Source organism: Mesorhizobium sp. LEGMi-168a (assembly GCF_058312955.1).
Window position 1 is genome coordinate 1 of the sequence record NZ_JBZEGV010000004.1, and the last position, 115,343, is coordinate 115,343.

95 protein-coding genes (1 of these 95 running past the window's edge) are annotated in these 115,343 nt (G+C 64.3%); 34 read left to right on the forward strand and 61 right to left on the reverse strand.

Annotated elements, in window-relative coordinates; translation table 11 throughout:
* Positions 1-259: 259 nt before the first annotated feature.
* From preA to AC4FWB_RS07355, 3 genes are all read right to left on the reverse strand, one after another.
* Complete coding sequence (gene preA, locus AC4FWB_RS07345; protein ID WP_491025270.1) at positions 260-1,573, reverse strand: NAD-dependent dihydropyrimidine dehydrogenase subunit PreA; 1,314 nt, start codon at positions 1,571-1,573, stop codon at positions 260-262.
* A 2-nt stretch (positions 1,574-1,575) separates the two neighbouring features.
* Positions 1,576-2,940 (reverse strand): NAD(P)-dependent oxidoreductase, encoded by a 1,365-nt coding sequence (locus AC4FWB_RS07350; RefSeq protein ID WP_491025271.1) that lies wholly within the window; start codon positions 2,938-2,940, stop codon positions 1,576-1,578.
* 112 nt (positions 2,941-3,052) lie between these two features.
* Positions 3,053-3,787: a gamma-glutamylcyclotransferase gene (locus AC4FWB_RS07355; RefSeq protein ID WP_491025272.1), complete on the reverse strand. Its 735-nt coding sequence runs from the start codon at positions 3,785-3,787 to the stop codon at positions 3,053-3,055.
* A 180-nt stretch (positions 3,788-3,967) separates the two neighbouring features.
* Between AC4FWB_RS07355 and AC4FWB_RS07360 the strand changes: the two genes are divergently transcribed.
* Positions 3,968-4,741, forward strand: coding sequence for a VOC family protein (locus AC4FWB_RS07360; RefSeq protein ID WP_491025273.1), 774 nt, complete (start codon positions 3,968-3,970; stop codon positions 4,739-4,741).
* A gap of 36 nt (positions 4,742-4,777) precedes the next feature.
* Here AC4FWB_RS07360 and AC4FWB_RS07365 read toward each other — a convergent pair whose 3' ends face one another.
* Positions 4,778-5,266 carry a hypothetical protein gene (locus AC4FWB_RS07365; protein ID WP_491025274.1) on the reverse strand — a complete coding sequence of 163 codons (489 nt, stop codon included), beginning with the start codon at positions 5,264-5,266 and terminating at the stop codon, positions 4,778-4,780.
* Between the two features lie 202 nt (positions 5,267-5,468).
* On the opposite strand from AC4FWB_RS07365, the gene AC4FWB_RS07370 reads away from it, so the two are divergent.
* Positions 5,469-5,861: a DoxX family protein gene (locus tag AC4FWB_RS07370; RefSeq protein WP_491025275.1), complete on the forward strand. Its 393-nt coding sequence runs from the start codon at positions 5,469-5,471 to the stop codon at positions 5,859-5,861.
* 22 nt (positions 5,862-5,883) lie between these two features.
* Here AC4FWB_RS07370 and AC4FWB_RS07375 read toward each other — a convergent pair whose 3' ends face one another.
* Together AC4FWB_RS07375 and AC4FWB_RS07380 are read right to left on the reverse strand one after the other, a co-directional pair.
* Positions 5,884-8,325, reverse strand: a complete 2,442-nt coding sequence (locus AC4FWB_RS07375; protein WP_491025276.1) for a GcvT family protein — start codon at positions 8,323-8,325, stop codon at positions 5,884-5,886.
* A 64-nt stretch (positions 8,326-8,389) separates the two neighbouring features.
* Positions 8,390-9,928 carry a trimethylamine methyltransferase family protein gene (locus AC4FWB_RS07380; protein WP_491025568.1) on the reverse strand — a complete coding sequence of 513 codons (1,539 nt, stop codon included), beginning with the start codon at positions 9,926-9,928 and terminating at the stop codon, positions 8,390-8,392.
* Between the two features lie 212 nt (positions 9,929-10,140).
* On the opposite strand from AC4FWB_RS07380, the gene AC4FWB_RS07385 reads away from it, so the two are divergent.
* On the forward strand, positions 10,141-10,731 hold the full coding sequence (locus AC4FWB_RS07385) for a transglycosylase SLT domain-containing protein (RefSeq protein ID WP_491025278.1): 591 nt from the start codon (positions 10,141-10,143) through the stop codon (positions 10,729-10,731).
* A 33-nt stretch (positions 10,732-10,764) separates the two neighbouring features.
* Here AC4FWB_RS07385 and AC4FWB_RS07390 read toward each other — a convergent pair whose 3' ends face one another.
* The 6 genes from AC4FWB_RS07390 to AC4FWB_RS07415 form a co-directional block, all read right to left on the reverse strand.
* Complete coding sequence (locus tag AC4FWB_RS07390) at positions 10,765-12,963, reverse strand: dipeptide ABC transporter ATP-binding protein (protein WP_491025280.1); 2,199 nt, start codon at positions 12,961-12,963, stop codon at positions 10,765-10,767.
* A gap of 103 nt (positions 12,964-13,066) precedes the next feature.
* The gene (locus AC4FWB_RS07395; protein ID WP_491025281.1) at positions 13,067-14,224 is read right to left on the reverse strand and encodes an ABC transporter permease; all 1,158 of its coding nucleotides are present in this window, start codon (positions 14,222-14,224) and stop codon (positions 13,067-13,069) included.
* A gap of 12 nt (positions 14,225-14,236) precedes the next feature.
* Positions 14,237-15,271, reverse strand: a complete 1,035-nt coding sequence (locus AC4FWB_RS07400; protein ID WP_491025282.1) for an ABC transporter permease — start codon at positions 15,269-15,271, stop codon at positions 14,237-14,239.
* 222 nt (positions 15,272-15,493) lie between these two features.
* On the reverse strand, positions 15,494-17,146 hold the full coding sequence (locus AC4FWB_RS07405) for an ABC transporter substrate-binding protein (protein ID WP_491025283.1): 1,653 nt from the start codon (positions 17,144-17,146) through the stop codon (positions 15,494-15,496).
* Between the two features lie 276 nt (positions 17,147-17,422).
* Positions 17,423-23,476, reverse strand: a complete 6,054-nt coding sequence (locus tag AC4FWB_RS07410; RefSeq protein WP_491025284.1) for a translocation/assembly module TamB domain-containing protein — start codon at positions 23,474-23,476, stop codon at positions 17,423-17,425.
* Between the two features lie 2 nt (positions 23,477-23,478).
* Positions 23,479-25,407 (reverse strand): autotransporter assembly complex protein TamA, encoded by a 1,929-nt coding sequence (locus tag AC4FWB_RS07415; protein WP_491025285.1) that lies wholly within the window; start codon positions 25,405-25,407, stop codon positions 23,479-23,481.
* Between the two features lie 278 nt (positions 25,408-25,685).
* Here AC4FWB_RS07415 and AC4FWB_RS07420 point away from each other — a divergent pair, with 278 nt between their 5' ends.
* From AC4FWB_RS07420 to AC4FWB_RS07465, 10 genes are all read left to right on the forward strand, one after another.
* A complete protein-coding gene (locus AC4FWB_RS07420; RefSeq protein WP_491025286.1) occupies positions 25,686-31,181 on the forward strand; it encodes an alpha-2-macroglobulin family protein in 5,496 nt (1,831 codons plus the stop codon).
* A gap of 124 nt (positions 31,182-31,305) precedes the next feature.
* Complete coding sequence (pbpC, locus tag AC4FWB_RS07425; protein ID WP_491025287.1) at positions 31,306-33,393, forward strand: penicillin-binding protein 1C; 2,088 nt, start codon at positions 31,306-31,308, stop codon at positions 33,391-33,393.
* Positions 33,394-33,604: 211 nt separating this feature from the next.
* On the forward strand, positions 33,605-34,357 hold the full coding sequence (locus AC4FWB_RS07430) for a M15 family metallopeptidase (RefSeq protein WP_491025288.1): 753 nt from the start codon (positions 33,605-33,607) through the stop codon (positions 34,355-34,357).
* A 200-nt stretch (positions 34,358-34,557) separates the two neighbouring features.
* A complete protein-coding gene (locus tag AC4FWB_RS07435) occupies positions 34,558-35,586 on the forward strand; it encodes a sulfate ABC transporter substrate-binding protein (RefSeq protein WP_491025289.1) in 1,029 nt (342 codons plus the stop codon).
* A gap of 109 nt (positions 35,587-35,695) precedes the next feature.
* Positions 35,696-36,547: a sulfate ABC transporter permease subunit CysT gene (gene cysT / locus AC4FWB_RS07440; RefSeq protein ID WP_491025290.1), complete on the forward strand. Its 852-nt coding sequence runs from the start codon at positions 35,696-35,698 to the stop codon at positions 36,545-36,547.
* Complete coding sequence (gene cysW / locus AC4FWB_RS07445; RefSeq protein ID WP_491025291.1) at positions 36,540-37,424, forward strand: sulfate ABC transporter permease subunit CysW; 885 nt, start codon at positions 36,540-36,542, stop codon at positions 37,422-37,424. The genes cysT and cysW overlap by 8 nt, the downstream gene beginning before the upstream one ends.
* Before the next feature lie 65 nt (positions 37,425-37,489).
* Complete coding sequence (locus AC4FWB_RS07450; RefSeq protein ID WP_491025292.1) at positions 37,490-38,530, forward strand: sulfate/molybdate ABC transporter ATP-binding protein; 1,041 nt, start codon at positions 37,490-37,492, stop codon at positions 38,528-38,530.
* Between the two features lie 203 nt (positions 38,531-38,733).
* Positions 38,734-39,720: a sulfate ABC transporter substrate-binding protein gene (locus tag AC4FWB_RS07455; RefSeq protein ID WP_491025294.1), complete on the forward strand. Its 987-nt coding sequence runs from the start codon at positions 38,734-38,736 to the stop codon at positions 39,718-39,720.
* A gap of 250 nt (positions 39,721-39,970) precedes the next feature.
* Positions 39,971-40,420, forward strand: a complete 450-nt coding sequence (locus AC4FWB_RS07460; RefSeq protein WP_491025295.1) for an RrF2 family transcriptional regulator — start codon at positions 39,971-39,973, stop codon at positions 40,418-40,420.
* A gap of 94 nt (positions 40,421-40,514) precedes the next feature.
* On the forward strand, positions 40,515-41,663 hold the full coding sequence (locus tag AC4FWB_RS07465; RefSeq protein ID WP_491025296.1) for a hypothetical protein: 1,149 nt from the start codon (positions 40,515-40,517) through the stop codon (positions 41,661-41,663).
* Here the strand turns inward: AC4FWB_RS07465 and AC4FWB_RS07470 are convergent.
* The 9 genes from AC4FWB_RS07470 to AC4FWB_RS07510 all read right to left on the reverse strand — a co-directional run bounded on the left by AC4FWB_RS07470 (position 41,660) and on the right by AC4FWB_RS07510 (position 52,636).
* Complete coding sequence (locus AC4FWB_RS07470; RefSeq protein ID WP_491025570.1) at positions 41,660-42,127, reverse strand: gluconokinase; 468 nt, start codon at positions 42,125-42,127, stop codon at positions 41,660-41,662. The two genes, AC4FWB_RS07465 and AC4FWB_RS07470, sit on opposite strands and share 4 nt — an antisense overlap.
* A gap of 50 nt (positions 42,128-42,177) precedes the next feature.
* The gene (locus AC4FWB_RS07475) at positions 42,178-43,164 is read right to left on the reverse strand and encodes an ABC transporter permease (protein ID WP_491025297.1); all 987 of its coding nucleotides are present in this window, start codon (positions 43,162-43,164) and stop codon (positions 42,178-42,180) included.
* A complete protein-coding gene (locus AC4FWB_RS07480; protein WP_491025298.1) occupies positions 43,161-44,141 on the reverse strand; it encodes an ABC transporter permease in 981 nt (326 codons plus the stop codon). Before AC4FWB_RS07480 ends, AC4FWB_RS07475 begins: the two co-directional genes overlap by 4 nt.
* Positions 44,138-45,685 carry a sugar ABC transporter ATP-binding protein gene (locus AC4FWB_RS07485; protein WP_491025300.1) on the reverse strand — a complete coding sequence of 516 codons (1,548 nt, stop codon included), beginning with the start codon at positions 45,683-45,685 and terminating at the stop codon, positions 44,138-44,140. The genes AC4FWB_RS07480 and AC4FWB_RS07485 overlap by 4 nt, the downstream gene beginning before the upstream one ends.
* A gap of 68 nt (positions 45,686-45,753) precedes the next feature.
* Complete coding sequence (locus tag AC4FWB_RS07490; RefSeq protein WP_491025302.1) at positions 45,754-46,878, reverse strand: sugar ABC transporter substrate-binding protein; 1,125 nt, start codon at positions 46,876-46,878, stop codon at positions 45,754-45,756.
* A gap of 294 nt (positions 46,879-47,172) precedes the next feature.
* A complete protein-coding gene (gntR, locus tag AC4FWB_RS07495) occupies positions 47,173-48,201 on the reverse strand; it encodes an HTH-type transcriptional regulator GntR (RefSeq protein ID WP_491025304.1) in 1,029 nt (342 codons plus the stop codon).
* A 244-nt stretch (positions 48,202-48,445) separates the two neighbouring features.
* Positions 48,446-49,228, reverse strand: a complete 783-nt coding sequence (locus AC4FWB_RS07500; RefSeq protein WP_491025305.1) for an ATP-binding cassette domain-containing protein — start codon at positions 49,226-49,228, stop codon at positions 48,446-48,448.
* Positions 49,221-51,470 carry an ABC transporter permease gene (locus tag AC4FWB_RS07505; RefSeq protein WP_491025306.1) on the reverse strand — a complete coding sequence of 750 codons (2,250 nt, stop codon included), beginning with the start codon at positions 51,468-51,470 and terminating at the stop codon, positions 49,221-49,223. Before AC4FWB_RS07505 ends, AC4FWB_RS07500 begins: the two co-directional genes overlap by 8 nt.
* Before the next feature lie 83 nt (positions 51,471-51,553).
* Entirely contained in the window at positions 51,554-52,636 is a 1,083-nt protein-coding gene (locus AC4FWB_RS07510) for a substrate-binding domain-containing protein (RefSeq protein ID WP_491025307.1), read from the reverse strand.
* 419 nt (positions 52,637-53,055) lie between these two features.
* Here AC4FWB_RS07510 and AC4FWB_RS07515 point away from each other — a divergent pair, with 419 nt between their 5' ends.
* Positions 53,056-54,372 (forward strand): hypothetical protein, encoded by a 1,317-nt coding sequence (locus tag AC4FWB_RS07515; protein WP_491025308.1) that lies wholly within the window; start codon positions 53,056-53,058, stop codon positions 54,370-54,372.
* Between the two features lie 86 nt (positions 54,373-54,458).
* On the opposite strand, the gene AC4FWB_RS07520 is transcribed toward AC4FWB_RS07515, so the two are convergent.
* Positions 54,459-55,628, reverse strand: a complete 1,170-nt coding sequence (locus AC4FWB_RS07520) for an MFS transporter (protein WP_491025571.1) — start codon at positions 55,626-55,628, stop codon at positions 54,459-54,461.
* Between the two features lie 217 nt (positions 55,629-55,845).
* On the opposite strand from AC4FWB_RS07520, the gene AC4FWB_RS07525 reads away from it, so the two are divergent.
* Positions 55,846-56,133 carry a DUF3175 domain-containing protein gene (locus AC4FWB_RS07525; RefSeq protein WP_491025309.1) on the forward strand — a complete coding sequence of 96 codons (288 nt, stop codon included), beginning with the start codon at positions 55,846-55,848 and terminating at the stop codon, positions 56,131-56,133.
* Positions 56,134-56,383: 250 nt separating this feature from the next.
* A complete protein-coding gene (locus AC4FWB_RS07530) occupies positions 56,384-56,794 on the forward strand; it encodes a RidA family protein (RefSeq protein WP_491025310.1) in 411 nt (136 codons plus the stop codon).
* Positions 56,795-56,967: 173 nt separating this feature from the next.
* Here AC4FWB_RS07530 and AC4FWB_RS07535 read toward each other — a convergent pair whose 3' ends face one another.
* Together AC4FWB_RS07535 and AC4FWB_RS07540 are read right to left on the reverse strand one after the other, a co-directional pair.
* Entirely contained in the window at positions 56,968-57,744 is a 777-nt protein-coding gene (locus AC4FWB_RS07535) for a FadR/GntR family transcriptional regulator (RefSeq protein ID WP_491025311.1), read from the reverse strand.
* A 79-nt stretch (positions 57,745-57,823) separates the two neighbouring features.
* Complete coding sequence (locus tag AC4FWB_RS07540; RefSeq protein ID WP_491025312.1) at positions 57,824-58,741, reverse strand: NAD-dependent epimerase/dehydratase family protein; 918 nt, start codon at positions 58,739-58,741, stop codon at positions 57,824-57,826.
* Positions 58,742-58,899: 158 nt separating this feature from the next.
* Here AC4FWB_RS07540 and AC4FWB_RS07545 point away from each other — a divergent pair, with 158 nt between their 5' ends.
* Positions 58,900-59,838, forward strand: a complete 939-nt coding sequence (locus AC4FWB_RS07545) for an NAD(P)-dependent oxidoreductase (protein ID WP_491025313.1) — start codon at positions 58,900-58,902, stop codon at positions 59,836-59,838.
* Between the two features lie 21 nt (positions 59,839-59,859).
* On the opposite strand, the gene AC4FWB_RS07550 is transcribed toward AC4FWB_RS07545, so the two are convergent.
* Both AC4FWB_RS07550 and AC4FWB_RS07555 read right to left on the reverse strand, forming a co-directional pair.
* Positions 59,860-60,624, reverse strand: a complete 765-nt coding sequence (locus AC4FWB_RS07550) for a FadR/GntR family transcriptional regulator (protein WP_491025314.1) — start codon at positions 60,622-60,624, stop codon at positions 59,860-59,862.
* A gap of 167 nt (positions 60,625-60,791) precedes the next feature.
* The gene (locus AC4FWB_RS07555) at positions 60,792-61,781 is read right to left on the reverse strand and encodes a sugar-binding protein (RefSeq protein WP_491025315.1); all 990 of its coding nucleotides are present in this window, start codon (positions 61,779-61,781) and stop codon (positions 60,792-60,794) included.
* Between the two features lie 457 nt (positions 61,782-62,238).
* Between AC4FWB_RS07555 and AC4FWB_RS07560 the strand changes: the two genes are divergently transcribed.
* The 11 genes from AC4FWB_RS07560 (at position 62,239) to AC4FWB_RS07610 (ending at position 72,357) form a co-directional block, all read left to right on the forward strand.
* Positions 62,239-62,982, forward strand: a complete 744-nt coding sequence (locus AC4FWB_RS07560; protein WP_491025316.1) for an ATP-binding cassette domain-containing protein — start codon at positions 62,239-62,241, stop codon at positions 62,980-62,982.
* A 54-nt stretch (positions 62,983-63,036) separates the two neighbouring features.
* Positions 63,037-64,035 carry an ABC transporter permease gene (locus tag AC4FWB_RS07565; RefSeq protein ID WP_059187162.1) on the forward strand — a complete coding sequence of 333 codons (999 nt, stop codon included), beginning with the start codon at positions 63,037-63,039 and terminating at the stop codon, positions 64,033-64,035.
* 148 nt (positions 64,036-64,183) lie between these two features.
* Complete coding sequence (locus tag AC4FWB_RS07570) at positions 64,184-65,011, forward strand: helix-turn-helix domain-containing protein (protein ID WP_491025317.1); 828 nt, start codon at positions 64,184-64,186, stop codon at positions 65,009-65,011.
* Between the two features lie 159 nt (positions 65,012-65,170).
* Complete coding sequence (locus tag AC4FWB_RS07575) at positions 65,171-65,614, forward strand: SRPBCC family protein (RefSeq protein ID WP_491025318.1); 444 nt, start codon at positions 65,171-65,173, stop codon at positions 65,612-65,614.
* 13 nt (positions 65,615-65,627) lie between these two features.
* Positions 65,628-66,422, forward strand: coding sequence for an FAD binding domain-containing protein (locus AC4FWB_RS07580; protein WP_491025320.1), 795 nt, complete (start codon positions 65,628-65,630; stop codon positions 66,420-66,422).
* Positions 66,423-66,478: 56 nt separating this feature from the next.
* A complete protein-coding gene (locus AC4FWB_RS07585; RefSeq protein WP_491025321.1) occupies positions 66,479-66,958 on the forward strand; it encodes a (2Fe-2S)-binding protein in 480 nt (159 codons plus the stop codon).
* A 9-nt stretch (positions 66,959-66,967) separates the two neighbouring features.
* Positions 66,968-68,335 (forward strand): xanthine dehydrogenase family protein molybdopterin-binding subunit, encoded by a 1,368-nt coding sequence (locus AC4FWB_RS07590; RefSeq protein WP_491025322.1) that lies wholly within the window; start codon positions 66,968-66,970, stop codon positions 68,333-68,335.
* A 1-nt stretch (position 68,336) separates the two neighbouring features.
* Positions 68,337-69,341, forward strand: coding sequence for a xanthine dehydrogenase family protein molybdopterin-binding subunit (locus AC4FWB_RS07595; protein WP_491025323.1), 1,005 nt, complete (start codon positions 68,337-68,339; stop codon positions 69,339-69,341).
* 7 nt (positions 69,342-69,348) lie between these two features.
* Positions 69,349-70,230 (forward strand): AAA family ATPase, encoded by an 882-nt coding sequence (locus AC4FWB_RS07600; RefSeq protein WP_491025324.1) that lies wholly within the window; start codon positions 69,349-69,351, stop codon positions 70,228-70,230.
* 103 nt (positions 70,231-70,333) lie between these two features.
* Positions 70,334-71,470, forward strand: a complete 1,137-nt coding sequence (locus tag AC4FWB_RS07605; protein ID WP_491025325.1) for a vWA domain-containing protein — start codon at positions 70,334-70,336, stop codon at positions 71,468-71,470.
* Positions 71,470-72,357, forward strand: coding sequence for an amidohydrolase family protein (locus tag AC4FWB_RS07610; RefSeq protein ID WP_491025326.1), 888 nt, complete (start codon positions 71,470-71,472; stop codon positions 72,355-72,357). Before AC4FWB_RS07605 ends, AC4FWB_RS07610 begins: the two co-directional genes overlap by 1 nt.
* A 303-nt stretch (positions 72,358-72,660) precedes the next feature.
* Here the strand turns inward: AC4FWB_RS07610 and AC4FWB_RS07615 are convergent, their stop codons facing one another.
* The 7 genes from AC4FWB_RS07615 to AC4FWB_RS07645 all read right to left on the reverse strand — a co-directional run bounded on the left by AC4FWB_RS07615 (position 72,661) and on the right by AC4FWB_RS07645 (position 82,012).
* Complete coding sequence (locus tag AC4FWB_RS07615) at positions 72,661-73,068, reverse strand: carboxymuconolactone decarboxylase family protein (protein ID WP_491025327.1); 408 nt, start codon at positions 73,066-73,068, stop codon at positions 72,661-72,663.
* Positions 73,069-73,437: 369 nt separating this feature from the next.
* Positions 73,438-74,934 carry a sugar ABC transporter ATP-binding protein gene (locus tag AC4FWB_RS07620; protein ID WP_491025328.1) on the reverse strand — a complete coding sequence of 499 codons (1,497 nt, stop codon included), beginning with the start codon at positions 74,932-74,934 and terminating at the stop codon, positions 73,438-73,440.
* On the reverse strand, positions 74,934-75,989 hold the full coding sequence (locus AC4FWB_RS07625; protein WP_491025329.1) for an SMP-30/gluconolactonase/LRE family protein: 1,056 nt from the start codon (positions 75,987-75,989) through the stop codon (positions 74,934-74,936). Before AC4FWB_RS07625 ends, AC4FWB_RS07620 begins: the two co-directional genes overlap by 1 nt.
* On the reverse strand, positions 75,986-78,109 hold the full coding sequence (locus tag AC4FWB_RS07630; protein WP_491025330.1) for an ABC transporter permease: 2,124 nt from the start codon (positions 78,107-78,109) through the stop codon (positions 75,986-75,988). Before AC4FWB_RS07630 ends, AC4FWB_RS07625 begins: the two co-directional genes overlap by 4 nt.
* Before the next feature lie 78 nt (positions 78,110-78,187).
* Positions 78,188-79,213, reverse strand: a complete 1,026-nt coding sequence (locus AC4FWB_RS07635; protein WP_491025332.1) for a sugar ABC transporter substrate-binding protein — start codon at positions 79,211-79,213, stop codon at positions 78,188-78,190.
* Positions 79,214-79,298: 85 nt separating this feature from the next.
* Positions 79,299-80,285 (reverse strand): ABC transporter permease, encoded by a 987-nt coding sequence (locus tag AC4FWB_RS07640; RefSeq protein WP_491025333.1) that lies wholly within the window; start codon positions 80,283-80,285, stop codon positions 79,299-79,301.
* Positions 80,286-80,566: 281 nt separating this feature from the next.
* A complete protein-coding gene (locus AC4FWB_RS07645; RefSeq protein WP_491025334.1) occupies positions 80,567-82,012 on the reverse strand; it encodes a DHA2 family efflux MFS transporter permease subunit in 1,446 nt (481 codons plus the stop codon).
* Positions 82,013-82,127: 115 nt separating this feature from the next.
* On the opposite strand from AC4FWB_RS07645, the gene AC4FWB_RS07650 reads away from it, so the two are divergent.
* On the forward strand, positions 82,128-83,129 hold the full coding sequence (locus AC4FWB_RS07650) for an ornithine cyclodeaminase family protein (protein ID WP_491025335.1): 1,002 nt from the start codon (positions 82,128-82,130) through the stop codon (positions 83,127-83,129).
* On the forward strand, positions 83,126-84,631 hold the full coding sequence (locus AC4FWB_RS07655) for an HAL/PAL/TAL family ammonia-lyase (protein WP_491025336.1): 1,506 nt from the start codon (positions 83,126-83,128) through the stop codon (positions 84,629-84,631). Before AC4FWB_RS07650 ends, AC4FWB_RS07655 begins: the two co-directional genes overlap by 4 nt.
* Before the next feature lie 44 nt (positions 84,632-84,675).
* Here AC4FWB_RS07655 and AC4FWB_RS07660 read toward each other — a convergent pair whose 3' ends face one another.
* From AC4FWB_RS07660 to AC4FWB_RS07725, 14 genes are all read right to left on the reverse strand, one after another.
* Positions 84,676-85,479 (reverse strand): 3-methyl-2-oxobutanoate hydroxymethyltransferase, encoded by an 804-nt coding sequence (locus tag AC4FWB_RS07660; RefSeq protein WP_491025337.1) that lies wholly within the window; start codon positions 85,477-85,479, stop codon positions 84,676-84,678.
* A gap of 38 nt (positions 85,480-85,517) precedes the next feature.
* Entirely contained in the window at positions 85,518-85,832 is a 315-nt protein-coding gene (locus AC4FWB_RS07665; RefSeq protein ID WP_491025338.1) for a MocE family 2Fe-2S type ferredoxin, read from the reverse strand.
* Positions 85,833-85,860: 28 nt separating this feature from the next.
* On the reverse strand, positions 85,861-86,946 hold the full coding sequence (locus AC4FWB_RS07670) for a fatty acid desaturase family protein (protein WP_491025572.1): 1,086 nt from the start codon (positions 86,944-86,946) through the stop codon (positions 85,861-85,863).
* Between the two features lie 85 nt (positions 86,947-87,031).
* Positions 87,032-88,213 (reverse strand): aldose 1-epimerase family protein, encoded by a 1,182-nt coding sequence (locus tag AC4FWB_RS07675; protein ID WP_491025339.1) that lies wholly within the window; start codon positions 88,211-88,213, stop codon positions 87,032-87,034.
* Positions 88,214-88,217: 4 nt separating this feature from the next.
* Positions 88,218-88,994: an ATP-binding cassette domain-containing protein gene (locus AC4FWB_RS07680; RefSeq protein WP_491025341.1), complete on the reverse strand. Its 777-nt coding sequence runs from the start codon at positions 88,992-88,994 to the stop codon at positions 88,218-88,220.
* Between the two features lie 2 nt (positions 88,995-88,996).
* Complete coding sequence (locus AC4FWB_RS07685; protein ID WP_491025573.1) at positions 88,997-89,947, reverse strand: ABC transporter permease; 951 nt, start codon at positions 89,945-89,947, stop codon at positions 88,997-88,999.
* 130 nt (positions 89,948-90,077) lie between these two features.
* On the reverse strand, positions 90,078-91,022 hold the full coding sequence (locus AC4FWB_RS07690) for a sugar ABC transporter substrate-binding protein (protein WP_491025342.1): 945 nt from the start codon (positions 91,020-91,022) through the stop codon (positions 90,078-90,080).
* Positions 91,023-91,087: 65 nt separating this feature from the next.
* Positions 91,088-92,002 carry a sugar phosphate isomerase/epimerase family protein gene (locus AC4FWB_RS07695; protein ID WP_491025343.1) on the reverse strand — a complete coding sequence of 305 codons (915 nt, stop codon included), beginning with the start codon at positions 92,000-92,002 and terminating at the stop codon, positions 91,088-91,090.
* Between the two features lie 35 nt (positions 92,003-92,037).
* Positions 92,038-93,126: a Gfo/Idh/MocA family protein gene (locus AC4FWB_RS07700; RefSeq protein WP_491025344.1), complete on the reverse strand. Its 1,089-nt coding sequence runs from the start codon at positions 93,124-93,126 to the stop codon at positions 92,038-92,040.
* Between the two features lie 35 nt (positions 93,127-93,161).
* Positions 93,162-94,232 carry an ABC transporter ATP-binding protein gene (locus tag AC4FWB_RS07705; RefSeq protein ID WP_491025345.1) on the reverse strand — a complete coding sequence of 357 codons (1,071 nt, stop codon included), beginning with the start codon at positions 94,230-94,232 and terminating at the stop codon, positions 93,162-93,164.
* A 3-nt stretch (positions 94,233-94,235) separates the two neighbouring features.
* Complete coding sequence (locus AC4FWB_RS07710; protein WP_491025346.1) at positions 94,236-95,321, reverse strand: ABC transporter ATP-binding protein; 1,086 nt, start codon at positions 95,319-95,321, stop codon at positions 94,236-94,238.
* The gene (locus tag AC4FWB_RS07715; protein WP_491025348.1) at positions 95,318-96,277 is read right to left on the reverse strand and encodes a carbohydrate ABC transporter permease; all 960 of its coding nucleotides are present in this window, start codon (positions 96,275-96,277) and stop codon (positions 95,318-95,320) included. The genes AC4FWB_RS07710 and AC4FWB_RS07715 overlap by 4 nt, the downstream gene beginning before the upstream one ends.
* A complete protein-coding gene (locus tag AC4FWB_RS07720; RefSeq protein ID WP_491025350.1) occupies positions 96,274-97,134 on the reverse strand; it encodes a carbohydrate ABC transporter permease in 861 nt (286 codons plus the stop codon). Before AC4FWB_RS07720 ends, AC4FWB_RS07715 begins: the two co-directional genes overlap by 4 nt.
* Positions 97,135-97,215: 81 nt before the next feature.
* Positions 97,216-98,829, reverse strand: coding sequence for an extracellular solute-binding protein (locus tag AC4FWB_RS07725; protein WP_491025351.1), 1,614 nt, complete (start codon positions 98,827-98,829; stop codon positions 97,216-97,218).
* Positions 98,830-99,183: 354 nt separating this feature from the next.
* Here AC4FWB_RS07725 and AC4FWB_RS07730 point away from each other — a divergent pair, with 354 nt between their 5' ends.
* On the forward strand, positions 99,184-100,212 hold the full coding sequence (locus AC4FWB_RS07730) for a LacI family DNA-binding transcriptional regulator (RefSeq protein WP_491025352.1): 1,029 nt from the start codon (positions 99,184-99,186) through the stop codon (positions 100,210-100,212).
* Positions 100,213-100,218: 6 nt separating this feature from the next.
* On the opposite strand, the gene AC4FWB_RS07735 is transcribed toward AC4FWB_RS07730, so the two are convergent.
* The 8 genes from AC4FWB_RS07735 to AC4FWB_RS07770 form a co-directional block, all read right to left on the reverse strand.
* Positions 100,219-101,283: an ABC transporter ATP-binding protein gene (locus AC4FWB_RS07735; protein ID WP_491025353.1), complete on the reverse strand. Its 1,065-nt coding sequence runs from the start codon at positions 101,281-101,283 to the stop codon at positions 100,219-100,221.
* Positions 101,283-102,071 carry an ABC transporter permease gene (locus AC4FWB_RS07740; RefSeq protein WP_491025354.1) on the reverse strand — a complete coding sequence of 263 codons (789 nt, stop codon included), beginning with the start codon at positions 102,069-102,071 and terminating at the stop codon, positions 101,283-101,285. Before AC4FWB_RS07740 ends, AC4FWB_RS07735 begins: the two co-directional genes overlap by 1 nt.
* Positions 102,071-102,940 (reverse strand): ABC transporter permease, encoded by an 870-nt coding sequence (locus AC4FWB_RS07745; RefSeq protein ID WP_491025356.1) that lies wholly within the window; start codon positions 102,938-102,940, stop codon positions 102,071-102,073. Before AC4FWB_RS07745 ends, AC4FWB_RS07740 begins: the two co-directional genes overlap by 1 nt.
* A 28-nt stretch (positions 102,941-102,968) precedes the next feature.
* Complete coding sequence (locus tag AC4FWB_RS07750) at positions 102,969-104,027, reverse strand: ABC transporter substrate-binding protein (RefSeq protein WP_491025358.1); 1,059 nt, start codon at positions 104,025-104,027, stop codon at positions 102,969-102,971.
* Positions 104,028-104,067: 40 nt separating this feature from the next.
* Positions 104,068-105,042, reverse strand: coding sequence for a PfkB family carbohydrate kinase (locus tag AC4FWB_RS07755; RefSeq protein WP_491025359.1), 975 nt, complete (start codon positions 105,040-105,042; stop codon positions 104,068-104,070).
* Positions 105,039-106,070: an ADP-ribosylglycohydrolase family protein gene (locus AC4FWB_RS07760; RefSeq protein WP_491025360.1), complete on the reverse strand. Its 1,032-nt coding sequence runs from the start codon at positions 106,068-106,070 to the stop codon at positions 105,039-105,041. The genes AC4FWB_RS07755 and AC4FWB_RS07760 overlap by 4 nt, the downstream gene beginning before the upstream one ends.
* Positions 106,071-106,072: 2 nt before the next feature.
* Positions 106,073-106,798 (reverse strand): GntR family transcriptional regulator, encoded by a 726-nt coding sequence (locus tag AC4FWB_RS07765; protein ID WP_491025361.1) that lies wholly within the window; start codon positions 106,796-106,798, stop codon positions 106,073-106,075.
* A gap of 93 nt (positions 106,799-106,891) precedes the next feature.
* Complete coding sequence (locus AC4FWB_RS07770; RefSeq protein ID WP_491025362.1) at positions 106,892-107,662, reverse strand: IclR family transcriptional regulator domain-containing protein; 771 nt, start codon at positions 107,660-107,662, stop codon at positions 106,892-106,894.
* 107 nt (positions 107,663-107,769) lie between these two features.
* Here AC4FWB_RS07770 and AC4FWB_RS07775 point away from each other — a divergent pair, with 107 nt between their 5' ends.
* Genes AC4FWB_RS07775 through pcaF form a run of 3 tightly spaced genes read left to right on the forward strand, consistent with a single transcriptional unit; the run spans position 107,770 to position 110,627 of the window.
* A complete protein-coding gene (locus tag AC4FWB_RS07775) occupies positions 107,770-108,627 on the forward strand; it encodes a CoA transferase subunit A (protein ID WP_491025363.1) in 858 nt (285 codons plus the stop codon).
* Positions 108,624-109,421: a CoA-transferase subunit beta gene (locus tag AC4FWB_RS07780; protein WP_491025365.1), complete on the forward strand. Its 798-nt coding sequence runs from the start codon at positions 108,624-108,626 to the stop codon at positions 109,419-109,421. Before AC4FWB_RS07775 ends, AC4FWB_RS07780 begins: the two co-directional genes overlap by 4 nt.
* Positions 109,422-110,627 (forward strand): 3-oxoadipyl-CoA thiolase, encoded by a 1,206-nt coding sequence (pcaF, locus tag AC4FWB_RS07785; protein WP_491025366.1) that lies wholly within the window; start codon positions 109,422-109,424, stop codon positions 110,625-110,627.
* Positions 110,628-110,640: 13 nt separating this feature from the next.
* Here pcaF and pobA read toward each other — a convergent pair whose 3' ends face one another.
* The 6 genes in view from pobA to pcaD are tightly spaced (at most 11 nt apart) and all read right to left on the reverse strand, a layout consistent with a single transcriptional unit that may run on beyond the window.
* On the reverse strand, positions 110,641-111,813 hold the full coding sequence (gene pobA, locus AC4FWB_RS07790) for a 4-hydroxybenzoate 3-monooxygenase (protein WP_491025367.1): 1,173 nt from the start codon (positions 111,811-111,813) through the stop codon (positions 110,641-110,643).
* Entirely contained in the window at positions 111,813-112,865 is a 1,053-nt protein-coding gene (locus AC4FWB_RS07795) for a 3-carboxy-cis,cis-muconate cycloisomerase (RefSeq protein WP_491025368.1), read from the reverse strand. The genes pobA and AC4FWB_RS07795 overlap by 1 nt, the downstream gene beginning before the upstream one ends.
* An 11-nt stretch (positions 112,866-112,876) precedes the next feature.
* A complete protein-coding gene (gene pcaG / locus AC4FWB_RS07800; RefSeq protein WP_491025369.1) occupies positions 112,877-113,491 on the reverse strand; it encodes a protocatechuate 3,4-dioxygenase subunit alpha in 615 nt (204 codons plus the stop codon).
* On the reverse strand, positions 113,491-114,243 hold the full coding sequence (pcaH, locus tag AC4FWB_RS07805; RefSeq protein ID WP_491025370.1) for a protocatechuate 3,4-dioxygenase subunit beta: 753 nt from the start codon (positions 114,241-114,243) through the stop codon (positions 113,491-113,493). The genes pcaG and pcaH overlap by 1 nt, the downstream gene beginning before the upstream one ends.
* Positions 114,236-114,637 carry a 4-carboxymuconolactone decarboxylase gene (gene pcaC, locus AC4FWB_RS07810; RefSeq protein WP_491025371.1) on the reverse strand — a complete coding sequence of 134 codons (402 nt, stop codon included), beginning with the start codon at positions 114,635-114,637 and terminating at the stop codon, positions 114,236-114,238. The genes pcaH and pcaC overlap by 8 nt, the downstream gene beginning before the upstream one ends.
* A protein-coding gene (gene pcaD / locus AC4FWB_RS07815; RefSeq protein WP_491025372.1) for a 3-oxoadipate enol-lactonase crosses the window boundary here: on the reverse strand, positions 114,630-115,343 show its 3' portion. It continues 99 nt past the right edge of the window; 714 of the gene's 813 nt are visible here — the last part of the coding sequence; its start codon lies off the right edge, out of view; the stop codon is at positions 114,630-114,632. Before pcaD ends, pcaC begins: the two co-directional genes overlap by 8 nt.

Genomic DNA, 115,343 nt, shown 5'->3' on the forward strand with positions numbered 1-115,343 from the left:
ACAAGAAACTGGTCCGCCGCAGCCCCATCCAACCCCGACCAGATGGCGCCGCGGCGGACACAAACTCAGGGGGAAAACTGTAACCCATGTATCCGGTTCAAAGTGTTACCCATCTATCGGCTGGACAGCGGCAGGCGGATGAGGGGCAGCGGCGGCATCGGTAATTGACGACCATGCGCACAAAATGCGGTGGTACGCACAAGAAATCACCCCGTCAGGAGACAGGGCGATCGAGCCAAGCCAATAAGGAAGAAAGCTCCTACTCCGCCGCCACCTTGGCCATCGGGTTGTTCGGATGCGTCGTCCAGTTGGCGTAGATCGGCGACACCGGCTTGCCGGTGCGCTCGTCCATGGCGCCCGCGGCCAGAGGCTCCATGGTGATGCAGCCTTCGACCGGGCAGACATTGACGCAGAGGTTGCAGCCGACGCATTCGGCCTCGATCACTTCGAAATGCCGCTTGCCGTCCACCATTGCGGTGATCGCCTGATGCGAGGTGTCCTCGCAGGCGATGTGGCAGCGGCCGCATTTGATGCAGGCATCCTGGTCGATATGCGCCTTGGCGACATAGTTGAGGTTGAGATACTGCCAGTCGGTAACATTGGGCGTGGCGCGGCCGATGATGTCGGAGAGCGAGGCATGGCCCTTCTCGTCCATCCAGTTCTCCAGCCCCGCGATCATCTCCTGCACAATCTTGAAGCCGTAGGTCATCGCCGCCGTGCAGACCTGCACGTTGCCGGCGCCGAGCGCCATGAATTCGGCGGCGTCGCGCCATGTGGTGATGCCGCCGATGCCCGAGATCGGCAGGCCATGCGTTTCGGGGTCGCGCGCGATCTCAGCCACCATGTTCATGGCGATCGGCTTCACCGCCGGACCGCAATAGCCGCCATGCGAGCCCTTGCCGTCGATGGTCGGCTGCGGTGCGAAACTGTCGAGGTCGACGCCGGTGATCGAATTGATGGTGTTGATCAGCGACACTGCGTCCGTGCCGCCGGCTTTCGCCGCCCGCGCCGGCTTGCGTATGTCGGTGATGTTCGGCGTCAGCTTGGTGATGACCGGCATGCGCGTGTATTGCTTGCACCAGCGCACCACCATCTCGATATATTCCGGCACTTGGCCGACAGCCGAGCCCATGCCGCGCTCGCTCATGCCGTGCGGGCAGCCGAAATTGAGCTCGATGCCGTCGGCGCCGGTCTCCTCGACCAGCGGCAGGATCGCCTTCCAGCTCTGCTCCTCGCAAGGAACCATGATCGAGGCGACCAGCGCCCGATCCGGCCAGTTCATCTTGACCTGCTTCATCTCGCGCAAATTGGTCTGCAGGTCGCGGTCGGTGATCAGCTCGATGTTGTTGAGCCCAAGCAGCCGGCGGTCGGCGCCCCAGATCGCGCCATAGCGCGGGCCATTGACGTTGACGACCGGCGGGCCCTCTTCGCCGAGCGTCTTCCACACCACGCCGCCCCAGCCGGCCTTGAAGGCGCGCTCGACATTATAGGCCTTGTCGGTCGGCGGCGCCGAAGCCAGCCAGAACGGATTGGGCGACTTGATGCCGACGAAAGTGTTGCGGATGTCTGCCATGCTCATGCCCTCCCGTTAGAGGTCAGTGCCCGGTGGATGCTCTCGGCGGCGTCGCGGCCTTGAGCCACGGCCGAGACCGTGAGGTCGTCGCCGCCGAAGATGCAGTCGCCGCCGGCCCAGACTTTCGCCAGCGAGGTGCGGCCTTCCGCATCGACCTTGATGCGGCCGCCCTCGAGCTCGATCGAGGCAACACTGCCGTCGAGATGAGCCGGCACAAAGCTTTGGCCGATCGCCTTGAACACCTGGTCGGCGGCGAGCGTAAGCCGCTCGCCGGTGCCGGCGAGCTTGTCGCCGTTCATGGCGGTGTATTCGAGCTCGATGGCCGACACCTTGCCGTTCTCGGCAATGACGCGCTTCGGCTGCAGCCAGTGGCGGATGGTGACGCCGTTGGCGGCGGCCAGATCCTGTTCGAAGCCGGAGGCGTTCATATGCTCCTGTCCGCGTCGGTAGCAGATCGTCACCTCTTCCGCGCCGAGCAGCTTCGACTGCACCGCGGCATCGATCGCCGTCATGCCGCCGCCGATGACGACCACGCGCCGGCCGACCGGCAGGCCGGAAAGATCGCTCGCCTGCCTGAGCTCGGCGATGAACTCGACCGCATTGGCGACGCCGTCAGCATCCTCGCCTTCGGCACGCAGCGCATTGACGCCGCCAAGGCCGAGACCGAGGAACACCGCATCGTAGTTGCGCATCAGGTCGGACAGCTGGAAGTCGCGGCCGAGCGCCTTGCCGTTCTGGATGTCGATACCGCCGATCGAGGTGACATAGTCGACCTCTGCCTGGGCGAAATCGTCGACGCTCTTATAGGCGGCGATGCCATATTCGTTGAGACCGCCGGCCTTCGGCCGCGCTTCCAGAATGGTCACGTCGTGGCCATGGCGGGCAAGACGATGCGCCGCCGCAAGGCCGGAAGGCCCGGCGCCGACCACGGCGACCGTCTTTCCGGTCGCTTCGGCGCGTTGATAAAACTGCTTGTTCTCATCCAACGCGACGTCTGTGGCGTAGCGCTGCAGCCGGCCGATCTGCACGGGCTTGCCTTCCGCGACCTCGCGCACGCAGACCTCTTCGCACAGCGTCTCGGTCGGGCAGACACGGGCGCACATGCCGCCGAGGATGTTCTGGTCGAAGATCGTCTTGGCGGAGCCCAGCGGATTGCCGGTCGCGATCTGCCGGATGAACATCGGGATGTCGATCGAGGTCGGGCATGCATTCATGCACGGAGCGTCGTAGCAGAAATAGCAGCGGTCGGCCTCGACCAGCGCCTCGTGGTGATCGAGCGGTGGGTGCAGGTCGGAAAAATTGTCGGCATATTGCTCGGCCGACAGCCGGCCGCCGGCGATGCCTTCGATGAAATGACCAGTCGCCATTCCAATTCCCCTTGTTTTGTTTTGGGAAAGGCTAGCACGTTTTATTTTTTTATCAATTGGTCAATTTTCGACCAAGCCACTGTAATGGCTGGATAAAACATGATAATTACAGTCATGTTATAGCCATCGCTAAGACATCGGACGGCTCCACGCTTTCGATCCTGGAAGGATGGATCGACCTGATCTCGTCGGCGACCAGTTGCTGTAGCCGCCACAAATTGCGGTCATGGATGCCGAATGTCTCGAGATGACTGACGGTGTTGTAGAGATATTCGGCGCCGGAACCGACATGGCCGCACGCGCGTGCCAATATCTTTGCCACCTTCTCCAGCGGCTGCCTGAGCGACGTGCCCCTGCCCGTCACGCCGACCCAGAAACCAAGCGCCCGCAGCGAACCTTGCGCCGTGCGTACCGGAACCCACCGGACCGAGCTGACGCTTTCGTGATCGTCGATCTCACGTCGCAGCAGCCTTTCGATCTGGGCGGTCTTTTCACCTTCCGGTAGCCGATAGATGACGCCATCGCATCGCCCGCCCCGTTCCAGCGCCATCATCAATCCAGGTTGCTCGCGGCTGCCGCGCCAGCGCTCTATGTCGAGGCAGAATGAGCGGTGCCACCCATGCGCTGCGGCGCGCCGTTTCTCGACGGAATCGAAGGCCGGCTTCCAGATCAGCGAGCCATAGGCGAACACCCACAGTGGACCTTCGTCGGCTTCGCCGGACAAGCGCGTGGCAAGAGCCCGGAAATCATCATCGTTCAACTGTGTCCAGCTGCCATCGGGACCAGGATCGACCTCCTCCCGGTGGCACAGAGCGACAAGCTCAGGCGTGAGCGACATTCGGCGCAATGGAAACAGAGCCCCTCTTTGACGGCAGCAAAGTCGAAAATCGCATCACACGCAAGATCGCGGGTCCAGGCGCGCCTTGCCGTTCTCGATTTCTGGCCCAGATGTCGGATTTCTGTCGCCGAGATCGTCCTAGGATGGATCGAACCGCGATCGCTGCTTGAACCGGTGAGGAGACCGACCATGCCGAATTCCCAACCTTTCTTCTGGTACGAATTGATGACCACCGACCTCGACGCCGCCGAGGCCTTCTACACTGCTGTTGTCGGCTGGAGGGCCGAGCCCTTCGACAAGGCGCCGGGCATGCCCCGCTACATCGTGATGAATTCCAGCGTGCGCGGCGTCGGCGGGCTGATGACGATGCCGGAAGATGCCGCCAAGATGGGCATGCCGCCGGCCTGGCTCGGCTATATCTACACCAAGGATGTCGACGCCTCGACCAAGGCGCTCGAGCAGGCAGGCGGCTCCGTCCACCGCGCGCCGGACGACATCCCTGGCGTCGGCCGGTTCGCCGTCGTCGCCGACCCGCAGGGCGCGACCTTCATGTTCTTGCAGCCCAACCAGCCCGAGCAGCCGCCGGTGCCGGCCACCACGACCGGCCATGTCGGCTGGCACGAGCTCTACACCTCGGACTGGAAGGCCGCCTTCGACTTCTATTCCAGCCAGTTCGGCTGGGAGAGCGCCGGCGAGTTCGACATGGGCGAGATGGGCATCTACAAGACCTTCGGCGCCGGCCCTGAATCCGGCGGCGGCATGATGAACAAGCCGCCGCAGATTCCGGTACCGGCCTGGCTGTTCTATTTCAATGTCGACGCCATTGACGCCGCGGCCAAGCGCGTCACTGACAATGGCGGCAAGGTCCTGATGGGCCCGATGGAAGTGCCGAGCGCGCAACGGGTGGTCCAATGCCAGGATCCGCAAGGCGCGCATTTCGCGCTGCTGGCCCCGGTCAGATAGGCGGTTTGAAGTATTGCTTCATCAACTGGCGCCGGATCACTCCGGCGCCAGCACCGCGACCTTGAGGGTTTCTTTCTTCGCGCCGCTGAGCTGAACGGTGGCCGGACCGGCGGACAGCTTGAAGCGCACGCTCTTGCGAATTCCAGGGCAGGTTTTCACGCCGCTGAAACCCGTCGACTTCACGGCATGGCCGTCCTGCACGACATCGATCCAGGCCTCATCGGACAGGCTGAACTGCAGCTCGCCCTCGGGTGGTACGGTCACGTTTGCCGTCGCGCCGAAGGTGCCGGCTGCCGGTGCACGTTCCGGCGGCACTTCAAAGCTGATCGTGTCGACAGCCACGAGTGCGAAATCCATCGCTTGCCCGACTGCCAGGTCAGCGCCGGACTGTGCGGCGGGCGCCGCCGGAAACAGGGCCTGCTCGCGTGTGACCGGCCATTTGAAGGCATCACAGCCGGCGTCGGCGGCCATCGCGGAGCAGGTGCCCGCAAGGATTGCGAAGAGGCTGATGACGAGTGTTTTCATGATGCGAGGACCCATACGGCTTGGAGCGTCGACGCCTAGATACAACCATGGCGATATTAATGCAACCATAAAGGGAAAAATTGCACGTCATCCGGGGAACCGTTTCCAGTCACCGATTGTTGATAGCAGGCCCCAGGAAGTGAATGGTCCACCGCCGGGCGATAATCTATGGCCGATCCGGGCGGGTGAAATGGAGTTTTGCATGAAGCTTTTCGAAAGCCTTGCCCAGTATCGGCCGCAGGCGCTGGGCGCGCTCCGCATCATGACGGCGCTGCAGTTCATCGAGCACGGCACCCAGAAACTGTTCAATTTTCCTGCAGGCGCCCATGCTGGTCCACTGACCGGGATTGCGCTGACGTCCGGCATCCTCGAATTTACCGGCGGCGTCCTGCTAGCGCTGGGGCTCTTCACCCGCCCGGTGGCGTTCCTGCTCTGCGGCGAGATGGCGATCGCCTATTTCATGGCGCACATGCCGCGCGACTTCTTCCCCGTCAACAATGGCGGTGACGCGGCAATCTCGTTCTGCTTCATCTTCCTCTATCTGGTCTTTGCTGGCCCCGGCGCTTTTGCGCTCGACAACCGACGCAGCGCCTGAAGCTTTTGCTGCGCGCCTGCTCTCAGGCGCGCATCCTTTCGAAATTGGCGTCGAACAGCGGTGCCGCCTGAACGCGCGCCGCATGTCGCTTGCCGAGGATCTCGATCTCGAAGCCGTCCGGCCTGTCGGCGATCTCCTTCGGCACATAACCCATCGCCACCGACTTCTTCGAGTTGTGGGCATAGCCGCCCGAGGTGACCCAGCCGCGCACGGCGCCGTCATGCCAGATCGCTTCGTCGCCGATGACATCGGCATCATCGGCCTCGACGATGAAGGCGCGCAGCCTGAGCTTGCCGCCCTGCTTGCGCTCGGCGAGCGCTGCATCCTTGCCGATGAAATCGGCCTCCTTGCCATAGGCGACGAAACGGTCGAGCCCCGCCTCCAGCGGCCCGTAGATCGGCCGGTATTCGCGCGCCCATGAGCCGTAATTCTTTTCGAGCCTCAGCGCATTGAGCGCGCGCGAGCCGAACAGGCCGATGCCGAATTCCTGGCCTGCCTCGATCAGCGCCTGGTAAGCGGCGCGCTGATATTCCGGCGCCACCCAGATCTCGTAGCCGAGGTCGCCGGTGTAGCTGACGCGGCCGACCAGGCACGGCGCCATGCCGATATCCATCCTGGCAACAGCCATGAAGGGGAATGCTGCGTTGGAGACGTCGGCTCTCGTGACCTTGGCCAGCACCTCCCTCGCCCTCGGTCCGGCGATGGCGAGGCCGGTGAGCTTCTGCCCCAGCGCCTCGATGCGCACTGAGCCATCCCCGGGCAGATGCGCCTCGAACCAGCGCATGTGGTACTGCTCGGCGACGCCGGAGCCGGCGATGAACCATTCGCTATCCCTGGCATCGGGGGCGCCGACATTGGCGAGCGTGAAGTCGCCGATCAGCTTGCCGTCTTCCTTCAGCATCGGCGCCAGCGTCATGCGGCCGGACCTGGGCAGCTTGCAGGCCAGCATGCGGTCGAGCCAGGCAGCGGCGCCCTCGCCCGTCACCTTGTATTTGGCGAAGCTCGAAATCTCCGACAGACCGACGCCGCCGCGAACGGCAACGACTTCGCTTGCGACATGGTCGAAATCGCTCGAACGCCGCCACGAGAACTCGTCCTTGACGCCTTTGGGCGCATACCACAGCGGCACCTCCAGCCCGTAAGCCACGCCCCACTGCGCGCCTCTGGCCGACAAGATGTCGTAGACCGGCGTCGTCTTGAGTTGACGTCCGGCGGGCAGTTCCTCATTCGGGAAGCGGATCGAGAAACGGCGCGAATAATTCTCGCGCACCTTGGCGTTGGTGTAGGCCATCGTCGCCCAGTCGCCGTAGCGCGCCACGTCCATCGCCCAGATGTCGGCGCCGGGGTCGCCCTCGATCATCCAGTTGGAGAGCGCGAGACCAACACCGCCGCCTTGCGAAAAGCCCGCCATGACGCCGCAGGCGACCCAGAACCCCGGCAGGCCGCGCACCGGGCCGACCAGCGGATTGCCGTCCGGCGCGAAGGTAAAGGGGCCGTTGATGATCTGCTTGATGCCGGTCTTCTGGAAGGCCGGGAAGTGGCGGAAGCCGACCTCCAGCGACGGCGCGATGCGGTCGATATCCGGTTCCAGCAGCTCATGGCCGAAATTCCACGGTGTGGAGAACTCCGACCAGGGCTTGTTGGCCTTCTCGTAGGTGCCCATCAGCATGCCGCCGCGCTCTTGGCGCAGATAGAGCTCGCCATCGAAGTCGACGGCGTGGATGATCTCGGTGCCGGTCTTCTTGTTCCAGTCGGCGACCTCCGGCATGTCCTCGGTGATCAGGTACATGTGCTCCATGGCGAGAACCGGCAGCTCGAGCCCGACCATGCGGCCGACCTCGCGCGCCCACAGGCCGCCGGCATTGACCACATGTTCGGCCACCACATCGCCCTTGTTGGTGATGACGCGCCACAACCCGTCGGGGCGGCGCACGATGTCCTCGACCTTGGTGAAGCGCTCGACCTCGGCGCCGAGCTTCCGCGCGGCCTTGGCATAGGCATGCGTCACGCCGGACGGGTCGAGGTGGCCATCCTCCTTGTTGCGCACCGCGCCGACGAATTGCTTCGGGTCGAGCAGCGGCATCAGCTCTGCCGCTTCCTTCGCCGAGATCACCTCGAGATCGATGCCGAGATAGCGACCCTTGGAGACGACGCCGCGCAGCCAGTCGAGCCGCGCCTCGGTCGCCGCCAAAAGCACGCCGCCCGTGAGATGCACACCGGTCGCTTGGCCGGAAAGCTCCTCGATCTCCTTGTAGAGCGAGATCGTGTATTTCTGCAGCTTGGCGACATTGGGGTCGCCATTAATGGTGTGCATGCCGCCCGCCGCATGCCAGGTCGAGCCGGAGGTCAGCTCATCGCGCTCCAGCAGCACGACGTCGGTCCAGCCGTGACGGGCGAGATGGAACAGCACCGAGCATCCGACGACACCGCCGCCGATGACCACGACCTTTGCATGCGACTTCATGGGTTCTTCTCGTTATTTCAGTGAGTTGAGAGAATGAAATGAATCAGTGTGGGAAGCTGTTCCCTCACGGCTCGCCCTGCCCGATCGTTTCCTTGCGGCGCGCGATGTAGGCCTCGAGCGCCTCGCGCACGGCGGGATCCATCGCCGGCTGGACATATTCCTCCAGCGCCTTCTTCCACAGCCTCGTCGCGCGTGCCGTCGTGTCGAGCGCGCCGGCCTCCTGCCAGGCCTCGTAGTTCTGCCAGTTGGAGAGCATGGGCTGGTAGAAGGCGGTGGCGTAGCGCTCCAGCGTGTGCGGCTCGCCGAAGAAGTGGCCGCCGGTCGGCACCGCCCCCAGCGCCTCCACCGCGAGCTCTCCTTCGTCGACCACGATCGGCCGCAGGAACTCCATCATGTGCTGCATCATCTCGACATCGATGATCAGCTTCTCGAACGACGCCGTCAGCCCGCCCTCCTGCCAGCCGGCGGCATGATAGACGAGGTTGCCGTGGCCGAGCACCGCGCCCCACAACGCCATCAGCGTTTCATAGGCGCCTTGCGCGTCGGCGGCATTGGAGGCCGAGCCCGGCGTCGTGCGATACGGCAGATTGTAGCGCCGCGCCAATTGGCCGGACGCAATGTTGGCCTTGGTGTTTTCCGGCGTGCCGAAGGCCGGCGCGCCCGACTTCATGTCGACATTGGAGGTGAAGGCGCCGTACATCACTGGCGCGCCGGGGCGCACGAGCTGCGTCAGCACGATGCCGAACAGCGCCTCGGCGTTCTGCTGCGCAAGCGCCCCGGCCAGCGTCACCAGGCTCATCGCTCCCATCAGCGTGAACGGCGTCACCGCCACCGACTGGCCGAACTCGGCCATGGTCATCAGCCCCTCGGCCATCATCTCGTCGAAGCGGCGCGGCGAGTTGACGGAAATGATGGTGGTGACGCCGGGATCCTCGGCCATCTGCTCCAGCGTCAGTCCCCTCGAGATCGCCATCATCTCGATGCCGTCGAGCGCCCTGCCCCGGCCGATCGCCGAGACATGGAAGCATTTGTCGGTCAGCGTCAGATTGGCGAAATAGGTATCGAGATGGCGCGAGTTCGCCGGCAGCTCGATCGGCGCGCAGACCTGGTTGCCGAGCATGTGGATGCAGTTGAAATGCTGCGCCAGCCGCACGAGATCGGAATAGTCGGCGAGGTTGCCGGCACGGCGGCCGCGCTCCATGTCGTGCACATTGGGCGGCCCGGCGACCAGGGTGAAGTTGATGGTGTTGCCGCCGAGATGGATGGCGCGGGCAGGATTGCGGGAGGTCAGCGTGTAGGAAGGGCGCGTCGTCTTCAGCGCCTCCTCGACAATGCCGCGATCGACGCGCACATTCATCGAGGAATGGTCGACCTTGGCGCCGGCACGCTCGAACAACGCAAGCGCCCTCTTGCTCATCACCTCGATGCCGAAATTTTCGAGGATATGCATCGAGGCCTGATGGATGGCCTCGATCTGGTCGGCCGAAAGCATCGCCATCGGCCGGTAAGGATTGACCACGCGCCGCGGCGGCAATTGGGGAATGGCGGCAGGCCCCCGGTTGCTGGTTCGCTCGGCGCCGCGCCTTCGTCTTGGTTCTGTCATGCGGTCCATCAGAGCGCCGACGCGAGGCGGCGGCTGTCAGGATTTCGTCATTTGCCGGCGTGATTTTAGCCACGGCGGCATTTCTTCAAACCTATCAAAAGAAATCCGACGCATTTGGTCGAAATATTGATATGGCGAAACATCCATGCACCCGACCGACGTTAAGGAAGCTCGAAAGACTCCTTTTATAATTTCCGCCTATTCGTTGCCCAATGCGTAGGTCGAGTTTTAGTAAAATTGTCGCTGTCTCCATGCTGCTGGCGCTTTCGGCCTGCGCGACGGCGCCCAGCCACATCAACAATGTCTGCGCCGTCTTCGACCAGAATGACGGCTGGTTCGACAACTGGCAGTCCGCCGCCGAGCGCACCTCGCAGAAATACGGCATTCCCGTTCCGGTGCTGATGGCGACGGTGCGCAAGGAATCCGGCTTCAAGAGCAACGCCCGGCCGCCGCGCACCAAGCTGCTCGGCTTCATTCCGTGGAAGCATGTCTCGAGCGCTGCCGGCTACTCGCAGGCGCTCGACGGCACCTGGTCGCAATACCAGATGGAGACCGGCAACTGGGCAGCGCGCCGCAGCCGTTTCGCCGACGCCGTCGATTTCGTCGGCTGGTACCATTCCAAGACCGTCGACACCTTCGGCGTCGCCCGCAACGACACCTACAACCTCTATCTTGCCTATTATCTCGGCTGGTCGGCCTACGGCCGCGGCAATCGCGGTGACGCCGGCGTTCAGAACTACGCGCGCGCCACCGATCAGATGGCCCGCGACTATGCCGCGCAGCTGCGGCAGTGCGGCAGCTGATAGCGGCCCGGAACCGAGGTCAGCGCCGCTTTCTTAGTTCGGCTTCGGCTTCTTGCCGCGCGGACGTTTCGGCGGGGTGCCGGCAAAGCCCGGACCTGCGACATGCGGCGCGTCATCCGGCACGCCTTCATGGGCCGCGTGCTCCTTGTCGAACTTGATGACCGGCTCCATCTTCGCCAGCACGTCGTCGGCCAGCCAGCACAGGCTCATATGGCCGTCGCCCAGATCCTTATGCGGCGGCACCTTGGTCTCGCACAGATTGTCCGGCACCAGCTTTTTATAGCCGCAGCGCGTCTGGAAGGGGCAACCGGTCGGCGGGTTCATCGCCGACGGGATGTCGCCCTCGAGCACGATATGCTTCTTGACCACGCTGGTGTCGGCGATCGGGATCGCGGACAGAAGCGCCTCCGTGTAGGGATGGTAGGGCGGCGAGAAAATCTGGTCCGTCGTGCCCTGCTCGACGATATAGCCGAGATACATGACGACGACGCGGTCTGCGATGTAGCGCACCACCGACAGGTCGTGGCTGATGAACAGCATCGTCGTCTTGTTCTTGCGCTGGATGTCCATCAAGAGCTCGGTCACCGCCGCCTGCACCGAGACGTCAAGCGCCGAGACCGGCTCGTCGGCCACAACCACCTTGGCATCGCCGGCAAAGGCGCGCGCCACGCCGATGCGCTGCTTCTGGCCGCCGGAGAGCTGGCGCGGCTTGCGGGTCTCGAAGGCGCGAGGCAGCTTCACCAGGTCGAGCAGTTCCAGCATCCGCTTGCGCCGCTCGGCGACCGTCTTGCCGACATTGAACTTCTCCAGCGTGCGGATGATCTGCGAGCCGACCGTGTGGCTGGGGTTCAGCGTGTCGAACGGATTCTGGAACACCATCTGGATCGAAGACACGGTCTCGACGTTGCGGCTCTCGATGCCGGTCGACTGGATCTCCTTGTTGCCCAGCGTCACCGTGCCGGAGCTTGCGGTCTCGAGCCCCAGAAGCACCTTGGCGAGCGTCGACTTCCCGCAGCCGGATTCGCCGACGATCGCGACCGTTTCCGATTCACGCGCGGTGAACGAGATCGTCTCATTGGCCTTGACGACACGGCCTTCGCTCGAGCCGAACACCTCGCTGCCGCCGACCTTGTAGTACTTCTTGAGATCGTCGATCTTGAGCACCGGCGCGCCGGGCTCGACCTTCTCGTTGACCTTCTTGGCGCCGGGCGGCAGCGCCTCCCAGTCGATCTCGTTGAAGCGCACGCAGCGCGAGAAATGGCCCTCGTGCCCCTCGACCGCGATCATCGGGATTTCGGCGGCGTTGCAGACGCCCTCGACGAAATGGTGGCAGCGCGGGCCGAAATTGCAGCCTCTGGGCCGTTCATGCGGCAGCGGCAGTTGCCCGGGAATGGAAATCAGCGGCCGCGAATTCTTGTCGGCGCCGGGCAGCGGGATCGAACGGAACAGCCCTTGCGTATAGGGATGGCGCATGCGGTCGAAGACGTCCTCGATCTTGCCGGTCTCGACCGCCTCGCCTGAATACATCACCGTGATCTTGTCGCAGGTCTCGAGGATGAGACCGAGATTGTGCGACACGAAGATCATCGAGGTGCCGAACTTCTCGCCGAGCCCCTTGACCAATTCGACGATGCCGGCCTCGACGGTGACGTCGAGCGCCGTCGTCGGCTCGTCGAGCAGGAGCAACGCCGGCTTCGACAGCAGCGCCATGGCGATGACGATGCGCTGCTGCTGGCCGCCGGAAAGCTGGTGCGGATAGGAGCGCATCATGCGCTCCGGATCGGGCAGCTTCACCGACCGCACCATGTCGAGCGCCCGTTTGTAGGCCTCGTCCTTCGAGACCTTGTCGTGGATCAGCGGCACTTCCATCAATTGCTGGCCGATCTTCATCGCCGGATTGAGGCTCGCCATCGGCTCCTGGTAGATCATGGCGATCTTGTTGCCGCGGATGGCGCGAAGCTCCTCCTCGGACATGTCGCCCATGTCCTTGCCCTGGAACTTGATCCGCCCGCCGACGATCTTTCCGATGTTGGAAAGGTCGCGCATGATGCCGAGCGACACGGTCGACTTGCCGCAGCCGGATTCGCCGACGATGCCCATCGCCTCGCCGGGCATGACCGTGCAGGAAAAATCCATCACCGCAGGAATCTCGCCCTTGCGGGTGAAGAAGGAGATCGAGAGGTTCTCGATCTCGATGATCGGCTGAGTCGGATCTCGAACTGCCTCGTTCATGGGTCGCTCCAATCCTTGGTCTTTTGTTTGAGCATGATCTTGTCCGAAAACCGGTGCCACTTTTCGGGATCATGCTCGGCAAGTAGGGCCGAAGACCCCGCTATCAATCCTTCATCGACTGCTCGCGCAGCGAATCCGCCAGAAGGTTCAGCCCCAGCACGAACGACATCAGCGCGATCGTTGGCGGCAGCGCCGGATGGATGAAGGAGCGCAGCAGGCGGCTGGCATCCTTGATCGCGGTGCCCCAGTCGGGACTTTCCGGCGCCAGGCCCAGGCCGAAATAGCCGAGCGTGCCGAGCAGGATCGTCGTGTAGCCGATGCGCAGGCAGGCATCGACGATCAGCGGTCCGCGCGCATTGGGCAGGATTTCCCAAAGCATGATGTACCAGGGCGATTCACCGCGAGTCTGGGCGGCTGCCACATAGTCGCGCGTCTTGATGTCCATGGTCAGCCCGCGCACGATGCGGAACACGCCCGGGCTGGAAGCGAACACCACCGCCACGAAGATGTTGAGCTGGTTGGGATCGATGTGCACGATCTTCAGCGGATCCTTGTCGAAGACGAGGCCCGCATAGATCCAGCCGCCGACGACGAGCGTCACGCCGAGCAGGATGTAGAGGCGGTCCGGCCGGTTCTTGAAGCGGGTCCAGAACAGCACGCTGAAGAAGATGATCGGGAACAGGAAGAACAGCCCGGCCATCGCATAAGGGATTGGTGTATCCATGATGCCTGGCGTCACCAGGAGGTAGAACAAGAGGATGACCGGGAAGGCCAGCACCAGATTGGCGAGGAACGACAGCAGCGTGTCGATCTTGCCGCCATAGTAGCCCGCCGGCAGGCCGAGCGTGATGCCGACCATCAGCGCAAAGCCGGTCGCGGCCGGCGCGATGATCAGCACGATCTGGCTGCCATAGACCATGCGTGAGAACACGTCGCGCGCGAGCTTGTCGCCGCCGAAGTAATAGATGAGCTTCGAGGTCGGCTCGATCGCGCCGGGCAGCGAGTCCTTCATGATCGACACCTGCGCCAGCGGATCGAAAGGCGAGATGGTCGAGGCGAAGATTGCCGTGAACAGCCAGAAAAGGCAGATGCCGACGCCGGCAATGCCGACACCGCTGTCGAACAGCTGTCCGTAGAGGCCAAGCCTCTTCTTGTAGGCGAAGCTCACGCCCATCACCAGGACGAGCGCGGCCCATACCGGCCAGAAGCGCCAGAGCACGCCGACCACAACGTCGAAGGCACCGATATATTCGATCTGCATCCGCCCTGCCCCTTACTGAACCCTGATACGCGGATTGAGAAACGCGTAGCCGACATCGGAGATGAGCTGCGTGATCAGCACGATGAATACCGAGACCAGCGAGCAACCGAGCAGGAGGTCGATGTCGTTGTTGCCCGCGGCTTCGACCAGCGTGTAGCCGAACCCCTGGTAGCGGAACATCACCTCGACGATGACGACGCCGGTGAGCAACCAGGGAAACTGCAGCATGATGACGGTGAACGGCGCGATCAGCGCGTTGCGCAGCGCATGCTTGACGACGACGCTGCTGAAGGAGAGGCCCTTGAGGCGGGCGGTACGGATATATTGCTGCGTCATCACCTCGACCATCGAGGCGCGTGTCATGCGCGCTATGTAGCCGGTGCCGTAGATGGCCAACGTCATCACGGGCAGCGTGAAATTGTAGAAGGTGAGCCCCTGGCTGGCCGAGGCCGCCGAACCGTTCAGCCAGCCGAGCCACGAGGCGAAGATGACGGTGAAGATGACGCCCGACACATATTCAGGCGTCGCCGTCGAGGCGATAGAGGCGACCGAGAGTGTGCGGTCGGTTCGCGAGCCTTCGCGCATGCCGGCCAGGATGCCGACGAGCAGAGAGATCGGCACCATGACGGCCAGCACCCAGAACATCAGCAGCCCCGTGGCGCCGAGCGCCGGGAAGAGTTTCGAGCCCACCGTTGTCTTGAACTTGGTCGAGCAGCCGAAATCGCCCTGCAGGACGCCGGAAAATGTCGGCACGACCGGGTCGTTGCAGAAGGAGAAGCGCTGCGCCGGCTTGCCCGTCGCCGGATCGGTGATCGGCTGCTTGGGCAGCAGGCCCAGCCACTGACCGTAGCGGGCAAAGAAATTCTGCCGGTAGCCATGGTTGACCAGCCAGTCCTCGAGCTGCTCGGCGGAGGTGTGCATCTCGGTCTGGCTGATAGCCAGCTTCTTCAGGTTGGGTCCGAGATTGATCAGGAAGAACACGATCAACGTCAGGCACAGCATCGTCAATGCCATCGTGCCTAGACGCCTGAGAATAAAAGAAAGCATGGCGGCCCCCTGCCGGTCTGGTTGGGGTTGAAGCCTGTTCGGAAACCAGCTCGACCGCTATCGGCGGAGCTGGCTGCCAAACGGACTCACGGATGCGATCAACACTGATTTATTGCACATGCCAGCCGGAAGAGTCCGCAACATTTTGCTGCTCGGCTTCCGGTTCCAGCATTGTGTGGGGAATGGGGGAAGGGACGAATGCCCCCTCCCCGCGAGGTTCGATCACGCCTGATCGAGCCAGACCTTGCCGTAATCGCGTTCGAAGGTCGGGTGCATCTTGTAGTTCTGCACCGCCTTGACTGAATGGCTGTAGAGCTTGCGCCAGTATGGCTGGATGATGATGCCGGAATCTTGCAGTATCTGCTCGATATCCTTCATCATTTCCTTGCGCTTGGCGGCATCGGAGACCGCGAGCGCTGCGTTGAGCTTCTTATCCCATTCCGGGTTCGACCAGGCCGTTTCGTTCCACGCTTCGCCGGTGCGATAGCCGATCGCAAGCACTTGGACGCCGAGCGGCCGCATGTTCCAGTTGGTCGTCGACAGCGGATATTTGGTCCAGTCGTTCCAGAACGTCGAGCCCGGCAGCACCGTGCGCTTCACCTTGATGCCGGCGTCGCGCATCTGTGCGGCAATGGCATCGCCGGTGTTCTTGTGCCAGTCCTCATCGACCGTGATCAGCTCATGCTCGAAATCGGCCTGGCCGGCCTCCGCCAGCAGCGCCTTCGCCTTGGCCGGATCGCGCTTGATCTTCGGTAGCTCGTAGTATTCCGGGTGGATCTGGCAGACATGGTGATTCTCGGCGACCGTGCCGGCATTGCCATAGCCGAGCTGGAGAACGACGTTGTTGTCGACCGCGAGCTGCAGCGCGTTGCGGACCTTCTGGTTGTCGTAGGGCTTGTTATTGACGTTGGTGCGGCACACAATCGTCGAGGCCGTCACCACTTCCGACTTCACCAGGTCCATGCCGTCGAGGATCGAAACATAGTCGGCCGAGGTCTCGAAATTGGTGTGGACCTCGCCCGCCTCGAAGGCGCTGACCATGGCGCCCGGATCGGTGCCGTAGTCGATGAACTCGATGCCGTCGAGGAAGACTTCGCCATCCCACCACTTGTTGTCGGCGCGGCGCTTGTAGACCACCTTCTGGCCGACATCGTAGGAGACGAGCTCGAACGGACCGGTGCCGATCGGGCAGGCTTTGAAGTCGCCGCCTTTCTCGTCGAAGCTCTTGTGGACGATCAGCCCCGGATAGTCGCACATGTTCGGGATCAGCGCGATGTCGGGCTTGCCGAGCTTCAGCTTGATCGTGTGATCGTCGACCTTGGTGACGGCACTCTCGTCGAGCTTGTCGTCCTTGACCAGTGAACCGAGACGGCCCGGCATCGAATTGCCCTCTGCCTTCTTGTCGCCCCAGCGCTTAAGGTTGAAGATAACGTCGTCGGAGGTGAAGGCATCACCGTTCGACCAGGTCACGCCCTTGCGCACATGCAGAGTGTACTCGGTGGCGTCGTCGTTCACGTCCCAGCTTTCCAGCAGATAGGGGCGGAACGTGTATTCGGTGGTGTACTTGACCAGCGGCTCGAGCGCCTGGCGCTCGGCATTGGCGATTTCCGACCAGTCGGCCTTGCGCGGGTCCTTCGGATCCTTGATCCACTGCGCGACCTTCAGCGTGCCGCCTTTCTTGCCCTGAACGTCCTCGGCTCTCGCCGGGGTCGGATCAGCGAGACCGAGCAGGCCGTAGGCCATCGCGGTGGACGCTCCGAAGACGCTGGCTAGAGCCAGGAATTCGCGGCGATCAACCTTTCCTGCCTTGGCTTCTTCGGCCAAGGCCAGGATGTGGTCCGGAACACGGTCGCCGTTACTTTTATAGATTGCCATGACTATCTCCCATTGTTTGGCTTTCTGCCTTTTAACATTCCGCATCCAGACCGTGATGTCAAAAGACGGTGTGGAGTGGGAACATGTGAGGGAATGTGCAACTTTGGAATGAGGCCGGTTCGCGCGATAGCGACAGTCTTGACGCAAATTTGCTAGTGCACCGCACATTTCTCGAAAAATCGACGGGGCGATTAAATCAAGACATTTTAGGCGGATAAGGGCCTCATGCGCGCGGCAGAAGCCCTCTTGGGCCGGCCGCAGGCGAGCCTCATGTCGTCAATATTCGCGCTCGTAAAAGACGCCGCCCTTGGCTTCGCCGGCATCGTTGGCCTCGCCGCGCAGCTTCACGCCGCGCCCGACATTGAGGTCGATCGTCGCCTTGCCGGAGCCCGGCTTGTCGCCCTTCTGGATCGTCACATAGGTGCGGTCGTTGAGGTACTTGCCGGCCGAAACGGCGGTGCCGCCCTTTTCGTCGGTCGTCACGTCGAGATCGTCGACGCCGATGGCGCTGCGCAGATTGTCGAGCAGCGAGGTCGAGCCGCCGACCCCCGCCAATTGCGCGGCCGCATCGGCGAGCTGGGCGATTTGCAATGGCGAGAGATTCGACATCGAACGGCCGAAGATCAACTGCGCCAGCACCTCGTCCTCGGGCAGCGCCGGCACGGAAGAGAAGGTGAACTTCGGATTGGTCGCCTCGCCGGAAACGACAATCGTGACAGTGGCGCTGCTGGTCGTCGTGGTCGCCGTCATGTTGAGGTAAGGCACCAGCGACCCCTGGAACCCGACCGTGCCCTCGGTGAAGGTCAGCCGCTTGGCAAGGATCGTCAGCCGGCCGCGTTGCAGGGTGAAGGTGCCGACCGCCTGCGGCGACGACGCCGGCCCGGTCAGCTTGAGCGAGCCGCCCAGTTCGGCATCAAGGCCCCTGCCCTGGATGAAGATCTGGTTCGGCGCGTTGACCGTCACGTCGAGGACAAGACCGCCGCCCCCGTTGCTGCTGCCGCTGGATGTCGGCGGGTTCAGCGCCCTGTCCTGCGCCCGCACCGCGCGCGGCGCATTCTTGTGCTTGACGTCGAGCGCCGAGAGGGAGCCCGGCAGCTTTTCCGGCACGGTGATGACCGTCTTCGCCAGATTGATGGTGCCCGCGATCACCGGCGCCGAGACGAGCGGCCCCTTGATGGTCAGATCGCCGCCGAGATTGGCGGTCACCACCCTGCCGTCGGTGTAGCGGCCGTCGGTGAGTTTGATCGACAGGTCTGCCGGAAAGCCTTGCTCCGGCGTGATGCCGACCGTGCCGCTGGCCGAAAGGCTGCCGCGCGTCGACAATGTGCCGGTCAGGCGATTGATCCTGGCGACGCCGCTGCCGATAGAGACGTCGGCCGCGATGTCGTTGACCGCAAGCCCGGAACGCGCGTCGATAAGGCGTGCGCCGGATGTCGTGATTTTGCCGCTGATCACCGGCGACGATGCCGGACCGCGCACCTGCACGTCGACATTGGCGGTTCCGTTAAGCGCCAGGCCTTGCGCGGCAAGCTTGGCGGCAAGGAAGGAAAACGGCACCTTGCCGTTGAAGTCGAGCGCCAATGTGGGCCCGCCTGCTGTCGTCACCGTGCCGCCGCCCTTCAGGCCAAGCCCGGCGCCGTCGCTGATGTTGGCGTCGAAAACGAGCTTGTTGCCGGCAAATGTGCCCGACGACGACACATTCATGCCGCCGAGCCCGGCGCCGCGCGTCTGCGAGGTCTGCACAGCGGAAGCATCGACCTTGAAGGCGACCGCAGGAGTGGCCGGTGCGCCGGACACCTTGACAGTGCCCGAGATCGAGCCGGCCGCGTCGAGACCCGGCGAGAAACTGTTGGCGAGCGAGACCGGCACCCTGGCCAGGTTGGCGTTGATGTCGAGCGTCTGTGCGACCTTACCCGTCACCGTCGCGGTGCCGCCGCCGAGATTGAGCACCAGCCGGTCGAGCGTTGTCGCGCCGTTGGCGATGGTCACGGTCGAGGCCTGCGCGATCGCGGCCTTGATTCCCTGGACCGTCGCCTGGCCCGAAGCCAGCTCGATGGTCGTCGTGCCGTTCGCCACTTTCACCCGGCCGGCCGCCTTGGCCGGAATGTTCTTGACGGTGGCGCCGCCGGAAAAGCCGGTCCAGTCGCCGTCACGCTTTAGGTCGACATCGATGCCGGTGACGGCGGTGCCGCCGGAGGTGACGTTCTCCGCGCGAACTTTGCCGGAGATCACGGGCGCTGCAAGGTAGTTGGCGATCTGCGCGTCGATGGCGACGTTTTTGGCCGATAGATCGCCGCGCCTGATCGCCGCCGTGCTTGCCTTGACGACGACGTTCGGCCCATCGGCCGCCTTGGAGAACGCAATCGTGCCGCGCACGTCGCCCTCCGCCTTTTCCAGGGCCAGGGCCGCCAGCGGCCCGATCTCGGGCAGGTCGAGCGACACGGTGCCCACCGGCACGAAAGCCTCGTCGAGAGCAAGATCGCCGGAAATCTTGTTCGATCCCAACGACAGCACAAGCCCGTTGATTGCGCTCTTGCCGTTTGTGGTGGCCAGCACGGCGCTGCCCTGCAGCGGCTGCCCGGCGACATTGCCGGTCAATTGCACATTGGCCGCCGGATTGGCGGCATCCGCCTTGCCGGTCGCGGTCAGCTTCAGTCCGGTGATCTCGCGCGCCGCGACCGAAAGCCGGTCGCTGTTGACCGTCAGCGACAGATCGGGCGCCATGACCGGACCTTGGGCATTCATGGCAAAAGCGATGGCGCCCTTGGCGTCTTTCGACAGCAGCGAAACGTCGCTCAACGCACCCCTGATGTCGGCGGCAAGCCTGCTGTCGGCAAGGCTCGCCTGCCCCTCGGCGCTCAGCGCGCCCGAGTTGAGCTTCAGGCCGTCGACATTGACGTTGCCATTGGCGTCACGCTTCAGCGCGGCGCTCAACTGCGCGCTCTCGCCCAGCATACCGCGCACCGCCACCGGCAAGGCGGAAGACGCAACATTGGCTTTCATATTGAGGTCGATGGCGCCGTCGCGCAGCGATATCAGACCGGCGACCTGGCTGTTGAGCGCATCGCTCTTGAGCGCGCCGCTGTCGACGGCAACGGCATCGGTCGTCAAACGGCCGTTGACCTCCGCCGTGACCTTGCCGGCAACCAGCGGCGCGATCATCGGATTGTCGAGGCCGATCCTATTGACCGACACCGTGCCGGAAACCGGACCTGCCCGCCCCTTGAGATCAAACGCATCCGAATGCAGCGCCACGGCAAGATCGTCCACATTCACCTGGCTGGCGGCAACGGACGGCAGGATCGCGGAAACATCCAATCGGGCTTGCGTGCTTTCGCCCGCCATCTTTGCCGACAACGACTGGACCTCGATCTTGACCGGGCTCTCGGCGCTGCCGATCGTCAACGGCAGGCTGGGTCCGGATGATGTGAGATCGAGGGAAAAATCGCTGACGCCGTTCGGATTTAATGTACCGGCGGCGTTGCCGGAAATCTTGTCGCCCGCAAGTGTTGCGTGGTCCAGGGCCACGCCGCCCGCCAAGGTATAGCTGCCGGCGGCGTCGAGATCGAGCGGCCCGAGCCCCGCCTGGCGGGTCTGGCTGGTCTCGGCGCCGGTGAGCTTGGCGTTGAACTGAACATCAGGGTTGGACGACGCACCCGTGACATGCGCCGTGCCGTTCAATGTTCCGGCCGCATCGAGGCCGGGCACGAAGTCGTTGGCAAGCGCCGCCGGCAGGCTGGCAAGGTTGGCGGTCAGGTCGAGTGTCTGGCCGGCGCTGCCGGAAACCGTCGCCGAGCCGCCGCCGAGATTGAGCGCGAGCTTTTCGATGCTGGTGACGCCATTTGCGATCGCGAGGCTTGAGGGCTCGGCGATCGCCGCCTTGATGCCGCGCACCGTCGCTTCGCCCGATGCGATCTCGACGCTGGTCTTGCCGTCGGCGATCTTCACGCGGCCGGTGGCGGTCGCCGGAATGCCGGCCACGGTCGCGCCACCGGCAAAATTGGTCCAGTCGCCGTCGCGCTTCAAATCGATGCCGATGCCGCTGACCACCGTGCTGCCGGAGGTCACGCTGTCGGCCTTGATCGTGCCCGAGATCGCCGGCCCCTTGAGATAGTTGGCGATCAACGCGTTGACGGTGATCGTCCTTGCGGCCAACGCGCCGCGCGCGATCGAGGTGCTTGCCGCGTTGATGGTGACGGTCGGGGCCTCGCCATCCTTGGCGAAGGCGATGGTGCCGTTTATGTCGCCGGTCGCGCTTTGGTTACCGAGCGCGGCAAGTGGCGCGATGTCGGGAACGGCCAGCGTCAGCGTGCCGAGCGGCAGGAACTTGTCGTCGAGCGCGAGATCGCCCGAAACCTTGTTGTCGCCGAGCGCAAGGCTGAGTCCCCTGATCGACCGCTTGCCGGCCGCGGTCACCAACGAGGCCCTGATGTCGAGCGGCTGCTCCTCGGCGCTGCCCGTCAGCGAAACATCGGCCGAGGGATTGGCGATGTCGGCCTTGCCCTTTGCCGAGAGTTTGATGTCCTTCACCGTGCGGCCGGCCGCCGTCAGGCTGGCGCTGTCGGCCAAAACCGAAAAGTCCGGCGCCCAGCGCGGACCGGTCGCGCTCAGCGCGAAATTGATCCCGCCGGCGAGCGGCGTGCCGGCCAGCGACGACAGCGCCGAGACGTCGCCCAGCGTGCCCTTGACGTTGGCCTGGATGTCCGAGCCTTGCGCGCTGGCCGTGCCGCTGGCGCTCAGCGAGCCGGAGGTGAGTTCCAGCTCGTTGGCCGCGAACGCGCCTTCCGGATCGCGGGTCGCTGTAGCCGAGAATTTCACCCGTTCGCCAAGCAGCGAGCTGATCTGCGGCGGCAGCGCCTTCGATACGGCGTCCGCGTTCATCTTCAGCGTCATCGACAGATCGGCGAGCGAGACGCCGGCCGTCAGCGCGGCATTGAGCGCATCGCTGCGCAGCGTGCCCTTGTCGATGGTCACGTTATCGCGGTTGATCGAACCGGAAAGATCGGCCGCGAGCTTGCCCGTCACCAGCGGCGCTAGCGTCGCCACGTCGGTCTTCAGGCCGGCGGCGGCGAGCTTGACGCTGACCGGGCCGCTGCGGTTTTCGACATCAAAGCCGTCGGAATGGATTTCTCCCGTTACAGTGTTGAGCTGCGTGCCGCCGACGGCGACCGAGGCCAGCGAGGTGCCGATGTCGACCATCGGCGCCTTGCCGTCGCCAAAGGCGCGCGCCGTCGCCTTCTCGATCGCGACCAGGATCGGCACCGCGCTGGTGCCGACATCGATGGTGACCGGCTTTTCCTTGGCGGAGAGCTCGACGGCAAGGTCGCTGGCGCCTTTCGGGTCGACATTGCCGCTGGCCGTGCCATGCACGGCATCGCTTTCTATGGTGGCGCGATCGATATCGACCCCGCCTGCCGTGGTCGCAGTCCCGGCGACGTCGAAGCTCGTCTTGCCGGCAAACAGCGACTTGAACTTTTCCGGCAGGAAGCGCTCGAATTCGCCGTCGCCCTTGGCCTCGATATAGTGGCCCTTGTCGCTGAGCTGGTGGCGGCCGGTGAGCTGGGTGACGATCTGGCGGTCGACCACGAAGGTGCCGATACCGCTCCAGTTGGCGAGCGGCCCAGTGCCGGTGACGACGATGTCTACAGGCGGCGCATCCGGCAGCTTGAGCAAATTGGCGATGATGCCGCCCGCCGGCTCCGACGCTTTGAGATCAAGGTCGAGCTTGTTGTCGGCCGGCGCGAAATGGACCTTGGCGTCGACATTGCCTTCTCTGCCGTCGTGGCGGGCGACGTTGAGCACCGTGTCGATCGCCAGCGGCGACGGATCGGCCTTGAGCGAGCCCTTGGCGGCAAGTTCGGCGATGCCGCTGCCGGCAAGCTGCTGCCCGAGCGCGATCTCCGGCAGGTCGATTTGCCTGACGTCGATCGAGACCGGCAGGCTAGTCGATCCGCCTTGCGATGGCTGTTGGCTGGCTTGCGGCAGCCGCGCCAGCTCGATGCGCTCGGCGCCGATGCGGTCGGCGTTGAAATTGCGCGACAAGAGCGCCGTCGGCGACCAGTCGAGCGCCACCTTGCGCGCCACCAGCCAAGGCCCGGCGCGGTCCTCCAGCACGACATGATCCAGCCGCAGGGCGCCGGACCAGATGCCTTCGATGCCGCTGACCGTCACCTTGCGGTCCTCGGTCGAGGCCATTTTCGAGATCAGGCCGGCGAGATTTTGCCGGCCGCCTTCCGTGCCGGTCAGCACCACGAGCGCGCCGATCGCCACCACCAGCAGCAGGAGCAGCGCGTAGAGGCAGATGCGAAGGATGCGCCAGAAGATCCTCATCGTCAGAACGCCTGACCGATGCCGGCATAAATGCCGAAATGCGGATCGCTCGGATCACGGTTGAGCGGCACGGCCGCATCGATGCGCAGCGGCCCGAAAGGCGTCAGATAGCGCAGGCCGACGCCGGCGCCGACCTTGACGTCCGAGAAATCGGGGAAGGATTTCGTTGAAACCGTGCCCGCATCGACGAAGGGCACGACGCCGATCGTGTCGGTGATGGCGATGCGCATCTCGACCGAGGTCTCGAAGAAGGACAGGCCGCCGATCGGCTGGCCGTCGATGTCCTTCGGGCCGATGCCCTGATAGGCGTAACCGCGCACCGAGCCGCCGCCGCCCGAATAGAAACGCCGGTCTGCGGGCACGTTCTGCAAGCCGGTGCCGACGATCGATCCGAGCACGGCGCGCTCGGCGAGCACGAATTTGCTCGCCGTGTCCAGCGATTGATAGGCGGAGCCTTCGCCCTTCAGCTTGAGGAAGGTCGCGCCGTTCAGGATGTCGTAGCTCGGCTCGGCATAGGCGAGCGCCCGGAAACCCCTGGTCGGATTGAGCTTGTTGTCGCGGTTGTCGTAGACATATTGCAGCGGCACGCTGGCGATAAGATAGGTGTGCTTGCCGAACGTGTCGGTGATCCTCGAATAGTCGAGGGCGAATTCAGCGGAAACCCTCTGCTGCTTGTCGAGATCGTAGGAGACGCCGATATTGCCCTTGACCGAGAAATGGTCGTAGGCATCCGGGTGTTCGAACACCGTCTTGATGCCGGTGAAGAATTTCGACGTCGGCCCGAGCACGCCCGGCTTCTCGAACATGACGCCGGCATTGTAATTGAGCGCGGAAATGCTGTTGCTGCCGATGCCGCTGATGGAACCGTCGATGCGCAGCTTCTCCGCCTGGCCGAACAGGTTGCGGTGGCCCCAGTAGCCCTCCAGCCCCAGCCCTTCCGTATTCGAAAACGTGCCGCCGATGCCGAAAAAGCGCGGCTTGCGCTCGCTGACCTGGACGTCGATCGGGATGTTGCCTTGGGCGTCGAGGCTGTCGCCTTCCTTGATGGTCACGCTGTTGAAGACTTCGAGCCCGAGCAGACGATCGCGGGCATCGTCAATCTCTTGCGGCGAATATTGCTGGCCGCGCTTCAGCCCGGTCATGTATTCGGTGAAGTCGCGATCGACCTTCTCGGTGCCTTCGACAGTGGTGTCGCCATAGCCGGCGGCCGGGCCGGCCGCCACCGTCAGCGTGACGTCGAGCGTCGAGGTGGCGTGGTCGGCGACGATCTCGCGGTCCGTCACCTTGGCGAGCGGTCTGCCCTCTTCCTTCAGCGCGCGTACGATCGCCGCTTCGGCCTTGAGCACGGCGCCGGACCCGGCATCGCCGCCGGCGATCAGGCCGAAATCGGCGCTCGCCAACCCCGCCGCATCGCCTTTCAGCCTGATGTCGCCCAGCGTGAATTTCGGCCCGGCGGCGACGCTGACCACCACCGGGATGGGCTGCGGCCCCTTGAATTCGGCGTCCGGCGGCAGTTCGTCGATAGACTTGCCCTGGATGGTAATGGTGACCACGCCTTCGTAGCGGGCGTCGGCATAAAGGGCGGCAACGAGCTGTTCCCGGTCGCTGCGCGCCTTGGCCATCAGGCCGAGCGACCCCGACACCGGATGCTCCTCGTCGCTCTTGAGCGCCGAGGCATTTTCCAGCCTCTCGACCAGATCCTTGTCGGCGTCCGGCGCGTCGATGGTTACGGAATAGCGCAGCGGATCGACGATGTCGGCATCCTCGTCGCTGGACGAACCCCAGAGCTTGATGCCGAAAATCTCGAAGGCCGCCGCCGGGCGTGCTCCGCCGGCGAGTGCGGTCGAGCAGACAAGCGCGAAAAGCAGGGCGCGCGGAAGCCCGCGCCCTGGCGCGATCCCTCCTGACATCTGCGTTTCATACGCCGGCATTAACACAACCTAGTCGACAAAACTAAAATTGGAATGAAGTTCTGAAACGCTCGTAAAGGGGCCACAATCCAATTGTCTGAAATAGACCGGGCTTGGAATTCACACCTTTTGCACCTTCGCAAGAATGTGTGATCCATCTCATAGAGGTTCTGTCGAAATACCGGCCTTTGGCCGGCATGGAAACCGTTGGCGGGTTGAAAAACCTGCGGCGTTCCGGCGTTGACAAGCCCGCTCGATGCTTGATCATGCCCGGACGCTGGCAATGTCTGGAGGGTGATGTGGCAATGCGCGCGGCTCGTGGTCTCTCTTTCCTTCTCCTTCTCTTTTTCGCCCCTATCTTCCTCGCATCGGGCGGTGCGGCACTTGCGGCCGAAGCCCGGCGAATCGTGACGACGGACAATTCCGACTATTTCGGTTTCGACCTCAGGTCGGATCAGAATGTCAGCCTCGACCAGTGCAAGACCACCTGCCTCGGCGACCCCGCCTGCCGCGCCTTCACCTACAACACCAAGGCAAAATGGTGCTTTCTCAAATCCGACTACAACCAGCTGAAATCGTTCAGCGGCGCCATAGCCGGCAAAGTCGCCAATGTCGATGGCGACCCCGATATCGGCGCCCCGCCTGAGCTTGCTTTCTTTCCCACCTGGATGGCCGACCAGGCCCAGCAGTTCCGCAACAAGCTGACCGATCCGGCCTATGACAAGCCGACCGAGGGTCTGGCGGCGCTTCAGGCCGCGGCAGAGCAGGCCGCGCTCACCGGCGACCATCGCCTGGCCATGCAGAAATACCAGGCGGCGCTGTCCGTCCTGCCGGACGACGGCGCGCTCTGGCTGGCGCTGGCGCGCGAGACGCTTGCCGTGCAGCCGGCTTCCAACACCACCGAACCCTCGACCTTGCCGGCAAACGTCACCTCGGCCGCCTTCAACGCCTACAAGCTGGTGCGCACGGCAAAGACCCGTGCCGAGGCGCTGGCGCTGCTTGCCGCCGGCCTCGACAAGCGCGACCTCTTCCGGCCGGCCATTCAGGCCTATGAGGCGAGCCTTGCGCTGGTGAATTCGCCCGCTGTCCAGGCCGACTATGCCGACCTCAAGGCGCGCAAGGGTTTCCGCGTCATCGAGCACACTGTCGATGCCGATTCCTCTTCGCCGCGCATCTGCGCCCAGTTTTCCGAGGAATTGGTCAAGACCGGTGTCGACTATTCGCAGTTCGTCACCGTCGACAACGCCGCGCCCAAGGCCGTCGAAGCCAAGGACAAGCAGATCTGCGTCGAGGGGCTGGAACATGGCCAGCACTACGACGTGACCTTCCGCGCCGGGCTGCCGGCCGCTGTCGGCGAGACGATAGCCGCCCCGGTCGTGCTGTCGATCTATGTCCAGGACCGCGCCCCGTCCGCCCGCTTCACCGGCGACAGCTTCGTGCTGCCGGCCGGCGCCCGCCGCGGCATTCCGGTCGTCACCGTCAACATGAACGCCGCCAAGATGAAGCTCTACCGCATCGGCGATCGTTCGCTGGCGCAGCTTCTGTCCGGCTATCAGTTCCTGCACCAGCTCGACGGCTATGACATTTCCACCATTTCCGACCAGATGGGCGAGCCCGTCTGGGAAGGCACGCTCGATATCGCCAATGATCTCAACAAGGAGGTCACCACCTCCTTCCCGGTCGACGAGGCGATCCCGCAGCGCAAGCCCGGCGTCTACGTGCTGACGGCGCAGCCGGTCGACGACAAGAGCGACGACTACGGTTCGCGCGCCACCCAGTGGTTCGTCGTTTCCGACATCGGCTTGTCCACCTATACCGGCCAGGACGGCCTCAATGTCTTTGCCCGCTCGCTCGGCTCCGCCAAGCCGATCGCCGGCGCCGAACTGACGCTGCTTGCCAAGAACAATGAGGTCCTCGGCACGGCGACATCCGACGCCGAAGGCCACGCCGTCTTCAACCCCGGCCTGACCCGCGGCGAAGGCGGCATGGTGCCGGCCGTGCTGATGGCCAAGCAGGGCGAAAACGACTTCGTCTTCCTCGACATGGGCCGCGCCGGCTTCGATCTGTCGGATCGCGGCGTTGCCGGGCGCGCCGCGCCCGGCGCGCTCGACGTCTATGCCTGGACCGAGCGCGGCATCTACCGCGCCGGCGAGGACGTTCATGTCGCGGCCCTTGCCCGCGACGGCGCCGCCAAGGCGGTCGAGAACCTGCCGCTCACCTTCATCTTCACCCGTCCCGACGGCGTCGAGAGCCGCCGCGTTGTCAGCGACGGCGTATCCGCCGGCGGCCATGCCGTCGATCTGCCCCTCGAGCCCAACGCCATGCGCGGCACCTGGACGGTGTCCATCTATACCGACCCGAAGCAGTCGCCGGTGGCGAGCCAGATGTTCCTGGTCGAGGATTTCGTGCCCGATCGCATCGAGTTCGACCTGACTTCCGACAAGAAGGAGATCGCCCAGGGCGAGATCGCCAATGTCAGCGTCGACGGCCGCTTCCTTTACGGCGCGCCGGCCGCCGGCCTCGCGCTCGAAGGTGAGATGACGCTGTCGACCACCAGCAGCTGGGACCGGTTCAAGGACTTCACCTTCGGTCTTGCCGACGAGCAGTCGGCCGAGCCTTCGGTGACGCCTCTGGCCAACCTTCCCGTCGTCGGCGATGACGGCAAGGCGACCTTCCCGGTTTCTATCGACCAGCTGCCTTCGACCACCAAGCTGGTCAACGCCAAGGTCACCGTGCGCATGCGCGAGGCCGGCGGACGTGCCGTCGAGCGCTCGCTCGACATCGCGGCGCATCCGGAAAAGGAGATGATCGGCATCCGCCCGGATTTCGAGGGCGGCGAGGTGCCACAGGGCGGGACGGCGAAGTTCAGCATCATCGCTGTCGACCCGAACGGCAAGCGCGAGGAGCTGAAAGGCGCCCAGTGGTCGCTCGTCAAAGTCGAGCGCAATTACCAATGGTACCATTCCAACAATTCCTGGAACTATGAAGCGGTGAACCTCACCAAGGCGGTCGCCAACGGCCAGATCGATCTCAACGCCGACGGCGAGGCAACCGTGTCGCTCCCCGTCGACTGGGGCCGCTACCGGCTGGAAGTCGAGACCGCCGATCCGGACGGGCCCGCGACCAGCTACGAGTTCGATGCCGGCTGGTATGTCGCCTCGACCACCACCGAAACCCCTGACGGCCTGGAAATCGCCCTCGACAAGGACACTTATGCCGCCGGCGAGGTCGCCAAGCTGAAGGTCTCGCCGCATTTTGCCGGCGAACTTCTCGTCACCATCGGCGCCGAAAAACTGTTGAAGACCGTCACCGCTTCGGTGCCGGCCGGCGGCAGCACCGTCGACATCCCGGTCGGCGACGACTGGGGCGCCGGCGCCTATGTCACGGCGACTTTGTTCCGGCCCGGCGATGCGGAGCAATCGCGCATGCCGGCCCGCGCCATCGGCGTCAAATGGCTGACCGTCGATCCGGGCTCGAAGAAGCTCGCCGTCACGCTGACGCCGCCTGAAAAGACCGCTCCGCGTCAGCAGCTGTCGATCCCGGTCGCCGTCAACGGCGCTCAGGCCGGCAGCAATGCCTATGTCATGGTCGCGGCCGTCGATGTCGGCATCCTCAACCTCACCAATTACAAGGCGCCCGATCCGGAGGACTGGTTCTTCGGCCAGCGCATGCTGGGGCTGGAAATCCGCGACCTCTACGGCCGCCTGATCGACGGCTCGCTCGGCACCACCGGCAAGCTCAGGACCGGCGGTGACGGCGCCAACATGCAGTCGCAAGGCAGCCCGCCGACCGAAAAGCTGGTCGCCTTCTTTTCCGGCCCGGTCGAGCTCGATGCCAACGGCAAGGCGCGGGTCGACTTCGACATCCCGCAGTTCAACGGCACCGTGCGCGTCATGGCCGTCGCCTGGACCAAGGAAGCCGTCGGCCATGCTCAGACCGACGTCATCGTGCGCGACCCGGTGGTGATCACCGCCGGCCTGCCGCGCTTCCTGGCGCCCGGCGATGCCGCCACCATGCGCCTCGACATCGCCGACACAGACGGACCTGCCGGCGACTACAAGCTCTCGGTCACCACGACCGGCGATCTCTCGACCGGCGACAAGCCCCTGCCCGAGAGGCTGACGCTGACCCAGGGCAAGCGGCAGTCGCTCTCCTTCCCGCTGGTCGCGCGGACGGCGGGCCATGCCTCTATCACTGTCAAGCTCGCGCATGACAGCGGCACCGAGGTCGAGCAGACACTCTATCTGCCGGTGCGACCGGCGCAGCTTCCGGTCACCAACCGCATGGTGGTCGAGCTGAAGCCCAATGGGGGTTCGCTGCGCGTCGACAAGGAACTTCTCGCCGCAAGCGTGCTCGACGGCGCTTCGGTCAGCGTCGGCGTTTCGCAGGCCGCCGCCTTCGACGTGCCATCGCTGTTGATGACGCTCGACCACTACCCCTATGGCTGCGCCGAGCAGACCACCAGCCGCGCCATGCCGTTGCTCTATGTCAACGACATGGCCACCAGCATCGGCATGGAGAGCGATCCTGAGCTGCACGGCCGCATCCAGGACGCCATCTACAAGGTGTTGAGCTATCAATCCTCGAGCGGCAGCTTCGGCCTTTGGGGTCCGGGCTCCGGCGATCTGTGGCTCGACGCCTATGTCAGCGAGTTCCTGACCCGGGCGCGCGAGCAGAAATACGACGTCCCGGCGCAGGCGATGAACCAGGCGCTGAACAACCTGCAGAACGCGCTGGGCTACGACCAGGACGTCCAGGATCGCGGCAGCGAGATCGCCTACGCGCTCTATGTGCTCGCCCGCAACAAGAAGGCCTCGATCGGCGATCTGCGCTACTATGTGGACACGCAGCTCGAAGCCTTCTCCAGCCCGATGGCGGTCGCTCAACTGGCAGCGAGCCTGGCGCTTTACGGCGACACGCAGCGTTCGGAAGCCACCTTCCAGACGGCGCTGCGGCTGGCCCAGGCGAGCACCGAGTACGACTACTACCGCTCGGACTACGGCTCGCCGCTCCGCGACGGCGCGGCGATACTGGCGATGGCCGCGGAATCGAAGCCGGTGCCGAGCATCGTGCCGCAGCTGATCAGACTGGTGGCGCGGGAACGCGCCGACGCCCGCTGGACGAGCACCCAGGACGAATCCTGGATGCTGCTCGCCGCGCGGGCGCTGAAGGAAGGCAATGATTCCATCACGCTTTCCGTCAACGGCGCGCCGCATTCTGGCGGCTACTCCGACCAGATCGCCGGCAGCGAGTTGGTCGACAGCCCGCTCACCATCGCCAACACCGGCAAGACGCCATCGCAGGCGGTGGTCACCGCGGTGGCGGCGCCGGTCGAGCCGCTACCCGCCGGCGGCGACGGCTTCACCATCGATCGCACCTACTACCGGCTCGATGGCACCGAGGCCAATGTCACCGAGGCCAGGCAGAACGAGCGCTATGTGGTCGTGCTCAAGATCTATGAGCAGAACAAATGGCCTTCGCGGCTCTTGATCACCGACCTGTTGCCGGCCGGCTTCGAGATCGACAATCCGAGCCTGGTGTCTAGCGCGCAATTGTCGAACTTCTCCTGGCTGGCGCAGACCGACGCCGCGCATCTGGAGTTCCGCGACGACCGTTTCGTCGCCGCCTTCAATCCCAATGAAGGCGACGGCGACCGCAACATCACGCTGGCCTATGTCGTGCGCGCCGTGACGCCGGGCACCTATGCCCATCCGGCGGCGACGGTGGAGGACATGTACCGGCCGCAATATTCGGCCCGCACGTCCACCGGCATGATGGAGGTCAAGGCGGAATAGCGATGAAAAAGTCGCCAGAAATCTCCTTCTCCCCGAATGGTGATGGGGAGAGCGTGCCGGTCCACCCTCCGCAGCTGCAGCGCAGCTGCTGCGGAGGACGGGCAGGCGGATGAGGGGCAGCGCCATGCTCTCCAGAAAATTCCTCCGACAGACTGCCATCGCAGGAATTTCCCTTGCCGGATTCGCAGTTCTTGCGGCTGCCGCCCTCTGGGAGCTCGACCGCGCCTTCCCGCCGCTGCTGGCAACGCTCACGGTCTCGACCGAGGTGCAGGATCGCGACGGCCAGTTGCTTCGCGCCTTCGCGACCCCGGACGGCTACTGGCGGCTCGAAACTCGCCTCGACCAGGTCGACAAGCAATTCGTCGACATGCTCGTCGCTTATGAGGACAAGCGCTTTTGGGACCACCGTGGTGTCGACGTGCTGGCGCTTTGCCGCGCCGCGGGCCAGTTCGCCACCAGCGGCCATATCGTCTCCGGCGGCTCGACGCTGTCGATGCAGCTTGCCCGGCTGATCGAGCCGCGCGACAGCCGCAGCCTCGGCTCCAAGCTCAAGCAGATCCTGCGCGCCATCCAGATCGAGCGGCGCCTGTCCAAGCAGGAAATCCTCGAACGCTACCTGACGCTGGCGCCCTATGGCGGCAATCTCGAAGGCGTGCGCGCCGCCTCGTTGGCCTATTTCGGCAAGGAACCGAAGCGGCTGACCGTCTCCGAATCCGCCCTTCTCGTCGCCCTGCCGCAGCTCCCCGAAAAACGCCGGCCCGACCGCAATCTCGACATCGCGCATGCCGCGCGCGACCGTGTGCTCAACCGCATGGTCTCGGCCGGCCTGCTCGGCGAAAGAGAGGCTGCCCGCGCCGCCCTCGACGACGTCTCCGGCCTGCGCCGCAAGCTGCCGGCGCTGGCCGCGCATGCCTCCTACGCCATGCTGCCCAAGGCCGAGCCCGGCAAGCCGCTGCAACTGACGATCCGCAGGAGCGTCCAGCAGGGGCTGGAACAGGTGGCCAGGGAAGCCGCCAGGAAGCTCGGCCCGAAACTTTCCATCGCCATGGTGATGGCCGATGCGCGCACCGGCGACATCCTGGGCGAGGTCGGCTCGGCCGACTTTTTCGACGCCAGCCGCTCCGGCTGGATCGACATGACCAAGGTCGTGCGCTCGCCCGGATCGACGCTGAAGCCCTTCATCTACGGGCTCGCCTTCGAGCAGGGGCTGGTGGCGCAGGAAACCATCATCGAGGACAGCCCGGCCGATTTCGGCGGCTACCGGCCGAAGAACTTCGACATGGGCTATCAGGGCGACGTTAGCATCCGGCAGGCGCTGCAATTGTCGCTCAACGTGCCGGCGATCCGGGTGCTCGACGCCGTCGGCCCCGCACGGCTCACCGCGCGCTTCCGCCAGGCTGGCGTCAATCCGACGTTGCCGCTTAACGAGGCGCCGGGCCTGGCGATCGGCCTCGGCGGCGTCGGCGTGACTTTGCGCGACCTGGTGCAGCTCTATACGGGGCTCGCCAATGGCGGCAAGATGCACACACTGCATGACGGCACCGAGCCGGCCAATGCCGAGCGCACCACCGCGACCATCCTCGACGACCAGGCCGCCTGGCAGATCAACGACATCCTCTCCGGCGTGAAGCCGCCGGAAGGAGCCATGCAGCGCGGCATCGCCTACAAGACCGGCACCTCCTATGGCTATCGCGATGCCTGGTCGGTGGGCTTCGACGGCCGTTATGTGCTGGGTGTCTGGGTCGGCCGCGCCGACGCCGGTCCAATCCCAGGCCTCTCCGGCTATGTCTCGGCCGCGCCCATCCTGTTCGAGGGTTTTGTCCGCTCGGGTCTGGCCAGCGTGCCGCTGCCCGGCCGCCCGCCAGGCGTCTTCAATCCCAAACGCGAGGAACTGCCGGTGACGCTCGCCCGCTTCGGCGCCGGATCGGACGGGCTGGTGCAGGCGACGCCGACCGAGCCGGCGCCGACCATCGTGTTCCCGCCCAACGGCGCCCGCGTCGATCTCGGCACCAATTCTGCCGATGCGACGCCGCTGGTGCTGAAGCTGCAGGGCGGCCGCGCGCCGTTCCGCTGGCTGGCCAACGGCAAGCCGCTCGCCGGCATCGACCGTCGCCGCACCGCGACCTGGCAACCCGACGGCACCGGCTATTCGACGCTGACCGTGATCGACGCCGCCGGCCGCGCGGCCAGCGTGAAGGTTTTCGTTGAATAGAATGCGGCAAGCGATTCAGAGGATTGCTTTTCTTAAGGCTTTGGCTCGCGGAATTTCTTTCCTGATGTATGGCGCGAGGCACCCCCCTCTGGCCTACCGGCCATCTCCCCCGCAAGGGGGGAGATCATTCGCCTCGCCGCCTTCGCCAATCTTCCACGTTGGAAAGATAAAGGCGGCATCGAAACTGCCAATCTCCCCCCTTGCGGGGGAGATGCCCGGCAGGGCAGAGGGGGGTGCCTCGCGCCAGCCTTCGTTAGTAACATTCCTCGCAACGCTAGCTCTTCTGACCGCAACCTGCCTCCCCACCCACGCCGATCCCCTCCCCGCCGGTTTCGTCAGGTTGGCCGATGTCGATCCCACAATCCGCCAGGACATCCGATATGCCGGCCGCGAAAACTTCCTGCACCGCAAGGCCGACGGCTACGAAGCGCCGGTCTGCATCCTGACCGAGCAGGCGGCGAAGGCGCTTTCCAGCGTCCAGAAAGCAATCACCGCAAAGGGCCTGACGCTCGTCGTCTTCGACTGCTACCGCCCGGCGCGCGCCGTGGCCGACATGGGCAAATGGACGAGAGAAGGCGGCCCGCCCGACCCGCGATGGTATCCGAAGGTCGAGCGCGGTGATCTCATCGCCAAAGGCCATGTCGGTGAGCTCTCCAGCCACTCGCGCGGCTCGACCGTCGACCTTGCGATTGCCGAGACGACCAAGAAAAGCGCGGCGCATCCCGCCTGCGGCGCACCCGATGCGGACACGCTCGATTTCGGCACCGGCTTCGACTGTTTCGACCCCTCTAGTGAAACCGCCCACCGCCCTCTTGCCGCCGAAGCAGCGACGAACCGCAAGATGCTGTTGGCGGCCATGCGCGCCGCCGGCTTCCGCAACTATGCGCGCGAATGGTGGCATTTCACGCTTGCCGACGAGCCCTTCCCGAAACAGCGTTTCGATTTTCCGGTCACCGCAAACTAAGCCGCGGGACTTGCCTGGAGGCGGTCCGCTTCTAATTAGGCCGGCTGATGAGGCGCCACGCCGGCGCCAGTTGAGGAAGTTATTTCCTCAATGGGCCGTTGCTCGGCGAAAAATTGCTGCAAGGAGGCGAAAAAGGCAACATTCAATGCATCTAATTTCTATAAAATCGCTAGAGTTCGTGCCGTTCAACGGAGGCGGAAATGACCAACCCTCATTTCAAGAAACTGCTTGGCGCGCTGGTCGCCACATCTGTCCAGTTCGGCACGCTCGGTTTCGCGTTTGCCGACACGACCATTCTGAATGTGTCCTACGACCCGACACGCGAGCTCTACAAGGCCTATGACGAGGCCTTCGCCGCGCACTGGAAGGCGGAGACCGGCGAGACCGTCACCATCCAGCAATCGCATGGCGGATCGGGCGCGCAGGCCCGCGCGGTGATCGACGGCCTCGACGCCGATGTCGTGACGCTCGCGCTCGAAGGCGACATCAACGCCATCGCCTCGAAGACGAAGAAGATCAATCCCGACTGGCGCACGAAGTTCGAGAACAATTCGGCACCCTACACCTCGACCATCATCTTCCTGGTTCGCAAGGGCAACCCCAAGGGCATCCACGACTGGAACGATCTGGTGAAGGACGGCGTCCAGGTGATCACGCCGAACCCGAAGACGTCCGGCGGCGCGCGCTGGAACTATCTCGCCGCCTGGGCCTATGCCAACGCCAATGACGGCAACGACGAGGCCAAGACCAAGGAATTCGTCGGCAAGCTCTATGCCAATGTCCCTGTGCTCGACACCGGCGCGCGCGGCTCGACGGTGACATTCGCGCAGAAGGGCCTCGGCGACGTGCTGATTGCCTGGGAGAACGAGGCCTATCTCGCCCTCGACGAATTCGGTGCCGACAATTTCGACATCGTCTACCCGCCGACCTCGATCCTGGCCGAGCCGCCGGTCGCTGTCGTCGACGCCAATGTCGATGCCAAGGGCACGCGTAAGGTCGCCGAGGCGTATCTGAGCTGGCTCTATTCCAAAGAGGCTCAGACCATCATCGCCAAGAACCACTATCGCCCGGCCAAGCCCGACCTGGTGCCTGCCGAGGATCTTGCCAAGCTGCCGGCAATCAAACTTGTCACCGTCGACGATCCGCAATTCGGCGGCTGGAAGAAGGCGCAGCCTTATCATTTCGGCGATGGCGGTATATTCGACCAGATTTACAAGCCCGCCCAATGAAGCATGGTGGCCATAGGCCGGATGAAACCTGATTGGGTCTATTGTACGAGTGCCCGAGCCGAGACAACGGGCAGTCTGGTCTGAATAAGAAGGGACGATCCAGAACAGCATGAACACAGCACCCGCTAAAGCGGGGTGGCGATTCAGACAGCCGAGTGTCATTCCGGGCTTCGGATTGACGCTCGGCTTCTCGCTTGCCTACCTCACGCTCATCATCCTCATCCCGCTTTCGGGGCTGGTCTGGCGTTCGGCAGCGCTTGGCTGGGCCGATTTCTGGGCGATCGCTGCCGACCGCCGCACCCTGAATGCTTTGAAGGTCAGCTTCGGCACCGCCTTCCTGGCCGCAGTCGTCAACGTCGTGTTCGGCACCATCGTCGCCTGGGTGCTGGTCCGCTACCGCTTCCCCGGGCGCCGCGTCGCCGATGCGATGGTCGATCTGCCCTTCGCGTTGCCGACGGCAGTCGCCGGCATCGCGCTCACCACGCTCTATGCACCGAATGGCTGGATCGGCCAGTTGCTCGCGCCGCTCGGCATCAAGGTCGCCTATACGCCGCTCGGCATCGTCATTGCGCTGGTGTTCATCGGCCTGCCTTTCGTCGTGCGCACGGTCCAGCCGATCATGGAAGAGATCGACAAGGAGATCGAGGAGGCAGCCGCCACATTGGGCGCCAGCCGCTTCCAGATCATCACCCGCGTGCTCTTCCCTGGCTTGGCGCCGGCCATCATCACCGGCTTCTCGCTCGCTTTCGCGCGCGGCGTCGGCGAATACGGCTCTGTGATCTTCATTGCCGGCAACCTGCCGTTCAAATCGGAGATCGCGCCGCTTCTGATCGTGATCAGGCTCGAGGAATACAACTACGAGGCGGCGACCGCGATCGCCGCGATCATGCTGGCGCTGTCCTTCGTGATGCTTCTGGTCGTCAATCTCGTCCAGACATGGAGCCGCAAGCGCTATGGCTGATCCCGAGATCAAATCCTACGAACCATACCGCCAGAGCCAGTCGGCCGCGGTGACCGAAAGCCGCCCCGTGAAGTCGGTGCTGATGGCAATCGCCTTTGCGTTCCTCGCCGTCTTCCTGCTTCTGCCGCTGATCGTCGTCTTCCACGAGGCGCTTGCCAAGGGCGTCGGCTCCTACACGGAAGCCCTTTCCAGTCCGGATACGCGATCAGCGATCCGCCTGACGCTGCTTGTGGCGGCGATCGCGGTGCCGCTCAACGTAATTTTCGGCATCTCGGCCGCCTGGGCGATCGCCAAGTTTGAGTTCAAGGGCAAGGCGTTTCTGACCACTCTGATCGACTTGCCCTTCTCGGTGTCGCCCGTCATTTCCGGCCTGGTCTATGTGCTGCTCTTCGGCGCGCAAGGGCTGCTCGGCGGATGGCTGAAGGCGCATGGCATCGTCATTCTCTTCGCCGTGCCCGGCATCGTGCTGGCGACCATCTTCGTCACCTTCCCCTTCGTCGCCCGCGAATTGATCCCGCTGATGCAGGAACAGGGCACCGGCGACGAGGAAGCCGCCCTTTCGCTCGGCGCCAACGGCTGGCAGGCTTTCTGGTATGTGACGCTGCCCAATGTCAAATGGGGACTGCTTTACGGCGTGCTTTTATGCAACGCGCGCGCCATGGGCGAGTTCGGCGCGGTGTCGGTCGTGTCGGGCCACATCCGCGGCCTCACCAACACCATGCCGCTGCATGTCGAAATCCTCTACAATGAGTACAACGCCGTCGGCGCCTTCGCCGTGGCCTCGCTGCTTGCCGGCCTGGCGCTGGTGACACTGGTCTTGAAAACACTTCTCGAGATGCGCTACGGCGCCGAGATCGCCGCGACGCGCGGACATTAGATGCATGTCACCCAAAAGCGTGTAGCGGTCTTGGGCGACATGCATCACCTAACTGAGGGGTCTCTATGGAAGTTCGCGTTGTCAACGTGCGTAAGGAGTTTGAGCGGTTTCCGGCGCTCCACGACGTGTCGCTCGACATCAGGTCGGGCGAGCTCATCGCGCTGCTTGGGCCATCCGGTTCCGGCAAGACGACCCTGCTCCGCCTGATCGCCGGCCTGGAGCGGCCGACCAAGGGCGCGGTCTTCTTCGGCGACGAGGACGCCTCGCAAAAGTCGATCCAGGAGCGCAATGTCGGTTTTGTCTTCCAGCACTACGCGCTGTTCCGCCACATGACGGTTGCCGATAATATCGGCTTCGGCCTCAAGGTCCGGCACGGCGCCAAAAGGCCGTCGGCACAGGAAATCCGCCGCCGTGCCTCGGAACTGCTCGACCTCGTCCAGCTATCGGGGCTGGAAAAGCGCTATCCGGCGCAGCTCTCCGGCGGCCAGCGCCAGCGCGTCGCTTTGGCCCGCGCCATGGCGATCGAGCCTAAGGTGCTTTTGCTCGACGAGCCGTTCGGCGCCCTTGACGCGCAGGTGCGCCGCGAGTTGCGGCGCTGGCTGCGCGAGATCCATGACGCCACCGGCCATACCACGGTCTTCGTCACCCACGACCAGGAGGAAGCGCTCGAGCTCGCCGACCGCGTCGTGGTGATGAGCCAGGGCCGCATCGAACAGGTCGGCACCGCCGACGAGATCTACGACACGCCGAACTCGCCTTTCGTCTACAGCTTCATCGGGGAATCGAGCTCGCTGCCGGTCAAGGTCGACAATGGCGAGGTTTGGATCGCCGACCGGCCGATCGGCCTGCAGGCGCCGCTCGCTGCCCCCGGCGAGGCCCTGCTCTATTTCCGCCCGCACGACGTCGAGCTGCTCGACGGCTGCAGCGGCTGCATCGCCGGCACGGTCGCCGCCAGCCGGCGCGTCGCCGGCACCAGGCGGGTCGAGCTCGAGGTCGGCGGCGAGCGCCAGCGCGTCGAGATCGAGCTGCCGGTCGACCACCCCGCGGCACAGAAAAGCCGGGTGGCCTTCAGGCCGCGGCGCTGGAAACTTTTTCCGGCTTCGTGACGCTTCGTTCTGCCTGCCGCTACCGGCGTTCGCCAGCGGTGCCGCGATGAATCTGCTTGGAAGAAAATCCTATTAAACGGCTGTTTGGGCGACGCTTTTTCCCGGCGTCCCCACTCCTCCCGCTGCGTGTGCCTCGTCGGGCCAGGCTTTCCCCACTATGGTCGTGCTATAGTCTCAATCCATTCTCAAGGGAGCCTATTTTCGTGAAGCGCTTATTGCTTGGCATCGCCACTTTCGCCGGCCTCGCCCTCGCTTCCTCCCAGGCCTGGTCGGCCGACAGGCTCCTGAACGCCTCCTACGACGTCGGCCGGGAATTGTTCGCCGAGGTCAACAAGGCCTTCATCGCTGAGCACCCCGGCGTGACTGTCGATCAGTCCCACGCCGGAACCTCGGCGCAGGCGCGCGCCATTGCCGAAGGCCTGGCCGCAGACGTCGTCACCTTCAACCAGGTTACCGACGTCGACTTCCTGGTCAAGAAGGGGCTGGTTTCAGCCGATTGGCAGAAGGATTTCCCGGACAACGCCTCGCCCTTCTATTCGCTGCCGTCCTTCCTGGTGCGCGCCGGCAATCCCAAGCACATCAAGGACTGGAACGATCTCGTGCGCGACGATGTGCAGGTGATCTTCCCCAACCCGAAGACTTCCGGAAATGCGCGCTACACCTATCTGGCGGCAACCGCCTACGCCAAGGAGGCCTTCAAGGGCGACGATGCCAAGGTGAAGGAATTCATCGCCAAGCTGTTCGCCAATGTGCCGATCTTCGACACAGGCGGCCGCGCCGCCACCACCACCTTCGTGCAGCGCGAGATCGGCGACGTGCTGATCACCTTCGAATCCGAAACGCGCGGCATCCGCAAGGAATATGGCGACGACAAGTTCGAGCAGGTCACGCCTTCGGTCAGCCTGCTGGCCGAGTTCCCGGTGGCGATCGTCGACAAGATCGCCGACGAGCACGGCAGCCGCGATCTCGCCAAGACCTATCTCGACTTCCTCTATTCAGCGGAAGGACAGGACATTGCCGCCCGCAACGGCCTGCGGGCCCGCGACGCGACGGTGGCCGCCAAATACAAAGCCGATTTTCCCGACGTCCGCCTGTTGACGGTGGACGAGGTCTTCGGCGGCTGGGACAAGGTGCAGAAAGAGCATTTCGCAGCCGGCGGCCTGCTCGACCAGGCCTACGGCAGCCGGTAGCTGCCTTATCGGAAAAAGTGCGGGAAGGCCGGCTTTTGCCGGCTTTCTTCATATCTGGCGCCGGCATCGGCTTGACGCCGAGATTATGGCAGCCAATGTGAAAAACGTTACGAAGAATCAACGCGTTTGTGCCTAAACCTGTGTTGACGAATTGTTGTGCCAAATCGCACTGCGCGGCCAAACTGTCATGATTTGCACACAAACAACCGCCAGATGCAGGGCGATTGGGGTTTGATGAACTGAATCGGGCATGCTGACCAAAAAAGGCAAATACGGCCTCAAGGCCCTCGTGCATCTTTCCAGCCTGCCGGTTGGCCAGCTTGCATTCGTCAACGACATAGCGGTCGCCAACAACATCCCGAAGAAGTTCCTGGATGCCATCCTGGGCGAATTGCGCAATGCCGGTTTCGTACAGAGCCGCAAGGGCAAGGAAGGCGGCTACCGCCTTGCAAGGCCCGCTTCCGAGATCAAGATCGGCCATGTCGTGCGCGTGCTCGACGGACCGCTGGCGCCGATCCCTTGCGCCAGCCGCACGCAATACCAGCGCTGCGAGGATTGCGACGAGGCGACGTGCCAGGTCCGCCACATGATGCTGGAGGTGCGCCAGGCAATCGCCGAGGTTCTCGACAATCGCAGCCTCGCCGCCATGCGCGACGCCGACAACGACGATTTCCCGGCCGAGCTGACGTCGCAGATCTGATCGCCCGGCCGCCGCCATCCCGTTGGTTGTCTGTCCGCGACAGACGCAGTAAAGCGGCTGACGGATGGGAACGAGGTCTGGGGGTATCCGACGCATGAGGCTGCCTTGGCTTGGCAAGTCCCGCAGGGCCAAACGGCAACCGTCATCCGCCAATATCTATCACACCGAGATCGTCGCCGACGTGCCGGTGCCCGAGCGTGGCGAAACCGTCCGCTTCTTCAGCCGCAAGCTCGTCCGCCCTGGCAAATTGCGCAGCTTCTCCAACAAGGATCTGCGCGAGAGCCTGCTCTTCTTGTTCTATCTCGCCGTGGCGGCGCTCCTGCCGGTCGCCTGGTGGACACCGGTCTGCGATTGGGTCTCGACGCTTCGGCGCAAGCGCTATTTTCACAAGGAATTCGCGCGCTATGACGTCGCGATCAAAGCGGTGCTCGGCGACGGCGTCGACACGCAAAGTCTTTTCAGGGGCCATCTCGCCGCCGCGCACCGCCGCCGCGTGATGCTTGCCGCCCATCTCGTTCCCCGCCGCTGGTCGCCGGCAATCCGGCTCGAAGGCGTCGACGGCTTGCGCGAGGCCCTGCAACGCGGCCGCGGCGCCATCGTCTGGTGCGATCAGTTCATCGCCCAGACCATCATGGGCAAGCGCGCCCTCTTCGAGGCCGGCATCGAAGCGCACCAGGTGAGCGTCAACTTCCACGGCTTTTCGGAAAGCAAATTCGGCCTGCATGTGATCAACAGGCCGCTGGTCGAGGTCGAGAACCGTTTCCTGAAGAGCCGCATCGTCTTCGAGCGCGCCGACGCCTACCAGGTCACCGCGCGCATCCAGAAGACGCTGAAGGAGAACGGCGTCGTGCTGATGACCAACACCATCCACGCGGGCTCCACCTTCACCGAAATCGCCATGGGCGAGCACGGCTGGACCCACCTCGCCTCGGCGCCGGCGAATTTCGCGGCGCGCGCAGGTGCTGCGCTGTTTGCCATGTCGACCCTGGAGACCGTGCCCTTCCGCGAATACCGGGCGATCGTCAGCCCCGAACTGAAGCCCAACGCTGCCCAACCGGCACCCACGCTGGTAAAGGACGTGGCGGCAAAGAACCTCGTCCTGCAGGCGGGCTACATCCTGCTCAAGCGCGACCGTCTGCTGGAAGCGGTCAAGTTATATCCCGAGCAGATGATGGCCTGGTCCGGCGCCAACCGGCTCACCGGGCAGCAGGATCAACCCGCGATCGGCGGCGACGCCGCCTAGCCAAGCAATTCCTTGACGATCGCGGCAACGGTCCGCGTCGCATCCACCGTTATCGCCAGCTCGTCCGTACCCGGCTCTTCCAGGGTCGCGAACTGGCTGTCGACCAGGCTCGCCGGCATGAAATGGCCTTTGCGGCCCGCGACCCGCCGCCAGGCGGTCTCGCGATCGATCTTGAGATAGAGGAAGACGATGCCGGGGCAAAAGCCGCGCAGCCGGTCGCGGTAGCTGCGCTTCAGCGCCGAGCAGGCCGCCACCGCCTTCTGCCCGTCGGCGACGGAGGCCGCGATGCGCTCGCCGATGGCGTCGAGCCAGCCCTCGCGCAACGCATCCGTCAGGGGCTCGCCACGCGCCATGCGCGCCACGTTTTCCGGCGGATGCAGTCGATCGCCTTCGATGAAGAGCGCGCTCAGCTCTTTGGCCAGCGCCTCGCCGACGACCGTCTTGCCGCAGCCGGCTACCCCCATCACGACGATGGCCGGCGCCGACCGGATGTCGTTCAATCTTTCATCCACGATCAGCGACTTGCCGGCGCGCGGCCATAGAGCAGGAGCATGGCGACGATCACGACGCCGTAGATGATCTGCCGCCCGGCCTCCGGCATCTGCATGACCGAGAGGATCGATTGCAGCAGCGTGATCAGGATCACGCCGGCGACGGTTCCGAGATAGGAGCCGCGCCCGCCGAGGATCGAAGTGCCGCCGAGCACCACCGCGGCGATCGACGGCAGGAGATAGGCATCGCCCATCGACTGCGCGGCCTTCGACGCATAGCCCGCAAGGAGCACCCCGCCAAACGCTGAAAGCCCGCCGGACACGGCAAAGGCGATCATCACCACGCGGCGTGTGTCGATGCCGGACAGATAGGCGGCGCGCTCGCGGTTGCCGATGCCGTAGACGGCGCGGCCGAAGCTGCTGCGTGTCAGCACGAAAACCATAGCAGCTCCTATCAGCGCCCAGATGATCACGGCGTTCGGCACCCCGGGAATGGTAAAGCCGGTTGCAAGGTAGCGCATCGCGGCCGTCGCCGAATCCTGCGGCGAGAACCCGCCCGTATAGACCACCATCAGCCCTTGCGCGACGGCATTGGTGGCCAAAGTGATGATCATCGAGGGGATGCGCAGGTAAGCGACGCCGATGCCGTTGACGACGCCGATCGCGATCCCGCACAGGATACCGAACGGGATGGCGAGAGCCACGCCGACCGGACCATAGGCCGCGGCCGCGCAGGCCATCATGGCGCCGGTCGCCACGGCCCACGGCACGGACAGGTCGATCTGGCCGAGCAGGATCACCAGCATCATGCCGGTGGCGATCACGCCGAGGAACGAGGCGACCTTCAGCTGCTGCAGAAGATATTCCGGCGACAGGAAGCTGCGCGAATAGAGGCTGCCGACCAGAAGCAGGATCACGATGCAGGCAAAGGCGGTGACCACTGCCGGATCGGCGCGGCGGATGAATTTCGGCATGCGGCCGGCGATGCCGCCAAGCGTCGTTTCGCTCACAGGAACCACTCCAGCCGGTTGCGCACCCTGAACAGCGCGAAGGCGCCGAGGCTGACCGCGATCAACAGGATAACGCCCTGGAACAACGGCTGCCAGAGCGGATCGAAATCGAAGACGAACAGGAGATCGCCGATGGTGCGGAAGGCGAGCGCCCCGAAGATCGCGCCGATGGCGCTGCCCTTGCCACCGAACAGCGACACGCCGCCGAGCACGACGGCCGCAATGGAAAACAGCGTGTAGGCATTGCCGCTCGCATAGGCGGCTTCGCCCGTATAGGTGAAGAAGGTCAAGAACAGACCTCCGATCGCGGCGAGCAGCCCGGCAAGCGCATACGCAAGGAACTTGCCCCTGCGGATCGGCACGCCCGACATATAGGCCGCCGTCTCGGAGGAGCCCGCGGCATAGGCCGCGCGGCCGAGTTCGGAGCGGCTGAACGGCACCCAGACAATGAGCACGACGACGAACAGCGCCACGAAGCTCGCCGGCACGACGCCGAAGAAGCGCCCGGTCAGGAGATCGGCAAGATCTTCATTGACCGAACCGCCGGGAACCGGTCGCAGCAGCAGCGCAAGCCCGAAATAGACGGCACCTGTGGCAATCGTCGCCACGATAGGCTGCAAGCGACCGTAGATGACGATCGCGCCGTTGACCGCCCCGCAGATGAGCCCGGTGCCGAGCACGGCCACCACGCCGAATGCGGTTTCGAGTCCGGGGCCGATCACCAGCCAGGAAGCCATGCAGTTGGTGAGCGTGAAGATCATGCCGACCGACAGGTCGATGCCGGCGGTGATCACCACCAGCGTCTGCGCCATGGCGACGAAGGCAAGCAGCACGCCCTTGTTGGCTGCCGTCTGCACGACATTGGCGGTGAAGCCTGCCGGATGGTTCGCGCTGTAGATCGCGAACATGGCGATGAAGATGGCGAACGCGAGCAATGTTCCGCGCTGCTCGGCCAGCCAATAGCGCCAATCCTTCACGCGCCCTCTCCTTGCCTTGGCCCGGAACCTTCGCCGTGGATGTTGAGCGCGCTGGCGATCAGCGCATGCTCGGTGATCTCGGCACCGACGAGCTCACGCTTGATGGCGCCGTCATAGAGAACAAGCACGCGGTCGCAGCAGCCGATCAGCTCGTCATAGTCGGTCGAGTAGAACAGGATCGCGGCGCCCGCGTCGGCCAGCTTGCGCATCAGCTGGTAGAGCTCCTGCTTGGTCCCGACATCGATGCCGCGCGTCGGGTCGTTGAGCAGGATGATGCGAGGTTGCCGCATCAGCCATTTGGCGATCACCACCTTCTGCTGGTTGCCGCCGGAGAGCGCGCCGACCGGGATATCGAGGCCCGCCGTCTTGATGGCCAGCAACCCGACCATGTCGTCGATCAGCCGCTGTTCCGCCGCGCGGTCGATGACGCCCGCTTTCGACAGCCTGTCGAGCGCGGCGAAGGACAGGTTCTCGCGCACCGTCATCGGCAGCATCAGCCCTTCCGTCTTGCGGTCCTCCGGGATCAGCGCCATGCCGACGCGATCGTCGCTCGCGGCGGAAGGGCTGGCGATCGAAACCGGCTTGCCGTCGACCAAGATCTGTCCGGAAAGGCCACGCAGCACGCCGAAGAAGGCAAGCAGCAGTTCGCGTTGGCCCTGGCCATCGAGACCGCCAAGCCCGACGACCTCGCCGGCCCCGATCGACAAGGAGATATTGTCCAGCCGATCGCTCCAGGAGAGATTACGCGCCTGAAGCACCGGAATCGCGCCGGACGGCGGCCTGGCCGGCTTTGGCGGGAAGATGTGACTGTATTCCCGGCCGATCATCAGTTCGACCACCTCGTTGTCGCTCTTCGATCCGGCCACGTAGCTCGCGACATTGCGGCCGTTGCGAAACACCGTGCACTGGTCGGCAAGCTCGGCGATCTCGTTCATGCGATGGGAGATGTAGAGCAGCGCCAGCCCCTCCTCGCGCAGCCGCTTGAGCACGCCGAATATCTTGGCGACGTCGGTCGCCGTCAGCGCCGAGGTCGCTTCGTCGAGGATCAGGATGCGCGGCTTCCTGGCCAGCGCCTTGGCGATCTCGACCATCTGCCGGCGCGACAGCGGCAGATCCTTGACCAGGGCCAGCGGGTGGATATCGGAGGCGCCGGCGCGCGCCAGCGCCTCTTCAGCGATGCGCCGCTGCGCCTTGCGGTCGATCATGCCGAAGCGTTTCGGCGGATCGGAAATGACGATGTTGTCGGCGACGCTGAGCTCCGGGATGAGCGACAGCTCCTGGAAGATGCAGACGATGCCGGCCTGGTTGGCGGCGGCTGGCGAGGCGAAAGTCACCTCGCGGCCATCCAGTGTCATTGTGCCTTCGTCCGGCGCGACAACGCCGGCCATGACCTTGATCAGGGTTGATTTGCCGGCGCCGTTTTCGCCGAGAATGGCGTGAATGCTGCCGGCCGTCACCGTGAGGTCGGCCTTTTCCAGGGCCCGAACGCCGCCATAGCGCTTGGATATGCCCTCCATGTGGAAGAGCGGAGCCGCGCCGTCCATCAGCCCTCCCCAGGCCGGTTTGCGATTTGGTCGGCGCCGCGGCTCTCCCGCGGCGCCGGTTGCTCAGGCTACTTGTTTTCCTTGGTCTGGCCCATGATTTCCTGCGCGGTGAAATTGATGCCGCAGGTCGGGAAGGAATTGCCGACGAAGAAATTGTCGGACTGGTCGGGGAAGAAGTCCTGGCCCGCCTTGAAGTTCGGATCCTCGACGATGGCCAAAGGCAGCTTGACCGACTGCGGCACGACATTGCCTTCGAGCGCGGAGATCGCGGTCTTGATGGCGACCGCGACCTGGGCCGGGCCGGTGCCGGCCGAAGAGCATTTCAGCCCATCGCCTGCATGCGCCGCGCAGAATTTGCGGAAGCCGTTTTCCGTCTCGCCGCCGAACGGCACGAACGGATGCTTGGCGTCGATCATCGCCTGCACGATGCCGGTGTCGCCGCCCTGCCCGGTGATGCCGTCGAACGGTCCGCTGGTGGCGATCGCGTCGGCCGTCGCCTTCTGCGCGACGCCGTCGTCCCACTTGCCGACGACCTCGGTGACATCCCACTTCTTGCCGGATCCATCGAGCACCTCGTGGATGCCGTTGTGGCGGTCGGTGTCGACGGAGGTACCGGCAACGCCGCGCACCTCGAGCACCTTGCCGCCATTCGGCACGTGCGCGACCAGCCACTTGCCCCACAACTCGCCGAGGCCCTTCTGGTCGACATTGACGTTGATGGCGTCCTTGGTGTCGAGGATGTTGTCGAAGGCGACGAGAATGACGCCGGCTTCCTTGGCGCGCTTGATGACCGGTCCGAACGCCGTCGGATTCTGGGCATTGACGACGATCGCGTCGAAGCCGGAATCGATGAAGTTGTTGATCGCCGAAATCTGCGCCGGCACATCCTCGCCGGTCGACACCACCTTGAATTCCTTCAGCTTCTTGGCGACGTCCGGTTGCGCGGCATAGGCCTTGGCCGTCTGGATCATCTGGATGCGCCAGGTGTTGGCGATATAGCCGTTGGCGAGCGCGATGCGGTACGGCCCATCCTTCTTCGGATATTTGAAGAACTGTGTGTCGGCCGCCCACGGCGCGAAGCAGTCCGGCTCGGCCGACGGGCCTTTGACGATTTCCGGATCGGCGATCGCCGAAGAACTCAGCATGACGAATGCAGTGGCGGCAATGACGCCGCCAACGAATGACTTGATCATCGGTATTCCTCCCAGTTGCAGTTCTGCTTGTCGATGAATTCCGCGCTGTCGGCCGGCACCCTCACGCCAGTCCGATGCGCTTGCGAGGTGACTTGCGCCGTCCCTCTTCCCTCCCCCTCCCGCCCCTCCAAGCGGCTTACAAAACTATCATATTATCCATAATAAACAAGCATGAGCTGTTACTTATGTATAATAAACAGCCTTGCTGTTCCCAATCGCATATTTGGCGGAAAATATGGTAGCGCTACCATTTTGCAGTGTAAACCGGCATTCGCACAGTCGCCGCTGCGTGTTTCAACGTGCGGTGCTCTCGCGGCGTATGAGCTCGAAACCGAGGTCGACAACCCGCTGCTGCGGCCTCTGGCCTGCGATCGCGGCAAGCGCCATCGCCACTGCCCGGCGGCCGATTTCGTAGCGATGCGTGCGAACGCTGGTGACCGAAGGGAACGCCGCCTGCATCATATCGAGGTCGTTGAAGCCGACGATGCCGATTGTCTTCGGCACCGCGATCGCCGCACGGCGGCATTCGAACAGAACGCCAAGCGCGATATCGTCATTGTTGCAGAAGACGCCGTCGAGCGACGGCATCTTGGCCAGCGAATCGCGCAAAAGCTCGCGGCCGAGGCTCACGCTGGACAAGAGCGGCGTGGTGGTGACCAGGCGCGGATCGAACAAGCCGGCCGCCTCCATCGCCGCGCGATAGCCGGCAAGGCGCCGTTGCGAACGCGGATCCATGCGCGCGCCGATGAAGGCGATCCGCCGGTAGCCCATTTCGATCAAGTGATCGGTGGCCGTCCGGCCGCCGTCGAAATGCGAGAAACCGACCAGCATGTCGACGGGATCGGGTCCGGTTTCCATCACTTGCACCACCGGGCAGCCGGCCGTCTCCAGCAGCTTTCGCGACAGCGGCGTCTGGTCGATCCCGGCCACGATCAGCGCCGCCGGGCGCTGCAGGGCAAATACCTGCAGCAGCCGCTCTTCCTCCAGGCCCGAGTAATGCGTGTTGCCGAGCTGGATGCGGAACGGGCTGTCCGACAGGCTGTCATAGATGCCGCGCACCACTTCGGCAAAGACGTTGTTGGTAAGCGAGGGCACCAGCACGCCGAAGACCTCCGCGCGCGCCGAGGCCAATGCCCGCGCGTTGGGGTCCGGCACATAGCCGAGCTCGTCGACAGCGGCCTGTATCTGCCGGCGCAGATCTTCCGAAACCCGCCCGGGCTCGCGCAAGGCGCGGGAAACGGTGATTGCGCCGACGCCGGCCTTGCGCGCCACGTCGGCGATTGTGGGGCGGCCGCCGCCACGCCGCGAGCGCGGCTTGGTCACAGCCCCGTCCTCGTACGCTCGATGTGCCCTCTCGAAAAGACGATCGACATCCGTGTCATCGCGCCGCCCGGCCTGTTTCGCCTCCGTCTGGGTCGCGCAGGCTCCGGCTGTTGTCAAGCGGACGGGGAAGCAGGTCGTCCGTCGCAACCACGGCGAGGAAACCCGATCCGATGCGCTGGTCACATCCGCCGCCAACATGAGGGGGCAGCCTAGCGGCCTCACCCAGAAAGCGGCCCCTGATCGATCAGACCGCCCTCGCCTGATCAGCCGTAAGCGCCAGTTCCCGCGTGCCGGAGACGATGATCTCCAGGACCTCGTGCTCGTCGGTGTTCCTGACGTGACGGTCGCCGACATTCTCGCCGCGCTTGAGCACCATGACACGGTCGCCTACGGCGAAAATGTCGACCAGCCGATGCGAGATGATGATTTGGGCAACGCCCTGCCTTTTCAGTTCCAGCATGGTCTCGAGGAGTCGCTCGGTCGCCATCACCGAGAGATTGGCGGTCGGTTCGTCGAGGATCACGACGCGTGGCTCGAACGAAATCGCGCGGGCAATCGCTACCGATTGCTGGCGGCCGCCCGACAGGCTCTCGACCTTCTGGAAAACGGAGTTCACGTCGACCTTGAGCCGCTTCAGCACGCTGTCGGCTTCCGCGTACATCTTGCGGCGATTGACAAAAGGGCCTTTGCGCGGCCAGCGGCCGAGAAAGATGTTCTGACCGACATCCATGTTCCCGCAAAGCGCGAAATCCTGGTAGATCATCTCGATGCCGGCATCGCGGCTCTCATGCGGACTCTTGAAGTGCACCGGTTGGCCGGCGACGACGATTTCGCCGGCATCGCGCTGATAAGCGCCGGTCAGGATCTTCATGAGCGTCGACTTGCCGGCCGAGTTGTCGCCGACCAGCCCAAGGATCTCACCCGGATAGAGCACCAGATCGACCTTGCGAAGCGCCTGCACGGCTCCGAAGGCCTTTTCGATGCCGCGCATTTCCACAATCGGTTGAGGCAGAGCAGCGTCAGGCATCGGCAATTTCCGGGGTTCGTGCGCGTCGCGCGAGGCGGGTTCGCAGGCGACCGAAGAGGTTGGCCTGGCGCACCCAGATGTCGATCAGCACTGCCGCGATGAGTATGACGCCAATGAAGACGTTGATCCAATGCTGCGGCATGCTGAAGCCCTGGACATTGAGCTGCAGGAGCGACCGAACCAGAGTGATCACGGCTGCACCGGCCAGCGAACCCAGCATGGTGCCGTAGCCGCCGAAGATCGACCCACCGCCGATGATCACGGACGCTATGGCGTCGAGTTCGCGGAACTGGCCTGCTACGGGGTTGAAGCTTCGGAAATAGGCGACGTTGATGATCCCGGCCATCGTCGCGCAGAACGCCGACAGCATGAGCGAGATGAAGCGCGCCCGGCTGGTGTTGATGCCGGCATAGGCGGCGGCGCGGATGTTGCCGCCGGTTGCATAGACCTTTTGCCCGAACGGCGTATAGGCGAGCACGATGCCGGCAATCAGGGCGACGAAGATCATCCAGACCGTCTGCACGCTGACCGCCTCGGCCAGTGTTTTGAGGATGCCATCCGGAAGCACGATGTGGAAGTGAAGGAGGATGTCGTTCACCTTGCGGCCGAGCAAATTGTAGCCCTCCGGCCAGCCGGTAAGCTGCTGGCCGGCCACGAACCACGCCGCGAGGCCGCGGGCGATGTAAAACATGCCAAGCGTTGCGATGAAGGCCGGGAGTTTCAAGCCGACGGCGACGACGGCGTTGACGAGGCCGGCGAGCATTCCGGCAAGCAGGCCCATCGCGACAGCCGTGACGGGGTCGGCGCCCAGGACCTTCAGGAAATAGGCCGCCGCGCTGCCGGCGAGCGCCAGGACGGCTCCGACGGAGAGGTCGATATCGCCGGCCGCGATGACGTAGGTAAGCCCGACCGTGATCAACGCCAGCTCGGTATAGTTGAGCAGGATCGCGAAAGTGTTGGACAGGTTCCACCAGTAATCCGGCCTCAGCAAAAGACCCGTGAGCCACAGCACCACGGTCAGGATGACGGCGAGGGCATCGCGCCGGGCGAGGAACTTGCCGAACCCGGTCGCCGACAGCGCGATGTCGGTCGCCATTGCGCCCTTGGTCACCACGCCCTCGAGCGCGACGCCGCCGATCTCGAAGGCCGGCGGCGGCGGCCTGCCGCGCAGCCACGCCCAGAGGCGTGCCGCGACCTGACGGCGGATGAGGTAAGGTTCAATCAGCACGGCGATGACGAGCAGCAGCCCGAGGAAGACCGGCACCGCGCCGACCGGCAGGGAATAGACGGCGTTGACCGTCACCTCCTCCTCGCCGATCTTGATGGTGCGCGTGATCGGCAAACCCTCGCGCAGCACCTTGTCGAGCAGAACGACCAGCGTGGCGCCGAGGCAGGACCCGGCGACGCGGCCGCGGCCGCCGAGAATGGAAGCGCCGCCGATGATCACCGCGGCGATGACGGTCAGTTCGCCGCTAACGCCGTAAAGCGGGGTCACGCCCTTGTCCTGAGCGGCCGACAGGAGGCCGGCAACGGTGGCGCAGAGCGACGAGAGCAGATAGGCGCGGATGCGCACCCAGTTCGTCGGTATGCCGGCATAGACCGCTGCCTGCTCGTTGCCGCCCGTCGCAAAGGTCTCGTAGCCCCAGCGGGTGTTGGCGAGCACGTAGGCGCCGATCACCGCAACGACCGCGAAGATCGCGATCTGGTTGTTGAAGCCGAGGACGTTCGTCTCGCCGAGATGGAAGAAGAGCGGGGCCTCCTTCGCTTTGCCTGGATAGTAGATCGCCTGGCCGTGCGTCAGGGCGAGGACGAAGCCGCGGCCGATCAAAAGCGTGGTCAAGGTGGCGATGAACGCCGGCACTTTTAGGATGGTAACGAGCACGCCGTTGACGAGGCCGATCGCCATGCCAAGCAGGACGCAGACGACCACCGACGTGACGATGTCGAGATCGGCGAAGCTTGGCGCGAACAGCCTGGCAAAAACGACGGCCACAAGGCCGTAGATGGAGCCGACCGAAAGGTCGAGGTCCTTGTTGATGATGACGAAGGTCATTCCGACGGCGATGATGGCGACCCGCGAGGTGTCGCGAAGCAGTGCATGGAACGCCTCGGGCGAGCCGAAGAACGTCGGATTGACGGCAGCGCCGCCGAGATAGATCAGCGCCAGCAGGGCAAGCAATCCCATTTCCCAGCCGCCGACGAGCTGGGAGGGAAGGCGACGAGCGAGAGCTTCAGCGGGCATTTTTTGGTGAAAGGGTTCCGAAGGCCAAAAATGCGCGGGAGGATACCAGCCCTCCCGCGCCGGGTTCAGGATCGCTTCGACATTCAGTTCTCGAAACGCTTGCCGACCTTTCCAACAGTCTCCTGCGTCACGAGTTGGGCGCGCGTGTCGAGATTGGCGGCCGCGATGCCACGATCGATCTGCAGATAGAGTTGCATGACCGGATAGAAGCCCTGCAGGAAGGGCTGCTGTCCGAGCGCGCCGGTCAGGTCGCCGCTCTTCAACGCATCCTGCTGCGCCGGACCGAGGTCGAAGCCATAGGCACAGATTTTTCCGGTCTTTCCGGTCTGGGCGACGGCCTTAACCAACGCCGGCGTGAAAACGTTGTTACCGGCGAAGGCGCCGACGACGTCACCACGCGATTCGAACAGCGTCACGATGCCGTTGACCGGATCGTTCGGATTGGTGTCGATACCTGTGTTCTCGGGACCTGCATCGACCTTGAAGGCCTCGAGCTTACCAGCGGCCTTCAGGCCTTTGACGACCGCGTTGAACGCCGAGGTGACGCGATTGTTTACCTCGATGTTGCCCATTGCGGTCGAAGACGGGAATACGATCGAGCCCTTCTCGATGCCCTTGTCGGTCAGGCACTTGACAAGCGCCTCGCCGGCGATCGCCGCGGCGGAGGCGTCCTGGCCAGTGTGGCTGATGCCGCTGCGGTCGAGGATCGTGCCGTCGAAGGAATTGGTGGTTGCTACCGGTATGCCCTTGGCCTCGGCGGCCTTGACGATGTCGTTATAGGCGCCGACCTGGGGCGTTGTCATGATCAGCCCGTCGATCGTCGGGTCCTGCACGATCTGGTTCAGGATTTCGATCTCGCGTGCAGGGTCGTCGGTCGGAGATTCCGAGCCGAGCAGCAGTATCTTGGCGCCGATCAGATTGCCGGCGGCGGTCGCGCCGACATAGACCGGATCGAAGAAGCCGTTGCCGGCTGTGTGAGTCACGATCGCGAAAGTGAGATGGCCATCGGCCGAATGGAAGTCCTTGGTGGTGGGGGCCTCCTTGGCGGCTTCCTCGAAGCTGTAGCCGCCGACTGCTTTCTGGACGCCGCCGGACTGAGCGAAGGCGGAGGGCACGCCGAACAACAACGCCGCGGCGCATGCCGCGAGCGGGAAAGTACGTCTCATGATTATCCTCCCTTGCATTCAACGGGCGGAAGCCGTTCGAGCGCATTTATTCAGGGGATTTTCCGAGTGCTTCCTCCCACTTCGCAATATTCCGCCCAAAGCCTGTCCAAGTAAATAGTCTGCTGCGTCCAGTGTTCGGGCGCGACGTCACGCGAAAAAAACGCGGACGAGTTCGGCCGTCGCCCCGCAGCCCTCCCCTTGCGCTGGTAGACCTCCTTGCAATGGCCGGTTGAGGAGCCGGTTGACAATCATTTGCGGCCTCTCCAACCCTGATGTATTTTAGCGATTGATAATATGATGAAAAGGCCTCTGTCGCGACGGCTTTTCTCTTGTCCTGTCTCGGCAGATTGCATGCTCTCGGACGGACCTTGAAATCGCAATTCTTTTGGTAGCTCGGTAACACCGGTTAGGGATTTGCCATGCTCCGGCTTTGCGGGTTCTTCGCAGCCTTCATCCTCGCGAGCTTCACGAGCTTCGACGATTCCGCCGGTCGAAAAGCCGCCTTTGTGCCCGGCAATTTCGCCAACCGGGGAATCCCGGCCAAGGGTGCCGAGGACATATCCGATAGGTTTCGGCTGGCCCGTTTCGACCTTTTCGCCGCGCGCAATCTCACCAGGCGGCAATTCGAAGACCGATCCATCGAGGAGGCCACCGGGCAGGGCCATGTGCGCGCCCGCTTCGGACTCGGTTCGACGGCCGCGGTGGGAACGCGGACGGCCATCGACGACAGGCAGCCGGCCGACGCTTTCCGCATGGCCGCGATAGACGAGAGGAATCCCAATGGCACGACGTCCCGGGGTCGCGCCCTGTTCAATGGCTACGGCGATATGCGGCGACTTTCCTGCAAAAGCGCACCTCAGACGATTACCGGCGATCAGCGGGACTTCCCGATTTCCGCATCCGTTAGTCTCGATCGATCTCTGAGCGCAAAAGATATTTCTGGAACTCTGGCCGCCTCATATCCCTGGATTATTTTGGACCATGCAACCATCCATTTGCCAAACCTGGGCGTGACAGCTAACTTCTTACGGTTCTGCAAGCTTGAATTTCGTCATGGATCGAAGATAGTTGTTGGCGATAGCGATTTGTTTCTGCTGAGCAACCATATTGTTTCCGCGGGCGGAACGATTGCAGGTCTGGATTCCAATGGAACCGAGGATGCTGCCGCACCTGTTCCGGTAAGTGGTGTCGGCGCAAGCGGAACGCCTGGAAAAGCCGGTGCTTCATCCAGCTCGGTTCTGATTGCCGTTGTGGTTCAACTCGACGGCTCTCTTGCGATAGAGCTCGATGGAGCACACGGGGGAAACGGGGGTGCAGGTGGGCCGGCGGCCGTCGGCGCAGATGCTGGCATCGGTGACTCTGATCCTTCATTCGACTGTCGGCGCGACCTGGAGGAAAGCGGTTTTGCAGGCATGCAGGGGGGCACGGGCGGAAATGGCGGATTGGGTGGCAATGCAGGCAGCCTGCAAGTCTTCCGACTTGAAGAAACCATATTTCCGACCGGTGCGATCGCGTATTCGGGACGGGGCGGCCCTGGGGGCACCGGCGGGCAAGGAGGCCCAGGCGTGGACGCCGGCTCAGGCGGTGCTCAGACGACGTATTGCTACGGCGGCAATTCTACCTCAAAGGGACCGCCAGGCGCCAACGGGCCAAATGGTCTGTCGGGAATAGCTGGACTCGACGGAATCTACCGGAATTCAACAGTGACTGAAGAAGATATCGTCAACTTCTTCTGATTTGCTTGAAGCCTATCGAGGCGCGCCGCGACTGGTGTCGCACAGCCTTCGCCCCATTCAAGCGGAGCCTTGCAGTTCGCGCTACATCAGGCCAGCGCTTCTGCACTTCGCCTCGCCTTCCACATAAGGAGCAAAATGGCGGTGAGATTGACCAGGTTCCAGGCGATGCCGTTGAGGAACGCGGCGGCGTAGGAGCCTGTGAGATCGTAGATCCAGCCCGACATCCAGCCGCCGACCGCCATGCCGAAGATGGTCGCCATCAAGACGATGCCGACGCGCTGGCCGGCTTCCCTGGCCGGCATGTAGTCGCGCACGATGATCGCATAACAGGGCACGATCCCGCCTTGCGAGAGGCCGAAGATGAGCGAGACGACATAGAGCGAGGCGAGCCCGTCGAAGGGGATATAGAAGAGCAGCGACACGCATTGCAGCGCCGAGCCGATGAGCAGCGTCTTCACCGCGCCGATGCGATCGGCGAGAAAACCCGATCCGATGCGGCTGACGACGCCCGCCGCCAGCATGATCGACAGCATGTCGGCGCCACGCGCGACGCCATAGCCGAGATCCATGCAATAGGCGACGATGTGCACCTGCGGCATCGACATCGCCATGCAGCAACCGAAGCCGGCGACGACCAGCAGCATTTGCAGCGCTGACGGCGACAATGAGATCGGCTGAACCGGCCGGCTGCCGGACGAGCCGGCGGTCTCGCGCGGCGCGCCGCGCCGCAGCATCAGCACCAGCGGCGCCATGGTCACGAGGCAGAACACGCCGATCGCCGCATAGGCGAAACGCCAGCCTTCACCTCCCATGATGTAGGGGATCACAATCGGCCAAACCGCACCGGCCAGATAGCTGCCGGAGGCGGCGGCCGTCACGGCGACCCCGCGGCGGCGGTTGAACCAATGCGAAATATCCGCGATCAGCGGCCCGAAGATCGCCGAGGTGCCGAGGCCGATCAACAGCCCCTGGACAAGGGTGAAGCCGATGATCGACGTGGTGAGCGACGCGAGAAGAAAGCCCGCGCTCAGCGCCGCCGCGGAGGCGAGTGCCGGTATCCAATAACCCATACGATCGATGGCGCGCCCGACCAGCACATTGCCGGCGGCAAAGCCTACCATGGTCGCGGTGTAAGGCATGGATGCAGCCGCGCGATCGATGCCGAACTCGGCCTGTACGGCGGGCAGAACCACGACCACCGACCACATGCCGGCGCCACCGATCGTCGCCAGCAGCAAGGAAATGCCGAGCCGCATCCAGGCATAGAAGCTGTCGATGCCGGCGCCGTTTGCCGCGTTTCCGGGGATTGTCGTCAAGGCGTTTCCTGTCCGCGATTCTTCCAGATCGGGCGGTTTCAGCCCAGTATCGGTGCATTTCCTGCGCCGAGCAGCGCCACGACGGACAAATCCGTGGCTCCAGCAACCGGGAACCGGCCCTGCCGCCCCGAGTTGTGTCCATGGAAGGAGCTTCACCATGACCGCTAAAAAGAAATGGTCGGCCGAGGTGACCGAGCACAGCGATGCGCTGGACCTCGAAGATCACGTCTTCGAATCCGACGATGCCAAGAAGATCGCCGCCTCGCTCAAGCGCTCGGCCGAGCATAGCCACCGTCGCAAGGCGGAGCCGTTCCGGTCCGCGATGTCGATGCTGAATTTCTACATCAACCGCGCCGGCAGGAACCTGCCGGAGCAGCGCAAGCGGGTGCTGGAAAGGGCGAAGGACGAACTGCGCGTCGCCTTCGGGCGCGAAAAGCAGGACTAAGGCGGCATCAGCGAACAATTGGATCGAAACATGACGGCTGGGGTGGATGGTATAGTTCCAGTCGCCGTGAAAGTTACGTGGCCGGGATCATCTGGACGGCGCGGCGAAATTCATGCTACCGCCGCTTGCGGCTGGAGAAGTTCCGTGGCGGCAGATGGAAGTCCGCGCTGAGGCGACCCGCAGATAGATCCTCTCACCTGATCTGTGCAAACCTGCCAGTTCCCGTCACCCATAGCGGAAGGCGTAGTCAATGACGCTCGAATGCATAAATCCCAACGATCTGCCGATTCCTGAAATGTACACCCAGGTCGTCATCGCGACAGGAAGCAAATTGGTGTTCGTATCGGGCCAGCAGCCGGAAGACATACACGGCAAGCTGGTCGGCCTCGGTGATTTCGCGGCCCAGGCGCGCCTGACGTTTGGCAATCTTGGCCGTGCGCTTGCCGCCGCCGGCGCCCGGCCAGAGGAAGTCTGCAAGATCACAATTTACGTCGTCGACTATAATCGCGACGAACATGTGCCGATCATCGAAAAGGCCCAGAAGGCGCTTTTCGGAGGTCACAAGCCCGCAAACGTGGTGGTCGGGGTAGCGGTTATGTCCCCAGGCTACCTGATAGAAGTCGATGCGATCGCGGTCATCGACCGCACCACAGACGGCTAATGGATGTCGCCCAGAAGTGTGCAGCGGTTCTGGGACAACGACATGCGTCAAAACAAAGGCTTAAAGCGCGTCGCCTGAATCCGTTTCAGCGCGACGCGCTTTAAGGCGGCATCCGCGAACAACGCCTGGGTTTGTTCGGGTCAGGCCGGCATCACCTGAATATCGGCCGGCCTTTAACGCGAGCGGATGACGTCGTCGGTGTTGGCAAGCAGCTTGCGCACCGCGTTGCGCGCCGCGTCCGGCCGCTGCAGCCGGATGTTCCTCTCGATCGCTTCGTGCAGTTTCTGGGCGTGCTGCAGATCGTCCAGTTCGCGTGTCGTGTAGGCGAAGAGATGGTCGAAGGCGGATTCGATCAGGACGCCGAGCGGCACCAGGAGGTCGTTGCCCGAGGCCCTAAGGATGGCAAGATGGAAACGCGTGTCGGCGCGGGTGCGCTCCTGCAGGTTGGTCGCCTCGCCCATTTCGCGGCAGGCCTGGCTGATCTCCGCCATCTGCTCGTCGGTGCGCCGCATCGCGGCAAAAGCCGTCGCTTCCGGCTCGATAATGTGGCGGAACTCCTGCACCGTTCGCAGAAAGACTTCTCGGTCGGGCGAGGTCGCGTACCAGGCGAGCACATCGCGGTCGAGCAGGTTCCAGCGCTCTTTCGGCTCCACCCAGCTGCCGATCTTGGGCCGCGACGCCAGAAGGCTCTTGGCCATCAGCATCTTGATCGCCTCGCGCACCGCCGAGCGGCTGACGTCGAAGGTTTCCGACCATTTCGCTTCGTTGGGCAGGATGGTGCCCGGCGGATAGTCGCCGCGCACGATCCGAAGGCCGATTTCGCTGGCCAAAGAGGTATGCACGCTGGCGCCAGGGATGCGCGGCGAATTGGGCCGGCGAGCACCGGCCGGACGCTCGGCAGATGCCGCTGTCGTCGGCCTATTTTCGTTGTTCGGCTTCGCGTCCCGCATATATCCAGAAAGTCCGGTTTTCAGAAGCTGTCAAGCACGGCAAGCCAGCTTTGCCGCAAAGCGCGCGGATGTGCACAGCTCAACCAGCGTTTGTCTCCTCTAATACCGTCTTGACGTATTTGCGCCAGCTGTGCTCGGGCCGGAAGCCCAGCACCTCCCTCGCCTTGCGGTTCGACAGCAGCGTCTCGAATTCACCGAGCTCGGCTTTCACCGGCACGCCCGGATAAAACCGCTTCAGGAGTTCTGCCGTCGGCAGGTCGGACGAGGTGTCGTCATTGGCTGCATTGAACACCTGATAGCCCAGCCCGTCCTTCTCGATGGCGCGCAACGTGATCTGGCCGAGATCGCGGGCGTCGATGTAGCTCCAGGCGATGCGCTTGCGGAACCCCGGATCGGCGAACCATTTTGGGAACAGCGCATATTCATGCGGCTCGATGACGTTGCCGATGCGCAGCGCATAGATGTCGAAGCCGCTGCGCAGCGCAAAAGCGCGCGCGGTCTTCTCGTTGACGATCTTCGACAGCGCGTAGCTGTCCATCGGATCGACGTCATAGTCCTCGTCGAGCGGAAAATGCGTCGGATTGCGCGGCTCGTTGGCAAAGACGAGGCCGTAGGTCGTCTCGCTGGAGGCGACGATCACCTTGCGGATGCCGAGCTTCACCGCCGCCTCGATGACATTGTAGGTGCCCATCGCATTGATGCGGAACACCTCGTTGTCGGGCGTGATCATGATGCGCGGGATGGCGGCGAAATGGACCACGGCATCGACCGGCTGCGCCCGCAGCGACGGGTCGAACTCATGCAGCCCCGCATAGCTCGACAGCGCGTTGAACACCTGGCCGCTGTCGGTGATGTCGGTGATCAAAGTGCGCACCTTCGGGTTGTCGAGCGGCCTGGTGTCGATATTGAGCACCTGGCAGCCATGCTCGACCAGATACTGCACGACATGGCGGCCGGCCTTGCCGCTGCCGCCGGTGAACATGATCCGCTTCGTCATTTTGCTCTCCACATTGCCCAGGAATTATGTGTATTGTCAGACAATATGGCGCTCCGCAATCGCCTGCCAACCGCGATCCGCGAAAACCTTCTCCAGCAATCGCTCGCCGGCCGGTCGCGCCGGCCCCGATCATCAGACAAAGACAGGGACGAAACGACATGACCACCACCGCTGCCCGCGAGAACATCGGTTTCATCGGTCTCGGGCTGATGGGGCACGGCATCGCCAAGAACATCGTCGACAAGGGTTATCCGCTCACCTTCCTCGGCCGCAAGAACCGCAAGCCGGCGGAGGATCTGCTTGGCCGCGGCGCCAAGGAAGCGACGACCTCGCGCGACGTGGCGGCGGCGTCCGACATCGTCTTCATTTGCGTCACCGGCTCACGCGAGGTGGAAGCCATCATCCGCGGGGCCGGCGGGCTCAAGGAAGGCTTGAAGAAGGGCTCGGTCGTCGTCGACTGCTCGACTTCAGATCCGGTCTCGACCGTGGCTTTAGCCGCCGAGCTCAACGCGCTTGGTGTTGATTATGTTGACGCTCCGCTCAGCCGCACGCCGAAGGAGGCCTGGGAAGGCACGCTCGACGCCATGGTCGGCGCCCCCGACGCGGTGTTCGCACGTGTGAAGCCGGTGATCGAAACCTGGGCCGGTCGCATCGTCCATATCGGCGACACCGGCGACGGCCACCGCATGAAATTGCTCAACAACTTCATTTCGCTGGGCTATGCCGCAATCTATTCAGAAGCGCTGGCCCTGGCGCAGAAGGTCGGCATCTCGCCGCCGCGCTTCGACAGCGTGATCCGCAACGGCCGCATGGATTGCGGCTTCTACCAGACCTTCATGCGCTGGACGCTGGACGGCGATCGCGACGCGCACAAATTCTCGATCGCCAATGCCTTCAAGGATCTGACCTATCTGGAATCGATGGCGGGCGCCGCCGGCATTGCCAATCCGCTCGGCAACGCCACCAAGAACTCGTTCGCGACCGCCTTCGCCGCGGGGCCGGCCGAGCAGTATGTGCCGATGCTCGCCACGCATATCGGCAAGCTCAACGGCGTCGACCTGATGCCTTCGAAGGATGGCGTTAAGCAGAAGATCTGATTCGCCGCCGGCGCTTCCCTCTCACCGCCGCGACAGCTCTATCACCTCGTCGGTGTTGGCGAGCAGCTTGTGCACCGCGCTTCTGGCGGCCGCCGGGCGCTGCAGGCGGATGTTCCGCTCGATCGCCTCGTGCAGGGACTGAGCCCGCCGCTGGTCGCTGTGCTCGCGCGTGACGAAGACGAAGAGATGGTCGAGCGCCGATTCGATCAGCACGCCGAGCGGCACCAGCAGCTCGTTGCCGGAAGCGCGCAGGATGGCGAGGTGAAACCGGGTGTCGGCGCGCGTGCGCTCCTGTATATGCGCCGCTTCACCCATCTCGCGGCAGGCCAGGCTGATCTCGACCATCTGCTCGTCGGAGCGCCGCATCGCCGCGAAGGCGGCAGCCTCCGGTTCGATGATGTGGCGGAACTCCTGCACCGTCCTCAGGAACACCTCGCGGTCGGGCGAGGTCGCGTACCAGGCGAGCACGTCGCGGTCGAGCAGGTTCCAACGCTCTCGCGGCTCGACCCAGCTGCCGATCTTCGGCCGCGACGCCAGCAGGCTCTTGGCCATCAGCATCTTGATCGCCTCGCGCACCGCCGAGCGGCTGACGTTGAAGGTTTGCGACCATTTGGCTTCATTGGGCAGGATGGTGCCGGGCGGATAGTCGCCGCGCACGATCCTCAGCCCGATCTCGCCGGCGAGCGATGCATGCACGCTGAGACCGGAGATCCGCGTCGCCTCAGGCCCGCGTATGACGACCGCCGCTGGCTCGGCTAAGCGCTTCGCTGACTTTTCCCGTGGCATCCGCGTTCGGTGCCTCCTGTCGCGAGCCCCAAGACGCCCGCAAAACTCTGCCGGACAAGAAATTCTGGGCGCGGAAAAGTCTTCGCCCGCCACCCCGGCAAGGCCGCGTCCATGATCCTGGCGAAAGGTGGAGGGGCGCCCTTTGAAGGGCGCCCCGCGATAGAAGCCTACTTCTGGATGCAGGTATCGACCGTATCCTTGGTGCATTCGTCGAGACCGGTGAAGACCGGATCGTCGACCTTCTTGCCGCCGATGAGGTCGAGCATCACCGACGGCGCCTTGTAGCCCATTTCGAACGGCCGCTGGCCGACGAGCGCGGTCACCAGTCCGTCCTTGGCGATCGCCACTTCGTCGCCGATCGTATCGGCGGCGCCGATGACGAATTCATTCTTGGCGATCTTGTCGGCCATCGGCTTGAACAGGTCGCGATAGGGCTGCGGCGCGCCGAACAGCGGCCAGCCGCCTTCGATCGCGAAGGCGTCCAGCTTCGGATTGGCGGCAAGGATATCGGTCATCGCCTGAACGCCCTTGGCGCCGTCGTCATTGGTGAACACCGGACAACCGGCGACTTCGGTCCAGCCGCCCTCGCCGGCGAGCGCCGCAAGGCCTTCCTTGCCCGACAGCGCGTCGCGTGTGCCTTGAGCGCGGCGCAGGATGTTGTCGGCGGCGGGATTGCCTTCGATCAGGCAGACGGTGCCGCCATTCGGCTTCGCCTTCTTGATGTATTCACCGATCTTCTTGCCCATCAGATAGTTGTCGGTGCCGAGATAGGTCTTGCGAAGCGCTGCGTCTTCCTTGGCCAGGTCGGCGTCGACCGTCATGATCGGGATCGATGGATTGGCGCTCTTGATCGTCTGCGCGATCAGCGGCGCGTTGGACGGCGAGATCGCCATCGCCACCGTGTCGGGCTTGCTCAGCATGTCCTGGACGATCTGGGCTTCGCCGGCCTCGTCGGAGGTCGACGCCGGGCCGGTATAGAAGCATTCATATTCCGAACTGGCGTTTTCCTTGTTCCACTTCTCGCAGCCCTGATGGATGGCTTCGAAGAACGGGTTGTCGAGACCCTTGACGACAATGACGAGTTGTTTCTTCGCCAAAGCCGGCCCGGCGCTCAACGCCATGGCGGCGACGGCGGCGAGCAAAAGTGATTTCCTCATATCAGTCCTCCCTTGAAAACAGACGGACACGACGTGCCCGCCATACCAACCGACCTGGACGCAAGGGACACGGGAATTGCCTCGAACGTTCGTGTCTTAAGCCGGGCCGATAAGCATTTGTCGATCCGTTCCAGGCCGAATGAGCGCTGGCATCGCCGGATCATAACCGATTTGCCCATCGCTCCCGCCGAGCAGCGATTTGCGAGGGCAAGTTCTTCCTCCGACGCTAGCTAATAACGGCTCGCCGCCGACGTCAATTCCTATTTGTCCTACAAAACTGATTTTTTGTCGCGTTTCGAAATAAATCATCCGACAATTGATTGACGCCCATGCGGGCTTTTGCCTAAATGGTCCGATCGCACCGGCTCGGGAGGAGTTGGGGTGCGAGGCTCATGCGGCGTGCCGTCATCCGTGTCGGAGGGCAGTCGCAGGGCGGAAAAGGGGAGGCTTAAGGCTGGTGTCGGTTCTCGAACTCGCCAACATTTCGAAGCATTTCGGCGCCATCCAGGCGGTGAACGACGTTTCGTTCACGCTGCAGGCCGGCGAGGTCGTCGGCCTTATGGGCGACAACGGCGCTGGCAAGTCGACGCTGGTCAAGATGATCGCCGGCAACTTCCGCCCAAGCCATGGCACGATGCACATGGACGACAAGGAGTTGATCCTGCACAAGCCGGCGGAAGCCCGCCAGCACGGCATCGAGATCGTCCACCAGGACCTGGCCCTCTGCAACAATCTGACCGCCGCCGCCAATGTCTATCTCGGCCGGGAACTCCGCCGCGGCGTCGGCCCGTTCCGCATCCTCGACTATGCCGCGATGTACAAGCGCGCCGGCCAGCTCTTTGCCGAGTTGAAATCCGAGACGCGGCCGCGCGACCTCGTCAAGCAGATGTCGGGCGGCCAGCGCCAGGCCGTGGCCATCGCCCGCACCATGCTGTCGCAGGCCAAGATCGTGCTGATGGACGAGCCGACAGCGGCGATCTCGGTCAGGCAGGTCGCCGAAGTGCTAAACCTGATCCGCCATCTGCGTGATCAGGGCATCGCCGTCGTGCTGATCAGCCACCGCATGCCCGACGTCTTCGACGTCGCCGACCGCGTCATCGTCATGCGGCGCGGCAGGAAGGTCGCAGACAAGAAAATCGCCTCGAGCTCGCCGGAAGAGGTCACCGGGCTGATCACCGGCGCCATCGAGCAGGTAGCGTAACAGCGCCGAAACCAGTGACGCCCGTGCGTCTCACCGCCGGCAGGAAGGTCGACAATGGCAGTTACCCTTGATCAGACGATCGCGCAGAAGCAGCACACTTTTCTGTCGCGCGTGCTGTCCAGCCAGACTTTCTGGGTGGTGATCGCGGTCATTCTGGCCTGCCTGTTCCTGTCCTTTGCAACCGACGCCTTCGCGACGCAGAAGAACCTCTACAACATCACCCGCAACATCACCTTCGTCGCCATCGTGGCGCTCGGCATGACCTTCGTCATCATCACCGGCGGCATCGACCTTTCGGTCGGCTCGGTGCTCTGCCTGTGCTCGATGGTGCTGGCCGTCACCATGCATGCCGGCTATTCGATCGAGGTGGGCATCCTGGCCACGATCGTCACCGCGCTTGCCATCGGCGCCTTCAACGGTGTCCTCATCGCCTATCTCGACTTCCCGCCTTTCGTGGTGACGCTCGGCATGCTGTCGGTCGCCCGCAGCCTCGCCATGGTCGCCTCCAACAACACCGTCGTCTTCCAGTTCGGACCGGACCACGACAAGCTGCTCGCACTGGGCGGCGGTGCCTGGCTGTTCGGCATCGCCAATCCGGTGCTTTATATGATCCTTCTGGCGCTGATCACCGGCTTCATCCTGCGCTGGACCAAGTTCGGCCGGCACATCTTCGCCATCGGCGGCAACGAGCATGCGGCGACGCTGACCGGTGTTCCGGTGCGCCAGATCAAGGTCGCCGTCTACATGATCTCGGCGCTGTCGGCGGGCCTTGCCGGGATCATTGAGACCGGATGGCTGGGCGCGGTCACCACCAATATCGGCACCGGCATGGAGCTGCAGGTGATCGCCGCCACCGTCATCGGCGGCGCCAATCTCGCCGGTGGCGTCGGCACCGCCTTCGGCGCCATCGTCGGCGCCGCCCTAATCGAGGTGATCCGCAACAGTCTCGGCCTGCTCGGCATCAATGCCTTCTGGCAAGGCACCTTCATCGGCGGCGCCATCCTGCTGGCCGTGCTGTTCGACCGGATCCGCAACTTCCGGCGCAGCGACTGACGTTCCTATCGTTCAGTCTGAAAATCCGCACGCACGAGCGATGCGAAGCGACCATTATTCCGCCATGCCTTGACGCAGGCCGGACCCCGGTCGCAAAATCCCCTGGCAGGCGAAGGGAGGCCAGTCGCCTGCGGGAGGAACTATACCCATGACGGACGCGATCAGGCTCTATTGGGGCCGGTTCGGACATGTCTCTGTCCTGAATGTCGGCAACGACTTCGTCACCCATGCCCATGGCGAGGCGCATCTCATCATCTGGCTGGAAGGCACCGCCGGGGAAATGACCATCGGCCGCGAGACGGTGCGGCTCGGACCGACCACCGCCGCCGGCATCAACTCGTTCCAGCCGCACAGCCACGCGCTTTCCCGCAACGGCAGGCCCGGCCTTTTCCTCGCCTTCTACATCGATCCCGACTGGGCGCGCCGGCGCCGCGACTTGCCACCATCCGCGCCGCTGTTCGCGCAGGCGGCAATCATCCTGGAGCCGTGGCTGCATCAGGCGGCGGCGAACCTGCTCGACCACCTGACCGACAATGAGAGCATCGACGACGTCGCCAATTACGAGATCGAGCGCTTCATCGACAGCGTGCTCGATGCGGCCGACGCCTCGGCGCCCCAGGCAGCGCGCGCTCGCATCAACACGATGCTCGATTTCCGCGTCCGCAAGGCGATCCAGCTGATGAAGGCCAATGTCTGCGAGCGCATCTGCTTCGACGACGTGGCCCGCTCCGTCGGCCTCTCCCGGCCGCATTTCTTCGCGCTGTTCAAGGAGCAGACCAACCTGACGCCGAATGTCTACTGGAACACGCTGCGCATGGAGGAAGCCGTGCGCCAGTTGCAGTGGTCGCAAGAACCGCTGATCTCGGTCGCCTGCAATCTCGGCTTCACCACCCAGGGCAATTTCTCGCGCTTCTTCCGCGACCATGTCGGCGTGCCGCCGACTCTTTACCGCGAGGCGGCGCGGGCGATGTCCTGAGCCGGCGCAGGCTTATCTTGCAAGGCTATTTTCAGACTGCCTGAGCGGCCCAAGGCCGCTCTTTTTTCAGACTGATTGATACGCGCTCAAGACGCATTGATAAGCGCCGTAGCGGCGGCCGCCCTAGCCTCTTGTCGTCTTTGCAAGGGAACGAGCTTTATGGCGAAAGTCACCATCTCCAGCGTCATCGACGCGCCGGTCGAACAGGTCTGGGCGCGGATCCGCGACTTCAACGGCCTGCCAAGCTGGCATCCGCGCATGGTGGAAAGCCATATCGAGGACGGCAAGGACGCTTCCACGGTCGGCTGCGTGCGGAACTTCAAGCTAGTCAGCGGCGCGCGGCTGCGCGAGAAACTGCTCGACTTCTCCGACGAGAATTTCCTGGTCAGCTATTCGATCCTCGAGACGCCGCAGCCGATCACCAACCACAAGGCGACGCTGCAATTGCGGCGCGTGACCGACGGCAACCGCACCTATGCCGAATGGAGCGCGAGCTTCGACGCCGCGCCCGAGGAAGCCGACAAGCTGGCCGAAGGCATGGGCGCCAATGTCTTCCAGGGCGGCTTCAATGCCCTGAAGAGCCATTTCGCCGGCAACAGCTAGATCGGGGGGCGCCATGTCGCTTGCGCTGCAGACCTTCTCGACGGTGAAAGACGCCAATGCGGCCCTGCAGGCGTCCGGCACCCGCTATCTGGGCGGCGGTACGCTGGTCGTCCGCGCCGCCAATGAGGGCGACATCTCTGTCTCCAGCCTGGTGCGCGTCACCGAACCAAGCCTCTCGCAAATCACGGTTTCCGGCGGCAGGGTCCGGCTCGGCGCTTCGGTCACCATGGCCGCGATCGCCCGCCATCCCGAGCTTGCCGCGCTCGGGCCGGCCGCGCGCGCCGTCGGCGGGCCGGCGATCCGCAACATGGCGACCGTCGGCGGCAATCTGTTCGCACCCGCCCCTTACGGCGACTTCGCCGTGGCGCTGCTGGCGCTGGATGCCGCGGTTGCCACCGAGGCCGGCGAAATGCCGATCGAGACCTTCCTGGCCGGCCGCGACACCAGCCGCGCCATCGTCGCCGCTGTCGGCTTTTCGCTGCCAAAGACGGAAAGCTTCCGCTTCCTCAAAGTGTCGCGGGTCAAGCCGAAGGGCGTCTCGGTGTTGAGCATCGCGGCGCTCCTGCAGCGCACGACCGACGGTAGGGTAACCTCCGCACGCATCGCGCTCGGCTGCATGGCCGACCGGCCGATGCGCGCCAAGGCGGCGGAGAAGGCGCTGCTTGGTTGCAAGCTGACCGCCGAGGAGATCGCGCCGGCATTGGCGGCGGCGGGCCAAGGCACCTCGCCGATCACCGATCCCATCGCCAGCGCCTGGTATCGCACGCAAGTCCTGCCGGTCCATCTCGGCCGGCTGCTGCAAAACTAACATCCGTTGGGGGCGCGTCTGGCCAGGGATTCGGGCAGGCGCGCCGGGAGGAAAAAATGACAAAGGTCCCGGTTCAGTTCACGCTCAACGGCTCGGAAAAGGCCGAATTCGTCGAAAGCGGCACGACGCTGCTCAACGCGCTGCGCGACAAGATCGGCGACACCTCGCCGAAAGGCGGCTGCCACCAGGGCACCTGCGGCGCCTGCTCCGTCATCATCGATGGCGAACTGAGGCTTTCCTGTCTCACACTGGCCGAGACTTGCAACGGCGCCGACATCAAAACCACCGCTGGCCTTGCCGAAGGCGGCGTTCTGCATCCGCTGCAGCGCTCCTTCCTCGACGCCTTCGCCACGCAGTGCGGCTTCTGCACGCCGGGCATGATCATGGCGGCAAAAGTACTGCTCGACCGAACGCCGAACCCGAGCCGCGAGGATGTGGTCGAGGCGCTGTCCGGCAACATCTGCCGCTGCACCGGCTACGAGCCGATCATCCAGGCGGTGCTGATCGCCGCGCGCGCCAACGCGCAGAACGCCTGAGGACCAGCCATGGAACTGCGCAAGGATTGTTTCGCCGATGTCCGCAAGGACGGCCTCCACGAGATCGGCCAGCCGCGGCCTCGGCTCGATTCTCCCGGACACGTCACCGGCAAGACCGCCTATTTCGCCGACCGCAATTTTCCCGGCATGCTGCATCTGAAGATGGTGCGCAGCCCGCACCACCATGCCCGCATCCGCTCGATCGACACCTCCGAAGCGGAGAAGCATCCAGGCGTGGTGAAAATCCTCACCGCCAAGGACGTGCCGCACAATGTCTACACCATCCTGATCCTGATCCAGATCGGACCCGAGGACGAAACCGTGCTTGCCGACGGCAAGGTGCGCTGGAAGGGCGAGGCCGTAGTGGCGGTGCTGGCCGAGACCGAGCGCGCGGCGCAGGAAGCGGCCGCCAAGGTCAAGGTCGACTACGAGGTGCTGCCAGCGGTCTTCGACATGGAGGAGGCGCTGAAGCCCGGCGCGCCGATCGTCAACGAATATCACGGCCAGAACTACTACCTCTATGACAGCGGCGAATGCCGCAAGGTGCGCTTCGGCGATATCGAGGCAGGCTTCGCCCAGGCCGACCACATCCTCGAACAGTCCTACCATTCCTCGCCGATCGAGCATGCGCCGACCGAGACGACCGGTTGCGTGGTGGCGCCCGAGGGCAATGACCGTTTCACCTGCTACACCAACACGCAGGCGATGTTCTTCACGCTCGACAACACCTCGATCATCCTGCAGATGCCGGGCAGCAAGCTGCACTTCGTCGGCGGCACGGTCGGCGGCGGCTTCGGCGGCAAGGTCGACGTCATCGTCGAGCCGATCGCCATCCTCGCCGCAAAACTTACCGGACGCCCGGTCTCTTTCGTCTACAGCCGCGAGGAAGAGATGCAGATCTCCTCGCCGCGGGCGGCGGAAAAAGTCGTCATCAAGGACGGCGTCATGAAGGACGGCCGCATCGTCGCCCGCAAGGTGACCGGCTACACCGATGCCGGCGCCTATTCGCGCCATTCGCCCTATGGCGCGCAGAAGGGCGCGGCGCACTATCCCGGACCCTACACGATCCCGAACGTCTGGATCGACACCTATTGCGTCTACACCAACCGCACCCCTTCGTCGGCCATGCGCGGCTTCGGCGTCACCATCGGCGACTTCGCGCTGGAAGTGCAGATGGACAAGCTGGCGCGGCTGATCGGCATGGACCCGCTCGAGTTCCGCTTCATCAACGCCTATCGCGACGGCGACATGAAGGCGCATCGCCAGCCGACCGAAGGTGCGGCGCTGATCGAGTGCATGCAGGAAGCCTCACGCGCCGCCAACTGGCCGGTGGCTGAAAAATACATGGCAATGTCCTCCTACAGGAAGGGAGCCTGAGATGGCGATCCGGCGTGGACGCGGCGTCGCCGCGATCAACTATCCGACCGGCATGAACCTCGGCGGCGACCCGACACAGGCGCTGGTCCATTCGACGCCGACCGGCAATTTCATGGTCACGCTTTCGAGTGTCGATCTGGGTCAAGGCATGAAGCAGATCATGGCGCAGATCTGCGCCGAGACGATCGGCGTGCCGACCGACCGCGTCATCATCGACACCGCGGACACCGACACCGGCCCGCACTGCATGGGCACCTTTGCCTCGCGCGGCACGCACCGCGCCGGCAACGCCGTCATCCAGGCGGCCAAGGAAGCGCGCCAAGTGATGCTGGAAGTGGCGGCGGAAGAGCTGGAGGTGAACGCCTCGGATCTCGAAACCGACGGTGAGGGCAACATATTGGTCAAGGGCGCACCGCAGAGATCGATCTCGATCTTCGATGTCGCGCTGTCGGCCCACTTCAAGCGTGGCCGCTCGATCTCCGGGCGCGGCATGTTCCTGATTCCGCGCTCCTATCCCGAGAAAGAAACCGGCGCGATGAAGCCATCGACCTGCTACGCCCATGCCTGCACGGTGGCCGAGGTCGAGGTCGACGACGAGACCGGCGAGGTGGCGGTGCTCACGGTGAAGAACGTCTTCGAGATCGGTCGCGCGCTCAACCCGAAGATGGTCGAGCAGCAGCTGGTCGGCGGCTCCTGGATGGGCATCAGCCACGCGCTCTACGAGACGACCGAGCCCTACTATCCGAGCCGCGAGCATGGCGGCACCGACTTCAACCAATATCTGATGCCGGGGCCTGGCGACCTCGCCGAGACCGAGATCATCGTGCTGGAGCGCCCTTCCGCCGACGGGCCGTTCGGCGCCAAGGGCCCGGGCGAGATGTGCGCCAACCCGCAGATCCCAGCCGTCGCCAACGCTGTCTTCGACGCCGTCGGCGTGCGCATCGACACGCTTCCGATCACGCCGGAGCGCATCCTGCGCGCGCTGAAGGCGCAGGCTGCGGGTTGAACGCAAGATGACCGGCGCCGACGCAGAGCAGGTCGCGGCTTCGCCGGAAGCCGTGGCCACGCGCCTCGCCGCTTCGCGCTACCTGGCCGACGACAGCCTAGCGACCGCGATCTTCCTGGCGATTCGCCTGGGCAAGCCGCTGCTGCTGGAGGGCGCGCCGGGCGTCGGCAAGACCGAGGCCGCGAAGGCGGTTGCCGAATTGTTAGGCCGCGAGCTGGTGCGCCTGCAATGCTATGAGGGCATCGATGCGGCGCATGCGCTCTACGAATGGAACTACCAGCGCCAGTTGCTGGCGATCCGCCATGCCGGCGAGCATGAGATCGACATCTATGACGACCGTTTTCTGATCGCACGGCCGCTGCTGCAGGTGCTGCGCGCACCGGAGCAACGCGTGCTGCTGGTCGACGAGATCGACCGCTCGGACCATGAATTCGAAGCGCTGCTCTTGGAATTCCTGTCCGATTTCCAGATCAGCATTCCCGAACGCGGCACGATCCGCGCCGAAACGCAGCCGATCGTCATCCTGACCTCCAACCGCACCCGCGAGCTCGCCGAAGCGCTGCGCCGGCGCTGCGTCTATCACTGGATCGGCTATCCAGACGCCGCGCGCGAGGCCGAGATCATCATGCTGCGCTCAGGCAGCGTCGCCGAGGCGACCGCGCGGGCGGTGGCGAATGCCGTGCAGGAGATCCGAGCCCGTCCGCTGGCCAAGCCGCCGGGCATCGCTGAAGCCGTCGAATGGGCCAATGCCGCGACCATTCTCGAAAAAGGCGGCAGCCCGTGGCCGGAAGCCTTCCGCCGCGCTATCGGCGTGCTGATCAAGGACGAGGAGGATCTATCGGCGATTGCGCCGGAGTTGGGGAGGATTGTCGAGGAGGCATTGGGGTGATGCGCGACTTCAACGATCCACGCTCACAGTTTACTCGGCAACCGTCGAGGTCGGCAGGACAGAGGGGGGCGCGAAGGAACGCTACAGTCGGGATATTTCTACCATGGCGCCCGACCGTAGCCTGCCCCGTGCCGCCGAACCCTTCCTAGGCTTCGCGCGCCTGCTGCGCCGCCACGCCTTCGCCATCGCGCCCGAACAGGTGACCGGCTTCATGCAGGCGGTGACGCTGCTTGGGCCGCGCTCGATGAACGATATCCGCGAGGCGGCGCTTGCGACGCTGGCGCCCTCGCCCGATCGCCGCGGCGAATTCGAAGCGCACTTCCGCAGTTATTTCTACGGCGATGCCAAGCCTTCGGTCGCATGCGATGAGGAGGACGAAACCCGCATCAAGAATGATCGCGGCACGCGCGAAGAAGAAAATCAGATCACTCGCCCGGAGAAAGGCGGCGAGCTGTCCTCGACGTTCGAGCAATTGAGCAGCCGCGATTTCCAGCGCGATCCCGATGGCCTCAGGTCATTCAGTCGCCGGCTCGCCTCCGCCCTGCCCGCTCGCCGCTCCTTCCGCACCAAGCGCACACGCTCGCGCGGCATGCTCGATCTCAGGCGCTCGCTGAGCGAAATCGTCAGCGCCGACGGCGACATCCCCTCGCCGCTGCTGCGCCGCCGGCAGACCGTGCCGCGCAAGCTCTTGCTGCTCATCGATGTATCCGGCTCGATGAAACTGCACACGGCCGACTATCTGAAGCTGGCGCATGCGGCGGTGCAAGGCGCGGACCGCGCGGAAGTCTTCACCTTCGGCACGCGGCTTACGCGCATCACCTCGGCGCTGCGCATCCGCAACCGCGATCAGGCGCTGGCGCGCGCGGCAGTCCTGGTCGACGACTGGGATGGCGGCACCCGTATGGGGCCGACATTGCTTGCCTTCCTTTCGGTGCCGCGCTTTTCCGCCTTCGCGCGCGGCGCGGCGGTGGTGATCCTGTCGGACGCGCTGGAGCGCGGCGACCATTCCGATCTCGAAACCGCGATGCGCCGCCTCAGCGCCCGCGCCTTCCGGTTGTCGCTGGCGACCCCGCTCGCCGGCGATCCACGCTTCCGGCCGGCCACCGCGGCGCTCCTCGCCATCCTGCCGGTGCTCGACGATCTGGTCGACGGCTCGTCGGTGAGAAGTCTGACCGATTTCATCCTGTCGCTTGGCCGTCCCGCTCCGGCGGCCGAGACCATCTGGAAAAGGGTATCGTGATGCAGAAGGCGATCGACGCGCATTTCCATATCTGGCGCCAAAAGGATCAGCCCTGGCTTGTCGGGCCCATGGTGCCGCGCATCTTCGGCCCTTACGAGCCGATCCGCCGCGACTACCCGATCGAGGAATTCCTGGCCGACCAGAAAGGCTCCGGCGTCGAGAAGGCCGTCTATGTCCAGACCAACTGGGCCAAGGAGGACTTTGAGAAGGAGGTCGCCTTCCTGCAGAAAACGGCCGAGGAAACCGGCTGGCCGCATGCGATTGTCGGTTATGCCGACATGACGGTCGACGACGTCCGGTCGCAGATCGATCGGCTGATGAAATACAAGCTTCTGCGCGGCGTGCGTATGCAGCTCCACTGGCACGAGACGCCAGCCTTCCGCTTCGCCGCCTCGGCCGACCAGGTGATCGATCCCAAAGTGCGCGCCAACGTGGCGCGGCTGAAGGACTATGGCCTCTCCTTCGACCTGCAGCTCTTCCCGGCGCAAATGAAGGACGGACTGGCGCTGGTCGGCGAAAACCCTCAGACGAATTTCATCCTCACCCATGCCGGCATGCTGACCGGCATGGAGCCGGAAACGACCGAGGCCTGGAAAGCCGGCCTGCGCACGCTCTCGGCGGCGCCAAATTTCTATACCAAGCTGTCGGGGCTCGGCACTTTCGCGCATCGCAACGACCAGGAGCTCATCGACTACATCGTCGACAACGCGATAGACATCCTCGGCAGCGACCGGCTGATGTTCGGCTCCAACTTCCCGATCGAGAAGCTGTGGACCAGCCACGCCGAGCTGATCAAGGCGCACCGCGCGGCGGTGGCCAGGCATGGCCCAAAGGCCGAGGCGGATATCTTCTGGAACACGGCGGAGAAGGTTTACCGGCCGGTGTAGCGCGACTTCCCCTTCTCCCCTTGTGGGGTGAGCAGCCGGTTCGCGAAGCGAATTCATCGTGCCGGTGGCACGATGAAAGGCCGGCGAACGCCGGGACGCTGCGAAGCAGCGGGGACCCGGCCGGGGGTGGATCGGCGCGCAGCGCCGGACGGATGAGGGGTGCTGGAAGAATGAGGCGTGAAAAGATCCAGCGAATTTAAGCGCTTAGTTCTCCAAGGCCGCGATCCTTCCAACACCCCTCATCCGTCCGAGCTGCGCTCGGCCACCTTCTCCCGCAAGGGGAGAAGGGGGAAGCCGCCGCTCTCACTTCACCTCGAACTGTGGATCGAGCGGGATCTGCATCGCCGTGACCAGATGGTTGGTCTGGCCGGCCAGCCCGATGATCGAAACCAGCTCGCCGTGCTGCGCATCGGTCATGCCTTTGGCGCGCGCCGCGGCTGTGTGCGAATGAATGCAGTAGGAACAGCCATTGGCCGTCGATACAGCGATATAGATCATCTCCTTGGTCAGCGGATCGATGGCGCTGTCGGCGACCATCACGGCCTTGAGTTGCTCCCAGACCCGCTTCAGTGCCGCCGGATCGTTGGCGAGCCCGCGCCAGAAATTGTTGACGAAATCGGATTTGCGCGTCGCGCGGATGTCGTCGAAGATGACCTTGACCGCCGGGATATTCTCCACCTCGGCATCGGTCAGGAGTCTTGTGGTGGCCATGGCGTGGTCCTTTCGTTTGAATCGATGAGCAAGGGCGTTGAATCAAGTGTTGCGCATAGACGGCTAACCTGTTTGTCCGATTCAGTTTTAGCTCGAAACAACACACTGCCGCGGAGGTTGGCCGAAGCACTTCAGGGTCGTCATTCTAGGGCGGAGCAAGGAGCGAAGCGACGCGCGCAGACCCTAGAATCCATTCCGTGACCTCGCGCGAAGGGTGCGGCGGAGCAGAATTCTGGACCGCAGCGGCGCCTAAAAGTCACGGCATGGATCCTCGGGTCTGCGCGACGTCGCTTCGCTCCTTGCTCCGCCCGTGCATGACGAAGGGACGGACGATTCAGCCAATTGTCAAAGTGCCCACCAGCCAACACCCTAATGTACCGCCGCGTACATGATCTTCTCCTCCGTCGCCTCCGCCGGCGAGAACTCCTCCACGATGCGGCCCTGGCGACACACCAGGATGCGGTCGGAAAGGTTCATGATCTCGGGCAGGTAGGACGAGATGACGACGACGGCCAGCCCCTCGTCGGCCAGGCGATTGATGATCTGATGTATCTCGGCGATCGCGCCGACATCGACGCCGCGCGTCGGCTCGTCGAGGATGACGATGCGCGGCCGCTGCACCAGCCCCTTGCCGATCACCACCTTCTGCTGATTGCCGCCGGACAGCTCCACCACGCGCGCGTTGTCGTTGATCGCGCGGATATTGAGCGTCTTCGTCCACTCGGCCGAAAGCTGCCGCATCTCCTGCTGGTTGATCACCCAGGCTTTTTCGCGCCCTGCCGCGAGCAGTCCGCCGAACAGGTTGTCTGCAATCCCCATCGTCTCGAAAATGCCTTCGCTCTTGCGATCCTCGGTGACATAGACGATGCCGTCGGCCACCGCTTCCGCCGGCACAAGATAGCGCACCGGCCTGTCGTCGAGCTCGATCGCGCCACCGCGCAGGAAGTCGCGCTTGTAGATACCCGAGACGATCTTGAAGGTTTCGGTGCGGCCCGACCCGATCAGCCCGAACACGCCGGTGATCTGCCCCTCGAAGATCGAGAAGGAATTGTTGCGCACGATGTTGCTCATCGAGATGTCCTGCACCGAGAGCACTTTCCGGCCCGCCTTGCGCAGCTTCGTCTCGTCGCGCCGGCGGTAGATCTGCCCCGACAGCGAGCGGCCGACCATGGCGGCGACGATCCTGTCGCGGTCGAAGCTTGACGTGTCGTCGGTGATCACCAGCTCGCCGTCGCGCAGAATGGTGATGCGGTCGGCGATCATCAGCGCTTCCTCCAGCGCGTGGCTGATGAAGACGATCGAGACGCCGCGCGCCTTCAGCCGGCGGATCAGCGCGAAGAAATGGCGCTTTTCCTCCGGCGTCAGCGTCGCGGTCGGTTCGTCGAAGATGATGATCTCGGCATTGTGATGGACGGCGCGCGCGATCTCGACCATCTGCCGCTTGGCGGCGCCAAGTGTGGCCACCATCGCGTTGGGGTCGACCGGGAAATTCAGCGACTGCAGGAACTGCTGCGCCGAGATGTAGGTGCCGCGCAGCCGGTTGAGGAATTTTTCGGTGCCGAGATAAAGGTTCTGCGCCACCGTCATCGACGGCACCAGGCTGGTCTCCTGGAACACCATGGCGATGCCGGCTTCGAGCGTGGCATGCGGAGAGGCGTAAGTCCTCTCGACGCCCTTGTGGAACATCTTGCCCGACGTCGCGGCGACCACGCCGGCGATGATCTTGGTCAGCGTCGACTTGCCGGCGCCATTCTCGCCGAGCAGCGCGTGGATCTCGCCCTTCCTGAGATCGAAGCTGACGTTCTTTACCGCCGGCACGCCGCGATAGGTCTTCGTCACGTTCTCCAGGCACACGATCGGGTCCATCAGAAGCCTCCCGCGATCGCGTCGAGCGCCAGCACGCAATCGCCACCCTTCGAGGCGACGAACAGGCGGCCGTCCTTCTCGGCCGCGCTGCAGATGCCGTGGCGCGTGCCGTTGGCGCGGCTGTGCAGGCTGAACAGCGGCTGCATGTTCTTGTCGAGCCTCGCCACCAGCCCGTAGGAGCGGCTGGGCGACCACGGCTTGTGGATGCCCATGGTGCGGATGCCGCCGCATTGCAGCGGTTCGAGGAAGCTGCGGTTGGAAGCGAGCGCCGGCGCGATCCAGTAGTCAGGCGGCACTTGACCGATCATATCCTCGCGGTAATGCGTCTCCTGCAGCACGAATTCGATCAGCCGGTTGCGCGGCGCGAACAGCGCCAGCCATGCCCCACCATCAGCGGCCGGCGCCAGCCGCGAAGGATAGCCGGGCAGATGCGCCAGAACCGTCGACCGGTGTCCGCTCGAGCCGTCGAAGTGGACAAGCTGATGCCGCCAGCTTTCGCTGACCAGCACGTCGCCGCCGATCGGATGGAGGCCATAGGGAAAGGCAATATCGCCGGCGATCTTTTCGAAACCAATGCCTCCCGCCCCGCACCGCCACAGCGAGCCGGACACGCCCTTCTTCATCAGGTCGGCGGCCCATTGCGACGGCGCGTGCTCGGCCGAACCGTTGGCCAGCCACAGCGTGCCGTCGCCTGCGTATGCAAGTGCCGTGATGCAGCGCACATCGGCCGGAAGCGAAACCTCCCGGCTCGCGAGCAGCAGCTTGCCGCTTTCCAGCCCGACCGCCAGTTCGCCGGCAGGCGACAGCGCAAGCGCGGTGACTGTCGCGGCAAAGGTCTCGACCATCGTGGGCTCGCTGTTTGCGGCAATTGCAAACACCGTATTGCCGCTGGAGGCGAGCAGCCGCTCACCGGCGACAAGCAGATTGTCGACCTCCGCCAGTTCGGCGAAGGCCGGCACATCGTCAAGCCTGGTGTTCGGCCGGAAGGCGCCGTCGAGCGGCGGGATCGTCACCGCTTTGCCACGAAAAATATCGAGCAGCGGATCGAGGATCATGGCTTTCCTCCCCAATAGGAGGCAGGGCTGGTCCAGTTGGGGTCGGCGCCTTCGATCCTGTAGCGGCCGATGCGATTGTTGAGGATGCCGCCGACGAAGAGATAGCCCTTGTGCTCGCGCATCGAGGTGACCATCGGATGCGCGGTGCCGGAGAGATCGCCGAGCGTCTCGACGATGCCGCCCTTCTCGTTGAACTTCACCACGCCGCCGGTGTTGATGTTGGGGAACAGCCACTCGTCCTGCGGCAGGCGGCGCGTCATGCGCTTGCGCATGTCGGGATGGCGCAGCGACAGGTCGAAGCTCGGCGTGCGCATGCCGAGCCAAGCCATCCAGTAGTTGCCGTCGGAAGCGCGGTTGATGTTGTCGGGATAACCCGGCATGTCGCGGATAACACATTCGGCGGTGCCGGCCTTCGGCCCCTCCAACCAGTAGCGATGCACGCGGCAGGCCCAGCTTTCGGCGAAGAACAGCGACTTGCCGTCATGCGCCATGCACACGCCGTTGGTGTAGCGGTAGCCGTCGAGCAGCGTCTTGGTCGAGCCGTCCTTCGGATCGTAGACCAGCAGGCGCCCGGTAGCACGGTTCTCGATCGAGTCCAGCGCCCAATCGTGGGCGTCGTAGCGCTTGGTCGAGTCCGTGAAATAGATCCGGCCGTCAGGCGCGATGTCGCAATCGTTGGGATCGCGCAGCCGCGCATCGTCGACGATCGAGGTCCAGGAGCGCGCCGTCTCCGCCGACAGCCGCTTCACCTCGCGCTCCGGTGACACCGAATAAAGCCCCATGGCGCCGACGCAGCTGATGAGGTTGCCTTGCCTGTCGAAGGCAAGTCCGAGCGGAAAGCCGCCGATATGAGCAAAAACCTCGGAGCGCTTGTAGTCGGGCGCGAAGAAACGGACGATCTCGCCGTGGCGCGTGCCGCAGTAAAGATGGTCGTCGCGATCGAGGATGACGTCTTCCGGCCCTTCCAGCTCGCCGAGCCCGATATGGTCGGCCTCAGACAGCCTGTTGTCGAGTTCGTAAGGGGTGCCGGAGCCAGGTGCGGCCGACTGCGTCTCGCCCATCTTGAGGTAGATCGGCGCGACATAGACCTCGTTCAGCACCTTGTGCCGGTTCTTCAGCCAGCGGATGTCGATGGTGACGGCGGCCGCCAGCAGGATGCCCAGCACCATCTGGTTGGTGCCGGTGCCATAGCCAAGCCGGATCAGGCCGTTGGTCATGGTTAGCACGATGATCGCGCCCATCAGGCCCTTGACCACCGAGCCGCGCCCGCCGCCAAGGCTGACGCCGCCGACCACGGCCGCCGTCAGCGCCATGATTTCGAGATTGAGGCCGGTGCCGGGCCCCGCGCCGCTCAGGCGGCAGGCGATGAGGAAGCCGCCGATCGAGGCGCAGAAGCCCGAGAAAACATAGGTCATGAACACGGTGCGGCGCACGCGGATGCCGGCATTGTGGGCCGAGCGGCGCGAGCCCCCCACCGCCAGCACGTGCCATCCGGGCCGCGAGCGCGTCAGCGCGATGTGGGTGACGATGGCAAGGATGATCGCCAGCCATACCGAGACCGAGAGCCCCCAGAATGTACCGTCGCCGATGAAGTCGAGCACGTCCGACGTGGCCTGGGAAAGCTGGACGTCGGCGGCATAGGTGCTGACCAGGATGTCGAACAGCGCCCGCCCGAAGATGAAGGTGACTAGCGTGGTGAGGAAAGCGCGCAGCCTGAGATACCCGACCAGGTAACCGTTGATGGCGCCGAAGATGAGCCCGGCGGCAAGTGCTGCGACCAGCGCCAGCCAGATCGACTGTTCGAGGATGAAGAAGACATAGACGGCAGAGAAGCAGGACAGCGCGAAGATCGAGCCGACCGAAAGATCGATGCCGCCGCCCAGCATCACCACGGTCATGCCGATGACGACCATCGAGAACTCGCCGAGCTGACGGGTCGATTCCTGCAGCGAGGTGGGCTTGAAGAATCCGGGAATGATTGAGCCGAACACGCCGAGCGTCGCCACCAGCGCCAGGAAGGGAATGGCGTTGTCGGTCCAGCGCTTGGTCAGGATCTCGCCGACCAGATGGTCAGGCACGAGATTGTAGCGCCAGGCCTGGAGGCGTTCGCGAAAAGTCATCGGCTGCTGCTGTTATTCACGAGAAAGAGGTGGCCGAACGGTCCGGCCACCTCGTGGAGTGCTTTTTGTCCGGCGCCCTTACTTCGCCGCCGCTTCGGCCTGCAGTGCCTTCAAGTCCCAGCAGCTCTCGGGCTTGAGGTCCGCCTTGGTCGTCGCCTTCTCCAGCGTGTAGATGTAGGTGTGCGAGGTGCCGGCCGGCTGACCGCTCTGCAGCAGGAACTTGATGACGGCGTTCATGTCGCCCGACTGGCGGGCAAGATCGGTCATCACCACGGCGCCGTAGGTGCCGTCCTGGAGCTTGTCGCAGTCGGCCGCCTTTTCGCCGCCGCCGGTGGTGACCAGGAACACCTTGCCCTCGAGCTTGGCGTCGCGGATCGCGGCCGATGCGCCGGTGGCGTCGCCGTCCCAGAAGTCGATGATCGAGCAGATGTCGGGATGCTGCTGCAGCATCGTCGTCGTCACATTGCGCGAGGTGGTCGCGTCCCAGTTGGAATCCGGCTTGGCGACGACCTGGAAGTCGGGATGCTTCTCCAGCACCTTCATGATGCCGGCATATTGATAGAGGCTGGAGGAATTCGCCTGGTCGCCCTGCACCAGACCGATCTTCTTGGAGGAAGTCTCGCCGCAGCCCTTGATCGCCGCTTCGGCCTCGAGCTGGCCGAGCTTGTCCCAGTCGCTGCCGACGAAGGCATCGGCGGGGAAGTTCGCCGGATTGTCGACGAGCAGCACATAGGTGCCGGCGGCCTGCGCCTTCTTCATCAGCTTCGAATAGGAGTTGAGGTCCGGCGCATGGATGATCAGCACGTCCGGTCGCGTGTCCGAAGCGATGGCGTCGGTGATGGCCTGCGCGCCGGCATCGACGACCCAGTTCGGGTCGCGCGTCTCGAAGGTGCCGCCCCAGGCCTCCACCTCCTTCTTGAGGTAGTGCGCCCAGCCCTGCGCCAGATCGAAACCCATCGCCAGCGGCACCAGCATGACGCGCTTGCCGTTGAGTGACTTGCTATAGGCGGCCGGGCCCGGATCATCCGCGGCGAAAGTGGGAGCAACGAAAGCCGAAACGGCAAGCGCCGTGGCCGCCGCCATCAATGTCCTGAACAATTTCATGTCACGTCCTCTGTCTCGATTGTTGCCGGCCGGTCGGCACGATGCGGCCGGGTACCCGAGAGCAAGATGGGCTAGCCCATCTGCTCTAAATGTCGCCTTGCTGCGCGGTCTGCTCGTCGCGCGGATTGATGATGCCGTCGACGATGATGGCCCCTAGCAGGATCGCCGCCTTGATCAGGTTCTGGTAGAGCAGCGGGATGTCGATGATGGTCATGGCGTTGAGCAGGATGCCGATCAGCGCCGCACCGACGAGCACGTTGCGCACCCCTCCCCGTCCGCCGGAAAGCCCGATGCCGCCGATCACCGCCACCAGCACGATGTCGTAGAGCAGCGTCGAATTGACCACGCGGGTGTTGATCGAATGCAGGCTGGCGGCCGTGAGCAGGCCGGCGATCAGCGCCACCACCGCCGAAAGCACGTAGCGCAGCACCAGCATCGGCCGCACCGGGATGCCGATGTTGCGCGCCGCAACCGGGTTGTCGCCGGCGAAATAGATGAAGCGGCCCCATTTGGTGTAGCGCAGGAACAGGAAGACCAGGAATGCAAGCCCGGCGAAAACGAAGACCTCGACCGGAATGTCGAGGAAGCGTAATCCCCCGAGCAGCTCCACCCAATGGCCCTGAGGCACCGGCACGGCATCCTGCGTGATCAGTTGCGAGCGCACATAGCCGAAGACGAAGGAGCCGGTCGCCAGCGTGACAAAGATCGCCGGCACATCGGCATAGGCGACGAGGAACCCGTTGAGCAGGCCGATGGCGAGCACGCCGGCAAGCACATAGGCGAAGGCAAGGCCGTCCGCCGTGCCGGTGTTGAGCAACTGCAGATACCAGGCGACCGACATCGCCATGATCGCCACCGCCGACAGGTCGATCCCCCGACCGATGATGACGACCGCCATGCCGAGCGCCAGGATGCCCAGCACCGAGACCGATCGGACGATGGCGACGAGATTGTCGGCGGTCAGGAAACCCGGCAGGCCGATGGCGGCCGCGGCGAACAGCAGGATGGCGATCGCAAAGACGATGCCCTCCTGATTAAGGCGCCTCCAGTCCGGCCAGCCGATCGCGTTCATCGCTATGTCTTTCGCCCCGATGGAAAGACCCTGGCGGGCCCCCAATCCCGGATGAAAACTAATCGGCTCAACAGCGGCTCGTCAAATGAATCCGCGCTCAGGAACCGCGCCTCTGCAACTATTTGCCGAGTGGACGCATCGATTGCCGTAACTGGCGCAATAGCCGGAAACTCTTGGGCTTTTGGCAATTCGTTGCCTCGATTGTACGACTCGTGAAAGAGCGCGTTCGAGGCCCGAGAGGTCGGCGGAATTTTACGCCTGCAAATGCGTCGGCGGCGATGTCAACTATTCGCGGTGTGACCCGAGACCTCGGCTCCAGCGGACGGCGGCAGGACCATGAAACGGAAAGATGCCACGAGCCCGATCAGGCCGATCGCGATGAATGCGATTCTGAAGTCGACGAGGTCGGGCGCCGTTTCGCCTCTGCCGATCTGAGACAGGTTGAGGACCGCTGCCGCTATCGCCACGCCGAACAGCATCGATATCTGCTGCAGCATGCTGGAAAGCGTCGCCGCCGAGCTGCGCTGCGCGCCGCCGATATCGGCGAAGGCAAGCGTGTTCAGCGCCGTAAACTGCATCGAGCGCGAAAGCCCGGCGACGAGCATCAGCGCCACCACCAGCGCCAGCGGCGTCTGCGGCGAGATCGCTCCGCAGGCCATGATCGCCAGCGAGGCGATCAGCCCGTTGACGATCAGCACGCGGCGGAAGCCGAAGCGCCTCAGCGTCGGCGTGGTCACCGCCTTCATGCCGAGATTGCCGAGGAAATAGGCGAGAATCAGCAAACCAGCATCGACCGGCCGCATCCCGAAGCCCACCTGGAACAGCAGCGGCAAAAGGAAGGGCGTGGCGTTGATCGCCACTCGGAAGATCGTACCTGCCGACAGCGTCGAGACGGCAAAGGTCAGCACTTTGAAGGCGGAGAGGTCGAGTAGCGGATGCGGCGTGCGCAGCAAATGCCGCACGGCGAGCCAGCCTATCGCAACGCCGGCGGCGATCAGACCGACTGTCGGCAGCATGCCGTTCTCGGGATGCGCAAGGCGCTCCAGGCCGTAGAGCATCATCGCGAGGCCGAGTGAGGTTACGAAGAAGCCCGGCCAATCGAGTGGCCTTGCCTCGGAGTCGCGATCTCCCGGCACGAAGCGCGCGACCAGGAGCAGTCCGGCCAGTCCCAGCGGAACGTTGATGAAGAAGTTCCAGTGCCAGGAGAGATAGGTGGTGATGAAACCGCCGAGCACAGGCCCTACAACCGGGGCGAACAGAGCCGGCCAGGTGATCAGCGCCGTGGCGTTGAGCAGTTCCGATTTGGCGGCGTTGCGCAGCACCAGGATGCGGCCGACCGGCGTCATCAGCGCGCTGCCCAGGCCCTGCACGATGCGGGCGGCGACGAACTGCGCCAGGCTCTGCGAGAAGCCGCAGCCGATCGAGGCCAGCGTGAACAGCGCGATCGCCACGAGGAAGATGTTGCGGGCGCCAAACCGGTCGGCGAGCCAGGCCGACAGGGGCACGAACACCGCCATGGTCAGCATGTAGGCGGTGATGCCGATGCTCATCGCCACCGCCGGCACACCGAAGGATTGCCCCATCTGCGGCAGCGACGTCGAGATGATCGTCGAATCGAGCAACTGCATGAAGAAGGCGACGGCGACGATCAGCGCAACGCGGCGTGCCTGGCGCGTAGCCATCGGCACGAGTTGGGACACGGCCTCGTTGTCGGGAATGCTGGTCATGACGCGCTGGTTGAACAGTATAAGGCTGAACCAGTCCAGAGTTTATCCAACAAACTTTCGTGTCGCCTCGCCGCCTGTTATGGGAGGTGCGGGGTCGGACAGGAAGAATGCGCGCATGAAGCCCATCTATATCGACTACCTCAATGCTCTCGACATTGAAGCCCTTGCCATGACCGATGCCGAGATCATCGGCGCCGTCGAAGCCGGGCTCGTCGCCCAGGGCAACGACCAGACGGTGATCGAGCCTCGCGTCCATCTCGAGCCGGATCCGTCCTTTCATGGCCATTTCAACGTGCTGCGCGGCTATGTGGCGCCGCTCGATGCGGCCGGCGTGAAGATCGTCGGCGACTATGTCGACAATTACCTGCACGGACTGCCGTCCGAATTCGGTATCCTGAACCTCTTCGATCCGCGCACCGGCACGCCGCGCGCCATCCTCGACGCCACCGTGATCACCGACATGCGCACCGGCGCCGTCACCGCCATCGGCGCCCGGCATCTGGCGAAGAAGTCATCCAAGGTGCTCGGCCATATCGGCGCGCGCGGCACCGCCTACTGGAATGTGCGCCTGCTCGACCATCTCTTCGACTTCGACGAGATCCGCGTCCATTCGCGCCGGCCGGAAAGCCGCGACGCCTTTGTCGCGAAACTTGCCGCCGATCTCGGCAAGCCGGTGATGGCGGTGGCTGACTGGAAAAGCTGCGTCGAAGGCGCCGACATCGTCGTCGAGGCCTCGCGGCTGCCGGAACCGCAGCCGCTGCTCAAGACCGAATGGATCAAGCGCGGCGCGCTGGTCGTGCCGTACGGCACGATGAGCGCGGTCGAACTGTCGCTCACCGACATCATGCAAAAGATCGTCGTCGACGACTGGGGCCAGTGCAAGGGCGGCAAGTTCGGCTCGCTGCGCGCCCATGTCGAGACCGGGCGCCTGAGCGAGGCGACGCTGCACGCCGAGCTCGGCCAGATCGCAGCCGGCCTCAAGCCGGGCCGGCAAAGCGACGGTGAGACGATCCTGTTGTGGCACCGCGGCCTGTCGCTCTCCGATATCGCGCTGGGCAAGGCGATGCTGGCCAAGGCTGGCGAAAACGGTATCGGCCAGAGGCTGCGCTTCGCATGACCCCGCTCGTTCTCACCGGCGCCGGCGTCAGCATCGACGATGTGGCCGCTGTCGCGCGCAATGCGGGCAAGATCGAGGTGACGCCGACGGTCGTCGAGAAGCTCGGCAACGCACGCAAGGTGCTCGATGAGGCCGCCGCCGGCGGCCAGCAGATCTATGGGCTGAACACCGGGCTTGGCGCCAATCTCGGCACCACCGTTGAAGACGATGCCGGCGCCTTTCAGCGCCAGCTTCTCGACGGGCGCGGCGCCGCGGTGGGCGAAACGCTGCCTGTCCAGATCGTGCGGGCGGCGATGTTTGCCCGCGTCGCCATGCTCGCTGCCGGCGGCTCCGGACTCTCGCCGCATGTCTTCACCGCGCTCGTCGATGCGCTTAACGCCGGCGTCCATCCGGCGATGCCCTCGCTCGGCTCGATAGGCGCCGGCGACCTGGTGCTGATGGCGGCGATCGCCCACACGCTGATCGGCGAGGGCGATGCCGATTACCAGGGCCGGCGCATGCCGTCGGCCAAGGCGCTGATGATGGCGCGCATCGCCCCGGTCAGCCTGGCGCCGAAGGACGGCCTGTCGTTGATCAACGCCTCGGCGGTCTCCACCGGCGCCGCCGCGCTGGCGCTTGTCGACGTGTTGTCGGCGCTCGAACAGCAGCAGCAAGCCGGCGCGCTGACCATGGAAGCGCTCGGCGCCAACCGTACGATCCTCGATCCGCGCCTCCACCAGGCACGGCCTGCGGCCTGCCAGCAGGTTGCCGCAAAGGCGCTGCGCGACCTGCTCGCCCGCGACGACGCACCGGCGCCGACCACCATTCAGGATCCGCTGTCGATCCGCTGCATGCCCTCCATCCATGGCGCGCTGATCCAGGCGATCGATCATGCGCGGCTTGCCGTCGAGATCGAGCTCAACGCCGCGGCCGACAATCCGCTGGTGCTCGTCGACGATGCGCTGGTGCTGTCGACCGGCAATTTCCACACCGCCTCGCTCGCGCTGGCTTTCGAGACTTTGGGGCTGGCGATCGCTCAGTGCGCGGCGGCTACTGCCGCCCGCTTCATCCAGCTCACCGGTTCAGGCCGTAACGGCCTGCCGAAATACCTCTCGCCGGTCGGCGGCGCCTCCGCCGGTTTCGTGCCGCTGCAGAAGACGGCGGCGGCGATCCTGGCCGCGATCCGCCACAAGGCCAATCCCGTAATGCTCGACTTCCTGCCCGTATCCGAAGGCGTCGAGGACCACGCCACGCAGACTCCCCTCGCCGTGGCGAAGTGCGCCGAGATGATCGTGCTGTGGCGGCGCCTGGTCGCCTTCGAGCTGATGGCGGCGGCGCAGGCGATCGACCTGCGCGAAGGGCTGACGCTGGCGTCCGCCACCGGAGCGATCCACGCGGCTGTCCGCGCCCACGTGCCGACGCTCAAGGAAGACAGGCCGCTCGGCCCCAATGCCGATGCGCTGCACTCCGTGCTCGCCGACGGATATTGGCACCCTGCGGTGCACCAAACGCTGCTCGTTTAAAGCATGTGTCCCGAAAATAGGAACCGGTTTGGGGACAAAGAGCTTTAGATTTTCTCGTCCACCTTCTTCATGAAGAGGCTGAGCTCGTTCGGATCCATATGCACGATTTGCCGGTCTTCCGGGTAGGCGCCGCTGTTGACGTCGGCGACATATTCCGAGAACGCCGCGATGCGCTCCGCCTGCAGCCGGTCGTATTCGGCGGCGAAGTTGCGGTAGACCTTCGAGTGGCGCGGCATGTGACCGCGATTGGTGCCGAGAATATCTTCGGCAAACAGGTATTGCGCATCACAGCCTGTCCCCGCGCCCATCGACAGCATGATGAGCGAGGTGCGCTCGGAGATCGCCTTCGCCACTTCAACCGGCACCACCTCGATCTCGGCGCCGATCGCGCCGGCGGCTTCCAACTGCTTCACCGCCTCGAACACTTGCATGGCGGTGTCGGCGGTCTTGCCGACCGCCTTGAAACCGCCGGTCCAGGTCGCGCGGGAAGGAATGAGGCCAACATGGCCGATGACGGGAATAGCGTCGTCGGCCATGCGCTTGATGGTCGCATAGCCGGCGCTGCAATAGACGGCATCGGCGCCGGCCTTGTAGAGCCTGAACGACCAGCGCACAAAATCATCAGCGGTGCCGATCTCGTAGAAATTGTCGCCCGGCATGGTGAAGAGGCTGGGCGCCGCGTCGCGGTACTGCGGGTTGAGCACCAGTTCCGGCGACACCGAGACGATGTCGACACCGGCGCGCTCGGCGGCTTCGGCCTCATCGAGCGTCAGCACGCGCAGCATGGTCAGCTGCCGCTTGCCCTTCATGGCGCGCAGATCGGCAACGGTCGGTCTCTTTCGGCTCATCGATTTCTGTTCCTTCGTAGCTTGGCTGGTGCGGCTGATCAGTCGATTCCGATCCAGACTTTACCGGCCTCGACCTTGACCGGATAGGTCTTGAGGTTGATGCAGACCGGCGCGCCCTTGGCCTGGCCGGTCTTGTAGTTGAAGCGGCCGTTGTGCTTCGGGCATTCGATGATGTCGTCCATCACCAGCCCGTCGGCGAGATGCGTCTTCTCGTGCGTGCAGAAGCCGTCGGTAGCGAAGAACTCGTCGTCCGGCGAGCGGTAGATCGCGAAGCTGCGGCCGCCATGGTCGAAGCGGATCACGTCCTCCTCGTCCACATCGTCCACCGCGCAAGCTTCGACCCAGTCCGCCATCGTCTCTCTCCGGATTGTCACGTGCCGCCTATTCGGCCGCGGCCGCCGTTATATCCAGATCGTGGAACTCGCCACGATAAGGCTTGGCCGTCGGCGGCAGTTCGCGCTTGAGGTAGTAGTCCTCATATTTCAGTTGCCTGAGCAGCACCGGCCAGACCTCGCGATAGGCATGCCATATCGATGGGTTCGGCTCGGGCAGGTCGTGCTTGATCAGCTCATGCAGCTTGGGCAGCAAGTGATAGGGCACCATCGGGAACATATGGTGTTCCACATGGTAGTTCATGTTCCAGTAGATAAACCGGCTGATCGGGTTCATGTAGACGGTGCGCGTGTTGAGCCGGTGGTCGGTGACGTTGTCGGCAAGCCCGATATGCTGGAGCAAGCCGGTCATCACCATGTGCCAGGTGCCATAGAGACGCGGCAGGCCGATCAGCACCAACGGTATCCATGATTTAAGCGCGATCGCGACAGCGATCGTCGCGGCATACACGACCATATGCCAGCGCGCGGCGATCACCGCCTTATGCTGTTCCATCTCCGGGATGTAGCTCTTCTCGTCGTCCGACAATTTGCCGAAGGCTTGGCGCGCCAGCGTCGGCAGCGAATAGCGAAAATCGAGGATGCCGGTGAAGGCGAGCGCCGCTTTAAGCAGATCCGGCGGCCGCATCACGGCGATCTCGGCATCGCGGCCGACGATGATGGTGTCGGTGTGATGGCGGGCATGGCTCCAGCGCCACTGCACCGGATTGCGCATCAGCATGAAGGAGGCGATGTGGTAGACGACGTCGTTCATCCAGCGCGTGCGGAACGCGGTGCCGTGGCCGCATTCGTGCCAGCGCGAGTCGCTCGACGAGCCGTAGAGCACGCCATAGACGAACAGGAACGGCACGACCCACCACGTGCCCCAGAACCAGACGATGCCGGCGGCCGAACCCAGGATGGCAGCGATCCAGATGATGGTGTCGCGGATCGCCGGCCCGTCGGAGCGCTGCATCAGCTCCTTCATGGTCTTGCGCGCCACGTCGGTGTGATACCACTCGGCCGAGGCGAGCCCGGTCTCGATCGCAAGCCGAGTACTCTCACCGACAAGGCTGTAGTCGCGCTTTTTTGCCATCGTCGTCACATTTGCCTCCAATCTTCGCGCACCGCTGGCAATCCGGTCCGCCGGCCGGAGGGCTCGCTATGGATAACTGTCGCGCTCATGCCCTGCCCGCCAGTTTTGGAAACCTGCCGGAGGGTTGAGGATAATCCCGCTCGGGCTGGCGGGCGATGGCCGCGATCCTGTCTTCCGCGTCGGCGATCGCGTCCTTGCCGTCAAGGACGCGGAACACCGCGTCATAGGCACGCACTTCGCCATGCTCCAGCCAGATCATCTCACCGCGCTCGCGCGCCGCAAGGTTGCCGAGGACGTGGTGGGTCGAAGGCTCGATGCCGAGCGCGTACTGCCCGGCCTGAAAATTCTGCCACTGATAGCAGCAGGGCAGCTGATCCTTGCGGGTGACGACCTCGAAGCCGAGGCCGAGACGATCGTTGACGACGGCCACCGGCACCTCGCCCTTGCCGTCGGCGCTGAGCTCGTGCTGCCAGACCTGCTCGCTGAACCCGAGCTGCGGCGCCGGCACGCTGCGGTAGCCGACCTTCTGCGCCTCGTAGCGCTCGCCAGCATGCGCGGCCCATACCACGTCACGAATCGGCGCCAGGTAGCGCGAGCCCTCGTCGAGCAACGGGTGGCCGACATTGACGTGATAGAAATACATATGTGGCGTGCGGTGGAAGCCGTGATTGACGACGCGGTCGGAAATCCGGATTTCGTTGCCGCCGACATCGGCCTCGATGCGGCGGATGAGATGCAGATCCTCGCCGAACACGCTTGCCTGCTGGACGATGCCCTCCGCCCACAGCACACAGCGGTCGCCGTCCCAGCGCTCGCCATAGCCGGTCAGCCGCGCCGGAATGGTGCCGATGCGCCCATGCAGCGAATGCACCACGGTTCTGCGGCCAGGATAGTTGTAGTTCTCGGCCGAAACCTCGTTGCGGCCGAGTATATGGTCGAGGCCGCAGGTGACGAGCAGGCCGGAGAAGGACCGCCCCCAGGCAAAGCCGTCCTCTCCTTCATAGTCGTGCAGCCCGGGATGGCGGAAGCCGCTCGGCGAATGCCAGCCGATCGCCTGGCCCTTGTACTCGCAATCGGCGATGTCGAGCGCGCGGTCGACGAGCGCGGTGAAGCGCAGGCCCGAGCCGGTGCGGAATTCGAGCATGCGGATGCCGCGCTCGACGCCGTCGCCAAGCGTCATCAGCCGCACGCCGGCGAATTGCGACAGCATGCCGGAGCGTTCGGCGACCTGCCGCCGCGAAAGCGTCTGTCCGTAAAGCATCACCATGCCGTCACTGCGCCATTTTCATCAGGGCCGACATATCGGCGCCGGTTATCAAGCTTTCCACGGTCAGAAGATCGGTGTCGGCGACGGTCTGCTCGGCGACGATCTCGCCGCGCCGCATGACGATGATGCGGTCGGCAACCTCGAACACGTGGTGGATGTTGTGGGTGATCAAGAGCACCGAATGACCGGCCGCGCGCATCTCCTTGACGAAGCGCAGCACGCCATGCGTCTCCTCGACGCCGAGATTGTTGGTCGGCTCGTCAAGGATGATCACCTTGGCGGCGAATTGCATGGCGCGCGAGATCGCGATCGACTGGCGCTCGCCCCCGGAAAGCGTCGAGACCAGGGCGTCGGCGTCGAGCTTCTTCGAGATGCCGACGCGCTTCAAAAGCGCCGAGGCAGCATCGCGCAGCTTGGCGAGGTCGAGCGGCGCGAACACGCCAAGCCATTTCAGATTGACCGGCTCGCGCCCAAGGAACAGGTTGCGCGCGATGCTGAGGTCCGGCGCCAGCGACGTATCCTGGTGGATGGTCTCGATGCCGAGATCCATCGCCTCGCGCGTCGAGCGGATCGAGACCTTCTCGCCGCGCACATAGATGTCGCCGCGATCGATCGGGAAGACGCCGGAGATCGCCTTGATCAGTGTCGACTTGCCGGCGCCGTTGTCGCCGAGCAGCGCCACCACTTCGCCTTCTCTAAGCGTCAGCGAAGCACTCTTCAGCGCGCGCACGCTGCCGAAGGATTTTTGCAGATTCTGCAGCCGGAGCACTTCCTGCATCATCGTCAGCTCCTTGCGGCGTTTTTCTGCAGCAGAGCGTGCAGGATGAGCATGGCGAGGATGATGACCCCGACGAAGATGTTGTAGGCCAGCCCAGGCACGCCGACGAGCACGATGCCGTTGCGGATCGTGCGCAGCATCAGCGCGCCGACAATGGTGCCGAGGATCGTGCCGCGGCCGCCGGTCAGCGCCGTGCCGCCGACCACCACCATCGCGATCACTTCGAGCTCGTAACCCGTGCCCGCCACGGGCGATGCCGCCGAGATGCGGAAGGCGCTGATCATGCCGGCAAGCCCGGCAAGCACCGAGGTCAGGATGAACAGCCAGATCTTGACCGCGTCGGCCGGCACGCCGCGCGCCACCGCGGCGTTGCGGTTGGAGCCGATGGCGCTGATCCAGTTGCCGAGCTTGGCGTAGCGCAGCACATAGACGGCAAGCAGCGACAGGCCCATGAACCACCAGAGCGAGGTGTAGAAACGGAATGAACCGACATTGAAGCTGCCGGCGAGCAGCGTCACGAAGAACCCCGGTTCATTCCAGGATTTCAGCGGAAAGCCCTGCGTGATGTAGAGCGCGGCACCGCGCACGATCAGCAGCATCGACAGCGTCACCAGGAAGGACGAGATGCCGATCTTGGTGACGATCACGCCGTTGACCGCGCCGATCGCGATGCAGAGCAGAAGCCCGGCGAGCAGCGCCACGCCGATATCGACCCCGGTGTTCTGCACCAGCAGCATGACCACCACCGGCGCCAGCGCGAACACCGCGCCGACCGACAGGTCGAACTCGCCGGCGGTGAGCAAGAGCGTCATGCCGAGCGCGATGATGCCGAGCTCGGGCAGGAAGGCCATCATGTTGGAGATGTTGAGCGGCGACAGGAAGTTGCCGTCGGCGACCGCGAACACCACGAGAAGGGCGACGAGAATGACGAAGGAGGAGAATTGCGGCGAGCGCATCAGGCCGGGCCTGCCCTTCGCGCTTCGTGCGCCGTCTTCCACGGTGACTGCCCCGATTTGATGAACCATGACTTGCTGAACCATGCTTTCTGCATGGCGCCCGCCGCTCGCGCGGCGGACGCCGATTTCCTTACTTCTTGTCGTAGAGCTTCAGGATCGGTTCGACGCTGGAGGCGTCGTAGAGACCGAAGGTGTGGATGTCGTAGCCGATCGGCTCGCCCGAAGCCGCGAGACCGAGCAGTGCCACCGGCATGAAGCCTTGCGCCGACGGATATTGCCAGGCGGCGGCGTTGACGAACCCGTCCTTGACCGCTTCGGCCGTCTCCTTCGAATTGCCCCAGCCGACCACCGGGATCTTGCCCGCCGGAATGCCGGCGCCGTCGAACACCCGCTTCACGCTGGCCGCTACGGAGTCGCCGAGCGCAATGATCGCCGGCGGATTGTTGGCGACCATATAGTCGGTCATCTTGGCGATGATGCCGGCCGGATCGGTGCCGCAGTCGACCACGTCATATTTGATGCCGAGCGGATCGAAGACGCCGGCGATGCCTTCCGTCTCGAGCTGCTGATAGCTGGCGCCGGGAACCTCGACCGGCAGGAACACCTTGTCGCCCTGCTTCACCATCTTGTGGTCGACGAGATACTTCGCCCAGATCGCGCCGGCTTCCTTGAGGTCGGCGCCGACATAGGCCTGGCGGCCCGTTGCCGGATCGTCGGTGTTGAAGAACACGATCGGGACGCCGGCTGCCTTGGCCGCCTTCACCTCCTCGGTCCACAGGCCCGGCTGCGCCGAGGTTGTGGCGATGCCGTCCGGCTTGGCGGCAAGCGCCGCATTGAAAGCCTCCTTCTGCGCCGCCATGTCGCCGCCGCTGAAGGAGATCTTGCAGGTCACCTTGAGCTGGTCGCAGGCGTTGGTGGCGCCGGCATTCCAGTCGATCCAGAACGCGTCCGAGGGACCGCCATGCGACAAAAGGTAAAATGTCTTCTGGCCGTCCTGCGCCTGCGCGGCCGATCCCAACGCAACGCCGGCAAGCAAAGTCGCCGCGGCCGCCAGCTTCAATCCAAACTTCATCATCTCGTTTCCTCCACTCATATCTGACAAAGGTGCCGGCGCCGCCCGAAAGGCGGCGCGGCGCAGCCTCACAGCCCGTTCTCTCGGAACTTCCCGTCGAGGAACTTCTTGGCGCGCGGCACGTCGTCTTCCGACAGATGCTCAATGATGACCGGGATGTTCGGGTGCTTCTCGGCCAGACGCTTGAGGTAGAGATCGTAGTTCAGCGAGCCGAGGCCCGGCGCCGGCAGCTCGATCTCACCAACGCCGCGGAAGGTGTGGCTTTCCATCGCGTCGGCGTCGCCGATATCGGCATGCTTCTCCGACTTGTCGTCGCCCGAGCGCTTGACGTCCTTGGCGTGCGCTATCTTGATCTTGTCGGTCAGCGTGTCGAAGACCTGGTTCAGGATCTGGTCCATCCGGTCGATGTTGTGGGTCTCGAAATAATTGGTCGGGTCCATCAGCAGGCCGAGGCCGGGATGGTCGACCTGCGCGAACATCTTCACCGTTTCCTCGACCGAGCCGACGACGTTGTTGACATAGGTTTCGAGCAGGAAGACCGCGCCGTGGTCATAGGCCGTCTGGGCGAGGTCCGCGATCACCTTGCGGCACTCTTCAAAACCTTCCTCGGTCTTGTTCTTGGGGTGATGCACCCAATCGGACTCGGTATTGTAGGTGCCGGTCTCGGAGATCACGTAAGGCGAGCCGAAATGGCGGGCGTTGCGGATGATCTCCTTGAGATAGCCGACGCGCTTCTCGCGCTCCGCCTTGTCCGGATGGATGATGTTGGTATAGCCCGACACACAGCAGACCGGCAGGTTATGGTCGCGGAAGGTGTCGCGCACCTTCTTCGCCTTGTCCTTGGTGATCTGGCCCGCCGACAGATCGATATCCTTGAAATGCAGATCGAGCTGCACCGTGTTGAAGCCGAGGCCGCGGATCTTCCGCGCCGTCTCTTCGAGGCCGTACGGGAAATACCCCGTGAAAATGCCTGCCTGCATCATGGTGTGAATTCCTCCTTGTAAGCGATTCAGTTGATTCAGTTTGTCGAGATTTCGGAAAGCTTGACGGTGCGGCCCGAGGCGATGGAGCGGTAACCCGCCTCGACCAGCGCCATGGTCTTGACGTTGTCGGCAACGGAGAGCGCCGGCGGCGTGCCGGTCTTGACCGCGTGCTGCAGCTGTTCCATCACGCCGATGAAGGCCTGCGGGAACCACATCGTCTCCCAGCTTGGGCTCACCCATTCGCCGCCGGTCGTCTCGGCCGAGGCATAGGTCAGCGTCGAGGCCGCGCCCGTCGGCCAGCCGATGGTGCCCTTGGCTACGCCCTTGGTGCCGTCGACGCGCCAGTTGATGTGCTGATCGTCCTTGTAACCGTCCTGGCGCGGGCCGGACCACACATCCTCCAGTGACACCGCGAGCACGCCCGACGGGAAGCGCAGCGTCGATACCGTGATGCCGTCGGAATGATCGAAGCGCGTGCGCGGGTCCTTGCGCGTCAGCGTCGTGATCTCGTCGGGATCCCCGAACAGGAAGCGCAGCACGTCGAGATGGTGCACGCTCATATTGGCGAGCGTCAGCCGGTCGTAATCCTCGAGGAAGGTCTGCCAGTGCGGGATCGCGTGCATGTCGATCTGCGCGAAGACGATGTCGCCAAGCTCGCCATTGTCGATGATCTGCTTCAGGACGCGCATCGACTGGTCGTAGCGCATGTTCTGGTTGACCGAGAGGATCTTGCCGGATTTGGCCGCCTCGTCGCGCAGCTTGACCGCTTCCTCCACCGTCAGTGCCAGCGGCTTCTGCGCCAGGATCGCCTTGATGTGCTTCTGCTTCAGCGCGTGGCGGATCAGCGCCGGCTGCTGGTCCGGGGGGAAGGCAAGGTCGATGATCTCGACGTTCGGATCCTCGATCAGCTGTTCCGGCGTATCGTGCACCGTCGGAATGCCCCAGCGGGTGGCGACCTTCTCAGCATTCGCCTTGGTGCGCGAGGCGATCGCCACCACCGGGAAGCCGGCTTCCTTGTAGGCCGCCAGATGGCACTCGGCCATGATCATGCCGGCGCCGACGCAACCGATTTTGTAATCCTTGGTGCGAACCTTGACGTCCGGCTCGAAGCCCTTGCTTGCCATCTCTTCCTCCCGAAATTCTGTCCTCGCGGCGGCCGTCACAACGCGCCTCCGTCCTGGCCGAAATAATGCACGCGGGCCGGCTCGCAGGATATCGCCACCACCGCGTCCGGCCTGATGTCGGGCTGGCCGCGCAGCAGTGCCCTCACCCGCGCCTGCCCGGCGGCTAAAGTCACCACGGTGTAGCCGCCGAGCGGCTCGACCTCGAACACTCGTGCCGGGCGGCCCTTGCCCCCATCCGCCGTCTCATCGTCTGCCCACGGACGCACTTTGATGTCTTCGGGCCTGAGCCCGATCTCGATCGCCTCGGCCGGCGCCTTGGCGTCGGCGATGCGGATCGTCCCTTCGGCCGCCTCGACCCCGCCGGCGCCGCGCACCGAGGGCAGGATGTTCATCACCGGCGAGCCGAGCATGCGCGCCACATAGGCGCTTGCCGGACGATCGTAGATCTCGGCCGGCGCGCCGATCTGCCTGATGCGGCCGTTCTCCAGGATCGCCATGCGGTCGGCGACCGACATCGCCTCCTCCTGGTCATGCGTGACATAGATCAGCGTCTTGCCGAGCTCGCGCTGGATGCGCTTCAGCTCGACGCGCGTCTCCTCGCGCAGCCGCGCATCGAGCGCCGAGATCGGATCGTCCATCAGATAGGCGGCCGGGTCGCGCACCAGGGCCCGTGCGATCGCCACGCGCTGCCGCTCGCCGCCGGAAAGCTGCGCCGGCGGCTTGTGCAGGATATGACCGATGTGGAGCTTGGCGGCGACATCGGCGAGGCGCTTCTCGATCTCGGCTTCAGCGACCTTGCGCTCGACCAGCGGGAAACGGACATTGTCGCGCGCGCTCATATGCGGGAACAGCGCCAGGTTCTGGAACACCATGGCGACGTTGCGTTCCGCCGGCGAGACGCTGTTCACCGGCTTGCCGCCGATCAGGATTTCGCCCTCGTCGGGCGCCTCCAATCCGAGCACCAGGCGCAGGATCGTCGACTTGCCCGACAGCGGCGGGCCGAAGAAGCAGAAGAACTCGTTGTCGTTGACGGTGAACGAGGCATCGTCGACGGCAAGTGTTTTGCCGTAGCGTTTCGTGACATTGCGGAAAACGATATCGGCCATGTCTCAGCCCGCCTTCATTGCCAGGCCATTGGCGGCGTCGAAGACGCGCACCGAGGAAGCCGGCGGCGCGACGATCGCCGTCTGCCCGATCGACAGGCCGACATCGTTCTCGAACACCGCCTTCACCGCGCTGTCGCCCTCGCCAAGGTGGACGATGGTGCGCGCGCCGATCCTCTCGACGAAGCTCACCGGCATCGGCAGCCCGCGCTCGGCAAGCGTCACCTGCTCCGGCCGGAAGCCGTAAAGCACCTCTCCGCGCACCGCGCGCACGGCCGGAGCGAGTTCCTCCGGCAAGGGCGGCGTGATGCCAAGCGGCCCGAGATCGATCACCAGCCCGCGATCGCTTGTCGCGGGTCTGCCCCTGAGCAGGTTCATGCCCGGCGCGCCGATGAAGCGGGCGACGAAGACATTGGCCGGATTGTTGTAGACCTCGAGCGGCGTGCCGACCTGCTGCAGCACGCCGTGATCCATCACCGCGATGCGGTCGGCCATGGTCATCGCCTCGAGCTGGTCATGCGTGACATAGACCATGGTCTGCTTGAACTGCCGCTGCAGTTGCTTGAGCTCGGTGCGCATCACCGCGCGGAACGCGGCGTCGACGTTGGACAGCGGCTCATCGAGCAGGAAGATCGCCGGCTCCATGATCGCCGAGCGGCCGATCGCGACGCGCTGCAGGATGTTGACGGACAGCCGGTCCGCTTTGCGGTCGAGCAGCGGCGAAAGCTGCAGCATCTCGGCAATCGCGCCGACACGGTGGTCGATCTCGGCCTTGGCAGCGCCGCGCATCTTCGGCCCGTAGGCGAGGTTCTGGCGCACCGTCATATGGGTGAAGATAGCGTAATTCTGGAAGACGAAGCCGACGCCGCGCCGCCCCATCGGCACGCCGGCCATGTCGCGTTCGCCGAACAGGATCTTTCCGCCGGTCGGCTCCTCCATGCCGGCGATCATGTTCATCGTCGTCGACTTGCCGCAGCCGGAAGGCCCGAGCAGCGCCATGAACTCGCCGTCGGCGATCTCGAGGTCCATCGTCTTCAGCGCGGTGAAGTCGCCGAATTTCTTGACCAGGTTCTCGAGGTGGATCGCGCTCATGCCGGCACCTCACGCGCCCGTGCCATACGCTTCATGGCGTAGACAGCGACGACCGAGAGCACGATCAGGATGGCGAGAGCGATGGCCGCCACATAGCCCCAGATCAGGTCCTGGGTGGTGACCTTGTAGATGTAGACCGAGATCGTCTCGGTGGCCACACCGGGACCGCCGCCGGTCATGATGTAGAGCGTGTCGAAGACCTTGAAGTTCTCGATCACCCGGATCGCCAGCGCGATGATGATGATCGTCTTCATCTTCGGCAGCACGATGGTGGTGAAGCGCTGCCACGCATTGGCGCCGAGCAGCGTCGCCGCCTTCATCTGGTCCTCCGGCACGCCAACCAGGCCGGCGAGCAGGATCAGGAACATCAGCGGCGTCCACTGCCAGATGTCGGCGATCATGACGGCGATCAGAGCCAGCGTCGGATCGGAAAGCCAGGCGATGGTGACGGGCGTGCCGATGATCCGCGACAGGATGTCGTTCACCGGGCCGCCCGACTGGAACAGCATGAAGAACATATAGCCGGCGACCGCGGGCACGACCATCATCGGCATCAGCAGGATCGAATAGAAGATCCGCTTGCCGGGAAAGTCGTCGGCAAACAGCGTCGCAAGTGCCAGGCCCAGCAGGAACTCCGCCGGCACGCAGACGAGCATGACGATCGCCGTGCGCTGCAGGGCGCTCCAGAACCGCGTGTCGGCCGCAAGGTCGGTGTAGTTGGCGAAACTGTTCCACATCTCCCAGGCGTTCCACCAGCCGATGCCCGAAAGCGGCGACCAGTCGGTGACGCTGATGTAGAGCTGCATCAGGAGCGGGAAGGCCGAAATGAACAGCACCAGGATCTGCGCCGGCAAGGTCAGCCGGAAGCCCAGCCGCGCGCCTTCGTCCCGCAGAGCCGGCTTGCCGCGCGCGGCGCCCATCTCGTCCTCCGAAATCGTGGCGGTCACCGCGCTCATTGCTTGAGCGCTCCGAAGGTCAGCCCGCGCACCAGATGGCGCTGGATGGCGATGCCCATGATCACCGGCGGCACCGCCGCGATCAGGCCGAGCGCCGCCTTGGCGCCATAGAGCTGCCCGGTCATCGAGGACGACAGCGACGCCATGTAGACGGGGATTGTCACCCATTCGCGCGTGGTGAGCAGCAGCGCGATCAGATAGTCCGACCAGTTGAGGATGAAGACGAAGAGCGCGGCGCTCGCCAGCGGTGCGCGCATCATCGGCAGCGTGATGCGGGTGAAGACGCGCAGCCGGGAGCAGCCCTCGACAAGCGCTGCCTCCTCGATCTCGCGCGGCATGTCGTCGAAGAAGGTCTTCATCAGCCAGAAGGCAAAGGGCAGCGTGACGATGCCGTAGATCAGCGCCAGGCCCCACCAGCTGTCGGTGAAGTTGAGAAACGACCACATGATCATCACGGGGATCATCACGGCCATCGGCGGAAACAGCCTGAGCTGGATCAGCGCCAGCGGCAGGTTCTGGCCGGAGCCGAAACGTGACAGGCCGTAAGCGGCCGCGGTGCCCGCCGACATGGCGATCGCGGTTCCGAACACCGCCGAGAGCAGCGACGACAGGATCGGCTTCAGCGCCGTGCGGTCGAGCGCCACGATCAGGCTGTTGGTGGATTCACCGAACACGAACTGGAAATTGGCAAGCGTCGGATGCTTCGGCCACCAGGTCAGGTCGGCGCCTGTGGCCGACCACTCGCCGATCGGTTTGAAGGCCATCGACACCATCCACAGGATCGGCACCAGCGTCACCGCGATCGCCGCGAAGATCGCGGCGTAGCGGAACATCTCGAAAGGAATGGAACGCTTCATCTGGCTGCTTTGCTGGTGGCGTTGCTTGCGAAGGGGAGGAGCGCTCGCCCCTCCCCTCCTTTTCTGATCCAGGGAGACGGATCAGGCGATCGAGTCGAGAACCGTGGGCCAGGCCTCCTTGTTGGTCTTGATGGCTTCGAGGAGCTTGTCCTCGCCGGTGCGCCGCGCGATCTTCTTCCACTCTGCCTCGGTGTCGGCCATGGCCTGCTCCGGCGTCTTGGCCTTGGTCAGCGCGGCGACGAGATTCTCATCGAGCGCATTGTGGAAGGCCGTCGCGCCTGGATAGTTGATGGTCGGCACCGTGCGCGCCACCGTCTCGCGCACCACGTCCATGTGGTAGGCGTGATAGGTCTGGCGGACCAGCGGATCGGAGAAGTCCGAGAGGCGGAACGGATCGAAATAGCCGCCCGGGTTGGCCGTCATCCAGGCATAGATGCGGCTCGATCCGAGCCACTGCAGGAAGAGGTAGCAGGCTTCCGGATTCTTGGACTGCGCCGAGACCGAAGCCGACAGGTTGAGCCACAGCACCGAGCGGCTGACCAGCTTGCCGTCGATCTCGCGGCCGGGCGGCAGCATCGAGCCGATCTTGCCGGTGACCAGCGAATCCTTGTTGCCGGCATTATCGAGGAATTTTGGCAGGTTGGAGAAGGCGCAGGTCATCGCCGCTCCGCCCTTGGCGAAATTGCCATACTGCTCCGGCCAGCCCCACGAGATCGCGTCCGGCGAATGATGCGCCAGCGAATCGACATATTCCTTCGTCGCCGCGATGCCTTGCTCGGAATTGATCAGCGGCTTGCCTGCGTCGTCGAACAAATACTGGTTGGGCGAAGCCATCGAGACGTAGCGCTGGTACCAGTTGGTGTAGCCCCAGCCCTGGTTGCGCAGGTCGGTCGAGCCGAACAGGCCCTTGTCCGGGCGATGGAAGAAGGCGGCGATGTCGCCATGCTGCTTCCAGGTCCTGGGCGGCGCGAGATCGTAGCCGTACTTGTCCTTGAAGGCCTTCTTCTCGGCCTCGTCGCCGAACAGATCCGTGCGGTAGACCCAGGTCTGGAAGTCGCCGTCCAGCGACACGCCGTAGGTCGAGCCGCGATACTGGTTGAGCAGCGACACGCCCTTGGCGCCGTTGACGTAACCGCGCTCCGGATCGTCCCATTCCGGCTTGTGCTGGGCGACGAAGTCGTCGAGCTTGATGATGCCGCCGGTTTCGGCGAGGTCGCCGAGGCGGTTCCATTCCACCGCATAGATGTCATAGGCCCCACCCTTGGTGGAGATGTCCTGCATCGTCTTGGTGAATTCCTGGCCATTCGGCACGCCGACGATTTCAAGCGGAATGCCGGTTTCCTTTTCCCACAGATCCTTGATCGACGGCGCTCCCGCCGGGAACGGCTGCGTCAACTGGCCGATCGAACCGTCCGACAGGCCGAGCACGATCTTGGCCGGCGCCTTGCCGGCGCCCTTCATCGCCTTGATCGCCTCGATGGCGCGCCCTTCCGGTGTCTCTGGCCCGTACTGGTAGCGTTCGGCACCGTCAAAGCCGGTCGGCCCGCCGATCATGCCGGGGGCCAGCGCGTCGGCCGCAAAGGCGCGGCCGGGGCGAATGAATTGCGGGGCAATGCCGGCCGCGGCAACCAGCACCGCCGCCTTTCCTCCGGACGCCAGCAGACGGCGCCGCGAGACGCGGATCAAATCAGTCATTGGAACTCCTCCCTCAAGGGCCTGTTCCTCCATGGCCCTTATGAGGGATATTGACGGAACCATATCGAGCCTGTCAACATCATAAATACTCAAAACACGTCATAAGATCGCAAATGAGGGAGAGAATGCAGTTCGCCGAGCCAGTCACGTCGCACCCATTGCGTGGATTTGAGGGATTCTTGCATCGATCCGGCCGGCTTTGCCGGGCCTTCGCTGCCTTGTGTAACGCGTCGGCTTGCGTGCGGGCCAAGGCCGGTTACATCATTTCACATCAGAATCGCGGCTGCGGCTGAGCGGTTTTCCGGAACGGATTGGCAGCTGCGTGATTTTGATGCTTGCGATGAGGTGCTCGACGTGCGGTCAACCCTGACAGACATAGCCCGGGAAGCCGGCGTTTCTCCAGCCACGGTCGACCGTGTGCTCAACAACCGTCCCGGTGTGCGGGCGCGCACGCGCGAGATCGTCATCGAGATGGCGCAACGCCTTGGCTATATTGCCGAGACCCCGAACGGGACGCCGCAACGATCCGTGCCGGGGCAGACGATCAGGCTCGACTTCGCGCTGCCCGCCGGCACCAACTCCTTCATCAAGCTGCTGCATCGCCACATCGAGGCCCAGGCGCAGACGCGGCCCGATCTTGATGTGCGCGTGACGACGATCGAAGGCTTCAATCCCGACCGGCTCGCCCGCCTGCTGCAGGACCTGCATGGACAGACGCAAGGCGTCGGCGTGATCGCGCTCGATCATCCGACGGTGCGCGAGGCGATCCGCTCGCTGTCGGCCAGCGACGTCAAGGTCGTCACCATCGCCTCCGACATCCTGCATGTGCCGCGGGTCGCCTATATCGGCATCGACAACCGCGCCGCCGGCCGGCTTGCCGGCTATCTGCTCAACCGCTTCATGGGCGCCGGCCGTCCGGGCAAGGTCGCGCTGTTCGCCGGCTCTCTCGCCTATCGCGGCCACGAGGAACGCGAGATGGGTTTCCGCCATATCCTGACCGAGGAATCGCCCAACCTCGAGATCGTCGAGATGCGCGAAATGCTCGACGACCGCGAGAAGGCTTATTCCGAAGCCTCGGCCCTGCTGGAACGCCATCCCGACCTTGCCGCGATCTACAATGTCGGCGCCGGCAACACCGGCATCGCCCGCGCGCTCAAAGAGCATGGCCGCGCAAAAGACATCCTCTTTCTCGGCCATGAGGTGACCGACGGCACCAAGGAGCTCCTGCTCGACGGCACGCTCGACGCAGTGATCGACCAGAACCCGCGCGTCGAGGCGCGCGAAGCGCTCAACATCCTGTCCCACGCCGTCAGGGGATTGCCCTATGAGCTGCACCAGCCACGGCTGCAGGTGATCTTTCGCGAAAGCATCCCGGAGATTTGACCTGTATCAGGCGCCTATCAGAACCGTACTCTCCGGTGACCAGCTCAGCACTACCGGCTCGCCCTCAGCGAGGCGTTCGGCGCCGGTGTTCTGGACGATCACCTTCAAAGTCTGACCATCTCGCTCGACGAAATAGGTGCTGTTGTTACCCGCGAAGATACGCTTGGAGACCTGCCCCTTGAGCGTGTTGGCATTGCCTGCATCAGGCTTTGCCGTGCCGGTCGAAATCTTGATGCGCTCCGGCCGCACCGCGCAGCTTGCTTTTGCGCCCGCCGCGACAGACGCACCCGAAGCGGCGGCGATAGCTGTGCCATCCGACAGCCTTATGCCGTTGCCGGTCGCATCGCCGCGGAAGATGTTGGCGTCGCCGAGGAAGGTCGCGGCGAACTCGCTTTGCGGCCTGTCGTAGATCTCCTCTGGAGGCCCCTCCTGCACCAACCTGCCGTCGCGCAGGATGCCGATGCGGTCGCTCATCGTCAGCGCCTCTTCCTGGTCGTGGGTGACGAAGATGGTGGTGATGCCGATCTCGCGCTGGATGCGCTTCAATTCGATCTGCATGTCGACGCGCAGCGCCTTGTCGAGCGCGCCGAGCGGTTCGTCGAGCAGAAGCACGCGCGGCTTGGTGACGATGGCGCGCGCCAGCGCGACGCGCTGCCGCTGGCCGCCGGAGAGCTGATGCGGCCGGCGGCTGCCGAGCTTGCCGAGCTGGACGAGGTCGAGCGCGCGCTGCACCTCGGCGGCGATCGCCGCCTTCGGCTCGCCGCGCACCGAAAGGCCGAAGGCGACATTGTCGGCGACGCTCATATTGGGAAACAGCGCATAGTTCTGGAACACCATGCCGATGCGCCGCTTCTCGACCGGCACGCGCTCGACACTTTCGCCGCCGATGGCGATGCGGCCGGAATCGGGAAAGTCGAAGCCGGCGATCTGCCGGAGCAGCGTGGTCTTGCCGCTGCCCGACGGTCCGAGCAGCGCGTAGAAGCCGCCATCTGGAAAATCGATCGAGACGTCGTCCAGCGCCTTGTGCGCGCCAAAACTGCGGGAGACGTTGGCTACCCGGACGCCGGCCATTATTTTTCTCCGCCGAATTTGAAGAAGCGCGCCGTGAGCAGCATCAGCGCCATCGACACCACGATGATGATCGTCGACACCGCGTTGATCTCTGGCGTGAAGCCCTTGCGGATCGCGGCATAGATTTCGACCGGCAGCGTCGTCTGGCCGGGCGTCGACAGGAAATACGAGACCACGAACTGGTCGAACGACACGGCGAAGGCAAACAGCCCGCCGGCAATGACGCCGGGCATGATCCATGGCAGCGTGACGCGGACCGTCACCTGCCACTGGTTGGCACCCAGCGAACGCGCCGCCTCCTCCAGCTCCGGGGCAAAGGTCTGCAGCCGGGCGGAGACGACGACGATGACGTAAGGCAGCGCCAGCGCGACATGGCCGAGCAGGATGGCGACCAAGCCACGACCGATGCCGATGCCGAAGAAGAAGATCAGCATCGCCGTGCCGGTGATCAGCCAGGGAATGGCGATCGGCGGGAACAGCAGCGCCTGCAGCAGTTTCTTGCCGTGGAACTCGTAGCGGTAGAGCGCGAGCGACGCCATCGAGCCCAGCACCGTCGAGATGATCGTCGTGGTAACCGCGATCTCGATGCTGTTCCAGGTCGCCGCGATCAGCTGGTCGTTCTGCCAGAGCGAAGCATACCAGTCCGTCGTCCATTCGAGCGGCAACTGATAGAAGGGCGAGGCGTTGAACGACATCAGCGCCATGATGATGATCGGCAGATAGAGGAAGCCGAGCAAAAGCACGATGTAGAAGCGCCCGAGCCATTCAAGCATGCGCGTCGTCGCCATCAACCGGCCCTCCGCAAGACCGGTGCCGCCAGCGCCAGGATGATCAGCACGACGGCGAGCAGAATAAAGGAGAGCGCCGCGCCCAGCGGCCAGTTGAAGACGGCGACGAACTGGTCCTCGATGATGGTGCCGTAAAAAGTGCCGGTGCGGCCGCCGAGGATGCGCGGCTCCATGAAGGAGCCGACCACCGGCACGAAGATCAGCGCCGCACCTGCGATCAAACCGGGCATCGACAGTGGGATGATCACCCGCTTGAGCACCTGCAACCGCGACGCGCCCAGCGAGCGGCCGGCCTCGATCAGCGAGTCGTCGATCGCCTGCAGCGTCAGATAACAGGTCAGCACCATGTAGGGCACATAGGAGTGCACCAGGCCGATGATCACGGCCGGATAGGAATACATCAGATCGATGTTGATCTTGAACGGCAGCACGGCGTTGAGCGCCGTGTCGAGGATGCCGCCCTCGCGCAGCACCATTGCCCAGGAGAAGATGCGCACCAGCCCGTTCGACCAGAACGGCAGGATGACGAGCAGGAAGATCGCCTCGCGGCTGCGGCCCTTGAGAACCTTGGCCAGCACATAGGCCGCCGGATAGCCGATGACGGCGCACCACAGCGTGACCTCGAGGCCGAGCCGCAGCGAAGCCAGCAGAAGCGTCAGATAGAGGCTTTGCGAGAAGAAGGCCGCGTAGTTGCCGAGCGTGAACGCCCATTCCTTCCCTGCGAGCGGCAGGTCGGTCATGAAGGAGAAGAACACCATGGCCGACAGCGGCAGGAAGATCGCCACCGTCAGCCACAGATAGGCAGGAAGGAGAAGCGGCAGGGCCGGCCTCAGCCCGCGGCGCGGACCGATCGCAAGCTGGTCAGCCATTTTGCCTCTCCTCCCCGAAAAACGCCGGTTACTTCACGTTGACCTTCAGCTCCTGCCAGAGCGCCAGGTATTTCTCGCGCTGCTCGTCGGTGACCGGCGCCTGGAACTGGATGCGCTTGGCGACCTCCGGGCTGCCCATCACCTTGCGGTTGAAGGCGTCCTCGGGCAGCGCCTCCACCGCCTTGGTGTTGGCCGAAACCGGCGCGCCGACCTTGGTGACCCATTCGACGTAGAATTTCGGGTCGATCATGTAGTTGATGAACGCCTCGGCGCCGGCGACGTTCTTGGAGCCGGCGGGAATCGAGAAGGCATCGAGCCAGGCGACGGCGCCCTCCTGCGGGATGACCAGCTCGACCGGCAGCTTGAAATGCGTCTTGGCGCGGTCGGCCGAGCCGCTCCAATAGGTGCCGATGTCGATCTGGTTGGAGGCGACCATCTGGTTCCAGTCGTTCTCCGAGCTCCAGAAGGTCTTGATCTGCGGCATCAGCGAGGTGAGCTTTGCCTTGACCGCATCCATATCCTTGATGTCGTTGATGTTCTGGCCGCTGGCAATCGCCCCGAACTGCACCGCTTCGACGGCGTCGTCGCGGATGATGACGCGGCCCTTGTGGGCCGGATCCCACATCTCGGCGATGCTCGTCGGTGGCTTGTCGAAGGATTTTTCGTTGATGGCTAAGGCGGTGAGACCCCACACCCACGGCACGCCATAGACCTTGCCGTCATGGTTGAGCATCGGCGAGCCGGCTTTATCCTTGCTGACGTCGGCATAGTTGGAGAGCTTCGATGTGTCGATCGGCTGGATCAGCTTGCCCGCCATCGCCTGGTCGTTGAAGGCGGCGTTGATCATGACGACGTCGTAGAGGCCCGGATTGGTCCTCAGCTTGGTCAGCATCTCCTGCTCGGAATTGAAGAAGTCGTTGACCACCTTGAAGCCGGTCGCCTTCTCGAAATTGGCGACCGCCCAGGGCTCGTCGGCGCCGTAGCCCTTCCAGTTGAGCACATGCACTTCTTCGGCGGCCTGTGCGGCAAGGGCGGAAACGAAGACGGCGGTCGCCGTCAGAAAAGCGGTCAGTCTGGGCATGCGCATGTTTGTTTTCCTCTCATTGTTTGCCCGGTTGACGGGCTTGTTAAGTCGCAGTCGCTTCCTCCTGGCCATGCGCGGTCGTCGCTTGATCGCGATGGCTCAGGAATTCCTGGATTGCTGAATCCGTCGGCGCCGAAGATCCGCCATGGCGGGTCACGGAAAGTGCCGCCGCGGCGTTGGCGTAGCGGGCCGCCTCGCAAGGCGGCAGGCCGCGCGCCAATGCGCTGACGAAGGCGCCGATATGGGTGTCGCCGGCGCCGTTGGTGTCGACGGCTGGGACCTCGAAACCGGGGATCGCCCGCGTGCCGCCGTCGGCCATCCGCACCAGGCAGCCATGCGCCCCGGCGCGGATGACGACGCCTGCTGCATTCTGGCAGTGCTCGGCCAGAAGCCGAATGGCAACCGTCTGGGCATCACCGGCGCCGGCGATTTCGGCCGCTTCATTCGTGTTGCAGCTCAGCAAGGTCGTGCGCGCGAGCACCCGGTCCAGGATCGAGCGCGGAATCTCCGCAATCACTGGCGTCGGATCGAAGACGAAGGGAATTTCCGCCGGCAGCGCCTCGATCCAGTCAGCGAGCGCGTCGCGGCTGCCGGGATAGCTCAGCGTATAGCCGGAGGCGAAAACCCAATCGCCCGGAACGACTTGGACGGGCGCCATCATGTCGAGCGTGAGCACGCTTTCAGCGCCCGGCCATGAGACAAAAGTGCGTTCGGCGTCACCGCTGATCATGGCGACGCAATTGCCGCTGTCCATCAAAGGCGACGGTGGCGTCAGCGTCTCGATGCCTTCAACGGCGAAAGCAGCGCGCAGGAAATCGCCGTCCGGTCCGGTACCCAACTGGCCGCCGAACGCGACCTTCATGCCGGTGCGGCTCGCCGCGACCATCATGTTGAAGCCGCCGCCGGCCACCCGGGCGTAGCTCGTCGCGGTCTTTTCGGTGCCCGGCGCCGGCAAGGTATCGATGCGGTAGACATAGTCGACCACAGCGCTGCCGACATGGACGAGACGCCCGCTCATGCGGCAGCCTCCTTGCCCGAGCCGGCCTTCGCGGTTCGCGCCGCGACCAGGTCGACGGCCAGCGCGCGGACCTCGGCAAGGTCGATGCCCTTGAGCCTGGCGATGCGATCCTGCGGCAGCCGCGACAAGCCCGAGCAGGCCCCCGCCATGCCGGCGGCGATGGCGCCGATCGTGTCGGTGTCGCCTCCGAGATTGGCGCTGATGACGGCAGCCTGCCATGCATCGCCTTGCGCCACCTCCAGCACGGCGAATGCCGCCGGAACCGATTCCTGGCTGGCGACGCCGGTGCCGATCAGGTCGACGATCAACCGGACTGCCTCTTTGTCTCCCTTGCCACGGACGAGTTCCTGCGCCCAGAGGATACGCGCCGCGATGTCGCCCCCGGTAACCCAATGGCCGAGCGCGGCACCTAGCTTTGCCGCCGCGACGGCATGACCGGAAGCCGCGCGCCAGTCGCCGCCCGAAACACCAAGGCTGACCGCGGCAGCGACCGCGGCGGCGGAGGCAATGGCGATCGACGTGTTGTGCGTGGCCCGGCAGGTCTCCGCCACTTTGGCGACCAGCGCGTCAAGCGGCTCGGGCGACATCGTGATGCCGACCGGCGCGATGCGCATCGCCGCGCCATTGGTGTCGCCGCCTCGCCCCGCCTCTTCCGCCGGCACGCCGTCATTGATGGCGTCGATGGCGCGCTTGGTCGACGGCCCAAGCAGGTCATAGCTGCCGCGCGCCTTTACATCCCGCTCCCATCCGAGCAGCGCGTTGACCCAGCGCGCATGGTCGAAGCGCTCGCCGGAGCTGATCAGAATGCGGCCGAGCAGCAACGCCTGTTCGGTGTCGTCGGTGATGGCGCCGGCCGGCAGCCCTTTCGACACCGGATGATCGGCGGCGGGCGCGACGAAGTCCTCGACATGGCCGTAGAGTTCAGCGATGCGGTCGGGCGACAAAAGCTGCGTCGGCATGCCCAGCGCGTCACCCAGCGCCCCGCCGATTAATGCCCCCATTGCCCGGTCAAGTGCGTCGGCCGCCATGCTCAGAACTCCAGATGCAGGGCGAAATGCGCCGGGTTGAGCAGGCTGGTGACGAATTCGATGGCGCGGCCATCGGCGGCGCGGGTCAGGCGCCGCGTGCGCAAAAAGGGCGTGCCCGGCGCGCAATCGAGGATCGCGGCATCGGCGGCGCTGAGCATCTCGATGTCGACCCATTCCTCGCCATGATCGGGAACGAGCCCTGCCCCGCGCAACGTCTGGTGGAGCGTGCCTTCGCGCAGTCCGCGCAACGGCACCTCTTCCAATTCGGGCGATAGCGGCAAGCGGCTGCGCTCGATCGAGATGGCGTGACCGTCATCGGCGTTGGTGCGCGCGCGATCGACGGCAATGAAGGATGGGTTCTCGACACCGAGTTTTGCCGCGAGCTCGGCGTCCTCGATGATCTCGAGCCTCAGCGTCCGGGTTTCGGCATTGGCGCCGGCATTGGCGAGCGCGCGCGACCAGCCGATCGCGTCATCGACCGGCATGCCGTCGAAAGTGACGAAGGAACCGATGCCGACTTTCGTGGTGATGAGCCCGCGATTCGACAGTTCTTCGAGCCCTTTGCGGACCGTATTGCGGCTGACGGAGAAGCGCTGCACGAGCTCGTTCTCGCTCTGCAGGCGGTCGCCGAAGCCGAGCATGCCGGAGCGGATCTCATGCTCCAGAACCGTCGCGATCTGCTCGGGCTTGCCGGTGCCGGGGGAGAGCTGCGTCGCGCGACGGACCATATCGATACCTGTTCAATGAACCTGTATAATCCTGTTCATTAGCGCATCTGAAAGCAAGCGTCAACGGCACTCTGCCGGACAATCAACCGAACGCTAGACGAAGAAGAACTCTTCCACCCGCCGCTTTGCCTTCAGCAGCACCGGCAGGATCTCGCGTTCCATCGTTTCGACCGAGAAACGCGCCGATTGCGTTGAGACATTGATGGCGGCAACGGAGCGGCCGGCACGGTCGTTGATCGGCACGGCTATCGAGCGCAGGCCGAGTTCCAGTTCCTCGTCAACGATGGCGAAGCCGTCCGCCCTCGCCTTGTCGATGGCCTTGCCCAGCGCGGCACGACCGGTGATCGTCTTCGGCGTCCGCCGCTCGATGGTCGCTTGCGTCAGGAAGGCCGTCAATTCATCCGCCGCCAGGCCGGAAAGCAGCACGCGTCCCATCGACGTGCAATAGGCCGGCAGCCTCGTGCCGACATCGAGCGCAACGCTCAGGATGCGGCGGCCGGGAATGCGGGCGACATAGACGACGTCCTCGCCCGACAGCACCGCCGCGTTGCAGGCCTCGTCGAATAGACCCGCCACCTCGCGCATGATGGGCGTCGCGAAGGCCCACAGCGAAGCGCCGCTGAGCCATGTCCGGGCGACGGTCAAAAGGCGCGGCGAGAGCGAAAACAACCGGCCCGATTGCGTCGCGTAGCCGGTGGCAGCCAGCGTGAGCAGAAAGCGGCGGGCGCCGGCGCGAGTCAGGCCCGCTTCCTCGGCCATCTCGGTCAGCGTCATGCCGGCCGGATGGCGGGCAAGGATTTCCATCACTGCCAGGCCGCGTTCCAGCGAGCCGACATGATCCCGCGATGCTGCTTCGTCTTCCATGGACGTCTCCTGGCTGGCGTTGACTCTGGTCAGGACGGCACGATAAGAATATCACATAGGAAACTAATGTTCGCAATGCGAACTTTTACATCTCCGGAGCCGCCACGATGGTCAAGTTCCTGCCGCTGAAAGAGGCTGTCGCGGAGAACCTGCATGACGGCGATACGGTCGCCTTCGAAGGTTTCACCCATCTGATCCCGACCGCCGCCGCGCATGAGGCAATCCGCCAGGGCTTTCGCGACCTGACGCTGATCCGCATGACGCCCGACCTGATCTACGACCAGATGATCGGCATGGGCATGGCGAAGAAGATCGTCTTCTCCTATGTCGGCAATCCGGGCGTCGGCCTGCTCAGGCGCGCCCGCGACGCCATCGAGAACGGTTTTCCGCGCACGATAGAGGTCGAGGAGCACAGCCACGCCGGCATGGCCAATGCCTATGAGGCTGGTGCCGCCGGCCTGCCCTGCGCCGTGTTTCGCGGCTATCGCGGCGCCGGCCTGGCAGCGGTCAATCCTAACATCAAGTCCATCACCTGCCCGTTTACCGGCGAGGTGCTGGCCGCCGTTCCCGCGATCCGCCCCGACGTCACCTTCATCCACGCGCAAAAGGCCGACCGGAAGGGCAATGTGCTGGTCGAAGGCATCATCGGCATCCAGAAGGAAGCCGTGCTTTCGGCAAAGCGCGCCGTGGTGACGGTCGAGGAAGTGGTCGACAATTTCGACGACCTCCATCCCAACCTCACCGTGCTGCCGGGCTGGACGATCGCGGCGATCGCGGTCGTGCCCGGCGGCTCGCATCCCTCCTACACGCATGGCTACTACGAACGCGACAACGCCGCCTATCTCGAATGGGAGGAGATCGCCGCCGACCGCGACCGCTTCCAGGCGTGGATGCAGAAGAACGTCATCGAAAGCACCGCGGACGACTTCGCCGCCCGCGTCGAGCATCTGAGGAAAGCCGCATGAGCGACGGTCTGGATTTCACCCCCAACGAGATGATGACGATCGCCGCCAGCCGCGCGCTGAAAAGCGAGGACGTCTGCTTCGTCGGCATCGGCGCGCCGTCGGCCGCCTGCAATGTCGCGCGGCTGACGCATGCGCCAGACATCACGCTGATCTACGAAAGCGGCACGATCGGCACCGCGCCGGACGTGCTGCCGCTGTCCATCGGCGATGGCGAATTGTGCGAGACGGCGGTGACCACGGTCGCGGTGCCGGAGATGTTCCGCTACTGGCTGCAGGGTGGCCGCATCTCGATCGGCTTCCTGGGTGCGGCCCAGTTGGACAAGTACGGCAACATCAACACCACCGTCATCGGCGACTATGCGCATCCGAAGACTCGGCTGCCCGGCGGCGGCGGCGCACCGGAGATCGCCACCTCGTCGAAACAGGTCTACATTACCATGGCGCAGTCGAAGCGCGGCATGGTCGAGACGATCGACTTCTTCACCTCTTTTGGCCACGGCGAGGGCGGCGACCATCGCAAGCGCCTCGGCATTGATACGGCCGGCCCGACGCTTTTGATCACCGACCTTGCCATCTGGAAGCCGGACCCGGTGACCAAGGAATTCACCGTCGTGTCGCTGCATCCTGGCGTCACCCGCGAGCAGGTTCAGGCGACCTGTGGCTGGGTCGTAAAATTCGCCGAGGCCCTTGACGAGACGCCGGCCCCGACGGAACTCGAGCTGAAGACATTGCGCGACCTGCAGGCCCGCACCAAAGCGGCGCATCAAGGGACCGCCAAAGGGAAAGCTGCATAGATGGCCGAAGCCTTCATTTGCGATTACATCCGCACGCCGATCGGCCGCTTCGGCGGCGCGCTGTCCTCGGTACGTGCCGACGATCTCGGTGCCATCCCGCTGAAAGCGCTGGTCGAGCGCAACCCCGGCGTCGACTGGGCGGCGGTCGACGATGTCGTCTATGGCTGCGCCAACCAGGCCGGCGAGGACAACCGCAACGTCGCGCGCATGGCGCTGCTGCTGGCCGGCCTGCCCCAGGATATCCCGGGCTCGACCGTCAATCGCCTGTGCGGCTCCGGCATGGACGCCATTACCATCGCCGCGCGCGCCATCAAGGCCGGCGAGGCCGAGTTGATGATTGCCGGCGGCGTGGAATCGATGAGCCGCGCGCCTTTCGTTATGCCGAAGGCCGACACCGCCTTCTCGCGCAATGCGGAAATTTACGACACCACTATCGGCTGGCGCTTCATCAACCCGCTGATGAAGAAACAGTATGGTGTCGATTCCATGCCGGAGACCGGCGAGAACGTCGCCGAGGATTTTTCCGTCTCGCGCGCCGACCAGGACGCTTTCGCCGTACGCAGCCAGGACAAGGCGGTGGCCGCGCAGGCCAATGGCCGGCTGGCGAAAGAGATCACGCCCGTGACCATCCCGCAGAGAAAGGGCGATCCGGTTGTCGTGTCGAAGGATGAACATCCGCGCGCCGGCACGACCGTCGAGGCGCTGGCCAAACTGCCGACGCCGTTCCGGCAGGGCGGCACGGTGACCGCCGGCAATGCCTCCGGCGTCAATGACGGCGCGGCCGCCCTCATCGTCGCCTCGGAAGCGGCGGCGAAGAAACATGGCCTGGCGCCGATCGCCCGCATCCTCGGGGGCGCCGTCGCTGGCGTCGCGCCGCGCATCATGGGCATCGGTCCGGCGCCGGCGACGAAAAAGCTCTGTGGCCGCCTCGGCCTGACACCCGATCAGTTCGATGTGGTTGAACTCAACGAGGCCTTTGCATCGCAAGGCATCGCGGTGCTGCGCCAACTCGGCATCGCCGAGGACGCTGCGCACGTCAATCCGAATGGCGGGGCAATCGCGCTTGGTCACCCCCTTGGCATGTCGGGCGCCCGCATCACCGGCACGGCGGCGCTTGAGCTGCGCGAGCGCAGCGGCAAGCTTGCTTTAGCCACCATGTGCATCGGCGTCGGCCAGGGCATTGCGATCGCGCTGGAGCGGGTGTGACGGTTTTCGCCAATCAATAGGGCAAGCCGACATAGTTTTCGGCCAGTGCGGTCGAGGCCGCCTTTGAATGCACGAGATAGTCGAGCTCGGCCTCCTGGATGCGCTGGCCGAACTCGCCGGTCTCGGGAAAGCGGTGCAGGATCGTCGTCATCCACCAGGAGAAGCGCACCGCTTTCCAGACGCGCGCCAGCGCCGTGGCTGAGTAGACGTCGAGCCCGGCTTCGGATTTGTCGGAATAGAATTCGCGAAGCCCGGCAAAGAGATAGCGCACGTCGCTGGCAGCGAGGTTGAGGCCCTTGGCGCCTGTCGGCGGCACGATATGGGCGGCGTCGCCGACCAGGAACAGCCGGCCGAAGCGCATCGGCTCGGCGACGAAGGAGCGCAGCGGCGCGATCGATTTCTCGAAGGACGGCCCGGTGGTCACGGCGGCGGCCGTCTGCGGCGGCAGGCGACGCCTGAGCTCGTCCCAGAAGCGATCGTCCGACCAGGCCTCGACGCGCTCATCGGCGGGAACCTGCACATAGTAGCGGCTGCGGCGCGGCGAGCGCATCGAGCACAGCGCGAAGCCGCGCTCGTGATTGGCGTAGATCAGCTCATGATCGGCCGGCGGCACTTCCGCCAGCACGCCCAGCCAACCGAACGGATATTGCCGCTCGAAAGTATTCAGCGCGCCCTCCGGCACCGAGTGGCGGCTGACGCCATGATAACCGTCGCAGCCGGCGATGAAGTCGCAGTCGATGCGATGGCTGACGCCATCCTTGTCGTAGGTGATGAAGGGCGATGCACCGCCAAAATCATGCGGCGCGACATTCTCTGCCTCGTACACGGTGACGAGCCCTGCCGCCTCGCGCTTGTCCATCAGATCATGCGTCACCTCGGTCTGTCCGTAGACCGTGACATGCTTGCCGCTGGTGAGTGCCGTGAGATTGATGCGATGCAGGCGTCCGTCGAAAGCTAGCGAGATGCCGGAATGCTCAAGGCCTTCAGCATGCAGCCTGTCGGCGGCGCCCGCCTCGCCGAGCAGGTCGACCGTACCTTGCTCGAGCACGCCGGCGCGCACGCGGCCAAGCACATGCTCGCGGCTCGATCGTTCGAGGATGACCGTCTCGACACCGATGCTGGCGAGCAACTGGCCAAGCAGGAGCCCGGAAGGTCCCGACCCAATGATAGCGACCTGGATGCGCATCAGTGGCCGAGGCTTTTGATCTGCGCGGCAAGCTCGGCCGCAAGCCTGAGCGCGGCCGCCGTCGCCACCACCATCTGCGGCAGAATGAGCCACTCCAGCGTCCAGGCGGCACCCGAGCGCTCCTGCTCGTGCACCAGCGCCTGGTGCATGCCCGATAGTTGGACAGCATTGAAGCGCGCAAGCGCCACCAGCGCTTCCGATTTCACCGGGTTCTGCTTATGCGGCATGGCCGACGAGCCCCCGCCGCCGGAGAGCTTGATGTCCGTCCCAGCCTGCGCCATCAGCGCGATGTCCTGCCCGAACTTACCGAGGCTGCCTGTAACGAGCGAAAGCCAACCGGCGAACTCGGCAAGCGCGTCGCGCTGGCTGTGCCATTGCGGCGCATCGCCAAGGCCGAGTCTGGCAGCAAGCGCCGCACGCACGGCCAGCGCTTTGTCGCCGAGCTTTTCGAGCGTGCCGGCGGCGCCGCCGAACTGCACCACGAGCAGCCGGCCGGATTGTTCCTTCAAGCGCTGCTGGTGACGCTCTAGCGGCGCGCGCCAGGAAGCGATCCGGTCCGCCACCGTGATCGGGATTGCCGGCTGCATGCGCGTCATCGCCATCAGCGCCCTGCCCCCGAACTCCTCTTCGAGCCCGGTGAACCGCACGATGTTTTCGCTGAGCAGCAGCCCGATATGGTCGACCGCCTGGCGCAGCCGCAGCACCAGCGAGGTGTCGATGACGTCCTGGCTGGTCGCGCCGAAATGAACGAACGCGCCATGCTGCTCGCCAATGGCGGCCCTGAGCTGGCGCACCAGTTCCGGCACCACGATGCCATCTTTGGCGACGCCGGCGCGCAGCTTTGCGGTGTCCGGCCGGAACGCGGCCAGCGCCTTGACGATCGCCGCCTCGGCATCGCGTGGGATCACGCCGCATTCGGCCTCCGCCTCGGCCAGTGCCCGCTCGCAGGCGAGCATCGCTTCGATGTCAGCTTCCAGAGCGAAATGCTGTGCGGTCACCTCATCGCCGAACAAGGCGGAAAGCAGCGGATGATCGAAGGGCGATACGGTCATGAGCGGTCCGGTCAGCTGTCAAAGAAGACCGTCTCCTTCTCGCCTTGCAGGTGGACATCGAACACGAAAACGTCGCCCTGGCGCTCGGCGATCAGCGTCGGCACCCGAACGCGATGCTCGATGCGGGCGAGGATCGGATCCTCGGCATTCGCCTTGTCCTCGTCGGAGAAATAGAGCCGCGTGTTGAGGCCGATATTGATGCCGCGCGCCACGATCCACAGGCTGATATGCGGCGCCATCAGCCGGCCGTCGCGGAATGGCACCCGGCCGGGCTTGATCGTCTGGAACAGGCAGATGCCGGTTTCCATGTCGGTCGGCTGGCGGCCCCAGCCCAAAAAATTCGGATCGGCCTCACCGCGCATTTCGGCAGGCGAATTGTAGAGACCATTGGCATCCGCCTGCCAGATCTCGATCAGCGCGTCCTTGAGCGGCGTGCCGGTGCCGTCGAGCACGCGGATGCACAGGTCGATGCGCTCGCCCTTGGTCTGGTCGTTGACCATGGTCGAGCCGAGATCGCTTTCGTAGACGCCGCCAATGCCGCAGAAATTGGGCGTCAGCCCGATATGCACATAGGGCCCCGCGGTCTGCGATGGGCTCTCCTTCAGCCGGTCGAGCGCCTGCGCCATCAATTGCCCTCCGGCCTGTTCTCGAACAGCGTCGAGCGCCGCCCGCGCAGCACGATGTCGAACTTGTAGGCGAGCGCGTCCATCGGGATGGTCGACTGCATGTCGAGCGCGGCAATCAGCACTTCGACGGCTTTCTTGTCAGCAATGCCGCCGACGATCGGGCAGCGCCAGATCAGCGGATCGCCCTCGAAATACATCTGCGTGATCAGCCGCTGCGCGAAGCCGTGGCCGAACACGGAAAAGTGGACATGCGCCGGTCGCCAGTCGTTCGGTCCGTTTGGCCATGGATAAGGGCCGGGCCTGACCGTCCGAAAAGCATAGCCGCCGTCCTCGCCGGTAATAGTGCGGCCGCAGCCGCCGAAATTCGCATCGAGCGGCGCGAGATAGCCATCCTTCTTGTGGCGATAGCGGCCGCCGGCATTGGCCTGCCAGAATTCCAGCAGCACGCCGGGCACGCCCCTGCCCCGTTCGTCGAGCACCCGTCCATGAACAATGATGCGCTCGCCGATGGCGCTCTCGCCGGGTCTGGCGAAATTGTGAATCAGGTCGTTGTCGAACTCGCCCAGCATGGCATGTCCGAACACCGGGCCGGTAAGTTCCGACAGCGTGTTGTCGAAGGCGACCAGCGCCTTCTGCGGCGAGCGCAGTACCGAGCTCTTATAGTTTGGCGTGAATGCCGGCGGATGCCATTGGCGGTCGCGCTGGAGGAAGGCGCCGGTCTCCGGCGTCCGGTTGGAGTCGGGCTCAGGCACGGGCGTCGTCCATCTGCGCGAACACCTCTTTGGCGATCTTGAAGGCGCGGTTGGCAGCCGGCACTCCGGCATAGATGGCGACATGCAGGAAGGCTTCGCAGATATCGTCGCGCGAGGCGCCCGTATTGGCGGTGGCGCGCACATGCATGGCCACTTCCTCGTCATGGCCCAGCGCCGCCAACAGCGCCAGCGTGACGATCGAGCGCTCGCGCTTCGACAGGCCGGGGCGCGCCCATACCGTTCCCCAAGCCGCCTCGGTGATCAGTTGCTGGAACGGCCGGTCGAAATCGGTCGCGTTGGCCTCGGCGCGGTCGACATGCGCTTCGCCAAGCACGGAGCGGCGCACCTCGAGCCCGGTCCGGTATCGGCTGGTATTCTTTGAGTCGTCATCCATCGGCATGCTTTCCCTCCGACAACGAGGCAACGAAGTCGCGGATCAGGGCGGCGAGCGCGTCGGGCCGCTCCATGCAGGGAATGTGCGCGGCACCGCGGATCACTTCGAAGCGTGCGCCGGGAATAAGGTCGGCAAGCGCGCGGACGAGATCGGGCGGCGTCGAGCCGTCCTGGTCGCCGACGATGCAGAGCGTCGGCACCGCGATACGGCGCGCGCTGTCGGTGAAATCGGCGTCGCGGACCGCGATGCATGTGCCGATGTAACCAGGCAGCGCCTGCCTGGTCAGCATGTTGCGGCAGCCGGCAAGCTCGGCGGCGCGATTGGCATGGAAATCCGGCGTGAACCACACCTTCATGATGCCGTCGGCAATCGCCTCGATGCCGTCGCGCTCGACCGTCGCGATGCGGCTGTTCCAGCTTTCGGCGGTGCCTATTTTGTACGCGGTGTCGCTGAGGATCAGCGCCTCGACGAGCTCTGGCCGGCGGGCATAGAGCCCCTGTGCCACCATGCCGCCGACCGACAGGCCGTAGAGCACCACCTTGTCGAAACCGAAGTGATCGATAAGCGCGCCCAAATCATCGACATGATCGTCGATCGAACGCACGCCGTCGCCATTGTCGGAAAGCCCGTGACCACGCTTATCGTAGACCAGCATCGGCATTTCGCCGGCAAGCCGCGCGACAACGTCGTCCCATATCCGGAAGTC

Bases quoted from the DNA above. Each gene is read 5' to 3' on its own strand.
- preA (WP_491025270.1), bottom strand. From the start codon at position 1,573: ATGGCAGACATCCGCAACACTTTCGTCGGCATCAAGTCGCCCAATCCG.
- AC4FWB_RS07350 (WP_491025271.1), bottom strand. From the start codon at position 2,940: ATGGCGACTGGTCATTTCATCGAAGGCATCGCCGGCGGCCGGCTGTCG.
- AC4FWB_RS07360 (WP_491025273.1), top strand. From the start codon at position 3,968: ATGCCGAATTCCCAACCTTTCTTCTGGTACGAATTGATGACCACCGAC.
- AC4FWB_RS07365 (WP_491025274.1), bottom strand. From the start codon at position 5,266: ATGAAAACACTCGTCATCAGCCTCTTCGCAATCCTTGCGGGCACCTGC.
- AC4FWB_RS07370 (WP_491025275.1), top strand. From the start codon at position 5,469: ATGAAGCTTTTCGAAAGCCTTGCCCAGTATCGGCCGCAGGCGCTGGGC.
- AC4FWB_RS07375 (WP_491025276.1), bottom strand. From the start codon at position 8,325: ATGAAGTCGCATGCAAAGGTCGTGGTCATCGGCGGCGGTGTCGTCGGA.
- AC4FWB_RS07380 (WP_491025568.1), bottom strand. From the start codon at position 9,928: ATGACAGAACCAAGACGAAGGCGCGGCGCCGAGCGAACCAGCAACCGG.
- AC4FWB_RS07385 (WP_491025278.1), top strand. From the start codon at position 10,141: ATGCGTAGGTCGAGTTTTAGTAAAATTGTCGCTGTCTCCATGCTGCTG.
- AC4FWB_RS07390 (WP_491025280.1), bottom strand. From the start codon at position 12,963: ATGAACGAGGCAGTTCGAGATCCGACTCAGCCGATCATCGAGATCGAG.
- AC4FWB_RS07395 (WP_491025281.1), bottom strand. From the start codon at position 14,224: ATGCAGATCGAATATATCGGTGCCTTCGACGTTGTGGTCGGCGTGCTC.
- AC4FWB_RS07400 (WP_491025282.1), bottom strand. From the start codon at position 15,271: ATGCTTTCTTTTATTCTCAGGCGTCTAGGCACGATGGCATTGACGATG.
- AC4FWB_RS07405 (WP_491025283.1), bottom strand. From the start codon at position 17,146: ATGGCAATCTATAAAAGTAACGGCGACCGTGTTCCGGACCACATCCTG.
- AC4FWB_RS07410 (WP_491025284.1), bottom strand. From the start codon at position 23,476: ATGAGGATCTTCTGGCGCATCCTTCGCATCTGCCTCTACGCGCTGCTC.
- AC4FWB_RS07415 (WP_491025285.1), bottom strand. From the start codon at position 25,407: ATGCCGGCGTATGAAACGCAGATGTCAGGAGGGATCGCGCCAGGGCGC.
- pbpC (WP_491025287.1), top strand. From the start codon at position 31,306: ATGCTCTCCAGAAAATTCCTCCGACAGACTGCCATCGCAGGAATTTCC.
- AC4FWB_RS07430 (WP_491025288.1), top strand. From the start codon at position 33,605: ATGCCCGGCAGGGCAGAGGGGGGTGCCTCGCGCCAGCCTTCGTTAGTA.
- AC4FWB_RS07435 (WP_491025289.1), top strand. From the start codon at position 34,558: ATGACCAACCCTCATTTCAAGAAACTGCTTGGCGCGCTGGTCGCCACA.
- cysT (WP_491025290.1), top strand. From the start codon at position 35,696: ATGAACACAGCACCCGCTAAAGCGGGGTGGCGATTCAGACAGCCGAGT.
- cysW (WP_491025291.1), top strand. From the start codon at position 36,540: ATGGCTGATCCCGAGATCAAATCCTACGAACCATACCGCCAGAGCCAG.
- AC4FWB_RS07450 (WP_491025292.1), top strand. From the start codon at position 37,490: ATGGAAGTTCGCGTTGTCAACGTGCGTAAGGAGTTTGAGCGGTTTCCG.
- AC4FWB_RS07460 (WP_491025295.1), top strand. From the start codon at position 39,971: ATGCTGACCAAAAAAGGCAAATACGGCCTCAAGGCCCTCGTGCATCTT.
- AC4FWB_RS07465 (WP_491025296.1), top strand. From the start codon at position 40,515: ATGAGGCTGCCTTGGCTTGGCAAGTCCCGCAGGGCCAAACGGCAACCG.
- AC4FWB_RS07470 (WP_491025570.1), bottom strand. From the start codon at position 42,127: ATGGGGGTAGCCGGCTGCGGCAAGACGGTCGTCGGCGAGGCGCTGGCC.
- AC4FWB_RS07485 (WP_491025300.1), bottom strand. From the start codon at position 45,685: ATGGACGGCGCGGCTCCGCTCTTCCACATGGAGGGCATATCCAAGCGC.
- AC4FWB_RS07490 (WP_491025302.1), bottom strand. From the start codon at position 46,878: ATGATCAAGTCATTCGTTGGCGGCGTCATTGCCGCCACTGCATTCGTC.
- AC4FWB_RS07500 (WP_491025305.1), bottom strand. From the start codon at position 49,228: ATGCCTGACGCTGCTCTGCCTCAACCGATTGTGGAAATGCGCGGCATC.
- AC4FWB_RS07505 (WP_491025306.1), bottom strand. From the start codon at position 51,470: ATGCCCGCTGAAGCTCTCGCTCGTCGCCTTCCCTCCCAGCTCGTCGGC.
- AC4FWB_RS07510 (WP_491025307.1), bottom strand. From the start codon at position 52,636: ATGAGACGTACTTTCCCGCTCGCGGCATGCGCCGCGGCGTTGTTGTTC.
- AC4FWB_RS07515 (WP_491025308.1), top strand. From the start codon at position 53,056: ATGCTCCGGCTTTGCGGGTTCTTCGCAGCCTTCATCCTCGCGAGCTTC.
- AC4FWB_RS07520 (WP_491025571.1), bottom strand. From the start codon at position 55,628: ATGCGGCTCGGCATTTCCTTGCTGCTGGCGACGATCGGTGGCGCCGGC.
- AC4FWB_RS07525 (WP_491025309.1), top strand. From the start codon at position 55,846: ATGACCGCTAAAAAGAAATGGTCGGCCGAGGTGACCGAGCACAGCGAT.
- AC4FWB_RS07530 (WP_491025310.1), top strand. From the start codon at position 56,384: ATGACGCTCGAATGCATAAATCCCAACGATCTGCCGATTCCTGAAATG.
- AC4FWB_RS07535 (WP_491025311.1), bottom strand. From the start codon at position 57,744: ATGCGGGACGCGAAGCCGAACAACGAAAATAGGCCGACGACAGCGGCA.
- AC4FWB_RS07540 (WP_491025312.1), bottom strand. From the start codon at position 58,741: ATGACGAAGCGGATCATGTTCACCGGCGGCAGCGGCAAGGCCGGCCGC.
- AC4FWB_RS07545 (WP_491025313.1), top strand. From the start codon at position 58,900: ATGACCACCACCGCTGCCCGCGAGAACATCGGTTTCATCGGTCTCGGG.
- AC4FWB_RS07550 (WP_491025314.1), bottom strand. From the start codon at position 60,624: ATGCCACGGGAAAAGTCAGCGAAGCGCTTAGCCGAGCCAGCGGCGGTC.
- AC4FWB_RS07555 (WP_491025315.1), bottom strand. From the start codon at position 61,781: ATGAGGAAATCACTTTTGCTCGCCGCCGTCGCCGCCATGGCGTTGAGC.
- AC4FWB_RS07565 (WP_059187162.1), top strand. From the start codon at position 63,037: ATGGCAGTTACCCTTGATCAGACGATCGCGCAGAAGCAGCACACTTTT.
- AC4FWB_RS07570 (WP_491025317.1), top strand. From the start codon at position 64,184: ATGACGGACGCGATCAGGCTCTATTGGGGCCGGTTCGGACATGTCTCT.
- AC4FWB_RS07575 (WP_491025318.1), top strand. From the start codon at position 65,171: ATGGCGAAAGTCACCATCTCCAGCGTCATCGACGCGCCGGTCGAACAG.
- AC4FWB_RS07580 (WP_491025320.1), top strand. From the start codon at position 65,628: ATGTCGCTTGCGCTGCAGACCTTCTCGACGGTGAAAGACGCCAATGCG.
- AC4FWB_RS07585 (WP_491025321.1), top strand. From the start codon at position 66,479: ATGACAAAGGTCCCGGTTCAGTTCACGCTCAACGGCTCGGAAAAGGCC.
- AC4FWB_RS07590 (WP_491025322.1), top strand. From the start codon at position 66,968: ATGGAACTGCGCAAGGATTGTTTCGCCGATGTCCGCAAGGACGGCCTC.
- AC4FWB_RS07595 (WP_491025323.1), top strand. From the start codon at position 68,337: ATGGCGATCCGGCGTGGACGCGGCGTCGCCGCGATCAACTATCCGACC.
- AC4FWB_RS07600 (WP_491025324.1), top strand. From the start codon at position 69,349: ATGACCGGCGCCGACGCAGAGCAGGTCGCGGCTTCGCCGGAAGCCGTG.
- AC4FWB_RS07605 (WP_491025325.1), top strand. From the start codon at position 70,334: ATGGCGCCCGACCGTAGCCTGCCCCGTGCCGCCGAACCCTTCCTAGGC.
- AC4FWB_RS07610 (WP_491025326.1), top strand. From the start codon at position 71,470: ATGCAGAAGGCGATCGACGCGCATTTCCATATCTGGCGCCAAAAGGAT.
- AC4FWB_RS07615 (WP_491025327.1), bottom strand. From the start codon at position 73,068: ATGGCCACCACAAGACTCCTGACCGATGCCGAGGTGGAGAATATCCCG.
- AC4FWB_RS07620 (WP_491025328.1), bottom strand. From the start codon at position 74,934: ATGGACCCGATCGTGTGCCTGGAGAACGTGACGAAGACCTATCGCGGC.
- AC4FWB_RS07625 (WP_491025329.1), bottom strand. From the start codon at position 75,989: ATGATCCTCGATCCGCTGCTCGATATTTTTCGTGGCAAAGCGGTGACG.
- AC4FWB_RS07630 (WP_491025330.1), bottom strand. From the start codon at position 78,109: ATGACTTTTCGCGAACGCCTCCAGGCCTGGCGCTACAATCTCGTGCCT.
- AC4FWB_RS07635 (WP_491025332.1), bottom strand. From the start codon at position 79,213: ATGAAATTGTTCAGGACATTGATGGCGGCGGCCACGGCGCTTGCCGTT.
- AC4FWB_RS07640 (WP_491025333.1), bottom strand. From the start codon at position 80,285: ATGAACGCGATCGGCTGGCCGGACTGGAGGCGCCTTAATCAGGAGGGC.
- AC4FWB_RS07645 (WP_491025334.1), bottom strand. From the start codon at position 82,012: ATGACCAGCATTCCCGACAACGAGGCCGTGTCCCAACTCGTGCCGATG.
- AC4FWB_RS07650 (WP_491025335.1), top strand. From the start codon at position 82,128: ATGAAGCCCATCTATATCGACTACCTCAATGCTCTCGACATTGAAGCC.
- AC4FWB_RS07655 (WP_491025336.1), top strand. From the start codon at position 83,126: ATGACCCCGCTCGTTCTCACCGGCGCCGGCGTCAGCATCGACGATGTG.
- AC4FWB_RS07660 (WP_491025337.1), bottom strand. From the start codon at position 85,479: ATGAGCCGAAAGAGACCGACCGTTGCCGATCTGCGCGCCATGAAGGGC.
- AC4FWB_RS07665 (WP_491025338.1), bottom strand. From the start codon at position 85,832: ATGGCGGACTGGGTCGAAGCTTGCGCGGTGGACGATGTGGACGAGGAG.
- AC4FWB_RS07670 (WP_491025572.1), bottom strand. From the start codon at position 86,946: ATGGCAAAAAAGCGCGACTACAGCCTTGTCGGTGAGAGTACTCGGCTT.
- AC4FWB_RS07675 (WP_491025339.1), bottom strand. From the start codon at position 88,213: ATGGTGATGCTTTACGGACAGACGCTTTCGCGGCGGCAGGTCGCCGAA.
- AC4FWB_RS07680 (WP_491025341.1), bottom strand. From the start codon at position 88,994: ATGATGCAGGAAGTGCTCCGGCTGCAGAATCTGCAAAAATCCTTCGGC.
- AC4FWB_RS07685 (WP_491025573.1), bottom strand. From the start codon at position 89,947: ATGCGCTCGCCGCAATTCTCCTCCTTCGTCATTCTCGTCGCCCTTCTC.
- AC4FWB_RS07690 (WP_491025342.1), bottom strand. From the start codon at position 91,022: ATGATGAAGTTTGGATTGAAGCTGGCGGCCGCGGCGACTTTGCTTGCC.
- AC4FWB_RS07695 (WP_491025343.1), bottom strand. From the start codon at position 92,002: ATGATGCAGGCAGGCATTTTCACGGGGTATTTCCCGTACGGCCTCGAA.
- AC4FWB_RS07700 (WP_491025344.1), bottom strand. From the start codon at position 93,126: ATGGCAAGCAAGGGCTTCGAGCCGGACGTCAAGGTTCGCACCAAGGAT.
- AC4FWB_RS07705 (WP_491025345.1), bottom strand. From the start codon at position 94,232: ATGGCCGATATCGTTTTCCGCAATGTCACGAAACGCTACGGCAAAACA.
- AC4FWB_RS07710 (WP_491025346.1), bottom strand. From the start codon at position 95,321: ATGAGCGCGATCCACCTCGAGAACCTGGTCAAGAAATTCGGCGACTTC.
- AC4FWB_RS07715 (WP_491025348.1), bottom strand. From the start codon at position 96,277: ATGAGCGCGGTGACCGCCACGATTTCGGAGGACGAGATGGGCGCCGCG.
- AC4FWB_RS07720 (WP_491025350.1), bottom strand. From the start codon at position 97,134: ATGAAGCGTTCCATTCCTTTCGAGATGTTCCGCTACGCCGCGATCTTC.
- AC4FWB_RS07725 (WP_491025351.1), bottom strand. From the start codon at position 98,829: ATGACTGATTTGATCCGCGTCTCGCGGCGCCGTCTGCTGGCGTCCGGA.
- AC4FWB_RS07735 (WP_491025353.1), bottom strand. From the start codon at position 101,283: ATGGCCGGCGTCCGGGTAGCCAACGTCTCCCGCAGTTTTGGCGCGCAC.
- AC4FWB_RS07740 (WP_491025354.1), bottom strand. From the start codon at position 102,071: ATGGCGACGACGCGCATGCTTGAATGGCTCGGGCGCTTCTACATCGTG.
- AC4FWB_RS07745 (WP_491025356.1), bottom strand. From the start codon at position 102,940: ATGGCTGACCAGCTTGCGATCGGTCCGCGCCGCGGGCTGAGGCCGGCC.
- AC4FWB_RS07750 (WP_491025358.1), bottom strand. From the start codon at position 104,027: ATGCGCATGCCCAGACTGACCGCTTTTCTGACGGCGACCGCCGTCTTC.
- AC4FWB_RS07755 (WP_491025359.1), bottom strand. From the start codon at position 105,042: ATGAGCGGGCGTCTCGTCCATGTCGGCAGCGCTGTGGTCGACTATGTC.
- AC4FWB_RS07760 (WP_491025360.1), bottom strand. From the start codon at position 106,070: ATGGCGGCCGACGCACTTGACCGGGCAATGGGGGCATTAATCGGCGGG.
- AC4FWB_RS07765 (WP_491025361.1), bottom strand. From the start codon at position 106,798: ATGGTCCGTCGCGCGACGCAGCTCTCCCCCGGCACCGGCAAGCCCGAG.
- AC4FWB_RS07770 (WP_491025362.1), bottom strand. From the start codon at position 107,662: ATGGAAGACGAAGCAGCATCGCGGGATCATGTCGGCTCGCTGGAACGC.
- AC4FWB_RS07775 (WP_491025363.1), top strand. From the start codon at position 107,770: ATGGTCAAGTTCCTGCCGCTGAAAGAGGCTGTCGCGGAGAACCTGCAT.
- AC4FWB_RS07780 (WP_491025365.1), top strand. From the start codon at position 108,624: ATGAGCGACGGTCTGGATTTCACCCCCAACGAGATGATGACGATCGCC.
- pcaF (WP_491025366.1), top strand. From the start codon at position 109,422: ATGGCCGAAGCCTTCATTTGCGATTACATCCGCACGCCGATCGGCCGC.
- pobA (WP_491025367.1), bottom strand. From the start codon at position 111,813: ATGCGCATCCAGGTCGCTATCATTGGGTCGGGACCTTCCGGGCTCCTG.
- AC4FWB_RS07795 (WP_491025368.1), bottom strand. From the start codon at position 112,865: ATGACCGTATCGCCCTTCGATCATCCGCTGCTTTCCGCCTTGTTCGGC.
- pcaG (WP_491025369.1), bottom strand. From the start codon at position 113,491: ATGGCGCAGGCGCTCGACCGGCTGAAGGAGAGCCCATCGCAGACCGCG.
- pcaC (WP_491025371.1), bottom strand. From the start codon at position 114,637: ATGGATGACGACTCAAAGAATACCAGCCGATACCGGACCGGGCTCGAG.